This window comes from Paracoccaceae bacterium Fryx2 (assembly GCA_032334235.1).
In the GTDB taxonomy this organism is placed as follows: Bacteria; Pseudomonadota; Alphaproteobacteria; order Rhodobacterales; family Rhodobacteraceae; genus JAVSGI01.
Window position 1 is genome coordinate 112,508 of record JAVSGI010000005.1, and the last position, 112,670, is coordinate 225,177.

Here is a 112,670-nt window from a genome sequence, read left to right on the forward strand (position 1 = left end):
CAACGTGGTCCGCACCGCCTACGAGGCGCTCGCGGCAGCCCTCGGCGGCACCCAAAGTCTGCACACCAACGCGCTTGACGAGGCGATGGGCCTGCCCACCGCATTCTCGTCGCGCATCGCGCGCAACACGCAGCTGATCCTGCAGGAGGAAACCGGCATCACCCATGTCGTCGATCCGCTGGCCGGGTCCTACTATGTCGAAAGCCTGACCGCGCAACTGGCCGAGCAGGCCTGGTCGCTGATGACCGAGGTCGAAGAAATGGGCGGCATGACCAAGGCCGTGGCCTCGGGAATGCCGAAACTGCGGATCGAGGAATCCGCCGCACGCCGCCAGGCCGCCATCGACCGGGGCGAGGATGTGATCGTCGGTGTCAACAAGTATCGCCTCGCCGCCGAAGACCCGATCGACATTCTCGACATCGACAACGACGCGGTGCGCGAAGCCCAGGTCGCCCGGCTGGGCCGGATCCGTGCCACCCGCGACGCCGCGGCGGTCGAGGCGGCGCTGGCCGACCTGACGCACCGCGCCGAACATGGCGGCAACCTGCTCGAGGCGGCGGTGACCGCCGCCCGCGCCCGGGCCTCTGTCGGAGAAATCAGCATGGCGATGGAAAAGATCTTCGGCCGCCACCGCGCGGAAGTGAGAACCCTGTCGGGCGTCTACGGCGCCGCCTACGAGGGCGACGACGGTTTCGCCGCGATCCAGAAGGACGTGGAAGCCTTCGCCGAGGAAGAAGGCCGCCGCCCGCGGATGCTGGTGGTGAAAATGGGCCAGGACGGCCACGACCGCGGCGCCAAGGTGATCGCCACCGCCTTTGCCGACATCGGGTTCGATGTCGATGTCGGGCAACTGTTCCAAACCCCCGAGGAAGCGGCGCAGGATGCCATCGACAACGACGTGCATGTCATCGGCATTTCCAGCCTCGCCGCCGGTCACAAGACCCTGGCCCCGAAACTGGTGCAGGCGCTGCAGGCGGCCGGGGCGGGCGAGATTCTGGTGATCTGCGGCGGCGTCATCCCGCAGCAGGACTACCAGTTTCTCTACGATGCCGGCGTCAAGGCGATCTTCGGCCCCGGCACCAACATCCCGGCGGCCGCGAAGGATATCCTGTCATTGATCCGCGCCAACCGGCCCTGATCCGCTTTCATCTTTGCACAAGTATCCTCGGGGGTGCGGGGGCAGACAGCCCCCGCTCTGCCCTCGACACTGCAACGCGGCGGTCAAAGATCGACTTCAGGCCCGCGTGGCACAACCGGCGCGATTTCGGTCGGCAGCTTGCGGCGGATGATGATGTCGCCGTTCGGCAGCTTTTCCGGCGCGTGGTAATTCTGCAGATCGTCGATCATCGCGGCCAGCGCCTGCACCGCAGGCTTCATCTCGGCCATCGCCTCGGCCATGCCATCAAGCGCCGGTTCCATTTCCGACATCAGGCCGCGGAACAGCAGCTTGGCGCCCCTTTCCATCAGGCTGAGGCCGTCCTCCTCCGCCGCAGGGGGGGGCGCAACCTCCTGCGCCAGCGCGGGGCTCAGCGCGAGACACAGAACAAGCGGGGCAATCATCTGTTTCATGCGCCCAACATAGGCGATGCGCGGTCCGATTTCCAGATGGGCGTCACAGCGCAAGCTCCAGCGTCACCGGAAAATGGTCCGATGCCGCCAGCAGCGCGTCGCGCAACGCGGGCTCTTTCCAGCAGGCCGGATCGTTGAACGGATGCCAGATCCGCCAGCGTGGCGCACCCGCCGCCAGATCGGGCGACACCATGATGAAATCCAGCAGCGCCTCGAAGAACCGCTGCTGTGGTGCCAGGTAGAAGCGGGCGGTGGTGGGGGTGACGCCGACCCGCTGGGTCAGCGCCATCTGCGCATGGGGGTCGTGCAGGCGCAGGGCGGGCTCGGCGTCGCTGCCCAGCACGATCTCAACCCCCGAGCGGCCGAACAGCTTTTCGTATTCGTCCAGCCCCGGACCGTCGTTCAGGTCGCCCAGCACGATCACGCTGTCGCCCGCCGCCAGATGCGCCTCGATCCGCCCCCGCAGCCAGATGCATTGCGCCAGCTGCTTGCGGCGGTTGTCGATCGACAGGCGCAGGCCCTCGGCGTCGGTGCGCGCACCGTGCGGGGCCTTGGACTTGGCATGGACCCCGATCAGCCGCAGGCTGTGCCCTCCGACCATCACCGCCAGTTCCAGCGGCGGCTTTGAAAACCGGATGGTCTCGGGGGCGGCGTCGGTGTCCAGATCGTAGCGGAAAGCGCCGTCGAAGCGCGGCACGGTGGCCACCAGGCCCTTGCCGGGCGCCGTTCCCTGCGGGTCATGCGCCACCCTCAGCCGGTCAGGGTCATAGAGGAACGCAATCTCCTGATCGGTTTCCGAGGGAAAGCCGATCACCACCCGCCGGGCGCGCAGGCCGGCTTCGGCGGCAAAGCGTTCCAGCGCCCGCACGGTGGACCGGCGGCGGCCCTGGTTGGGCGCCTCGATCACCATCACCCCGTCGGCGTCAAGTGCGGTGAACACCCGGGCCAGAGCGGCCAGCTGTTCCCCCCGCGTCACGCCATAGCGCCCGGAAGGGCCGGCATCGGCCAGCGGGCGGTCATTGTCGTCGAACAGCCCGTTGAACCATTCGACATTGTAGGACGCCAGCCGCAGCACGGTCATGCCGGGGTCCGGGCGGCAATCTCGGCCCAGGCCTCGTTGATCGCGATCAGGCGGCGTTCGGACAGTTTCACCGCCTCGGGCGGGACCCCCCGCGCGATCATCCGGTCGGGATGGCTGTCGCGCACCGAGCGTTTCCAGGCGGCGCGCGCCTCTTCCAGCGTGGCGCCCGGCGCCAGCCCCAGCACGTCATAGGGATCACGCGGCGCATCCGCGACGAAACGGGCGCGCAGCCCGCGAAAGCAGCGGTCGCCAAGGCCGAAGATTTGCGACACCTCGGCCAGGAACGCGTCTTCCTTCGGGTGATACTGCCCGTCGGCCAGCGCGATGTGAAACAGCCCCTCGACCAGATCGGTCAGCACCGCATCCTCGCCCCGGAACATGGCGCGAATCTTGCGGGCATAGGTGTCGAATCCCGCCACGTCCTGACGGGCCAGATCGAACACCCGTGCGGCATTGCCCTCCTCGCCGGGCGGTATCGCAAAGACCTGCCGGAAGGCCGCAACCTCGTCGCGCGTCACGGTGCCGTCGGCCTTGGCCATCTTGGCCCCCAGCGCGATCACCGCGATGGTGAAGCCGACCGAGCGTTCGGGGCTGCCGCGCAGCCGGTCGAACAGCCCCTCGAACCCCTCGCCGGAGGCAAGGGCCGTCAGGGCGTCTCGGATGCGTTCCCAGAAGGTCATGGTCCAAACATAAACCGCGCGGCGGGGGATGTCAGGTGAGGAATTTCTGCATCAGCACAAGGTCGAACCAGCGCCCGAACTTGTGGCCCACCTCGCGCAGCACCGCCACCTCGGCATAGCCGCAGGCGGCGTGGAAGGCCCGGCCTTGCGGGTTCCCGCCGCTGACCCCGGCGAAGATGGAATGGGCGCCGCCAGCGCGGGCATGATCTTCGATCGCGGTCAGCAGCGCCCGGCCCAGCCCCCGGCCACGCGCGGCCTCGCCCAGGATGATGGTGTGTTCCATGCAGCGCGCATAGCCCACCCCGCCGCGGAACTGCCCGTAGGTGGCAAATCCCGCCAGCGCGCCGTCAGCCTCGGCCACCAGCAGCGCCTGGCCGGCAGCGGTCCTGTCGGACAGTAGCCGTTCCAGATCGGCCAGAGTCTTTTCCGCAGAATTGAAGGTCACCAGAGTTTCGCGGATCACCGGGTTCCAGATCGCCGCGATGGCGGGCAGATCGGCGGGGCAGGCGGGGCGGATCATTCCAGCACCCGGACCCCGTGCGGCGTGTCGAAAGTGGCGCGCATCGCCTTTTCCGGGCCGGGCAAAAGGACCAGCCGTGCGTCGTCGAGTCGCGGGCCGAGCAGCGCCGCAAGCGTGTCGGCCGACGGGTGTGCCACCTCCAGTCGCCGCAGCCGAACCCCGGCATCGGGCAGCGCCCGCGCCGGATGCGCCGGGCCCTGCCATTCGATCAGCGCCGGAAAGCAGCCGTCGAACGGCAGGCGGCCATCGGCGGGCACCGCCATGCGCCAGCGGTAATCGCCGCGCGCCAGCGCCACCGGCACGCCGACGCCTGCGGGCGAGGCCGCAACCTCGGCCTCCAGATCGTCGCAGCGCGCCACCCAGTTGGTCAGGCGCGGCTGCCCGGCGAAGGCATCCAGATCGAACCAGCGCGGCCAGGCGGGGCGGGGCGCGGCGGGGTCGGCCGCGATCACCTCCAGATACAGATCCCCCAGCCCCAGCAGCCGGTTGTGGGTCGCCATGTGCGGATGCTGCCCGCCGCCCGCCAGCGCCACGCCAAGGGCCGCCTCCACCGCCGCCACACCCTCGTCCAGCGTCAGGGCCGACACGGCCAGATGATCGAAGGCCAGCATGTCTCAGGCCTCGGGCATGGTGACGCGGCCGGTGGCGCGCAGCGCCTGCGCCAGCGCGTTGAACCGTGATTGCGCCACCTCGCCGAACAGCCCCTGACCGCGCTCCGTCAGCGCCAGTTCCAGTTGCCGTTTCTTCGGCTGCCAGCGCAGCGCGCCCGCGGTTTCGGGGTCGGCGATCGAGAACATCGCGCCGAAGCGCATCGCCTTGCCCAGCACCTCGGCCTCGCGGATCTCGTCATCCGACAGCAGGCGGAACAGCGGTTCCAGCCGCGACCCGGCGCGCGAGTTCTTGTAGCGGTGCAGCAGCGACAGGCCCAGAAACACCCGCCCTGGATGGTCGAGCCCGCCAAGGTTGGCGCGTGTCGCGTTGTCGAAACAGACCTCGGCGCGGTAATCGGGGTGGGCGCGCCAGGTGGTGTCATGCAGCAGGCACGCCGCCTTGATCAGCCGCAGCCGGTCGGGGGCGGCGTCGCAGAACAGGGGTTCGAGAAAGGCGAACAGCTTCTTGCCGAAGCCGGGCATCCGCGCCGAGGTCGCCTCGGCCACCCGCGCCGCCTCCAGCAGCGGGTCGCGGGCGCGCAGCCGCTCGGGCATCTGTTCATAAAGCACCCCTTCGCGGATGCCATAGGCCGAGATGTCGATTTCCGACGGCTTGAACACCCGCACCAGTTCGCGCAGCACCTCCACCGCCAGCGGCACCAGTTCCATCCGGTCGGAGGAGGTGCCGGTGCGCGCCCGCAGCACGGCATGGTCGGACGTGTCGATCCAGTCGAGGGTGTCGAGCAGGGCGGCGGGCATCATGCGGTATTCGTGCAGCACGGTCAGCGGATAGGCGCGCCGGTCCATGTCAAGCCGCCCGATCACCCGCCAAGAGCCGCCGACCAGATAGATCCGTTCGCCCTCCGACCGCAGCTTGTCCTTCAGGTCTTCCAGAATGGCCGCGATATGGGCCTGACGCTTCTTCGGCCCGCCCTCGACCTGCTGCAGCCGGAACGGCCCCAGCGCCGAGGTGGCCCGCCTGCCGACCTTGCCGCCCCCGATCCGTGCCAGTTCCATCGAGTTGCCGCCGATGTCGCAGACCATGCCGCGCGCCTCGGGCCAGCCCAGCAGCACGCCCTGCGCCGACAGCCGCGCCTCTTCGTCGCCGTCGATCACCCAGAGCCGGAGCCCGGTTTCGCGCAGCACCTCTGCCTGGAAGTCGGGGCCGTCGCTGGCCTCGCGCACCGCCGCCGTCGCCACCACGGTCATCGGAGAAATGCCCATGCCTTCGGCCAGCAGGGCAAAGCGGCGCAGGGCCATCAGCGCCCGCACCCGGCCGCGCGGGTTCAGCACGCCGGTTTCCGCCAGCCCCTGACCCAGACCGCACATCACCTTCTCGTTGTAGAAATACGCGGGCGACCGCGCCGCGCCGTCGAACACCACCATCCGGACCGAGTTCGACCCGACATCGACCACCCCGACCCGGCTCAGCGCCCGGGCCGAGGGGTCTTCGAACAGGGGGCGGCCAAAGGGACCGACCTCGCCCGCGTGGCTGCGGCTTTCGACGTCTGCGGGTTCTGCCATGGCATCCCTCTGCGGTTGAGTCGCGGCGGACCATGGGGCCTTGGCCGCACGGCGTCAATCCTGTGCAAGGCTGCCATGGTCAAGGTGTTGACCAAAAAGGGAAACTTTCAGACGATGGACTCATCCCGCGGGTGCGCCAGATGCGGCACGTCCTTGGCCCCGGCCGTGCCGCGCCCGGAAAGCGACGGGTTTTCCATGAAGAACGTATGGCAGTTGAACAGCGCCTCGGTTCCCGCCTGAAGATGGCGGCTGTAGCGACCGTCGGGCGACAGCACCCAGCTTTGCGCCTCGTCCGCCAGATTGGCGGCCATGATCTGGCTGACGATCTGCGCCTTGACGGTGGGGTTGTGCGCCTCGACCAGCGTTTCGACCCGCCGCGTCAGGTTGCGGCCCATCCAGTCGGCCGAGGACAGGAACACCCGCGCCTTCTTCGACGGCAGCCCGTGGCCGTTGCCGAAACAGACGATGCGGCTGTGTTCCAGAAAGCGCCCGACCACCGACTTGACCCGGATGTTCTCGCTGAGGCCGACCACGCCGGGGCGCAGGCCGCAGATGCCGCGCACCACGAGGCTGATCTTCACCCCGGCCTGGCTTGCGGCATAAAGCGCGTCGATCACTTCCGGCTCGATGATGCTGTTGACCTTGACCCAGATTTCGGCTGGGCGGCCGGCGCGGGCATGGTCGGCCTCGGCGGCGATCAGGTCGAGCAGGCGCGACTTCAGGCTGATCGGGGCGATCGCCAGGTTTTCCAGCCCCTCGGGCTGCACATAGCCCGACAGGTAGTTGAACACCTTGGTTGCATCGCGCCCCAGCGCGGGGTCGCAGGTGAAGAACGACAGGTCGGTGTAGATCCGCGCGGTGATCGGGTGGTAGTTGCCGGTGCCGTAATGGGTGTAGGTCACGAGGTTCTCGCCCTCGCGCCGCACCACGGTGCTGATCTTGGCATGGGTCTTGTAGTGGATGAAGCCATAGACCACATGCGCCCCGGCCCGCTCCAGCCGGCGGCTCTGGCGGATGTTGGCGGCCTCGTCGAAGCGGGCCTTCAGCTCGACCAGCGCCGTCACCGACTTGCCGGCCTCGGCGGCCTCGCAAAGTGCTGCGACAATCGGGCTGTCGTGGCTGGTGCGGTAGAGCGTCTGCTTGATTGCCAGCACGTTGGGGTCGCGCGCCGCCTGTTCCAGAAAGCGGATCACCAGGTTGAACGTCTCGTAGGGGTGGTGCAGCAGCATGTCCTTCTGGCGGATCGCGGCAAACATGTCGCCGTCGTGATCCTCCACCCTTTCGGGCACGCGCGGCGTGAAGGTCGGCCACAGCAGGTCGGCACGTGCCGAGAGCACCAGTTCCTTCAGGTCGGCAATGCCAAGCAGGCCGCGCACCTCGACCACCTCGTCCTCGGTCACGCCGAGTTCGGCCATGATCAGCGCGCGCAGTTCGGCCGGGGCTCCGGCCGAGATCTTCATCCGGATCACCTCGCCGCGCCGCCGCCGTTTCAGCGCGGTCTCGAATTCGCGCACCAGGTCTTCGGCCTCGTCCTCGACCTCCAGATCGCTGTCGCGCAGCACCCGGAAGGCGCAGTGGCCACAGTCGGTGTAGCCCGGGAACAGCATGTCGAGATGCAGCAGCAGCAGTTCTTCCAGCGGCAGGAAGCGGTGCTCGCCCGGCTTGGCGGGCAGCGCCACGAACCGCGCGATCTGCTGCGGAATCGGCAGCAGCGCCTGCAGCGTGCGGTGGTCGGTCATCCGTTCCAGTTCCAGCCCAAGGCAGAAGCCGGTGTTGGGGATGAACGGGAAGGGATGCGCCGGGTCGATTGCCAGCGGCGACAGCACCGGGAACACCTTGTTCAGGAAATGCGCCTCGAGAAACTTCAGGTCGCGCGCCGTCAACTTGGACCGGGTCAGCAGGGTGATGCCCTCGGCCTCCATCTCGCGTTTCAGCTTCTTGAAGACGATCTGCTGCGACCGCATCAGGCGGCGGGCATCGGTGTCGATCAGGACAAGCTGTTCGGCTGGGCTGCGCCCGTCTTCCGACAGGGTGGCATTGCCGCTGCGCGCCAGTGCGCGCAGGCCCGCCACCCGGACGGTGTAGAACTCGTCGAGGTTGGTTGCCGAGATCGACAGGAAGCGCATCCGTTCCAGCAGCGGCACCGCCGGGTTCGACGCCTCTTCCAGCACGCGCCAGTTGAAGGCCAGCCAGCTCAACTCTCGGTTGAAGAACCGCCGCGGGCCGGCGGTTTCCTCGGGGCCCAGCACCTCGGGCGTCGGGAAGGGGGAATTGAGGAAATCGGCTTCAGTGTTGACGGGCTGGGCGCGGCGGGAAACGATCGGCATGGTGTCAATATCCTTTGCCCGCATCGGGCCTTTCGATCAGGTCGGCGGCAAGTTGGCGGGTGATGGCGCGGCCCTCGGCCAGGGCATGGGCATCAAGCCGGGCGACAACGGCACGGGCGGCGTCGAACGACCGGTCGATGCGCTGCACCAGCCAGGGGATCAGCGCAGGCGGCACGGCAATCTGGCGGTCAGCGAACTGCTTGACCAGCACGGCCGACAGCAGCGCGTCATCGGGGCCGCTCAGCCGGATCAGCGCGGCCGACTGCATCCGGCTGGCAAGGTCGGGCAAGGTCAGCCCCCAGTCGCGCGGCGGGCTGGCGGCGGTGACCAGCAGCGCAGCCCCCGCGGCGGCCGCGAGGTTGTGCAGATGGAACAGCGCATGTTCGCCGCCGGGGCTGGCGGCCAGCGTCTCGGCATCCTCGACCGCGACGGCGCCGCGCGCCAACAGCGCGGGCAGGTCGGCCGCACCCAGATCGCCCGCAGCTACCAGCGCCGCCCCGGACGCCTGCGCCCAGACATGCGCGAGATGGGTCTTGCCCGCCCCGGCCGGCCCCACCAGCAGCATCTTGCCCTGCGGCCAGTCGCGCCAGCCATCCAGCGTGGCCAGCGCCAGCGCATTGCCGGGCGACACGAAGAAATCGCAGCGCCCCAGCGCCGCGCGGGTCGGCAGATCGAACGCCAGCTGGCGGTTCACCCCTCGTCCTCCTGCTGTTCCAGGGCGGCGCGGCCGCGATAGAGCAGGCTTTCCTTGTAGCGCATGATGCCAAAGCGGGTCAGCACCCCGAACGAGGCCGCCACCGGCACCGCCACCAGCATCCCGACAAAGCCGAACACCGTCCCGAAGGCTGACAGCGCGAACAGCAGCCACACCGGATGCAGCCCGACCGAACTGCCCACCAGACGCGGCGTGATGATGTTGCCTTCGAGGAACTGCCCGAAAGCGAAGATCAGCGCCACCAGCCCGATCGACAGCCAGTCGCCCCAGAACTGGAACAGCGCCAGCCCGATCGCCAGCGCGCCGCCGACCAGCGCCCCGACATACGGGATGAAGGTGATGGCCCCGGCAATCGCGCCGACCACGATGCCGAACTGCAACCCCGCCAGCATCAGCGTCACCGAATAGAAGGTGCCCAGCACCAGACAGACCGAAATCTGCCCGCGCACGAAGGCCGCCAGCACCCGGTCGATTTCCGACGCGAGGTGACGCACCACCGGGGCATGGTCGCGCGGCAGCCAGGCGTCGATCTTGGCCACCATGTGATCCCAGTCGAGCAGCAGGTAGAACGACACCACCGGCACCACGACGATGAACACCACCGCGTTGATCACCCCCAGCGCCGACCCCAGCAGCGAATTGGCCAGTTTCAGCCCCTGCGCCTGGATCGTGGCGCCGATCGACAGCAGGGTCTTGCGGATGGTCGAGGTCTCGTCGGTCAGCTCGGGGAACCGGTTCATCAGGAAGGTCTGCAACTGCTCGAAGATCGCGGGGGTGGCGTTGATCAGCGCGGTCAGCTGGCTGACAAGGGTCGGAATTACCGCCAGCACCAGCAGCACCGCCACCATCGCCATGCCGAGCGAGATGATGGTGGTCGCCAATACCCGACTGATGCCCGCGCGCTGCAGCCGGTCGGCCAGCGGGTCGAGGAAATAGGCAATCGCCCCGCCCACGATGAAGGGCAGGATCACGCCGCCCAGAAACCACAGCACCACCAGAAATGCGAGCGCGGCGACGCCCCAGTATTTCGCCTGTTGCTGGATCGGCAGGGCCATGTGGCGGCATCCTTTTTTGTTATCCCGTCATATTGCCCCTGCGCGCCAGCCTTGCAAGAGGCACCCGGCCCGCAGCAGCCCCCCGAATCCCGCCGCGCGACCATGGGATGTGCCTGTGACAGGAACGTGATGGTCGGGGGGCATCGGGCATTCTCCCACTCCGCAACGCCCGCGCAAGACCGGAAAGACGCGCCGCACCTTGCCCGGAAGCGGTGGACCCGCTAGGAACGGGGCCGAAACATCATCGAGGCTCCCGCAATGCGTCTGACCCGCTATTTCCTGCCCGTGCTGAAAGAAAACCCGTCCGAGGCGCAGATTGTCAGCCATCGCTACATGCTGCGGGCCGGGATGATCAAGCAGCAGGCGGCGGGGATCTATTCGTGGCTGCCGCTGGGGCTGCGGGTGCTGAAACGCATCGAGCAGATCGTGCATGAGGAACAGGTGCGCGCCGGGCACATCCCCTTGCTGATGCCGACGCTGCAACCGGCGGATCTCTGGCGCGAATCCGGGCGCTATGACGATTACGGCCAGGAAATGCTGCGCATCAAGGACCGGCACGAGCGCGAGATGCTTTACGGCCCGACCAACGAGGAGATGATCACCGACATCTTCCGCGCCCATGTCACCAGCTACAAGGACCTGCCGCTGACGCTCTACCACATCCAGTGGAAGTTCCGCGACGAGATGCGGCCGCGCTTCGGCGTGATGCGGGGGCGCGAGTTCCTGATGAAGGACGGCTACAACTTCGACCTCACGAAAGAGGACGCGCTGCACGCCTACAACCGCCATCTGGTCAGCTACCTGCGCACCTATGAACGCATGGGCCTGCAGGCGATCCCGATGCGGGCGGATTCAGGCCCGATCGGCGGTGACGACACGCACGAGTTTCTCGTACTCGCCGCGACCGGCGAGTCCGAGGTGTTCTATGACAGCGCGGTGACCGAAATCCGGCTGGGCGCGCGCGAGATCGACTATGACGACAAGGCGCAATGCGCGGCCGTGATGGAGGAGTTCACCTCGCTCTACGCGCGCACCGACGAAACCCACGACGCGGGCCTGTTCGACGCCATCCCCGAGGGGCGCCGCAAATCTGCGCGCGGCATCGAGGTCGGGCAGATCTTCTACTTCGGCACCAAGTATTCCGAACCGATGGGGGCGAATGTCGTCACGCCGGACGGGGCCCGCGTGCCGGTCCACATGGGCTCGCACGGCATCGGCGTCAGCCGCCTGCTGGGCGCGATCATCGAGGCGAGCCATGACGACAAGGGCATCATCTGGCCCGAAGGTGTCACGCCGTTCCATGTCGGGATCGTCAACCTCAAGCAGGGCGACGCGGGCACCGATGCCGCCTGCGCCGGGCTGGAAAAGGCGCTGGTCAAGGCCGGGCTCGACCCGCTTTATGACGACCGCGACGAACGTGCCGGGGCGAAATTCGCCACGATGGACCTGATCGGCCTGCCGTGGCGCATCACCGTTGGCCCGCGCGGGCTGGCGGCGGGCAAGGTGGAACTGACCTCGCGCCGCACCGGCATTTCGGAAGAGTTGACGGCCGACGAGGCCGTGGCGCGGGTGGTGGCGATCTACGCCGCGATCTGACGGGCCGAGGGTCCGGGTCGAACCCCGGCCCCTCGGCCTCCGTCCGCGATGAACGCACGCCGGGCAGCGGGATTTCCGACTGCCCGGTTTTCTTTTGCAGTTTTTCAGGCACACTTCCTGAATTTCATCCTCGAACAGTCCGGAAGGCATTTCCATGGCCCTGATCACCGAGAACCGCACGCTGGACGGATTTACCGACTTCACTCTGCTCGGGCGCGAATACGGGTGGGACGAGGGTTTCCTGGAAAGCGTCAGCGGCTGGTCCGGCGTCGGGCCGGATACCTACCAGATAAACCTGACATTCCAGGGCGATCCCTGGATCGTCAGCCAGATGCGCTTTACCGGCGAGGCCGAACAGCGCCTGACCATCAGCGATGCCGCCGACGGGTTCGAGCGGCGGATCGACTTTCTGCGGCTTGGCCCGGGCGATGCCGACATCACGCTGCTGACCACGCGGATCAAGGTCATCCAGGGCTACGACAACGAAAACGTCACCCTGACACTGGGCAGCGGCCGCACCACCGCGATCGAGCTTTTCGACGGCCGCCACGAGATCACGGTCGGCAGCGGCAACGTCGGCCTGATCAGCCTTGGCAATGGCGAGGACATCGTCACCGGCGGCAGCGGCAACATCGACGCGCTGATCATGGGCGAGGGGCGCAACACCTTCACCGGCAGCGAGGGCTCTCTTGGCAGCTACGAGGGCTATGGCGGCAACGACACCGTGCATCTGGCCGGCGGCGGGGCGACCCAGATCAGCCTTGGCGCCGGCACCAACATCCTGACCACCGGGACGGGATTTGTCGGGTCGGTGCTGTCCTACGGCGGCAACAACACCGTCAGCATCGGCACCGGCGGCGCACGCACCATCGGCTTCAGCGACGGTGTGGACAAGGTGACCATCAAGGCCGGAGCTTTCGTCGATGTGATCCAGCTTGGCGGCAACGACGACACGCTGACTTTGCAGGGCGGCGGCAACATGGCCAACCTTGGCGACGGCAACAACCGCTTCGTGATGGGCAAAGGCTTCCTCGGGTCGGTTTCGGCCGATGGCGGCAACGATACCTTCAGCATCGGGTCCGGCACGGTCGATCAGCTGCGCATGGGCAGCGGGCTGAACAGATTGACGCTGGGCGACGGGCGGATCGGCAGCGCAACGGGCTATGACGGGCGCGACATCGTGAAGATCGGCGCTTTCGGGGCAATAGACCAGTTGATGCTCGGCAGCGGCAACAACACGGTGACGCTGGCCGGTGGCGCGCGGGTCAGCAGCTATCTGGGCTCTGATGGTGCCGACATCATCACGCTGAACGGCGATGCGCGCATCCTGACGATCAAGGTCGATGGCGGCGAAAACGTCCTGACCACGAAAACCGGCAATGTCGAAAGCTACTACTCTTTCGGCGGCAACAACACCCTGACCATCGGCAGCGGCGGCGTGCAGCAGATGGTGTTCTCCGGCGACGGCGGCACGCACAAGGTGACCTCGGACGGGTATGTCGGGTCGCTGACCACCTTCGGCGACAGCAGGAGCATCGTCGCCCTGGGGGCCGAGGGCGCGGGGGCGCTGCAACTGGGGGGCGGCAATGACCGGGTCACGACCGGCGCGGGGCATGTCGCCACCATCAGCACCGGAAGCGGCAACGACAGCGTGACCATGGGCACCGGCGGCGGCGCATTCGTGCGGCTGGGCGAGGGCAACGACACCATCCGCCTCAGCCGAACGGACCCCGGCAACGGCTTGCAGATTCAGGGTGGCGCGGGCACCGACACGGCCGATTTCAGCGGCCTGAACGCGGCTCTGACCATCAGGCTCGATGATGCCGGGGCGTGGCAGAACGTGGCGGCACCGGGGGGTGACCTCGAAACCGACGCCTTCGGCTTCTTCAGCCTGACCTCGATCGAGAACCTGATCGGCGGGCGTTTCGGTGACCGGCTGGAGGGGAGCAGCGCCGCCAACCGCCTGTCGGGCGGTGCGGGCAATGACGTGCTGATCGGGATGGGCGGCGATGACGTGCTGACCGGTGGCGGCGGGGCCGACGACTTCCTGTTCAACCCCGGTGACGGGCGCGACCGCATCACCGATTTCGCCCCGGGCCTCGACCAGATCGGCTTTGCCGCTGCGGCGAGCCTGTCCGACATCGCCTTTGCCCGCGCGGGCGCCGCCGTCCGCCTGACGGTGGGCGATGTGGTGGTGCTGGTCGATGGCGTCACCGTGGCAGAGATGCGCGACGCCGACAACTTCCTGTTCTGACGCGCAGGCGCCGCAATCCCGCCGGGTCGCGGATCGGTGTCTTGACGCGACCCGGTGCGCGCTGCACTGTCCGGCGAAAATCGGTCCGGCGAACACCGCGCCGGATCCGGGCAGTCAGATCAGGTCAGATCAAGGAGAAGACGTGGCACACCGCACTCCGCCGTTCGCGCGGTTCGAATGGATGATTGCCTGGCGCTACCTGCGTGCCCGGCGGGCCGAGGGCGGCGTGTCGGTGATGACCTGGATCAGCCTGATCGGCATCACGCTGGCGGTCTTCGCGCTGATCGCCACGCTGGCGGTGCGGGCCGGGTTCCGGGCAGAGTTTGTCGATACCATCCTGGGCGCCAACGCCCATGTCACGCTCTATTCCCAGACTCATGTCGATGAAAGCGGCCAGAGCGTGCGCGGCTTTGCCGACTACGACGTGCTGGCCGCCCAGCTTGCGGCCGTGCCGGGGGTGACGCGGGCGGCGCCGCTGGTCAAGGGGCAGGTGATGGCCTCGGCCGGCAGCACCAGCACCGGGGCCGAGGTGTTCGGCATGGCGCTGGCCGACCTGAAGACCATCCCGCGCGTCGGCGTCGGAGCCGATGCCTACGGCGACATCGACACCTACGATCAGGGCATCGCCATCGGCTCGGGCATCGCGCGCGAACTGGGGGTCGGCCTTGGCGACCGGCTGCGGCTGATCTCGCCCAACGGGGTCAAGACCGCCTTCGGCACCAGCCCGCGCGTCAACGCCTACGAGGTGGTCTACATCTTCACCGCCGGGCGCTACGACATCGACCGCACCCGCATCTACATGCCGCTGGCCGAGGCGCAGAGCTATTTCAACCGCGAAGGCTTCGTCGACGAGTTCGAGATCATGGTGGCGCACCCCGAGGCGGTGGACGATCTTGCCCCCGCGCTGATGCAGGTCGGGGGCGCGAATGCGATGGTCTGGACCTGGCGCGATTCCGCAGGCAGTTTCCTGCGCGCGCTGGATATCGAGGACAACGTGATGTTCGTCATCCTGTCGATCCTGGTGCTGATCGCCGCGATGAACATCGTCTCGGGGCTGATCATGCTGGTCAAGAACAAGGGGCGCGACATCGGCATCCTGCGCACCATGGGGCTGACCGAAGGGTCGGTGCTGCGGGTGTTCTTCATCTGCGGCGCCTTCACCGGGCTTATCGGCACGGCGATGGGGGTGGTGCTGGGCTGCCTGTTCGCGGTCTACATCGACCCGATCTTCAGTCTGGTGAACTACGTCGCGGGCGGCGGGGTCTGGGACCCGTCGATCCGCGGCATCTATGCGCTGCCCGCCAAGCTCCTGCCGGGCGACGTGGGCGCGGCGGTGGCGCTGTCGCTGGGGCTGTCGTTCGTGGTCACGATCTTTCCGGCACGCCGGGCGGCCCGGATGAACCCGGTGGAGGCGCTGCGCTATGAATGACGCGATGCTGGCGCTCGACGGGCTGACCAAGGTCTACAACCGCGGCAAGCCCGGCGAGGTGGTGGTGCTGCGCGGCGCGACCCTGTCGGTGGCGCGGGGCGAGGTGGTGGCGCTGGTGGCGCCCTCCGGCGCGGGGAAATCGACGCTGCTGCACATCGCGGGCCTGCTCGACACGCCCGACGAGGGCACCGTGGCGATCGGCGGGCAGGCGATGGCGGGCCTCAGCGACCGGCTGCGGACCGAGGCGCGGCGCAAGGATGTGGGCTTCATCTACCAGTTCCACCACCTGCTGCCCGAGTTTTCGGCGCTGGAGAACATCGTGATCCCGCAGCTTGCCAACGGCACCCCGAGCCGCGAGGCCGAGGCGCGGGCGATGGACCTGCTGACCCGGGTGGGCATCGGCCCGCGCGCCGGGCACCGCCCCGCCGCCCTTTCCGGGGGCGAGCAGCAGCGGGTGGCCTTCTGCCGGGCGATGGCGAACCGGCCGCGCGTGCTGCTGGCCGACGAGCCGACCGGCAACCTCGACCCCGCCACCTCGGACCGGGTGTTCGGCGCGCTGATGGATCTGGTTCGCGATACCGGCCTTTCGGCGCTGATCGCGACCCACAACATGGATCTGGCCGCGCGGATGGACCGGGTGGTGCGGCTGGAGGCGGGCCGGGTCATTGCGTCGGCATCCGCTGCGTGATCCAATGGATGAAACGAGGGAGGTTCCGATGCGCATTCTGATACCGATCGCCGGTCTGGCGTTGAGCGGGGTGCTGGCGGCCTGCGTGATGCCGGGGTTCGAGAAGACCCCGACCGGGGCCGAGGATTTCGCGGTGTTCTGTTCGGCCTGCCACGGGTCGGGCGGGCGGGGCAACGGCGAGATGGCGGCGACGCTGGATCGCAGGCCGACCGACCTGACGCGGTTGGCGGCGGGCAATGGCGGGGTGTTTCCGATGGCCCGGGTGATGAGCAAGGTCTATGGCTATGCCGGCGAGTCCGGGCCGAAGGACGCGCTGATGCCGCCCTTCGGTGACCTGCTGGAGGGCAAGATGGTGCTGTATGACAGCGGTGACGGAATCGAAACGCCGACCCCGCTGCGGCTGGTGCAGCTGGCGGAATATGTCCGGGGGTTGCCGGGCTGATTTCACGCGTGAAAGCGGACGCAAGTCATTGAAAAAAAGGGTTTTTATGCCGCGTATTAACCCTTTGGCAAGGGTCTGGGCGCCCTCGGCAGAGTGTCGCCCGGCATCAGACCCGCGATTTCAAGGATCAGTTTGCGCCGCACTGCCCGGGCGAAGCTGTCGCGCCCGTCAGCGGTGACGACGAATGCGCCCGGCCCGCCGATGATCCGCTCGGCATACTCCGCTTCCAGGTTGGAGCCGGAGCGGCCCGGATCGCCGGGGCGCAGGATCGGCAGGCCGTTGATGGTGATGTTGGCCGCCAGAACTTCGGCACGGGCTTCGGCAATCCCGGGGCCGGACCAGTTGTTGATGCTGTCGCCGGAAAAGTCGATCACCCGGCGCAGGCCGGTGATTTCGTTGGCGTCGATCAGACGCCGCCCCTCCAGCAGCGCGGCACCGATGGCATTGCGCCCATAGGCCAGACGCGGCGGAGGCACGAGTTGCGCGGCAAAGGCCGCGGCCGTCTCGGGGCCGTCGATGATCGTCCAGTCGACCACCGTCACCTGATTGGCCGCCCATTCGACGTAAGTGACCGCAATGGTGCCGGTCAGCGTGCTTTGTATCGCGTAGACCACGTCGGGGTGTGTGATGGCGGCGGCATAGCCCTGGCGTTGCAGGTCGATCTCGGACTGGTCGATCGAGCCCGAGGCATCGGCCAGCAGCACGAGTTCCAGATCCACCTCCTGGGCGTGGAGGGGCAGGGCGAGCAAAAGGCTGATCAGAATCGCGCGCATGGCTTGAAGGTTAGGGCACGCGGCCGGGAAGGCAAATGCTAAAGGCCCAGGACCTTGCGCAGATGTGCATTGGCGCGGGTCTGCCAGCCCTTTTCTCGGGATTGCACATTGTTCATTACCATGGAAATGTGAAGCTGAAACGCAAAGGCTGTCTCTCTTATGTCCTTACCCTCGAAAAGCAGTGTTCGAAATGCCGGAAAAAGGATCGCTGAGTGTGGCGGCCTTATGGCTCGGCCGGATGACGTCGATATGCTGGATGACTGGCGCAAGGCTCACCTCGAGCCTCTTTCGGCGATTGCGATGTGGTTGCGACGCCCTTCCCTAGACGCAACTGGGCTTGCTCCAGCGCAAAGACTAAAGCGCCGAGATACTTTAATCGAGAAGCTCATTTCGGGGAGGGCCAAAGATGCAGCCACAATGCATGATCTTGGTGGATGCAGACTAATATTTTCAAGTATTGATACACTGAATAAGTTTCGGGTGTACTTGGAGAAAGAAAGTCGCGCTCGGCATAAACTGCAGCATGACAGTAGCAAATACGATTACATCGCCCGCCCAAAGCCGACCGGCTACCGTGGCGTTCACTATGTCTACGGATATGTTCCTTCGTCACAAGATCGTTTAGACTTGTCGGGTCTGAAAATTGAAGTGCAACTTAGAACCGACGTCCAGCATGCTTGGGCGACGGCGGTGGAAATTGCCGATCTAGTTCTGGATGCTCGAACGAAATTTGAAGATGGCACGGGCCAGTATGGGGAGTTTTTTCGGCTGGCAAGCGAAATACTGGCCAGATACCATGAAAAGATGAAGAGTTGTGTTGCCGACCTTGGTGATAGAGAGCTTGTCTTGAGATTTCGTGATCTTGAGGCCAGTATTGGACTGTTGGATCGATTGGCCAAGCTGCGAGAACAAGGGGACTTGACCAAGATTAAGCAACATACGGTTTTAGCTTTCCAGAATGATGATACACTGGAGATTTTTGGTTACACGAAAGCATCTCGAGCCGTCGAAAAGGAAAGAGAACTACTGGCTCATCCAGATTGCTCAAACGTCGTCTATGTTCGTGCCTCGACACCACGCTCAATTAGAAGCTCGTATAGAAACTATCTAACCAATCCGGCAGACTTCGTGCAGCTACTAAATGATGCAGTTCAAAATCTTTAAACATCCAACTCCTCCACGAACCGCGCATTCTCCTGGATATACTGGAACCGCAGTTCCGGCTTTTTCCCCATCAGGCGTTCCACCAGGTCGGAGGTTTCTCCCGGCTCGTCCTCGTCGATGCTGACCCGGATCAGCTTGCGGGTCAGGGGGTTCATCGTGGTGTCTTTCAGGTCTTTCGCGTCCATCTCGCCCAGCCCCTTGAAGCGCTGCACGTCGATCTTGCCCTTGCCACCAAGGCCCTTGGCGAGCCAGAGTTCCTTTTCGGCATCATCCGCGACATAGAGCCGCCGCGCGCCCTGTGTCAGGCGGTAGAGCGGCGGGCAGGCGAGGTAGAGGTGGCCCTTGTCGATCAGCGGGCGCATCTGGGTGAAGAAGAAGGTCATCAGCAGGCTGGCGATGTGGGCGCCATCTACGTCGGCGTCGGTCATGATGATGATCTTGTCGTAGCGCAGGTCGTCGACCTTGAAGCGGGTGCCCATCGAGACGCCGAGCGCCTCGCAGATGTCGCGGATCTCGGTGTTGTCGTTGAGCTTGGCGGAGGCTGCGCCCAGCACGTTCAGGATCTTGCCTTTCAGCGGCAGCAGCGCCTGGGTCTCGCGTTCGCGCGCGCCCTTGGCGGAGCCGCCGGCGCTGTCGCCCTCGACGATGAACAGTTCGGTCCCCTCGCGGGTTTTCGAGGTGCAGTCGGTCAGCTTGCCGGGCAGGCGCAGCTTCTTGGTGGCGGTCTTGCGGGCGGTTTCCTTTTCCTGGCGGCGGCGCAGGCGTTCCTCGGCGCGCAGCACGAGGAAATCGAGGATCGCCCCTGCCGACCGGGTGTCGTTGGCCAGCCAGTTGTCGAAATGGTCGCGCACCGCCTGTTCGACGTAACGCTGCGCTTCTTCGGTGGACAGGCGGTCCTTGGTCTGGCCGACGAATTGCGGCTCGCGGATGAAGACGGAAATCAGCGCGCAGCCGCCGGCCAGCATGTCGTCGCGGCTGATCAGCTCGGCCTTGCGGTTCTTGACCAGCTCGCCATAGGCGCGGATGCCTTTCAGGATGGCATACCAGAAGCCGGCCTCGTGGGTGCCGCCCTCGGGGGTCGGGACGGTGTTGCAGTAGGACTGGATGAAGCCGTCGCGCGCCGGAGTCCAGTTGATCGCCCATTCGACCGAGCCGGGGACGCCGAACTTCTCGGGGAAGCCGACCTTGCCGGCGAAGGGGCGGTCGGCGTAGGTGGTGGTCTTTTCAAGCTGTTCGTTGAGGTAGTCGCACAGGCCGCCGGGGAAGTGGAACACCGCTTCGGCCGGGGTTTCGCTGTCGGAGATGGCGGATTTCCAGCGGATCTCGACGCCCGAGAACAGGTAGGCTTTCGAGCGCGCCATCTTCATCAGGCGGGCGGGCTTGAATTGCAGGGAGCCGAAGATTTCGGGGTCGGGGTGGAACATCACCGAGGTGCCGCGGCGGTTGGGGGCGGGGCCGACCTTGACGATCGGGCCCTGCGGGATGCCGCGCGAGAAGCTCTGGGTATAAAGCTCGCGGTTGCGGGCGACCTCGACCTTCATCACGTCGGACAGGGCGTTGACCACCGAGGCGCCCACCCCGTGCAGGCCGCCCGAGGTTTCATAGGCCTTGCCGCCGAACTTGCCGCCGGAATGGAGGGTGCAGAGGATGACTTCCAGCGCAGACTTGCCGGGGAACTTGGGGTGCGGGTCGATCGGGATGCCGCGGCCGTTGTCGCGGATCGTCACCGAATGGTCGGCGTGCAGTTCGACCTCGATGCGGGTGGCGTGGCCTGCCACCGCCTCGTCCATCGCGTTGTCGAGCACCTCGGCCACCAGATGGTGCAGCGCGCGTTCGTCGGTGCCGCCGATATACATGCCGGGGCGTTTGCGCACCGGTTCCAGCCCTTCGAGAACCTCGATGCTGGAGGCATCGTAGGTTTCGGTGGTGCCGGAAAGCAGGTCATTCGCCATGGGATGCTCGATTCTTGTTATGGGTCGTATGGGGTATCAGTAGAACATCCCGGGGGCGAGGGACGCAAGATGTGGGGGCGGCAGGTCAGGCCGGTTCGGCCATCCGCGCGGCCCACATGGCCTGGAAGGCCGGGCGGGCTTGCGCGCGGGCCAGCCACGCGGCGGTGGCGGGGTATGCCGCCAGCAGCGGCTTGTGCGCCGCGCCATAGCGCAGGCATTCGGCCAGCATGATGTCGGCCACGGTGAAGCGGTCGCCCACCAGCCAGTCGCGGCCCAGAAGATGCGCCTCCAGCCTTGCCAGCGGCCGGGCGAGCCTTTCGGCGGCGGCGGCGATCCTTGCCGCGCCTTCGGGGGTATCGGCCAGCCCGTCGGCTATGGTGTAGAGGATGTCGATGCCGGGGGTTTCCAGCGACGTGGCGCCGAACAGCGCCCACTGGTCGGTCTCGGCCGTCTCGGCCAGCCCCTGCGGGCCAAGTTCGCCGCCGTATTTGCGCGCCAGATGCAGGCAGATCGCCAGCGATTCCGTCAGCACCAGCCCGTCATCCTCCATCGCCGGAATCTGGCCCTGCGGGTTCACGGCAAGGAAGTCGGGCGAGGCGGTGTTGAAAGGCGCATCCGGGGCGGCGGGGTCGGGCAGGCGGTAGGCCTGGATCACCGGCACATGGTCGAAGGGCAGGCCGATTTCACCCAGCAGCCAGACAGGGCGCGAGGCGCGGGAACGGCAGACGCCGTAAAGGGTGGGCATGGGAACCTCCGGGTCCGGGATGCGGCGCCGAGACTAGCCGGGATGGGCGGCCGCGGGAAGACGGCGCGGTGCCCCGTCCTGCGCGCCATCCGCCCCGGCGCGTCTGAAACGGTCGTTTCAAAAGCGGGGCAGGATGACAGGTCGTGAACAGCATTTTCTTGCCCGGAAGGGAAAGTTGCGGCACGCTGGAAATCTGGCATTTCAGAAATGGCTTATCATGAAAGGTCGCGAGCAGGACGCCGAACCGGGCGCGAGCGAGCAGGGTCACGATCGGTGTGGAGTGGAAGAGAACGCCGGTCAGGGCGCTGGCCCGGAAAATGACGGGCCGCCGGAGGGTGCCGGGAGCGTTGCTCTGGCGCGGGGGGCGGAAGGCAAAGATCCGGCGCGGGAGGCGGAAGGCGCGGGCCCGGCGCCGGGTGAGGAAAGCGCGGACCCGGCGCGGGAGGCGGAAGGCGCGGGCCCGGCGCCGGGTGAGGAAAGCGCGGACCCGGCGCGGGAGGCGGAGGGCGGAGACCCGGCGCCGGGTGAGGAATGCGCGGACCCGGAGCGGGGCATCGAGCGGACCGCGCGGGCCGAGATCATTGACCGGCTTTACGATGTTGCGATCGACCCGATCCGGCTGAGCGACCTGCTGGAGGTCTGGGAGGGCAGGACGGCGGTGATGCGGGCCGGGCCGCTGGACGAGGTGGTGCCGCTGAACGACCCCGAGATCGAGGCGCATGTCCGCCGGGCGGGCGTGTTCCTCGACCGTTTCGAGGCGGCGCATCAGGAGGCCGGCTATCGCGCCGTGCTGTCGGACATTCCGCGGTCTGCCGCGTTCGTCTCGGATGGCTGGAGCGGTATCGCGGGCTGCAACCGGGCGGCGGGGCAGGCATTCTCGGTCAGCGAGGGGGCGGCGCTGGCGGCGCTGCCGTTCGATGCCGAAGACGTTGCGGCGCTGGTCGGCGTGATCCGCAAGGTGGCCGGGGGCAAGGCGGAAAAGGTCGTCACCCTGCGCATCCGGTCGACCGTGACCGGCGGGCCGGTGATCCTGCGCGTCAGCCCGGTCGAGGGCGGGACGGACCGGCCGGGGGGGCGGCCGCTGGCGCTGGTGATCACGACCGAACTGGTGTGGCCCGAGGGCTTCGAGGTGACCGTGCAGGAGGCGTTCGGCCTGACCGCCGCCGAGGTGGAGATCGTGCGCGGGCTGACGCTGGGGCTGCCGCTGCGCGATATTGCCGCCGCACGGGGCCGGTCCGTCGAGACGGTGCGGACGCAGGTCCGCTCGGTTCTGGCCAAGACGGAAACGCATGGCCAGGCGGAGCTGATGCGGGTGGTGATGGGGCTGATGGACCTGGCGCTGATACCGGCGCAGGGGCTTTCGGTGCCGCTGCGGGGCGCCGGGATGGACGAGGTGCCGTTCAGGTCCATGCGGCTGCCCGACGGGCGGCGGCTGGACTGGATCGAGTTCGGCGACCCCGAAGGCGTGGCCTGCCTTTACATGCATCTGGAATTCGGGCTGATCCGCTGGCCCGCCAGTGCCGAGCGCGCGGCGCGAGCGCGGGGCATCCGGGTGATCGTGCCGGTGCGGGCGGGCTACGGGCGCAGCGATCCGCAGGGCCGGGGCGCGGACCACCTGCTGGCCACCGCGCAGGACCATGCCGCGCTGCTGGACCATCTGGGGGTGCCAGTAGCCGCCGTGCTGGCGCAGGGGGCGGACATGCGCTTTGCCATGAAGCTGTCGCTGATCCGGCCCGATCTGGTCAGCGGGATCCTGGGCTGCGCCGTGCGTCTGCCGCTGCGCACCGCCGCGCAATATGAACGGATGAACAAATGGCAACGCTTCATCCGGGCCAACGCCCGCTATGCGCCGCGCGTGCTGCCGTTCCTGGTGCAGGCCGGCTTTTCGCTGGCGCGCAAGCTGGGAAAGGAGGCGTTCTTCGAACAGGTCATCGGCGGGTCGCCTGCCGATCTGGACACCTTTGCCCGCCCCGAGGTGCGCGAGGCGATACTGACGGGATCGGAGGTCTGCCTCGGGCGCCAGCTGTCGGCGCACGAGGCCTTCACCCGCGACTGCATCGGATCGGAGCGCGACTGGTCGGACGTGCTGCGGGCCTGCCGGGTGCCGGTGCTGCTGTTGCAGGGCGACCAGGACGTGCACATGCCGCTGCAAACGATTCGCGAGTTAAGGACAGATTTCCCGCTATTGGAGATTCAGTTTGTGCCGCGCACGGGGCAGTTGTTGTTCTTTGCCGAATGGCCGCTGGTTCTGGACCATCTGACCCGGTTCCTGCCGCGATGACGGTCTAAATTAGCTCGGATACCGCAAATGGGGTATGCGGTTTTGCGGTGCCTTCATTACCAAGAAGGAGTTCCCGAAGTTTGGATCAAATTGACTTTCACGGTTACAATTATCCCCAAGCAGGGCGGCGGTGCGTATCGGCATCGTCGCCCTGTTTTTTGGTGAAATACCCGCTGTCTTTCCGGTCTGAAATGACATGGATCAAAGTCGCCGGCGGCATTCGGCCCGAGGCTGTCTGTGCTGCCGCAAGAGGTTTCCCCACCGCAGAAGGATGACGCCAGATGGAAGATGCCGCCGAGATGCCCCGGGGCCCGGACCCGGTCGCGCCTGTTCCCGTGGCGGCGGAAAGTCCGGCGGTAGAGGTGCCCGGCCCCAGGGTCTTCCCCGCCGTCGATCCCGACGTGATCCGCGAGGCGTTCGAGTCGGGGCATTACCCCTATGCGCGGCTGATGGGCACAAGGATCTACGAGGCCGAGAAGGCCCGCCTTCAGGCCGAGTTGCTGAAGGTGCAGATCTGGGCGCAGGATACGGGGCAGAAGTTCGTCATCCTGATGGAGGGGCGCGACGCCGCCGGCAAGGGCGGCACGATCAAGCGGTTCATGGAACATCTGAACCCGCGCTACGCCCGCGTGGTCGCCCTGACCAAACCCGGCGAGAAGGAAACCGGGCAGTGGTTCTTTCAGCGCTACATCGAACACCTGCCGACCCGGGGCGAGATCGTGTTCTTCGACCGCAGCTGGTACAACCGGGCCGGGGTGGAGCGGGTGATGGGGTTCTGCACCCCCTCGGAATATCTGGAGTTCATGCGCCAGGCGCCGGAACTGGAACGGATGCTCGTCCGGTCGGGCATCAGGCTTTACAAATACTGGTTCTCGGTCACGCGCGACGAACAGCGTGCCCGTTTCCTCCAGCGCGAGACCGACCCGCTGAAGCGCTGGAAGCTGTCGCCGATCGACAAGGCCAGCCTCGACAAATGGGATGACTATACCGAGGCGAAAGAGGCGATGTTCTTCTACACCGACACCGCCGACGCGCCCTGGACCATCGTCAAGTCGAACGACAAGAAGCGCGCGCGGCTGAACTGCATGCGGCATTTCCTGGCCTCGATCGACTATCCGGGCAAGGATCTGACGGTGGTGACGCCACCCGATCCGCTGATCGTGGGGCGGGCGGCGCAGGTGATCAGCGGCACCGGGCGGATACTGGAGGCGGCGCTGCATCCCGAAACCCGCAAGCCGCGCATCTGACCGCGCCTTGCCCTGCGCTGCCGCTGCCCCTAAATGAGAGGGGATGCGGCGAAAGGATCGGGTGCATGTGGGATCAGCGATACGCGGGCGACGGCTATCTGTTCGGCACCGACCCCGCCGCCTTCCTGCTGCGCGTGGCGCCGCTGCTGCCCCCCGCCGCAAGGGTGCTGAGCCTTGCCGACGGCGAGGGGCGCAACTCGGTCTGGCTGGCCGGGCAGGGGCACCGCGTCACCGCGCTGGAAGCCTCGGGCGTGGCGCTGGCAAAGGCGCGCGCCCTGGCGGCGGCGCGTGGGGTGACGGTCGGGTTCGTGCAGGGCGACATTGCCGGATGGGACTGGGCGGGCCACCCATGCGATGCGGTGCTGGGGGTGTTCATCCAGTTTGCGGACCCCGCCCTGCGGGCGCAGATCCACGCGGGCATCGCGCGGGCGGTGGTGCCGGGCGGGCTGGTGCTGCTGCACGGCTATGCCCCGCGCCAGATCGCCAACGGCACCGGCGGGCCGCGCGCGGTCGAGAACCTCTACACGCTCGACGCCCTGCGCGCCGATTTCCCGGGCTGGCAGGTGCTGCTGGCCGAAGACTACGATGCCGACATCAGCGAGGGCACCGGCCATTGCGGCCGCTCGGCGCTGATCGACTTCGTGGCGCGGCGCCCGGCGGCGCTGCCGTGATGCGGGTCGGTCTGGCAGGCGCGGTGCTGGCGGGGCTGGCCGGGCAGGTGGCGGCGCATCCGCATGTGTTCATCGACACCGGGCTGGAGGTGATCTTCGACGCGCAAGGCATGGCCACGGCGCTGCGCATCACCTGGGCCTATGACGACCTCGTGTCGCTGATGATCGTCGAGGATCGCGGCATGGACCCGGACGGCGACGGCACGCTGACGCCCGCCGAACAGGCGGCGCTGACCGGCTTCGACATGGCGTGGGACGCGGATTTCGCGGGCGACACCCATGCGCTGGCGGGCGACGTGCCGCTGGTGCTGTCGCGCCCGTCCGACTGGACGGTGGACTACCGCGACGGGCGGGTGATCTCGACCCACCTGCGGCGGCTGGAACCGCCGCTCAGGCCCGGTGCCGTGCCGCTGGTGGTGCAGGTCTATGATCCGGGCTTCTATTCCGCCTATGCCATCGCGGGCACGCCGGTGCTGACTGGCGCCGCCCCCGAATGCTCTGTGCAGGTGTTCGAGCCCGACCGCGCCGCAGCCGATGCCATATTGCAGGCTGCGATCGACGAATACACCGGTGACGCCGGCATCGAGGGCGACTTTCCCGCCGTGGGCGCCGCCTATTCCGAGGAGGCCCGCATCACATGCGCCGGCGGTTCCTGATCCTCGGGCTGGTGCTGGCGGCGGTGCTGGGGCTGGCCTGGGCGCTGGGCGCGCTGGACGGCATCGCGCGCTGGGCCGACGCGGGCAAGCGCGAGGTGCAGGACATGCTGGCCGCCGCCCTGCGCCGCCTGCGGGCGGGCGATCCCGGGGCGCTGATGGCGCTGCTGGGGGTGGCCTTCGGCTACGGCTTCTTTCACGCGGCGGGCCCGGGGCATGGCAAGCTTTTGATCGGCAGCTACGCCATGGCGCGGCGGGTTCGGCTGGGGCCGCTGGCGGCGATTGCGCTGGCCTCGTCGCTGGCGCAGGCGACGGTGGCGGTGGCGCTGGTCTATGCCGGGGTGTTCCTGCTGGGCTGGGGGCGCGAGCGGCTGGTGGCGGTGACCGAGCAGGTGATGGCCCCGGTCAGCTATGCCGCGATTGCGGGCATCGGGCTGTGGCTGGCGTGGCGCGGCTGGCGCGGGCTCCGGCGCGGGGGGCACGACCATGACCACGGGCACCATGACCACGGGCACCACGGCCACGGGCACCACGGCCACGGGCACCACGACCACGGGCATGTCCATGACGCAAGCTGCGGCCACGCCCACGGCCCCAGCGTGGAGGAAGTGGCAAGGGTCGCGGGTTGGCGCGATGCTCTGGTGCTGATTGCGGGCATTGCGCTGCGGCCCTGCACCGGCGCGCTGTTCCTGCTGGTGCTGACATGGCAGATGAAGATCCCCGCGGCGGGCATCGCCGGGGCCTATGCGATGGGGCTGGGCACCGCCACGGTCACGATTGCCGTCGCCGCGGCCAGTGTCTGGGCGCGCGAGGGCGCGCTGGCCGCGCTGCCGGGCGCGCGGCTGGCGGCGGCGCTGCCGCTGCTGGAACTCGGCATCGGGCTGCTGGTCGCGCTGATCTCGGGGCAGTTGCTTCTGTCAAGCCTTTAGACTGCTTGTGGCACCTTGCCGCGCCGCGCGGGCCGGGATAAGCCCGGCAAATGACCGCCTTGCCCCTTTCCAAAGCAGCCCATGCGCGGGCGACGCTTGTCCTTGGCCTGCCGCTGATCGGCAGCCATCTGGCGCAGATGGGGCTGCATGTCACCGATACGGTGATGCTGGGCTGGTATGGCGTGGCGGAACTGGCGGCGGTGGTGCTGGGATCATCTGTGTTCTTCATCGTGTTCATCCTCGGCGCGGGCTTTGCGCAGGCGGTGATGCCGATGGTGGCGCAGGCGCTGGGCCGCGGCGACGAGGCGCAGGTGCGCCGCGACACCCGCATGGGGCTGTGGCTGTCGATCGGCTTCGGCGTGCTGACCTACCCGCTGTTCTGGGCCTCGGGGCCGATCCTGCTGGCGGCGGGGCAGCAACCCGAGGTGGCGGCGCTGGCGCAGGACTACCTGCGCGTGGCAGGTGCGGGCATGGTGCCCGCCCTGCTGGTGATGGTGTTCAAGAGCTACCTCGCGGCGCTCGAGCGCACGCAGGTCGTGCTCTGGACCACCATCGCCGCGGTTTTCCTGAACGTCTGGCTGAACTGGCTGCTGATCTTCGGGAACGGCGGCGCGCCGGAACTCGGCGTGCGGGGCGCGGCCATCGCCTCGGTCGGGGTGCAGGTGCTGACGGTCCTGGTGCTGGCACTCTATGCCGGCCTGCTGCGCGACCTGCGCCGTTTCGCGCTGTTCCAGCGGTTCTGGCGGCCCGACTGGTCTGCGATGCGCCAGGTGTACCGCCTCGGCCTGCCGATCGGACTGACCAGCCTCGCGGAAGGCGGGCTGTTCCAGGCTTCGGCGCTGATGATGGGCTGGATCGGCACGGTCGAACTCGCGGCGCACGGCATCGCCCTCGAGGTCGCCGCACTCGCCTTCATGGTGCATGTCGGCCTCTCGAACGCCACCACGGTGCGGACCGGGCGGGCGCAGGGCCAGGGTGACGCCCGCGGCCTGCGCGACGGCGCAATGGTCGCCATCGCGCTGTCGCTGGGGTTCGGGCTCGTGATGGTGGCGCTGTTCCTCTCCGTGCCGGAACCGATCATCGCGCTGTTCCTCGACACCTCGAAACCCGAAAGCGCCCAGATCATCGCCTTCGGCACCACGCTGCTGGCGCTGGCCGCCCTGTTCCAGATGGCCGACGCCGCGCAGGTGATGGCGCTGGGCCTGCTGCGCGGCGTGCAGGACACGCGGGTGCCGATGTGGCTGGCGGCGCTCAGCTACTGGGTGGTCGGCATCCCGGTCAGCTACGTCCTTGCCTTCCCCCTCGGCATGGGCGGGGTGGGCCTGTGGCTCGGCCTCGTGGTCGGCCTCGCCCTCGCCGCCGTCCTGCTGATGATCCGCTTCTGGACGCGCGCCCCGAAAGCCTGACTCTACCCCATTCACCTTGGACAAGTATCCTCGGGGGTGCGGGGGCAGACAGCCCCCGCCGGCCTCTCAGCCCGCGCCGCCGCCTGGCCCCGTCAGTCTGGCCCCGCCAGTCTGGCCCCGTCAGTCTGGCCCCTTAATCAGCCGCTCCGCCTTCCGGCGCACCAGCACCGAACGCAGGTCATGCATCGCCAGCAGCAGCGAGTCGGTGACGTTTTCCAGCTGGTCATCCGTCGCCCGGGTCTGCGCCCAGTGCGTCGTCAGGTTCATGTAGTCAACCGCCCGGTGGATGTCGTCGATGTCGCGCTGCGCCAGCAGGGCCACGCGGGCGGCCATCCAGTCGCGGATCGCCGTCAGGTCGGCGGGCGACAGCGCCGCGTCGCCGTGCGGCTTGATGTTGCCGTTCCGGACGTTGACGACCGCAATTTCTGCCATGTCGATCCGGCGCTGGCGGTTCTCGGTATCGACCCGGAACACCGCCGCGCCATTGTCGCGGATGCGGAAATAATACTCCGGCAGATCGCCCGCCATGCCGCCCCCTCAGGTCAGTGCGGCGCAGAACCGCTGGATGCGCGTGCAGGCCTCGCGCAGCGCCGCGTCCGAGGTAGCGTAGCTGACGCGGAAGTTGGGCGAAAGGCCGAAGGCCGCGCCGAACACCACGGCGACGCCGGTTTCCTCCAGCAGGGCGGTGGCGAACACCTCGTCGTCGGTGATCCGTGTGCCCGCGGCGCTGGTCTTGCCGATGCAGCCCGAGATGTCGGGATAGACGTAGAACGCGCCTTCGGGCACCGGGCAGGTGATGCCGGCCGCCTCGTTCAGCATCGCCACCACCAGATCGCGGCGGCGCTGGAACAGCGCCTTGTTTTCCGTCAGGAATTCCTGCGGCCCGGTCAACCCCTCAAGGGCGGCATATTGCGAGATCGAGCAGGGGTTCGAGGTGGACTGGCTTTGAATCGTGCCCATCGCCCGGATCAGGTCCACCGGTCCCGCGCAATAGCCGATGCGCCAGCCGGTCATGGCATAGGCCTTGGACACGCCGTTGCAGGTCAGCGTGCGGTCATGAAGCCCGGGCTCGACCTGCGCCGGGGTGGTAAACTCGAAATCGTCGAACACGAGGTGTTCATACATGTCGTCCGACATGATCCAGACATGGGGGTGGCGCATCAGCACATCGGTCAGCGCCTTCAGCTCGGCACGGGTATAGCCCGCCCCGGTCGGGTTGGAGGGCGAGTTGAAGATGAACCACTTGGTCTTCGGCGTGATCGCGGCCTCAAGCTGTTCCGGCGTCAGCTTGAACCCGGTCTCGATGCCGGCGGCCACCGCCACCGGGGTGCCGCCCGCCAGCAGCACCATGTCGGGATAGCTGACCCAGTAGGGGGCCGGGATGATGACCTCGTCGCCCGGATTGCAGGTCGCCATCAGCGCGTTGTAGAGGATCTGCTTGCCGCCGGTGCCGACGCTGACCTGTGCGGGCGTGTAGGTCAGCCCGTTCTCGCGCAGAAACTTGTCGCAGATCGCGCGCTTCAGCTCGGGAATGCCGTCCACCGCGGTGTATTTGGTCTTGCCTGCGTCGATCGCCCGCTTGGCGGCATCCTTGATGTTCTGCGGCGTGTCGAAATCCGGCTCGCCTGCGCCAAGGCCGATCACGTCGCGGCCTGCCGCCTTCAGCTCGTTCGCCTTGGTGGTGACGGCGATGGTGGGCGAGGGTTTCACGCGGGCCAGCGTGTCGGACAGGAAGGGCATCGGGGCATCTCCGGCCGGGGCAGGGTGGGTCGGTTTGAACTTTCCGGCTGCTTGTCTTAGGGTGGCCCCGTCAGGCGATCAAGCGATATCGGAAAAGGAGAGGCAAGATGGCGGAAACCGCGGAAAAAGGCTGGTTCAGCGACGAGGTTGCGACCTTTGGCGACCGGGTGGCCGGTGCGCGCGAGGCTGCCGGTCTGAGCCAGGAAGACCTGGCGCGGCAGTTGGGCGTCAAGCTGAAGACAGTGCAGGGCTGGGAAAACGACTTGATCGACCCGCGCGCCAACAAGCTGCAGATGATGGCGGGGATGCTGAACGTGTCGATCCGCTGGATGCTGACCGGCGAGGGCGACGGGCTGGACCAGCCGTCGCTGCCCCGGGTGCTGCCGGGCGAGGCGCGGGGCGCGCTTGACGATCTGGGGCAGATGCGGGCGCGGATGCAGGCCCTGACCACCGAGATGGGCCAGATGGAAAAGCGCCTGCGCGGCCTGCTGGCCGAGGTGCCGGAATGAGCATCGCGGAAACCCCCGAGGCGCGGCTGAAACGCATGGGAATGCGGTCCTGGCGGCGCGGCACCAAGGAGATGGACCTGATCCTCGGGCCCTATTCCGACGCGCATCTGGCCGGGATGGATGCGGCGCGGCTGGCGCTTTACGAGGTGCTGCTGGCCGAGAACGACCAGGACCTGCTGCCCTGGGTGCTGGGGCAGGACGCGCCGCCCGAGGCGCTGGCCGGTCTGATAGCCGAGATCGGGGTCTTCGCCCGGGCGCGGCTGACCCCTGCCGGAGGCGGGTCCGGGGACGAACATCGGAAAACTTGAGGCGAAACCGGCGAGAGTTTACCAGATGTTTTCCTTTTGTCCCGAATCTGCCCCTTGAAGCAAGCGAAGGCGGAGATTTGGGATGCACATGCAGGCAGAGGTTCTGGACGGGTCGCAGAAGGCCTTCATGGGGGGCTACCTGGAAAGCCTGGCGCTGGTGGAACGCCTGCACCGATTGCTGCTCGATGTCGTCAAGGACGAATTCGAGCGGCTGGGGATTCTCGAAATCAACTCGGTGCAGGCGCTGCTGCTGTTCAACGTCGGCGACAACGAGGTTACGGCGGGCGAGTTGAAATCGCGCGGCTACTACCAGGGGTCCAACGTCAGCTACAACCTGAAGAAACTGGTCGATCTGGGCTACATGCACCACCAGCGATCCGAGATCGACCGCCGGTCGGTGCGGGTGCGGCTGACGGAAAAGGGGCGCCGGGTGCGCGGGGTGCTGACAGACCTGTTCGCCCGCCACGCCGAGGGCATGGACCGGCGCGGCCTGATCGGAGCGGCGGGGATGGAAGACATCAACCAGTCGCTGAAACGGATGGAACGCTACTGGACCGAGCAGATCCGCTACATCTACTGACGGTGCGGGAGGTGCGATTTTTCTACGAAAAATCAGGGGTATCGGACGGGCCGTGGCGAGACGGAGCCTGTGGCGCGCGGGCAGCGGTCAATTGGCCGTGACAGGCTGGCCGGCGGGGTGCAGGGCGAGACGGACCCTGCGGCGCGCGGGCTGCGGTCTTTTCGTGCAAGCCCGGATGGTGGCGGGGCAAACCCCGGCAGCGCGGGCCGGATTTTTCGTAGAAAAATCGCGCGCGCCGGATCGGGTCAGCGCCAGAGGCCGGCGTGGCTGGCCAGGCGCCCCTGCAGCTTTGCCAGCACCCGGTTGAACGGGCCGGGCAGGGGCAGCGGGCCGCGGATCAGGCGGTCGGCCACCACCTCTGGCGGGCAGGGGCGGCGGCTGACGGGGTCGAAGCCGCGCGGATAGGCGATCAGCGCGGCATGGACCAGCGCGATCAGGTCGGGGCGCGGCAGCGGGTGGCCGTCGGGCGCGTGGCGGCGGCGGCCGGGCACCGGGCCGAGGTCGCGGGTCAGGCCCCAGCCGGCATAGAACGGCGCGCCGAGGCAGGTCACGGGGCGGCCGCGCAGCAGGGCCTCGAACCCGATCAGCGAGGTCATCGTCCAGACCTCGTCCACCGCGCCGATCAGGGCGATGGGGTCGGCGCGGGCGGCCACCACATCCGCCAAGGCGAGGTCGGTGGCGGGAATCAGCCCCGGGCGCAGGCCCGCCTCGACATCGGGGTGGGGTTTGTAGATCAGCACGGCGCCGGGGTTGGCCTGCCGCGCCGCGCGCAACAGGGCGAGGTTGCTGCGCACCTCTCCCGCGCCGCGCAGGATGGAGGCGTCGTTTTCCACCTGGCCCGGCACCAGGATGCGATGGCCTGCGGGAAGCGGCGGCAGGGTGCCCGCGAGGTTGTATTTCGACAGCCCGCCCGCGATCAGCGTGGCCAGCAGCCGTTCGGCCCGGGCGCGACCGCCGGGGGGCGGGCCGGACAGGATCAGCCGTTCCAGACGGCTTTCGCGGCCGGGGTCGTAGTAGATGCCGAGGTCGTCGGTCACGAGGCTCAGCGGCGGGATCAGGTCGGCCCCCAGCCCGCGCGAGCGCAGGAAGCCGTCTTCGACCCGGCGGATCGTGGGGGCGGCGAGGCTGTCGGGGGCCTTCCCGGCCCAAACCAGCAGGCCGCGCCCGGTGGCAAGCGCCAGCGCCGCGGCGCGGGCCGGGTCGTCGCGGAAGACCAGCGGCTTTTCGCGGCCGAACACTGCTTGCAGGTGCCCCCGCTTCCACAATCGCATCCCGAGGGCGACATGGCCCGCGCGGTCTTCGCGGAAGGCGCGGGTTTCGACTTCAAGCTGGTCCACCGCCGCCTCGAAGCCGCACAGCCGGTCGCGGCAGGGGTCGTACCAGGTGGGGCAGAGGATCATCGCGGCGGCAAACAGCTGGGCGCGGGTCAGGCGGCGGCGGCGGCGCGGGGGCGGGTTTTCGTCGGCGCTCAGCCCCCAGCCCGCGTAGAACGGCTGGCCGAACACCCGGGGGCGGTGGCCGGCCAGGATCGCCTCGAACCCCAGTTGCGACGATACGGTGTAGACTGCGACGGCGCCTTCCAGCAGCCGCCACGGCGAGACGGGATCGCTGAGCAGGCTGACGCGGCCCTGCGCGTCCTGCGGGCCGTAATGGCCGGGGCGCAGGCCGGCGGCGGTTTCGGGATGGGTCTTGATGATCACCCGCGCGCCGGGATGTTCCTCTTGCGCGAAGACCAGCATTTCCCGGAAGGTCGAGGCCCTGGCGCCGGAATGGCGGATCGAGGCATCGCCCCGGACCTGATCGACCACCAGCACATAGCCGGGGGCCGGGGGTGGCAGGCCGGGGTCGTGGCTGTTGTATTTCGAGAGGTCGGCGGCCTGAAGGCGGCCGATGCCGTCGCGCGCCCGGGTCAGCAGGGCGGCATCGTCGAGCGGGTGGCTGGCCAGCAGCCGTTCCAGCCGCGACGGCACGCCCGCGTCGAAATGCACGCCGTCGTCGAGCAGCAGGCCAAGGGGGGCGTCGCCCAGCCTGCCGGGGCGGACCGAGCGCAGGAAGGCATCCTCGATGCGCAAGAGCGGCACGCCGCGGTGGGCGGCGATGGCCTCGCCCCGGGCGGCATGGGGGCTGCGGCCCCAGACCATCACGCCGTCGCCCTTGCCGGGCAGGCCGAGGTGCAGGCTGTGCCCGGCCAGCGCAAGGATGCGGCGCAGGCGGGGCTGGCGCAGCACGCCCGCGTTGTAGAAGAACAGCCGCCGGGGAAAGGCCACGGCGTCTGCCGGTTCGCGCGCCTGCGGCAAGGCCTCAGCCGCCGACCGATGCCAGCGAATCCGCCGCCCCCGCCGTGCCGGTGACCGCGCTGATGGATTTCTGCCACTGCACGAACGGCGCCTCGGTGACATAGACGGTGTCGCCGTCGCGCACGAGGAAGTCGCGCGCCTCGAACATGCCGGTCGGTTGGGTCAGGTCCAGCACATAGACCATGCGCTGGTCGCCGGTCAGATCCTTGCGGCCGAGCACGGCATTGGCAATCTCGGCCGGTTCGTTGCGGAACACGAACACGCCGGTCGGGTCTGCGAGGCTGGTGTTCAGGCCGCCGACCTGGGCAATCGCCTCGATGGCCGAGAGGGTCTGGGTCTCGAACGGGATCAGGCTTTGCGCGCCGGTGGCGCCCATCGCCACGAACGACCGGGTGTCCCTTTCGATCACGATGCGGTCGCCGCCGCGCAGCGCGATGTCGAGACCGGGGTTGGCGTACAGATCCTCGAGCCAGACCTTGCCGGTCTGCGCGCCGCGGGTGACGCGCACGATGGCGACCGAAGGCTCGATCGAGACCCCGCCCGCCCGGGCCAGCATCGCACTGAGCGTCCGGGTCGGCCGCTCGATCGGAAACACGCCCTGACCGCCAACCGCGCCCGAGATGGTGACGGTCGAGCCGTCGCCCGCGACGCGCTGCACGGTGACCTGGGGGTCGGGGGTCTGGGTGTCGAGCTTGCGGGTGATGGCCTGGCGCAGGCCCTCGGGCGTCTGGCCTGCCGCCTTGATCCGGCCGGCATAGGGCACGAAGATCATGCCGCTGCCATCGACCTGCACCTGATCCAGCGCCGAGACCCGCTGGCCGGTGTTGCCCAGAAGCGGGTCTTCCTTGACGTTTTCGAACACGGTCAGGGCGAGGGTGTCGCCCGCCGAGATGGTGTCGGACCCGACGAGGCCCGCGTTGCGGAAGGCGGAACTGAAGCCGAAGGCGGGCATCACCGACGTGGCGCGGGTGACGCGGCTGTTCACCGTCACGATGAAGGCGTCGCCCTTCTTGAGCACCGAACCCGCATAGATTTCCTTCTTGTTGGGGCCGGCCCGGGGAAGCCCGCAGCCCGCAGCCATCGCAACAAGCGAGACAAGGGCCAATGCCTTGGCCCCTCTGGATGCCGTAAATTTCACTGCCCGGGCTCCTTTGTGGATTGCTGCCTCACGTTTTTTTTGGAAACCTACAGAAAGGCGGCACAAATTGCCAGTCTGGCGTGACCCGGTCAGTTGACCAGCCGCAACTGTTGCCGTGGTGCCGCGTTGCCCGAGGTGAGCGCGTCATAGGGGTCTTCGGGCGACAGCATCATGTCGACCACCTGGCGCAGCAGTTCGCGCCGCCCGCGGGCGGAATAGAAGCCGCCGGGCACCTGGCTGGTTTCAAGCAGGTAGTGGCGGTAATCGCGGTAGGCGCGGCTGTCGGGGCGGGTGGGGCGGGCGAAGAATTCGGCCAGCGGCTGGGCCGAGACGAACTCCGGCTTGCCATAGACCGAGGCGCCGAGCGATTTCAGCGGCAGCCCGCGCCACAGCACCTGCTGGCCCGCGGTCGAATTGACCGTGACCGCAGAGCGCGCGTGGTTCAGCAGCGCCGCCAGCTTGCCGCCCTGCACGAAATGCACCCGCCCGGTCAGCCCGTGTTCGCGGGCAAGGCGGCGGATCTCGCGCGCCACCGGCACGCGGCCGTCTTCCAGCGGATGGGCCTTGAACACCAGATGGTGATGCGGCGAGGCACCCCGCGCGAAGCTTTCGACGCAAAGCTGCAGGAAGTCGGTCATGCTGGCGAAGGGGCTGTGCGTCCGGAAGCTGCTGTCATGTTCCAGTTGCAGCAGCACCAGGTGATAGGGAAAGCCGCCGTGCCGGATGCGGAAGGTGGCGGCAAAGCGCCGCAGGCGGTGAACCGGCAGCAGCAGCAGGCGGCGGCAGTGAAGCAGGAACTCCTGCCAGACCGTCAGGGCGCGGTGCGGGCGGTAGGCGCGGTAATCCCAGAAGCCCGCCAGCACGAACCAGTGATAGAGCGCGCCCCAGAACATGTGCTGGCGCATGTCGCCCCAGCGGGCCGGGGCATCGGGCAGATCCATGTCGGAATGGGCCAGCGCCGCCTGCATGTCGGCTACGCTCAGCGTCATCAGCCGGGAATGGCCGTTGGCGCCGCCGCGTTCATAGGTGACCCAGTGCGGGCGCAGGTAGCCTTCCTCGAACACATGCACCGTGATGCCCGCCGCCCGGGCGATGGCCACGGCATGGGCATGGAGCGGCCGGGTGTCGCCATAAAGCACGATGTCGGTGATGCGGTGGTCGGCCAGAAGCGCGGCGAGGGTTTCGGGCCAGAGGTCGGGGGTGCCCCTGAACGGGATGTAGCGCCCCGAGGTCCAGAACGCCCTGTCGCCCCGGTTGAACCCCACGCGCCAGACCTGCGCCCCCGATTGCGCCAGCATCCGGCCGAGCCGGTGGAAGAAGGGTCCGTGCGGACCCTGGAGGAAAAGGAAGCGGCGGTCTTCGCCCGATATGCGCATGTATGGTCCGATTTTCTCATGGCGTAGCAGGCCGGTGGCGGGGGTAAAGCGGAAAACGCCTCTGCCGCAGTTTGTCGCGCCAAAGGGCGGCGCAAATGAGGCGGATGCGATGCGGCAGGGCTGCCGGCGGGCTTGCAGGGCGCGCGCCCGACCGTTACCCCGGTGTGGTCAGAGCAAGGGGGCGGGCATGTTCACGGGCATCATCAGCGATATCGGCCGGATTCTGGAGCTGGAGCAGCGCGGCGACCTGCGCGCCCGGATCGGCACCGCCTACGACGTGGCCGGGATCGAGATCGGGGCATCCATCGCCTGCGACGGGGTCTGCCTGACGGTGATCGCGCTGGGGACGGAACCGCAGGGCTGGTTCGACGTGCAGATCTCGGGCGAGACGGTGTCGAAGACCAACCTCGGGCGCTGGGTCGCGGGCCATCGCGTCAACCTCGAACGCGCGCTGCGGCTGGGCGACGAGATGGGCGGGCACATCGTGTCGGGCCATGTCGATGGCGTGGCCGAAGTGGTGGCGCTGCACCCCGAGGGCGACAGCCTGCGCGTGACGTTCCGCGCGCCACATGCGCTGGCGGGGTTCATCGCGCCAAAGGGCTCGGTGGCGCTGAACGGCACCTCGCTGACGGTGAACGAGGTCGAGGGCTGCGATTTCGGCATCAACTTCATTCCCCATACGCAGGTGGCGACCACCTGGGGCGCGGTGGCGGCGGGCGACCTGGTGAACCTGGAGATCGACACGCTGGCGCGCTATGTTGCGCGGCTGCGCGAGTGGGGGCAATGAGCGGATCGGGGAGCGGATCGGGGAGCAAATCGGGGAGCGGCCCGATGCGTGCGGGGCCGGGCCACAACGGCGGCCCGGCGCTGGGCCCCGGCCTCGGCTGGCAGCGCCATTGCTGGACCAAGGCGCGCGCCGACCTGCTGCCGCACCTGCCGCTGGAGGTGCTGCGCGGCCGGGTGCGGCGGGCGCAGGACCTGGGGCTCGACTACAAGACCTATGCGAGTGTGCGTGCCGCGACCGGGCATGACGTGCTGGCCTTCCTGTTTTCGTCGAACGCGCTGCGGGTGTTCGCGCCCGCGCCGGAGGTGCCGCAGGACCGGGCGCTGAAGCTTGCTTCGGTGCAGGCCGGGCGGATCGGGCTGGCACAGGGGCGGCTGCAGGTGGCGGACCTCGCGGCCGCGGCGGGCGGCCTGCTGGAGGCGGCGCATCCCGCCCCGCAGCCGCTGGCGACGTTTTCGGCTGCCCGCGACCGGCTGCGCGCGGCGCTGGGCCCCCTGCCGGGGGACCGGGTGATCCTGGTGGGCGACATGGAGCGCGAGTGGTGTGCGGCGGGTCGGCTGGCGGCCTACCTGCCCGCCGAGCGGTTCTTCTGCGCTGGGTAGAGGGACGAATTTTCTACGAAAATTCGGGGGCCTGTCCGGGTGGCCGACGCGGTGTCCTGGCGGTGGGCGTGGAAATTTCGTAGAAATTTCGGGGTTTCTGCGGATGGAGCGCCTCCGGCGGGGATATTTGGGCAAGGTGAAATCCGGGCGCACGGGCTCTGGCGTCGGCGCGGGAGGCGCGTCGGGCTCTGGCATTGGCGCGCGGGGCGCGCTATGGGCTGTGGGCCGAGACCGTGGAGTGCTGCGATGACCGAGACCAGGACCGATTTTTCCGACGCGATCTCGTCGATAGATGAGATCATCGACGATGCCCGCAACGGGCGCATGTTCATTCTGGTCGATCACGAGGATCGCGAGAACGAGGGCGATCTGGTGATTCCGGGGCAGATGTGCACCCCGCAGGCGGTGAACTTCATGGCGATGCACGGGCGCGGGCTGATCTGCCTTGCGCTGCCGGGGTCGCGGATAGACGCGCTGGGCCTGCCGCTGATGAGCCCGAAGAATTCGAGCCGCCACGAGACGGCCTTCACGCTTTCCATCGAGGCGCGCGAGGGGGTGTCCACCGGAATCTCCGCCGCCGACCGTGCGCTGACAGTTTCTGTGGCGATCGACCCGACCAAGGGTGCCGCCGACATCGCCACGCCGGGCCATGTGTTCCCGCTGCGTGCCCGCGACGGCGGGGTGCTGGTGCGGGCCGGGCATACCGAGGCTGCGGTTGATGTCAGCCGTCTGGCCGGGCTGAACCCGTCAGGCGTGATTTGCGAGATCATGAACGAGGACGGTACCATGGCGCGGCTGCCCGATCTGGTGAGCTTCGCACAGCGCCACAACCTGAAGATCGGCACGATTTCGGATCTGATCGCCTATCGGCGGCGTCATGACAATCTGGTGAACGAGAAGGCGGTCAAGCCCGTCACCTCGGTGCATGGCGGCGACTGGCTGATGCGGATCTTCACCGACGAGACCCAGGGCGCCGAGCATGTCGTGCTGACCAAGGGCGACATCCGGAGCGAGGCGCCGGTGCTGGTGCGGGTCCATGCGCTCGACCCGCTGGAGGATGTGCTGGGCATCCACCCGACACATGCGGGCGAGTTGCAGCGCGCCATGCGGCTGATCGCGGTCGAGGGGCGCGGGGTTGTCGTGCTCTTGCGCGACACCACGATGAAGCTGGCGATGGAGGGCGAGCATTCGCCCCAGACGCTGCGGCAATACGGGCTGGGGGCGCAGATCCTGTCGGCGCTGGGCCTGAGCCGGATCACGCTGGTTACCAATTCGAAAGCGCCGAAGGTGGTCGGGCTGGAGGCTTACGGGCTGTCCATCGCGGGCACCCGCGCCATTCCGGAGGTCTGAGCCATGGCCGCAATCGAAGAGCATTACGTCCTGCCGCTGCCGGTGTTCGACAAGCCGGTGAAGCTTCTGCTGGTGGTGGCGCCCTATTACCGCGACATTGCCGACAGTCTGGTGGCCGGGGCCAGTGCCATGGCGGCCGATTGCGGCGCCACCTGCGAGCTGGTCGAGGTGCCGGGCGCGCTGGAACTGCCGGCGGCGATCGGCATGGCCGGGCGGCAGGCGGATTTCGACGGCTTTGTGGCGCTGGGCTGCATCATCCGGGGCGAGACGACGCATTACGACACGGTGTGCAATGACAGCTCGCGCGGATTGATGCTTTTGGGGTTGCAGGGGCTGTGCATCGGCAACGGCATCCTGACGGTGGAAAACCGCGGCCAGGCCGAGGTGCGGGCCGATCCGGGCGGGCAGAACAAGGGCGGCGGGGCGGCGGCGGCGGCGCTGCATCTGGTCGCGCTTGGACGTCGCTGGTCGGGCACGCGCAAGGGCATGGGGTTCCGCCCGGTGGACGAGTTGCGCGCGGCGCAAGGCAAGACGGCGCCAGACCGGGCGGCGCAGGAAAATTCGGCGCAGGGGATGACGGGCGCATGAGCAGGCCGGACAAGAGGCAGATGAAATCGGCGGCCCGGCTTTATGCCGTGCAGGCGCTGTTCCAGATGGAAGCCTCGGGGCAGACGGTGGAGGGTGTCACGGCCGAGTTCGAGAGCCATCGCTTCGGCGCGGTCTATGACGGCGACGAGATGGCCGAGGGCGACGTGGCGCATTTTCGCGCGCTGGTCGGCCATGCGGTGAACTGGCAGGCCAGGCTGGACCAGATGACCGACCGCGCGCTGGTGGCGAAATGGCCGATCGACCGGATCGACCCGGTGCTGCGCGCCCTGTTCCGTGCCGCCGGGGCCGAGATGCTGGAAATGCCGACGCCGCCCAAGGTCGTGATCTCGGAATTCGTCGATGTCGCCAAGGCATTCTTTCCCGAGGGCAAGGAATCGAAGTTCGTCAATGCCGTGCTCGACCACATGGCGCACGAGGCCAGACCCGAGGCGTTCTGAGGCCCCCTGACGCCGCGTGCACGAAAAAGAGACTGGCAAGTGCCGCGACAAGGAGTATCGTGGGGTGAAACAAGGAGTCGCACCATGCCCAAGCTTGTCCGTCTTTACATCGTCAATTGTGCCATCGGCTTTGGCATCGCGCTGGCCTTCGTCGTCGGGCTTGTGGCGCTTGACGTGGCGAATCTGAAGCATCTGATCCTTGAAACCGAGATGGGCTGGCTGGCCGGGGCGATGCTGGTCATGGCGAACGGTGTGGTTTTCGCGGGCGTGCAGTTCGCCATCGCGGTGATGCGCATGGCCGAGGACGACAAGGGCCCCAAGGGCGGGCACCGGGCCCGTGTCCGGCTGGACAAGCCGATTCGCGTTGGGGTTGAAGCGCGCCGCTGATACAAGAAATATCTTTGTGAAGAGAAAGCCCGGTTCGTCCGGGCTTTTTTCTTTTGGCGCCCGGCTATTGCAAGCCTTTGATATTGTCGGGGAATACGGGGTTTTGTCTGTCCGGCCCGCCGCAGGTTGTGGCATAAATGCCGCGCGTCCGGCCGGGGGGGAGTCTCGATTGGAACGATCGTCCGGTTAAACCGTTGGTTGTTCAGTGCAGTCTGGCGGATGACCGGGCTGCCTTTCTTCCTTTGCGCGATCTGCGCAGAGCAACGATCTGAGAGGACGACCCATGAACATGAACAAATTGTCCGGCGCTGCGGCTGTGGCACTGCTGCTGGGAACGACCGCCGGTCTGGCGCAGACCACCCTGACCGGAACGCGGGCCATCGACGACAGCATCAACGACATCAACTACGCTGTCACGACCGACCTGGCGCGCGGCAACGATGACTATCGTTTCGGCAACCCGGAATTCCGGCCGGGGCTGTCGGGGTCGGCATCGCTTTCCTACACAGGCAAGGACGGCGACAATGATTCGCAGGAACTGACCCTGGGTGCCCGGCTGCGCTTCGCTCAGGGCCAGTTGGTGCAGACCATCGGCGCACTGGTCGAATTCACCGAAGCTACCGGGACCAAGACCAAGCAGGACGTGTTCGGCATCTACGACGCCAACTACTACTTCACCGACCGCTTCTACGGATTCGTGCTGGGCCGGGTCGTCACCGACGGTCTTGCCGACGCCGCCGATGATTTCAAGCATGATGCCTTCATCGGCATCGGCCCTGGTTACCGGATCGTCAACACGCCCGATTTCAGCTGGCGCGTGCAGGCGGGTGTCGGGCTCAGCTATACTGAAGATGGCCTGGGCAACGACACCAGCGAAGTCGGGGGCATCGCATCGTCGCGTGTGTTCTACCAGATCAACGAGGCGCTGTTCCTGACCAACGACACCGACATCCTGACCTCTGACGCAGCCTTCCGCGTCAGCAACGATTTCGGTGTGAACTACAAGATGTCCGACATGTTTGCCACGCGTGTCAGCCTCTTGACCGACTACAACGACAGCCGTGCAGACCGCACCGAGAACAAGCTTGGCGTCTCGCTGGTCTACAGCTTCTGATACCTGACGACCTACGTCTTTTTCATCACTGGGGCAGGGAAACCTGCCCCTTTTTTCATGCGCGGTGATCGGGGAAAAGGTGGCGGGAACCGCAGCGGCCGTGGAGACGTGAATTTCCCGAGAGCCTGAGTGTTCAGGTTGGTCGCCAGATACCAGGGCCAGAACCCAAGCAGAGCCAGCTCCCTCGGAGATGCTTATCGGCCACTGGAAAAGGGTCTCGCACGAGAAGAGCAGAACCCGCCAAGGCTTAATCTAGGCGCTATCGGACAGTCCCGCAAGCCTCAGGGCAGCAAACGGTCCAGTTGATGCGCCAGTTTGAAGGCCAGTGGTCCGATGGCCATCGAAAGCACGAAGGCAATCGGCCAGGCGGTCAGGAACGTCTTGCCCCATTGCGCCAGAAAAGCCTCGGTCGGCCCAAGCGCCACAAGGCCGAAGATTCCGGTCATCGCCCCCGCCATCATTGCGGAAATCAGCACCTGTGCCAGCAGCACGGTGCGGGTGGAATGTGTCATGTCGGTCGTCCTGTTCGGTGCGGCGCGTTGAAGCGCCTGGGTTTTCAAAGCACCGTGGGTTCGCGCAGGCGACATTCCCGAGGATTCGGGGACCGGGATGACCAACCGGCCAGACATTTTCCGGCTGACCGTCAGTAGCCTGGCAGGGCGGCGGTGTCAAAGGCGAAACGGCACCAATTTTCGGCAGCAGCTTGCGTGCTGTTCACCTTTGGTTCATATTTTGCGGATGGACCCGTTGAACACCCTGCCACCGATGCCCGGCCAGCGCCTTGCGCGCGGGGTTTGCCGCCATCTGCTGGGGCATGGCTTTGTCACGATCGAGGAACTGGTGCCTGCGCCCGGCCTGCGCGCTGACGTGGTGGCGTTGGGGCCGAAGGGCGAGGTCTGGCTGGTGGAATGCAAGTCGGGCCGCGCCGATTTCGCCGCCGACCGCAAGTGGCAGGGGTATCTTGCGTGGTGCGACCGCTTCTTCTGGGCGGTGGATGCCGATTTCCCGACCGAGCTGCTGCCGGAGGGCACCGGCCTGATGCTGGCCGATGCCTATGACGCCGAGATCCTGCGGATGGGGCCGGAAACGCCGCTGGCCCCGGCGCGGCGCAAGGCGCTGGTGCAGACCTTTGCCCGCCAGGCCGCGCTGCGCCTGCAGGGCCTGCGCGATCCGGGGCTCAGCGCCTTTTCGGTTTGACCGGCCCCGCATTGCCTGCATTGCCCGCCCCAGGCTTGCCCGCCCCCGGTTCGCCCATGGCGCGGGCGGCGGCCGCGGCGGCGCGCAGTTCCTCGGCGATTTCCTCGGCCTCTTCGGGGTCGAAATCCAGCGGCAGTTCGATGCCGTCCGCCTCGATGTAAATACGCACCATGCCCAGGGAGGTTGGCCCGATCTGGACGTTGGCGGCGATGTCGCTTTGCTTGTCGATGCCCATGAGGCCTCCGGGGGGTGGTGGACTGCTGGTCGCGGAGGTAACGCCAGACGAGGGGCAAGGCAAGGGCGCTGGCCCTGCGCCGTTCGCAAGGAGCATGGTTTCACCCGCATCCTGGCCTTTGCTGCCGCAATGGCAGCACAGAGCCGGCGGACGGCGTTGAATGGCGCAATCTTGCGCAAGGCGGCCCGGTTCGGCCCGGTGTCGGCCCATCCGGCGCGGCCGTTCGGCTGCGTCGTTGCGGAACAGCATCGGGAAATCGCGCTCTGATCCGCGGCGGGGCGCGCAATCATCCTCTTGCAATTCGCGGGACGGGGGGGTAAACGGCCCCCCAAGTGCCGATGTAGCTCAGTTGGTTAGAGCACTAGATTGTGGATCTAGGGGTCGCCCGTTCGAGCCGGGCCATCGGTACCATCCCCCATTCAGACGCGACCCTGTGGCGCCCTCGGGCGATTGCCATTGGCCTTCGCCTGCCCGGCCGCTATGGTTGACCCCCATCAGACACAATTCCGGATTGCCATGACCCCTGACGCATCCCGCCGCATCGCGCTTCTCATTGCCACCGAAATCGCGGCCACACCTGCGCAGGTCGCGGCGGCCGTCGATCTCCTGGACGGGGGCGCCACGGTGCCCTTCGTCGCGCGCTATCGCAAGGAGGCGACCGGCGGGCTGGACGACACGCAACTGCGCACCCTTGCCGAGCGTCTGGCCTATCTGCGCGAGCTTGAGGCGCGGCGGCTGGCGATCCTGGGCTCGATCCGCGATCAGGGCAAGCTGACGGCAGAGCTGGAGACGGGCATTGCCAAGGCGGTGACCAAGGCGGAACTGGAGGACATCTATCTGCCCTACAAGCCCAAGCGCCGCACCAAGGCGATGATCGCGCGCGAAAACGGGCTGGGGCCGCTGGCCGAGGCGATTCTGGCCGACCGCGCCGCCGATCCGGCCACGCTGGCGGCGGGGTATCTGTCCGAAACCGTGGCCGACGGGAAGGCGGCGCTGGAAGGCGCGCGCGACATCATCGCGGAAGGGCTGGCCGAAAACGCCGACCTGCTGGGGCGGCTGCGGCTTCACATGAAGGGCGCGGCCCGGCTGGTGGCGAACGTGGTGGCGGGGAAAGAGGCCGAAGGCACCAAGTTTTCCGACTATTTCGCCCATTCCGAAGACTGGTCGCGCGCCCCCGGCCACCGCGTGCTGGCGATGCTGCGCGGCCGCAACGAAGGATTCCTGACCGTCGATCTGGCGGTCGATGCCGATGCGGCGCGCGGCGAAAGCCCCTGCGAGCGCATGGCGGCGGCAGCCCTGCAGGCCACCGGGCGCGGCCCCGGCGACGCCTGGCTGCGCGAGGCGGCAAGCTGGGCGTGGCGGGTCAAGCTGAAGACCTCTCTGACGCTCGACCTGATGGGAGAATTGCGCGACCGGGCGGAAGCCGAGGCGATCCAGGTCTTTGCCCGCAACCTGAAAGACCTGCTGCTGGCGGCCCCGGCAGGCGGCAAGGCGACGATGGGTCTCGACCCCGGCATCCGCACCGGGGTCAAGGTCGCGGTGGTCGACGGCACCGGCAAGTGCCTCGAAACCGCGACGGTCTATCCGTTCCAGCCGAAGAACGACCTGCGCGGCGCACAGGCGACGATTGCAGGGCTGATCGGCCGGCACGGCGTGCAGTTGATCGCCATCGGCAACGGCACCGCCAGCCGCGAGACCGAAAAGCTGGTGGCCGACTTGCTGGCGCTGCTGCCGGGCACGGCACCCAAGCCGGTCAAGGTGATCGTGTCCGAGGCCGGCGCCTCGGTCTATTCGGCCTCGGCGCTGGCGGCGGCCGAGTTCCCCGATCTCGACGTGTCGCTGCGCGGCGCGGTGTCGATCGCGCGGCGCCTGCAGGATCCGCTGGCCGAACTGGTAAAGATCGAGCCGAAGTCGATCGGCGTCGGGCAATACCAGCACGATGTCGACCAGCACCGGCTGGGCCGCAGCCTGGAAGCGGTGGTCGAGGATGCGGTGAACGCGGTCGGGGTCGACCTCAACACCGCCTCGGCGCCGCTCTTGGCGCGGGTGTCGGGGGTGGGGCCGGGGCTGGCCGAGGCCATCGTCAGCCACCGCGACGCCAACGGCCCGTTCGGCACAAGGCGCGAACTGCTGAAGGTGGCGCGGCTGGGGCCGAAGGCGTTCGAGCAGGCGGCGGGCTTCCTGCGGGTCAGCGGCGGCAAGGAACCGCTCGACGCCTCGTCGGTCCACCCCGAGGCCTACGACTTGGCCCGCCGCATCGTCGCCGCCTGCGGGCGCGACCTGCGCAGCGTGATGGGCGACAGCGCCGCGCTGCAAAAGCTCGACCCCCGCGCCTTCATCGACGACCGTTTCGGGCTGCCGACGGTGAAGGACATCCTGGCCGAACTGGAAAAGCCCGGCCGCGACCCGCGCCCCGGCTTCAGGACCGCGACCTTCGCCGACGGCGTCGACGAGATCCGCGATCTGAAACCGGGGATGCTGCTGGAAGGCACGGTGACCAACGTGGCGGCCTTCGGCGCCTTCGTCGACATCGGCGTGCATCAGGACGGGCTGGTGCATGTCAGCCAGCTTGCCGACCGTTTCGTGAAAGACCCGCATGAGGTGGTCAAGGCGGGCGACGTGGTGAAGGTGCGGGTGGTCGAGGTCGACGTGGCGCGCAAGCGCATCGCCCTGACCATGAAGCGCGACAGCGCCGAGGCCCGCGAAGCCGCCGCCGAACGCCCCCGCGGCCCGGCCCCGGCACGCGGCACCCCGTCCAAACCCTTGCCGAAGACCGCAGGTCCCGCTGCCCCGGCCGCCTCCAGCCCGTTCGACGCGCTGCGCGGCGCCCTCAAGCGCGACTGAAGGCAGAAAAGGGGGGCTGTCTGCCCCCCTCTTGGTAAGCGTCCGGCCTGACCGCTCTGCCGCGTTCTGATGGTGCCGGTTAGTGTCCACCAACGTTAGTGGACACTATGGTGATTGCTGGCGCGGCGAACGAGGCGGCTTTGGACGGACGAAGAGAAGCGGTCGATCTGCCTGCAGACGACTGCGCCCGGCGTATCCGTAGCTCAGGTGGCGCTTCGCTACACGGTGACCGCGAACCTGATCTTCAAGTGGCTGCGCGATCCCAAGTATCGGCCCGGGTCTGGAACGGGATCAGGAGAAGGCGGCTTGCGGTTTCTGCCGGTAGAGATCGTCCCGGATATGCCTGCGCCCTTGCAGATGCCCGCCGCAGAGAACCACATTGAGATCGACCTGGCAGGCAGTCACCGGATGCGGATCAGCGGGCGCTATGATCCCGAGGCATTGGCGCGACTGATCCGGGGGCTGACGGTTTGATCCCGGTTCCGATCAACACGCAGGTGTGGCTGGCGGCCGGGGTCACCGACATGCGCAAGGGGTTTGCGGCGCTGGCGGCGCAGGCCGAGGCGGTGCTGAAGCAAGACCCCTTTGCCGGACATCTTTTTGTCTTCCGCGGTCGCCGGGGCGACCTTGTGAAGATCATCTGGTGGGATGGTCAGGGCGCGTGCATGTTCATGAAGCGGCTGGAGAAGGGGCGGTTCGTCTGGCCTTCGGCCAAGGAGGGCAAGATCGCGCTGACGCCTGCGCAGTTGGCGATGCTGCTGGAAGGGATCGACTGGCGGGCACCGCAGCGGACGTGGCGGCCTTTGGCCGCAGGATAATCTACCGGTCCTGCAATCAATGATTCCCACAACGAATACAGTGGGATAAACTTCTTGCATGCTGGATCAGACCCTGACCTTGCCGGAAGACCCTGAGGAGTTGCGCAGCTTTACCGCGCGGCTCCTGGCCGAGGTAAAGGCGCAAGCGATCCTGATCGAGAAGCTGCGCCACCAGTTGGCCGGGCACCGGGCGCATCGGTTTGGGGCCTCCTCCGAGACGGCGGAACAGCTGCAACTGGCCCTTGAGACCAGCGAGATCGCCGCCGCTGCAATGACGGCACGGATGAAGCTGCCGGACCTCGATGAGAAGGACAAACCTAAGCGCCGTCCGATCCCGGACCATATCCCGCGGATGGAGGTGGAACTGACGCCCGGGGCCGATGCCTGTGCCGATTGCGGCGGCCGCCTGCGCCGGATCGGCGAAGATGTCACCGAGGAACTGGAATATGTCCCCGGCCGGTTTATCGTGAACCGCTTTGTCCGGCCCCGGCTGACCTGCGCCTGCTGCGAACGGTTTGTGCAAGCCCCGCTGCCGTCGCGCCCCATCGAGCGCGGCCGCCCGGGGCCGGGCCTCTTGGCCCACGTGCTGGTCAGCAAATACGCCGACCACCTGCCGCTTTACCGCCAGAGCCAGATCTTCGACCGCGAAGGACTTGATCTTGACCGGTCCACCCTGGCTGACTGGGTCGGCAAGACCACGGCCCTGCTTGAGCCGCTGGCCGATGCCATCGGGCGCCATGTCCTGTCGGCCGAGGCGATCTTCGCGGATGACACGCCGATCAGCATGCTGGCCCCCGGCACCGGCAAAACCCAGACCGCAAGGCTCTGGACCTATGACGGCGTTCAAAAGGTTTGACAGGGTCGCAAAAAAATCGCAAGCAAAATCAGTGCCTTGAAAAGTGGGCGGTCGACTGGTTTGACGGGATTTGGGGTTTTCGGGTCGGATTGAGGCGCAGCGGCGGAAAGCGGCTCTGAGGAAATTGAATGAAATCAATGGTGGGCGGTCTGGGGGATATGCCAACCGGGAACTGGTTAGTTCCCGGTTCCCCGTTTCGTGTTGGCCAGATTCGTCGGTAGTTTCACGTCTGGAAGCAACTCCGAAACCATGTCAACGGGTGAGGCGGTCGAGCAAGGCGGCCGTCATTTTGGCGTCGCCGAAGACGGTGGGCCATTCGACGAAGGCGAGGTTTGTTGTGACGATGACCGAGGTGCGTTCGTAGAGGCGGCTGATGAGGTGGAACAGGAGTTGACCGCCAGACTGGGCGAAGGGCAGATAGCCCAGCTCGTCGAGAATGACGAAGTCCATGCGGGTCAGATAGTCCGCCGTGCGGCCTTGCTTGCCACCGCGGGTCTCGGGTCGTGTCGCGAATGCTGTGGAAATTCCCTGGCGGTGTGGTCCGGGCATGTGAAGGTTCGGTTTCTCAGGCGGCTGCGTCAAGAGGTATCGGGTCGAGGGGCTGGGAAAGCGTCTCCCAGCCGTCGACCTTGCGCATCTGGATCTGGCCGGATGCCAGCAGCGCCCAGAGCAGCATCGGCACGGTCTCGGCGCAGGGCAGCACGGTCTGGGTCTTGACGCGGCGACGGAACTCCTCGTTCAGCCGTTCGATGGCGTTGGTGGTCCGGGCCGACTTCCATTGCGAGGGATCGAGGCGGGTGAAGCTGAAGAGCCGGTCCCCTGCTTCCTCGAGGCTGTCGGCAACGGCCTTGCACTTGAGCTGCCACTTGCGCAGGAATGCCTTGCGGCGGGTCTCGATCCCGGCGGCGGTGTCGGCGCAGATCATGTCCCGGTAGTCCTCGGTCAGCTCGTCGTGCAGGTGCCTGGGCGCGTGCGCCAGCAGGTTGCGGTGCTTGTGGACCGTGCAGCGCCGGATCGGCAGAGCCTCGCCCCACAGCGCGACCAGAGCGGCTTCAAGCCCGGGAGCGCCGTCAACAATGACGAACTCGGGCCGCTTCAGACCGCGGGCGTCGAGGTCGTCGAGGAACTGGCGCCAGGCAGATGTGCTCTCTCCGCCCATGTTCTTGATGGATAACAATACCTTCTGCCCGTCGCGGCGGATGCCGATCGCCGCCAGAACCGAGATGTTGGTGGCCTTGCGGTCCAGCCGGGTCCGGATCACGGTGCCGTCGAGGATCAGCCGGACGATGTCCTCTTCGGCCAGGCTGCGGGCCGACCAGGCATCCCAGTCCACCTTCACCTTGCGCCAGGCCCGGCTGACCACATCCTTGCTGACGGCGCCCTCGAACAGCCCGAACAGCGCCCGCTTGACGCGCCGGGTGTTGGTCCCGGCAAGATAGACCGCCGCGATCAGCGCCTCGGCCTTCTTCGTCAGCCGCTGGTAGCGCGGCAGCGCCTTCGAGCGCCATTCCTTAGCCTTGCCGTCCTCGTCCTCGACCCGGGCGCGGGGCACGCGCACCGTTTCGGTGCCGAAGGTGCCGGTCAGCTGCCGCTCGCGGTGCCCGTGGCGATAGCCCTTCGCCTTCTCGTCGCCGCGACCGTAGCGCATGCGGCCGAGAAACTCGGCCAGTTCCTCTTCAAACATGGTCTCGATGGTCGCGCGGACGCTCGCCCGCAGGCGCTCCTCGATCGGGTCATACCCGGTCGTGTCGGGCAGTAGCGAAAAGGCCGAGCTGTCGGTAATGTCGTTCATGGCGTGATCTCCCTGGCGGTTGGCGCCGCCGGCTGGGTGGGTTTCAGTTCACCCGGAGATTACGCCGCCTTCAAATTTCCACCACTCCCGCGACACCACCGGGTGCCGTCGCCGCGTCAAGACCCAGACCGTGCTGCCCTGCGCCGAGACCGTGCCGATGCTGCTCTGGGCGCTGCTGGCTTCCGGCCAGATCCAGATGCGCAAGGTCGACGGCTGGGAGACGCTTTCCCAGCCCCTCGACCCGATACCTCTTGACGCAGCCGCCTGAGAAACCGAACCTTCACATGCCCGGACCACACCGCCAGGGAATTTCCACAGCATTCGCGACACGACCCGCGATCATGGCCGATACAGGAGCCACCGTTCCGGTCACATTGAACGCGTTGCGCCTGCTGCGGTTTAACCCAGAGCGTGAGGTCTGATACGATGACGTCAAGCTTTGGCTGGGCCGCGCTGGCCCTTCTTTTCGGTTATCTCGTGCTATTTTTCTGGGGCAGCGCCGTTGCGGCACAGGCTCCATCACCGGCGAAGAGGTTGACGCACTCACTGGATTCGCCCCGGTTGCGCACGACAGCGGAATCCTTCGCGGAAAACGGGCCATCGCCGGTGGTCGTCGTGCCCTGCGGCACGTGATGTTCCAGGCGGCCTTGGTCGCGGCACATCAAAACCCGAGCCTGAAATCCTTCGCAGATCGCCTCCGCAAGGCCGGAAAACCGCACAAGGTCATCATCACCGCCGTCGCCAGAAAGCTGGTCATCATCGCCAACGCGCTCTGCAAGAGCCGTCAGAAATGGACCGCCACGACGTCCTGACAGATACAGTTGCTAACGAGTTCCGGCATGAGGTCGAAGACCTCGCCGGATCTGGCCGAGCGGAAGTTCTGACAGGAGGTCACGGAAAGCGGGACAGCAACGGGACGGGAAAAACAGTATGGAACCGTGCTGCGTCAAACGCGAACCGCCGATCTGGACCCGACCCGCGAAGTTGCCATGATGGCCCGCGGCGCAGACATCCGCAACTCGAGGCCGGATACAGGAAAGAACTAGACCGCTCCGCCCGGGATCGCCCCCAGAAATTCCTTGTTCCGCCAGGGGCGCCCATACACGTTCTCAGCTCAAGCACAGGGTCACGATCAAGGCCACGCCTTGTCCCTGTCGGCGAACACTGCTAAAGGTTTGGCGCAAGATCAAGGGTCGGTGCGACAGTGTCCGTCGGTCTGTGGAGCTTCAGGAGTATCCCATGGTATGCAGTTTTCGCGGATCGGCAACCGCTCTTGTCTTCCTTGTGGTGCCCGCACTGGGTGCCGGAAGCGCCGCGGCGCAGGACGGTCTGTCATTCACGCTCGGAGTTGGCGGGCAATACGCCCCGTCCTATTTCGGGTCCGACAGCTATGAAGCCGCTCCGACGGGAAAACTCTCGGTCCAACGTCTGTCTCTGGGACCGTTGCAGTTCGGATCTGCCGACCCATACACCGAAAAGCTGGGCTTCGCGCCGCGCGGGTCGTTCCGGATCATCGGCGACCGGAAGGCCAAGGACAATCCGGAACTGGCAGGTCTGACCGACCTTAAGACTTCGGTCGAAATCGGCGTGGGCCTCGGGTATGAAGCCACGGACTGGCGCGCCTTTGCCGACCTGCGCTACGGCGTCATCGGACATGAAAGCGCCGTGGCCGAATTCGGCGCCGACTGGAAAGCCGTGTCCACCCCGCAATTCAAGCTCAACATCGGCCCGCGGCTGCTTTATGGCTCGGGTCGCTACAATCGCACCTATTTCGGCGTCACCGCCGCCGAGTCATTGGCGAGTGGACTTGCCCCCTCTACGCCCGACGCGGGGCTCGTTTCGGCCGGGATCGAGATCGGCGCGAGCTACGACCTTGGCAACGCCTGGGCGCTGGAAGGTTCGCTGAACTATGACCGCCTTCGGGGTGACGCGGCGAACAGCCCGATCACGGATCGAGGGTCGCGTGACCAGGCATCAGCATCCCTTGTCCTGACCCGCCGCTTCTCGCTCGGGTTCTGAGGCCTCGGCGAACCCCGGCCATGCTCGGATTTGCGGCTGCAGGCGGATCGGCAGTCGGTTAGTGCCGGTATGGTGATTCACTGCAAGATTCCAGTATGGTGAAACGTTGAAAATTCACCTTTCCGGGAAGATTCCGCAATTCCTGACGCTTGGACGGGCGTCCTGCCCCCGGGAGTCGACAGCCCGGGCAGGGAGATCAAGCTCTCAGCCCTGAAGCCTGCGCGGTTCCGAGCGTGGCCGACCCCATCGCATCATCCCCCTTGAAATCGTGTCGAATGGCGGCCCCATGCGGTTGCCCCGAACGAATGACAGGTGCGCTGGAAAATGCAGGATCAGAGCATGTCGCGTTCATTTGGGTTTGTATCCAGCTTGAGGCATTCGTCCTCGGTGAAGAGGTTGCAGGACTGCGGATTTCGCGGAGAATGGGCGCTGATTTCGCGCGATCGTGGGCACGCGTTTCGCGCCATTCTGGGCAGTCATTTCACGGGATCGTGGGCAGGCTGGCCGACGCTTTCATGGAGTCAGGCTTGAACGATTTGGTCAAGCTTTTTTGTGACGGCGGAGCGCCTGCGCAGGCTTTCACCTGAGAGGGTGAGGCGGTGTGCGTTGTGAACGAGGCGGTCGAGGATGGCATCTGCGAGCGTTGGGTCGCCGATGGCTTCGTGCCACTGGTCAACGGGGAGTTGGCTTGTGACGATGGTGGAAGCGCGGCCGTGGCGGTCTTCGAGGATTTCCAGCAGGTCACGGCGCTCCGGGGCGGTGAGGACGGCGAGGCCCCAATCGTCAATGATCAGCACATCCATGCGGGCGATGGTTTTGAGGATGCGTTCATGGCGGCCATCGCCACGGGCCAGAGCAAGGGCCTCGAACATGCGCGGCGCACGTTGATAGAGGACGGGCCGCCCATCCCGGCACGCCTTGTGGCCAAGGGCGCAGGCGATCCAGCTTTTGCCCAAACCGGTCGGCCCGGTTATCAGCAGGTTCTCGTGCCGGGCGATCCAGCCGCCATCGGCAAGATGCGCCATGACACTGCGGTCAAGACCACGTGGGCTGCGCAGGTCCAGATCCTCGACGCTGGCATCTTGGCGCAGAGCCGCAAACTTGAGCCGGGAGGCCAGTTTCTTGGTGTCGCGCTCTGCAGCCTCGCGGTCGACCAGCAGGCCGAGACGCTCTTCGAACGAGAGGGCGTCGAAGGCGGTTGACCTGCGTTGTTCTTCGAGCGCCGATGCAATGCCGGTCAGGCCGAGCGCCAACAGTCGGTCGTGGGTGGGATGGGTCAGCATTTTAGTCCTTTCTCAATGGTAATAGCTGCCGCCACGAATGTTGGCGTGCTGGAGGGGGGCGACCTCTTCGGAGCCTTCCAGGAAGGCGCGATCGAGGCCGGTCTTGAGGATCGAACGAATGGAGGTGACGGTGCGGGCCCGGATGGTCACACCCCGCTGGCAGGCCGCATCAACGCGCTCCGGCCCATAGGTTTTGACCAAGGCCAGCACACCCAGGCAGGTGCGGAACCCCTGTTCAGGATGGGGGCGGTCAGCCATCACCATCTCGCAAAAGGCGGCGACGGCGGGGCCGGTCTTGGTTGCCTGCGCCAGCATTCTGGCCGGGGTCCATTCGGCAAAGCGACGATGGGCCGATGGCATATGGTCGGCCACGGTGACATGGCTGCGCCGCCCCGGGGTGCGCACGTGGCTCGCAACCCTCTGACCACGATGGAATATCTCGACCGTCTGGCCGCTTGTGCGAACATCGACCTCTTGTTTGATCAGCGCGAAGGGCACGGAATACCATGAGCTGTCGACCTCAACGTGATAGTCGGGTGCCACGCGGGCGCGCTTCCAGCGGGCGAAGACATAAGGTTCGGGCGGTAGGGGCTGAAGATTGGGCCGATCCAAAGTGGCAAACAGATCGGCGCGGCTGGCGCCATAGCCGCGCATCACGCGCATGTTCAACTCGTCCAGCAGCCGCCGGATCGCCACGTTCAACTCGGCCAATGAGAAGAACCGGTGGTTCCGCAGCCGCGCCAGAATCCAGCGTTGTGCCACTTGGACAGCCACTTCCACCTTCGCCTTGTCCCGGGGTTTGCGCGGCCGGGCGGGCAGAACGGCGGTGCCATAATGCGCCGCCATCTCGGCATAGGTCCGGTTCAGCCCCGGATCAAACCGGTCTGCCTTGATCACGGCGGACTTCAGATTGTCCGGAACCACCGCCTTTGGCACGCCGCCCAGAAAGGCGAACATCCGGATATGCGCGAGGATCCAATCTTCCAACCCCTCCGATGCCACCGCCTCGGCATAGGTGTGATTCGATGCCCCCATTGCCGCCACGAACAGCTTCATGGCCCGCGCTTCGCCGGTCGTGGGGTCGATCACGTCGATGGTGTCGCCGGCAAAGTCAACGAACACCTTCTCGCCGCCCACATGTGTCTGGCGCATCGTCGGGCGCACCCGACCCTTCCAAGCCTCGTAATGCGTGCAAAACCAAGTATAGGCAAAACCCCCGGGGTGCGCGGCACGGTATTCTTCCCAGAGCAGCATCCGCGTCACCCCAGGGCGGCGCAACTCGCGGTCAATCTCCGCCCAGTCGGGCACAAGCCGCTCCGCGTCCGGCACCGTGGGCGGGGCTGGAAACAAAAGAAGTTCAAGGCTGTCGTCATCGATCCCCTCCGGCAAGGGCCACGTGAGCCCGGCATGACGCGCCCGTTGGGTGTAGCTTCCGACGCTCCCCTTGCTCAGACCGAGGGAAGCGGCAATGGACCGCTCGCTCAGGCCTTGCCCAAGCTTCAATCGCAAAACATCTCGTATCCGGCGCATGTTCAATCGTCCTGTCGGCATCAAGCCACCCCTTCATTCCTGAAGGCGCAACTATCCTCAATTTGCCGACCAGACCTGCCCGCGATCCCGCGAAATCAGTGCCCAGCTTCACGCGAAATGACTGCCCATGATCCCGTGAAATCGATGCCCACCATCAAGCGAAACACGCATGCAGGACGGCACCGACGGCTATCCAGAAGTCCCCATAGGCGGCGATGGGGGTCCGGGTGTGCCGGTCCTTCCCGCGATCCGGGTTGCCGACATGAAGGGTTCGGGCGTAAACGAGGTGCGCGTCGATCCCGCCGGGGTGAGGGGCATCGTGGCAGGCGAGGTTGCCGCCGACACCGTCACCCTTTCGGATGGCAACAAGGGTTCGTTCGTCGATGTCTTCGGCACGGGCAGCACTATCCTCGTCAGCGGCCTTGCCACCTTCACGACCATAGAGAATGCCGAGGCGGGCGACGCGCTGCGCTTCGCGGCAAAGGGGAGCGACCACAAATCCCCGCTCGCGGCTGCAATGCGCTACGCGCTGACCCGCATGGAACGCCTGCGCCCCTATCTCGGTTACGGCATCCTGGCGTTGGACACGGATGTAGTTGAACAGCCCCTTTCTCAGCCTTCTTGTGGATTCGGTGGCCTGTCCCGCCAACATTCTCACTGGGAACATTGCGGGGAGCTTCATCATTGACAACAATTGCAGTCTCAACCGCGCTTTCGGCAAAGCTCTCACTGGCCACTGGCACGACCGAGTGCTCCGGCGGGTTCGGCTCCCCCAAGGGCCCCAGTTGCATTGGCAGGTCGCGGGTCGGGTCAACGTCAGCGAGATCGATCTGATCCGGTGCCTCGGGTGCGCCTTCGCCTGCCATCGGCAACGAACGACCGCGAGCTTGCACATGTCCCGCCCGCCGCCACGCTGTTCTTGCCCCACAAGATCGGCGAGATGTATCTGATGGCCGCAAAGCTGCGGGCGCGAATCGCCTTGCGCCCGATGGTTGAGGCGTATTGCGGCAAGACCGCCACGCCCTCTTGAAACGCCAATGGCAGGCATCAGCTTTACCCTACGCAACGCAAGATGAGCCCGATGACAGACTGGACCGCGACCCGCGCCGAGGGTGACAAGATACTCGCAGCCTTTACCCCCCGGATGGGGCGGCGTTATGCCAATGGCCGCAATACCGACCATGGCCCCGGCGCACACAAGGCCGTGTCGGTTCTGTCGCCTTACATCCGGCGCAGGCTGGTGCTGGAGTTAGAGGTCGTGGCAGCGGCCCTTGCGGCACACGGGCCGGAGGATGCCGAGAAGTTCGTGCAAGAGGTGATCTGGCGCGGCTACTTCAAAGGCTGGCTCGAACGCCGCCCGCAGGTCTGGGACAGCTACCGCAGGGGGTTAGAGGCTGACCTTGCCGCCCTTGACCGCGACCGGCGCCTGCGCCGCGACGTGGATCGCGCCATGAATGGGCAAACGGGACTGGCCTGTTTCGATGCATGGGCGACCGAACTGGTCGACACCGGCTATCTGCACAACCACGCGCGGATGTGGTTCGCCTCGATCTGGATCTTTACGCTGGGGCTGCCCTGGCGGCTGGGGGCGGATTTCTTTTACCGGCATTTGCTGGACGGTGATGCGGCGTCAAACACGCTGGGCTGGCGCTGGGTCGCCGGGCTGCATACCCGGGGCAAACCCTATCCGGCCGACGCGCAAAACATCGCAACCTTCACCGCAGGGCGTTTCACCCCGCGCCAAAGCGATCTGGCCGAGGTGATACAAGGGCTTGAGGCATCAGAGCCTGATGGCCTGCCGACCGTGATGCCGCTGCGCACGATCACCCCGCCGCAATCCGGTCGCCCGACCGCCCTGCTGATCACCGATGAAGATTGCCGGGTCGAAGACTTCGATCTGGCTGCCTTGGACGTTCGCGCGACGGCCACCCTGACAGCCAGCCATCTGCGATCGCCCCTGCCGGTGTCCGATCTGGTCCTGCGGTTCGAGGATGGCGCGCTGGCCGATGCGGCCCTGCGATCGGGCGTTGCCGCGACTGCGATGCGCGCGGATGATCCGGCAAGTCTGGCCAAATGGGCCGGAAGCGCGGGGGCCACCCAGATTGCCACGCCCTACATCACGCGCGGCCCGTTGCGCGACTGGCTGGATGAGGCAGCCCCGGCCTTGGCCAAGGCGGGTATCACCCTGTGCGAATGGCGGCGTGATTGGGACACGGCGATCTGGCCCCACGCCACCTCCGGGTTCTTCAAGGTCAAGCAGAACATCCCCCGCATTCTCGAAAAAGCATTGTCCGCATGACCGTGCCCCGCATGATCCTGGCCGATCCCCGCATTGCCCGGCTGATCACCCTGATCCGCGCCGCCCTTAGCCCGCCTGCCGGTGCGGGGCGGATCGCCCTTGCGTTGGGTCTTGGGGGGCTGTGCCACGCGCTTTTTGCGGCGGGCGTGCTGGCAATGATCGTGGCGATGTTCTTTGGCCTGAGCGAAAGCCTGGGCAACGTGCCCTGGCCCTGGGCGGCGCTGGCCAATGCGGCCCTGATCGTGCAATTCCCGCTTGCCCACTCGCTCCTCCTCACCGGCCCGGGCGGGCGCGTGCTGGCCGGGCTTATCCCTGGCCCATATGGACAAACGCTGGCCACCACCACATATGCGATCATCGCCTCGGCCCAGCTTCTGGCACTGTTCGCGCTGTGGACGCCTTCGGGCATTGTCTGGTGGCGGGCGGAAGGGGCGGTGTTCTGGGCTGTAACCGCCGCCTACGCCACAAGCTGGCTCATCCTGTTGAAAGCCAGCTTTGATGCAGGCGCAGAAGTGCAATCGGGTGCCCTTGGATGGATGTCGCTCATGGCGCGCGGTCGTGTCGCGAATGCTGTGGAAATTCCCTGGCGGCGTGGTCCGGGCATGTGAAGGTTCGGTTTCTCAGGCGGCTGCGTCAAGAGGTATCGGGTCGAGGGGCTGGGAAAGCGTCTCCCAGCCGTCGACCTTGCGCATCTGGATCTGACCGGATGCCAGCAGCGCCCAGAGCAGCATCGGCACGGTCTCGGCGCAGGGCAGCACGGTCTGGGTCTTGATCCGGCGGCGGAACTCCTCGTTCAGCCGTTCGATGGCGTTGGTGGTCCGGGCCGACTTCCATTGCGAGGGATCGAGGCGGGTGAAGCTGAAGAGCCGGTCCCCTGCTTCTTCAAGGCTGTCGGCAACGGCCTTGCACTTGAGCTGCCACTTGCGCAGGAATGCCTTGCGGCGGGTCTCGATCCCGGCGGCGGTGTCGGCGCAGATCATGTCGCGGTAGTCCTCGGTCAGCTCGTCGTGCAGGTGCCTGGGCGCGTGCGCCAGCAGGTTGCGGTGCTTGTGGACCGTGCAGCGCTGGATCGGCAGAGCCTCGCCCCAGAGCGCGACCAGAGCGGCTTCAAGCCCGGGAGCGCCATCGACGATGACGAATTCGGGCCGCTTCAGACCGCGGGCATCAAGGTCGTCGAGGAACTGGCGCCAGGCAGATGTGCTCTCTCCGCCCATGTTCTTGATGGATAACAATACCTTCTGCCCGTCGCGGCGGATGCCGATCGCCGCCAGCACCGAGATGTTGGTGGCTGTAGCGCGTCAACCAGCATGTCCGTGACCGTCAACCACGTTGGCCGGTTTTAGGCCGCTGGGTTGGCGTATCTGGAATTGTTTTTCGCTCAGCCTTCTCCTTTGTCCTTGTTGTCGGCGATGGTTGTCGTTGGCGGTCTGCTCAGCGCCTCTTTGTTGGAGGCGGCCGCGCGCTGGCGGAAGCTTTCGGCATTCATCTCCAGGATCGCTGCGTGATGAACCAGCCGGTCGATGGCGGCGACGGTCATCGCCTTGTCCGGGAAGATCTGGTCCCAGCCGCTGAAGGGCTGGTTGGCGGCGATGGCGATGCTGCGGTATTCGTAGCGCCGGGCGATCAGCTCGAAGAGCACGCCTGTCTCGGCCTGATCCTTGTGGGCGTAGGTGATGTCGTCGAGGATGATCAGGTCGAACTTGTCGAGCTTGGCGAGCGCGGCTTCGAGCACCAGATCGCGGCGGGCGGCCTGAAGTCGCTGCACCAGATCGCTGGTGCGGGTATAGAACACGCGGTGTCCCCGCTCGATCAGGGCATGGCCTATCGCGCAGAGAATGTGCGTTTTGCCCGTGCCGGAATTGCCGATGGCGATCAGATTGCCGCCACCCTCCAGCCAGTCGCCGGCCGCCAAGGCCTCGATCCGGGCGCGCGGCAGGGTTGGCAGCGCCTTGAAGTCGAAGGTCGCCAGCGTCTTGCCAGCCGGTAGCTGTGCCTCGTTCATGTGGCGCTGAATGCGGCGCATGTCGCGCTCGGCCAGTTCGTATTCCGCGAGGACAGCCAGAAAGCGGGCAGCGGGCCAGCCTTCGGTGTCGGCACGGGTGGCGATGTCGGCCCAAAGCTTGTGGAAGCTGGGCAGGCGCAGCGCGGTCAGCATGCCTGGCAGCGTGTGGATGTCGATCTCGCGGGAGGTCATGCGCAGGCTCCCAGAAGGGCATCGAAGCTGTCGAGCGAGGGATGGGCGACGGCAACATCTCTCGGCAGCGCCGTTTGCCGCGGGTTCAGGCAGGATGCCAGAGGTCCGGGATCGGGCACCCGGCCCGCGTCCAATTCTGCTGCCAGCAGATGTGCCAGTTCCGCCTCGCAGGCCCGGTCGTGGGCGATGAACAGCAGGTCGACCATGCGGCGGCAGGCGTCGCGGCGGGGCAGATCACGCTGCAGCACCTGCCAGGCTGCAGCGTATTCGGTTCGCGGGAACAGGCTGTCGCGGTAGATCGAACTCCACAGGGCTTGCGGTTTGCGCCGCAGCGCGTGGATGACGTGATGGTAGTTGATGACATGCACGCGATGGCCGTCGCCGCGACCACGCGCCCTTGTATGGCTGACGACCAGGGTGCTGCCGAGAAAGGCCTCAAGGCGATCGTCGTAAAGGTGGACCCGCAAGCGCTGCCCGATCAGCTGCGACGGGGCGCTGTAGAAGATGCTCTTGACCAGAAAGCCGCTGGTGCGGGTGACCGGAACCACGGTCTCTGTAAAGTCGGTGGTGCGCCGGGACGGCAGGGGCTTCAGATGCGCCTGTTCCGCCTGAACCGCGATCGCCCGCTGCCGGTTGCGCCGTGCCACCAGAATGTCGATGAAGCGGCGGTAGTCCTCAATGCTGGCGAAGTCGCGGCTGCCGCGCAGGATCAGCGCCTGTTCGATGGCCTTCTTCAGGTGCCGGTTCTGGGATTCCACCGCGCCGTTCTCATGAGCTTCCCCGCGGTTGTTGCGACTGGCCTCCATGCCGTAATGGCCGACGAAGGCATTGTAGCGCGTGGTGATATCCTGGCGCTGGTCAGCCGTCAGGTTGCGGAAAGCGGCCGAGAGGCTGTCGGTGCGATGCTCCTGTGGTGCCCCGCCGAGCGACCAGAGCGCCTGCTGCAGGTTCTCGGCCAAGGCCGTGAAGCTCTCCCCGCCCAGGACCACCCCGACATGCTCCCACCGGCTGTAGACCATGACGAAGTGGTAGAGCAGATGCGGGAATAGCTGGCCCGCGATCGTCACCTCCAGCTCCTCGGCATGAGTGAAGTCGGACTGGGCCATGCGGCCCGGCTCCGGCGTCTGGCGGAAGATGATGTCGCGCTCGGGTCCGTTCAGCGCCCGCCACTGCCGCACCCGCCGTTCCAGGGTGCGCCGGATCCGGTCATCGGGGAAGGCCAGCGGGTGCAGGCCCTGAAGGTGGCGCAGCAGGGTGACGGCCTGCAAGGCGCTGTCCCTCTCCAGCAAGGGAAGGATGTCGCCCTCCCAAAAGCCTTCGAGGGGATCGGCCACCGTGCGCCCGTGAACGATCTTGCGGTTCGAGGGCAGCGTCGGATCGGCATCGAACCGTCGGGCCGTGCGCTCACTGAACCCGGCGCGGGCGGCCGACGTGCGCTGACTGTGATATCGGAGGTCGGACATGTATAATCTCAATTGCTGGTCGTTGATGGGTTTGTAGGCCAACCCGGATCCTCCGTTTGACGGCAGAGGAACCCGGCTTACCAACCCGCAGCGACCAGCACCTTCCCCGAAATCAATCAAGCCGGTGGGGCTGCCCTCCAGACGGGCATGCCCGTCTTCCGTTCAGCCCCACCGGCCAAGGTGGTTGTCGGCACCGGCCAAGATGGTTGTCGCTGAACACGGAGAATTGCCCGTTATGGAACAGACCTCAAAGAAGAAGACCTCGAAGCCGTATTCACCTGAGTTCCGCGAGCGTGCGGTGCGGCTGGCGATGGAACACCGCGATGATTATCAGAGCGAGGCTGCGGCGCTGACGGCGATTGCAGGTAAATTGGGCTGTTCGACGGACAGCCTTCGCGTCTGGATGCGACAGGTCCAGCGCGATGGTGGCGAACGGCCGGGACCTACCAGCGCTGAGATCGCGCGGATCAAAGAGCTTGAGCGCGAGAACCGGGAACTGCGGCAAGCGAACGAGATTCTGCGCAAAGCTTCAGCGTATTTTGCCCAGGCGGAGCTCGACCGCCCGTTTCGCAAATGACTGCTTTCATTGAGGAAAGCCGAGAGGCATTCGGGGTCGAGCCGATCTGCAGGGCACTGCAGTTTGCCCCTTCCACCTTTTATGACCGGCGGGCGATCATGCGTGATCCTGACCGGGCCTCGGCCCGGGCCAAATCGGATGCCGCCCTGAGCCTCAAGATCGACGCGGCCTGGGATGCCAACCGCAAGCTCTATGGCGCGCGGAAGATCTGGCATGTTTTGCGACGGCAGGGTGAAGACGCCGCCCGCTGCACCGTGGAACGATTGATGCGCCATCTGGGCATCAGGGGCGTGGTCCGTGGCAAGAAGGTCATCACGACCAATCCTGACACGTCTCTGCCTTGCCCGGACGACAAGGTGAACCGGCTGTTCATGGCGGATCGGCCGAACAAGCTGTGGGTTTCAGATTTCACCTATGTGCCCACATGGTCCGGCACCGTCTACGTGGCCTTCGTCATCGACGTCTTTGCACGTCGTATTGTCGGTTGGCGCGTCTCGACATCGATGAAGACCCAGTTTGTGCTCGACGCGCTGGAGCAAGCGATCTGGCAAAGAAAGACGCCGGATAACAAGAGCTTGGTCCACCATTCGGACCGCGGATCACAATACCTGTCGATCAAATACACCGAACGCCTGGCCAAGGCCGAGATCGACCTTTCCGTTGGAACAGTTGGCGATGCCTATGACAACGCCTTGGCTGAATGCGTCATCGGCCTGTTCAAGACAGAGGTCATCAACCAGATCGGCCCCTGGAAATCAATGCGCGAGGTCGAATGGGAAACGCTGAAATGGATCGATTGGTATAACAACCGCCGCCTGCTTGGCCCAATCGGATACATCCCACCCGCAGAAGCAGAGGAGGCGTTCTATGCAAACCTGAACTCACTCGATATGGTCGCGTAGTCATTGAACAAACCACCCTCCGGTAAACCCGGGGCGGTTCAATCTTGCGGTTCGAGGGCAGCGTCGGATCGGCATCGAACCGTCGGGCCGTGCGCTCACTGAACCCGGCGCGGGCGGCCGACGTGCGCTGACTGTGCTTCTGGAGGTCGGACATGTATAATCTCAATTGCTGGTCGTTGATGGGTTTGTAGGCCAACCCGGATCCTCCGTTTGACGGCAGAGGAACCCGGCTTACCAACCCGCAGCGACCAGCACCTTCCCCGAAATCAATCAGGCCGGTGGGGCTGCCCTCCAGACGGGCATGCCCGTCTTCCGTTCAGCCCCACCGGCCAAGGTGGTTGCCGGCACCGGCCAAGATGGTTGTCGCGCAACAGGTGGCCTTGCGGTCCAGCCGGGTCCGGATCACGGTGCCGTCGAGGATCAGCCGGACGATGTCCTCGTCGGCCAGGCTGCGGGCCGACCAGGCTTCCCAGTCCACCTTCACCTTGCGCCAGGCCCGGCTGACCACATCCTTGCTGACGGCGCCCTCGAACAGCCCGAACAGCGCCCGCTTGACGCGCCGGGTGTTGGTCCCGGCAAGATAGACCGCCGCGATCAGCGCCTCGGCCTTCTTCGTCAGCCGCTGGTAGCGCGGCAGCGCCTTCGAGCGCCATTCCTTAGCCTTGCCGTCCTCGTCCTCGACCCGGGCGCGGGGCACGCGCACCGTTTCGGTGCCGAAGGTGCCGGTCAGCTGCCGCTCGCGGTGCCCGTGGCGATAGCCCTTCGCCTTCTCGTCGCCGCGACCGTAGCGCATGCGGCCGAGAAACTCGGCCAGTTCCTCTTCAAACATGGTCTCGATGGTCGCGCGGACGCTTGCCCGCAGGCGCTCCTCGATCGGGTCATACCCGGTCGTGTCGGGCAGTAGCGAAAAGGCCGAGCTGTCGGTAATGTCGTTCATGGCGTGATCTCCCTGGCGGTTGGCGCCGCCGGCTGGGTGGGTTTCAGTTCACCCGGAGATTACGCCGCCTTCAAATTTCCACCACTCCCGCGACACCACCTGGCGCGCATCCGGCCGGTGTTTCCCGATATGCCGACCCAAGGGCTGTTCCGCCTGATCCGCCAGCCGATCTATGTGGCCTTTGCGCTGACGCTTTGGACCGTGCCGGTCTGGACGCCGGATCAACTGGTGCTGGCCGTCAGCTTTACCGCCTATTGCCTGGCTGCCCCGCGCCTGAAGGAACGCCGCTTTGCCGCGCGCTATGGCGACCGCTTCGCGCGGTATCGCGCTGACGTGCCTTATGCCCTGACCGCCATCCTTTACATGGGCATTGCGCGAAAACCCCTTGACGCTGGAGCCGCCAAATGACCGACCTTCCGCGCGAGAACGTCCAGTCCTACCCGCGCCCCCCGGCGCTGGAACCGGTGCCGCAGCGGATCACCCTCCGGCTTGGCGGCGCCCTTGTCGCGGATACGACGCGCGCCCTGCGGGTGCTGGAGACGCACCACGCGCCAACCTATTACCTGCCCCTGCAAGATATTCACGCCACCCTGAACCCAGCGCAGGGCAGCAGCTTTTGCGAATGGAAGGGGGTTGCGCGGTATTTCGACGTGGTGGCGGGATCTGCGGCCGCCCCCCGCGCCGCCTGGGCCTATGACGCCCCCACTGCGCCGTTTGCCGCGATTGCGGGACATGTCGCGTTTTATGCCGCCCAGATGGATGAGGTTTGGGTCGGTGATCTGCGGGTCCTCCCGCAACCGGGCAACTTTTATGGTGGCTGGGTCACGCCAAATCTGGACGGGCAGATCAAGGGTGCGCCTGGAACGCAGCACTGGTAGGATGCGCAGTGCAAGACCGGCCTGGAGGCCATGATGTCAACACGCGGTCTGATCCCACTCTTGATGGCGGCGGCCTTGATATGTGCGGCCCTGCCGCCCGTTATGGCCCAAACGCCGCCCGCGCAAACTGCGATGATCGAGGATTTCAAGATGCAGCCTGAAAGCCGCTGGCGGTTCTTTACCGATCAGGTGATGGGGGGCGTGTCTACCGGAGGCGTCGCCTTTGCCACAGAGGACGGCCACGCCTTTGCGCGGATGGCGGGCCGCGTCAGCACGGCCAACCGGGGTGGGTTCATCCAGATGCGGCTGGACCTTGCCACCCCGCCGCCCGAAGGCACAACCGGCGTGCGGCTGATCGTGCGCGGCAACAACCAGCGCTATTTCGTGCACTTGCGCACCGGCGGGACGCTGTTGCCGTGGCAGTATTATCAGGCAGGGTTCGATGTGACCGACAACTGGGCCGAAGTTCGGCTTCCGCTTGACGCCTTCGAAGCCTCGGGCGGGCTTTTGCGCAGCGTTCCTGCCCCCGGTGGTCTGACATCGGTTGCGGTCGTCGCCTACGGCCGCGACCACGACGCCCGGATCGACGTTCGCGCGGTGGGGTTTTACTGACCCGGATGAAGGTGGCACGCCTTCAGCCGCATCTGGTTCAATCCCCGCCGCAGGACATTGTCCGACCTCTGGCTGAAGTCGGCGCACCAGGGTGCTGCCCGTCTCGACCTTCTGAAGCGGCGTGGTCTTAGGCGAAGCTCATCTGGCGACATCACCGCCAGAGAGGAGCAGACCGATGCACGACCTGCCAGCCAGACTGTTTTCGCCGAAGCAATTGCAGATGTGGTTCGACCCTTTGCTGCTGAGAGGGATGGACCCGCACGATCACCAGGAGGCCGTAGCGCGCCTGGCAATCCTGCTGACGGAAGCGGCGGGGATCGCCAAAGCGGAGGAGTACGATGATGGACGGTGACTTTCTCCCGCCAGCCATCCTCCAGCGCAAAGCTGTGGTCTATGTTCGCCAGTCGACCCAGGCACAGGTCAAGCAACCGCCCGCCGTGGTCTACTTCAACAGCATCGAAACTGTTCAGCAGCAGCAGGCAGTAGCTTAAACCAGCCGGAAAACTGTCCGAACTTCGGGGGGGAGCTCACTGGGCCGGGTGCCCTCTGTGCGCTTGGGCTGGCGTTTGCCGGTCAGGGCCTTGGAGGAAGCCGCCGCAATCTGAGCATCGCGCATGGCAGCGCGTTCCATCGCCCGATCAAGGGCCTTGGGGCCGTCGGGTGGGGCAGGGTGGTCCCTCCGGATTTCCAGGGCGGTCTCGATGATCCGGTCCTCGGTCAGGCCAAGGTCGTCGATCCAGCGGCGCACATGGGTTTGGCTGGCCAGCCTTGCCACCAGGCGGGCAGGGAGCCGTTCGGATTGATGCCCAGCGCAGTCAGCAGCTCTGCGAAGAAACGATCAAAATATCTCGCGCGTTTGCGCATCCTCCTCCTCCTTTACAAGTTTAGTTAAAGGTTCCCTTACAAGGTTATACTCCGGATTCCGGAGATGGCTCCATCTGGCGATTCCGGAGATGGGTCGTCATAAGTCCGGTCATCTCGACGGGAAAACGGCGTTTGATTAATGTATCTGATCTTGAACGTGTTTTCCGGGCAACATCGGAGTTTGTGTTCTTGGTTTACAACGGCTATGCTGAGCCATTGATCTTCTTCAGGGGTTTCGGGTTCGGTTTACAAAAAGATTGTGAAGATTCAGCCGGTCCACGAACCTTTGGATACCGTAGGTCGGAAGTTCGAATCTTCTCGCCCCGACCAGTTTCATGGTATGCACGTTCCGGCCGTCAGCTCGGCCGAGACGGGTGCGGATGCCGCAATTCCGGGCATCCTGCCGGGCAAGGCGGCCCTCGCGGGCCGTTTGGCGGGCATTCCGGAGCTTCCGGTTGACGAAAGCGACACATGACCCGTTAATGTGCTGCCGGACCGTCCAACCGGGTTGGGGGAAATGTCGTTCATGTCAGTCCATGCACCGTCTGCGCTGTCCCTGCTGGCTGCGGTGTGGGTCCATGCGCTGCCCGGCAAGGTTTCGGCCTTCGAGCCGTTGCCCTCTCCGACGGGCGAGGTGATCCTGCACGTCAGCGGCCGGATCGGCGTGACCAATGACGCAGGCGCCGCCCGGTTCGATCTGGACATGCTGCAGGGGCTGGGGGCGGTCTCGGTTTCCACCTCGACGCCATGGACCAGTGGCGTGATCCGCTTCACCGGCGTGCCGCTGTCGCGGGTGCTGGACCGGGTCGGGGCGCAGGGCGACACGGTGGTGGCCATCGCGCTGAACGACTATCAGGCCACCATTCCGCGCAGCGATGCCGTCGAGGGCGGGCCGATCCTCGCCTTTGCCCGTGACGACGTGGAAATGACGGTGCGCGACATGGGGCCGCTCTGGGTGGTCTATCCCTATGATGCCGATCCGGCCTGGCAGACAGCGGTGATCCATGGCCGGTCGGTCTGGCAGCTGAACCGGCTCGACATCCGGCCCTGAGGCGGCGCACCCTTGCCCGGCCCCGGCCCGCGCCCCATATCGCGGGAAAGCCCGCAGCGGCCGGGGTATGCTGCCAGGAGATGCCGATGGACACTGCCCCCGCCCGCCCCGCCTTCCGTTTCGACAACAGCTATGCCCGCGACCTGCCGGGGCTTTATGTCGAATCGCGGCCCGTGCGCGTGCCCGCGCCGCGCCTGTTGCGGCTGAACCGGGCGCTGGCCGAAGAATTGGGGCTGGACCCCGACAGTCTTGACGCGGCGGCGGTGTTTTCCGGCAACGTGGTGCCCGAGGGGGCGCAGCCCATCGCGCAGGCCTATGCCGGGCACCAGTTCGGCGGGTTTTCGCCGCAGCTTGGCGACGGGCGGGCGCTGCTGCTGGGCGAGGTGATCGACCGGCACGGGCAGCGGCGCGACATCGCGCTGAAAGGGTCGGGCCGCACGGTGTTCTCGCGCGGCGGCGACGGCAAGGCGACGGTCGGGCCGGTGCTGCGCGAATACCTGATCGGCGAGGCAATGCAGGCGCTGGGCATCCCGACGACGCGGGCGCTGGCGGCGGTGGCGACCGGCGCGCCGGTGCTGCGCGAGGTGGAACTGCCCGGCGCGGTGCTGACGCGGGTGGCGGCAAGCCACATCCGGGTCGGCACCTTCCAGTTCTTCGCGGCGCGCGGCGAGAGCGACAAGTTGCGCGCGCTGGCCGATTACAGCATCGCGCGTCATTACCCTGAGGTGGCGGGGCCCGATTTGGCAGGGGCTGCGAACCCCTATCTGGCCTTCTTCGAGGCGGTCGCGGCGCGGCAGGCGGCGCTGGTGGCGCGCTGGATGGCGGTGGGGTTCATCCACGGCGTGATGAACACCGACAACATGGCGATCTCGGGCGAGACCATCGACTATGGCCCCTGCGCCTTCATGGATGCCTATGACCCAGGCACGGTGTTCAGCTCGATCGACCATACCGGGCGCTACGCCTATGGCAACCAGCCGCTGATCCTGGGCTGGAACCTGGCGCGGCTGGCCGAGACGCTGCTGGGGCTGATCGATGCCGACGAGGACCGGGCGGTGGCGCTGGCGACGGCGGCGCTGGAGCGGATCATGCCGCTTTACCGCGCCGAATGGCTGGGGCAGATGCGCGCCAAGCTGGGGCTGGTCGGCGAGGAGGACGGCGATCTCGCACTGGCCGAAGGACTGCTGGCGGCGATGGCGGGGCCCGGGGGCGAGGGCGCGGACTGGACGCTGACCTTCCGGCGCCTGTCGCGCGCGGTGGCGGGCGATGCCCGGGCGGTGCGGCCGCTGTTCGCCGACCCGGCGGCGCTGGACGCCTGGCTGCCGCGCTGGCGGGCGCGGCTGGCACCGGGGGCCGCGGCGCGGATGGATGCGGTGAACCCGGTCACCATTCCGCGCAACCACATGGTCGAAGGCGCGCTGGGGGCTGCCGTCGCGGGCGACATGGCGCCGTTCGAGGCGCTGCTGGGGGTGCTGGAGGCGCCGTTTGCCGACCGGCCGGGGTTCGAGGCCTATGCCCTTCCCGCACCGGCCAGTTTCGCGGGCTACCGAACCTTCTGTGGCACCTGAGCAGGGTTGACGCGCCGCGGCCCCACCGCAGGGTGGCGCGATTGGGGACGAACGATGGCTGGTGGCGGGGGCGAGCGCCGGGATCGAGGTCGCGCACGGCTGTCCCGGTGATCGCGGCCGGGGCAGGGCGGGGGCCAGCCCCCGCACCCCCGGGATATTTGGGCAAAGGTGAATGGGGGAATCCGGGTCTGGTGGATTCCGATGCGTCATGTGGCGGCGATTTTGCGGCGATGTGCAGGAGAGAACGGAATGGCGGACAGGGCGGCGTTTCTGGCGCATCTGGGGGAAACCCTGCGCGGCATCGAGGCGGAGGGGTTGATGAAGCGCGAGCGGCTGATCACCTCGGCGCAGGGCGCGCGGGTGGAGGTGGCGGGGCGGGTGCTGGTGAACCTTTGTGCCAACAATTATCTGGGGCTGGCGGATCATCCGGCGCTGATCGCGGCGGCGAAGGCGGCGATGGATCAGCACGGCTACGGCATGGCCTCGGTGCGCTTCATCTGCGGCACGCAGGATCTGCACCGCGGGCTGGAGGCGCGGCTGGCGGCGTATCTCGGCAAGGATGACGCGATCCTGTTTGCCGCCTGTTTCGACGCCAACGGCGGGTTGTTCGAGCCCTTGCTGGGGCCGGAGGACGCGGTGATTTCCGACAGCCTGAACCACGCCTCGATCATCGACGGCATAAGGCTCTGCAAGGCGCGGCGGTATCGCTATGCGACGTCGGACATGGGCGATCTGGAGGCGCAGTTGCGGCAGGCGCGGGCGGATGGCGCGCGGTTCATCCTGATCGCCACCGACGGTGTGTTCTCGATGGATGGCACGCTGGCCGACCTGCCGGGGATCACCGCGCTGGCCGGGGCGCATGGCGCGCTGGTGATGGTGGATGACTGCCACGCCACCGGCTTTGTCGGGCCGCAGGGGCGGGGCACGGCGGCGCATTTCGGGGTGGAGGTGGATATCCTGACCGGCACGCTGGGCAAGGCGCTGGGCGGGGCGCTCGGCGGCTATGTCGCCGGGCCGCAGGCGGTGATTGATCTCTTGCGGCAGCGGGCACGGCCCTATCTGTTCTCCAACGCGCTGCCGCCTGCGGTGGTGGCTGCGGGGCTGGCGGCGCTGGATCTGGTTGAGGCGGCCGACGATCTGCGGGCACGGCTGGTGGAAAACGCCGCCTTCTGGCGGGCGGGGCTGGCGGAGGCGGGGTTCGCGCTGCTGCCGGGGTCGCATCCGATCATTCCGGTGATGCTGGGCGATGCTGTGCTTGCGCAGCGCATGGCGGCGGCGCTTTATGACCGGGGCGTGTATGTCGCCGGGTTCTTCTTTCCGGTGGTGCCGAAGGGGCAGGCCCGGATCAGGACGCAGATGAATGCGGCGCTGACGCAGGATGATCTGGCGTTCGCGCTGGCGGCCTTTCGCGAGGCCGGGCGCGAGGTGGGGGCGATATGACCAACGAGATGACGGCACTGGTGAAGGCGAAGGCAGAGCCGGGGCTGTGGATGGAAACCCGCCCCGTGCCCGAGATCGGGCCGGATGACGTGCTGATCAAGGTGCGCAAGACCGGCATCTGCGGCACCGACATCCACATCTGGAACTGGGACGCCTGGGCGCAGCGCACGGTGCCGGTGCCGCTGGTGACGGGGCACGAGTTCGCGGGCGAGATCGTCGAGCTTGGCCGCAATGTCGAAGGGCTGGCGCTGGGGCAGCGGTGCTCGGGCGAGGGGCACCTGATCGGGCGGCAGTCGCGGCAGAGCCGGGCGGGGAAGTTCCACCTCGACCCCGAGACGCGGGGGATCGGGGTCAACGAACCGGGGGCCTTTGCGCAATACCTGCGGCTGCCCGCCTTCAACGTGGTGCCTTTGCCCGATGGCATCGACGACGAGATCGGCGCGATTCTCGACCCGCTGGGCAATGCGGTGCACACCGCGCTGAGCTTCGATCTGGTGGGCGAGGATGTGCTGATCACCGGGGCGGGGCCGATCGGGATCATGGCGGCGGCGGTGGCGCGCCACGTCGGTGCGCGCCATGTGGTGATCACCGACATCAACCCCGCTCGCCTTGCGCTGGCGGTCCAGGTGGCCGACGTGACGCCGGTGAACGTGGCGACCGAGGATCTGCGCGAGGTGATGGCGCGGCTGAAGATCGTGCAGGGCTTCGATGTCGGGATGGAGATGTCGGGGTCGCAGGCCGGGCTTGACCAGATGGTCGAGGCGATGGTGATGGGCGGGCGCATCGCCCTTCTGGGCATTCCGCCCGGAAAAAGCCCGGTGGACTGGAGCCGGATCGTGTTCAAGGCGATCACGCTGAAGGGCGTCTATGGCCGCGAGATCTTCGAGACCTGGTACAAGATGATCGCCATGCTGGAAAACGGGCTGGACGTGCGGCGGGTGATCACCCACCGCTTTCCGGTTGAGCGTTTCGAGGAAGGGTTTGCCGCGATGCGGTCGGGGCAGAGCGGCAAGGTGGTGCTGGACTGGGGCTGAGGCGCCTCAGCCCTCTCGCGCCAGCGCCTCGATCTGGCCGCGCAGACCTTCGAGCTGATAGCCGTGGCGGGCGGGCAGGCCGATCAGGTCGTCGGTCGGCATCTGGCCCGCGTTGACCAGCGCCCAGACCACCGACGAGCGGTTGCCCGAGGCGCAGTAGGCGAAGACCGGGCCGGGGGCGGCGGCAATCGCAGCGCGTTGCGCCTCGACATTGGCCATGGTCAGGGCGCCGCCGATCACCGGGTTGGCGACGAAAGCAAGGCCAAGCGCCTCGGCGGCGGCGCGCATCACGGGCGTGTGAAGGTCGCCAGGAATCTCGGCATCGGGGCGATTGTCGATCACCGTGGTGTAGCCTGCCGCCTTGATGGCGGGCAGGTCGTCGGGGGTAATCTGGGGCGAGACGGCGTAGGTCGGCGTGAGCGGGCGAAGGTCCATACGGTGTCCTTGCGGCGGGGGCTGTCGATGCAGCGGAATGCGGTCGCAGCCACCATAGCCACAGCCCTTGCCAAGAGGAAGGGCATCCTGCCCCCCGGGGCGCGCGTGCGACCAGCCGCGGCGCGGGCCGGGTGCAGGGCGGCCTTCCGCCGCCTGCGGGTGCAGCGGCAGGGCCGGGGTTGACGCATCCCCGGGATCGTCTAGGGATGGCAACGGCCCGAACGCGCGCCCCCCGCCCCCCAACACGGGTTGACCTGCATCAAGGCGGGGAGGGGTGGAGCACCCTACGGTTTGAAATGAAATGGCAGGAGGCGCGGATGACAGATATTCCCGAACGCAAGGTGGCCCTCGAGTCCCGGCTTGCCGATCTCAGGGAGCGGTTGCTTACCATAGCGGACGAACTGGAGTCGCATGGGTCGAAGGATTGGGAAGACCTGGCCACCGAACGCGAGGCCGACGAGGTGCTGGAAGGCATGGGCCTTTCGGGCCAGCAGGAGATCCGCGCGATCGAGGCCGCGCTGGCGCGCATCGAAGGCGGCGAATACGGCTTTTGCGTCACCTGCGGGGCAGCGATCGGCGACGAACGGCTGGACGTGCTGCCCTACACCCCATTCTGCCGCAACTGCGCGGCCTGAAACCGGACGGAGGATATGATGGCACCCGACTCTCCCGACGCACCCGATCCCGCGAAGGCGGTGCAGCACCCGCTGGGAATGCTGTTTTCCGAGATGGAGGCGCTGGTGCGCATCATCCCGGCGCAGCCTGATGTCAAGACCAGCGGACGGGCCGAGGATGTGGCCCTGATGGAAGAAGACGCGGTCGAGGCGGGGTTCGACAACCTGCCGGTCTGATCGGCCGACCTGACCTGTCGACCTGACCGGCCGCGCGCGCTGCCCGCTGCGGAACCGGTTGCCATTCCACCACCCGGCCTCTTTAGTGGGGGCGTGGGGAATGGGGTGTCCTGATGGGTGAGGTGGTGCGGCAAAGCCGCGACGGTGCGGTGCTGGTGCTGGTGATCGACAGCCCGCCGGTGAATGCCCTGGGGCAGGCGGTGCGGGCCGGGCTGGCCGACGGGCTGGCACTGGCTGCGCGCGACCCGGAGATTCATGCCGTGGTGATCCGCGCTGCGGGTCGGACCTTCCCCGCCGGGGCGGATATTTCGGAGTTCGGCAAGCCTGCGGTGCCGCCCCTGCTGCCCGATCTGTGCAATCAGATCGAGGCGCTGGGCAAGCCGGTGGTGGCGGCGCTGCATGGCACGGCGCTGGGCGGCGGGCTGGAACTGGCGCTGGCGGCGCATGGCCGCGTGGCCGATTCCGGCGCGCGGCTGGGGCTGCCCGAGGTCGGGCTGGGCATCCTGCCCGGCGCGGGCGGCACGCAGCGCCTGCCACGACTGATAGGGGCGGAACAGGCGTTGCGGCTGATGCTGACCGGCAGGCCGGTCGGCGCGGCCGAGGCGCTGGCGCTGGGGATGCTTGACCGGGTGGTGGAACAGGACGTGGCCGGGGCGGCGCTGGCGATGGCGCGGGAACTGGCGGGCACGGTTCCGGTGCCGACCTCCGCACGGCGCGACGGGATGCGCGACCCGCTGGCCTATCAGGCGGCGGTCGCCACCGCGCGGCGGGCGCAGGGGGGCGCGCGGCTGCCCGGCCCCGGCCGCATCATCGACTGCGTCGAGGCGGCGCTGCTGTTGCCGTTCGATCAGGGTCTGGCCTATGAGCGCAGCGCCTTTCTCGATCTGGTTGCCACGCCAGAGGCGGCGGCGCTGCGCCATGTGTTCTTTGCCGAGCGCATGGCGGGGCGGATGCCCGAGGCGAAGGCCGTGGCGCGACCCGTGGGCTCTGTGGCGGTGATCGGCGGGGCGGGCGCGGATACGGCGCTGGCGCTGACCCAGGCCGGGTTTGCGGTGGTGCTGGTCGACCCCGACCGGGCGGCGCTGGTGGCGGCGCTGGAACGGATTGCCGGCGCGCAGGAGGCGGCGGTGCTGGCCGGGCGGCTGACGCCCGAGGCGCGCGATGCCGACTGGGCGCGGCTGACGCCCGCGCTGGGGCTGGAGGCAATGGCGGGTGCCGATCTGGTGCTGGCCCCGGCGGCGGCGCTGGCGCTGGTGCTGACGGCCAGCCGCGCCGGGGTGATGGTGGTGCAGACCGGCGGCTGGGCCGACCCCGCGCCCGACCGGGCGGGCGATGTCGCGGGCCTGCGGCTGGTCGGGGGGCTGGCCGAGGTGGTGGTGGGCCCGGGCACCGCGCCCGAAACGGTGGCGGCGCTGCTGGCAATCGTCAGGCGGCTGGGCCGCGTCGCCGTGCGGGTGGCCGCGCCGGGCGAGCTTTGCGCCCGGATGCTGGCGGCGGGGCGGGCGGCGGTGGCGCAGATCGTGGCGGCGGGGGCGGCGCCGGGCGCTTTGGCCGCCACGCTCGGCCGGCACGGGCTGCCGGGGCTGGCGGGGCCCGCCGGGCCGGGTGCGGTGCCTGACGAGGCGGTGCGGCGCGTGCTGTCGGCGCTGGCCAACGAGGGCGCGCGGCTCCTGGGGGCGGGGCTGGTGCAGCGGGCGTCGGACATCGACCTCGCGCTGGTGCTGGGGCAGGGCTTTGCCCGCTGGCAGGGCGGGCCGATGCACTGGGCCGATGCGCGCGGGCTGCTGGTCCTGCGCCGTGATCTGCGCGGCTGGCAGGCCGAAGACCCGGCGTTCTGGGCTGTGGCGCCGCTGATCGACGATCTGCTGGCAAAGGGTCAGAGATTTGGTGACCCGGGCTGAGACTCAGCCGAGGAAGATGCCTGCCACCACCAGCATCAGACCCAGCGCCGAGACCCCGAGCGCGCCCATGTTCAGCACCACGACGCGTTGCAGCCGGGCGCGCATGGCGTCGTTGTCAAGCCCGGCGCGGCGTGCCTTCAGCGCCAGGACCACGCACCAGACCAGCCCCGCCACCCCGGCCAGCGACACCACCGACCCGATCCCGACCAGAAGATCCATCACACCCTCGCTGCTTTACCCAGAAGCGGCGTAGCCGAGCCGGGGGCATCTGGCAAGAACGCGATCTGACGCCGGCCGCTTGATCCGGCCCCGGTCGCCGGATAGGGAAGGGGCGAGCCAATTCCCATCAGGACCAGAGACACATCATGAGCGACCCCCTCGACAGCTACAACGTCACCGCAGACGAGCTGCGCCAGTTCATCGAACGCTTCGAGCAGCTGGAATCGGAAAAGAAGGATGTGGCCGAACAGCAGAAGGAACTGATGGCCGAAGCCAAGGGCCGCGGTTATGATACAAAGGTGATGAAGAAGGTCGTGGCGCTGCGCAAGCGCAAGCCCGACGACATTGCCGAGGAAGAGTCGATCCTCGAACTTTACAAGGCCGCGCTCGGGATGGCCTGAGCGGCTTCGAGCCTTGCAGGGCCGCGCCCGGCATTGCCCGGGCGGCGGCTGAAGGTGCGGGGCAGGGACGGGCCCCGCCCGTGAGGTTGATCCCGTCCGGGGGAGGCGAGAGATGTCCTGGCTGAGCAGTCTTGTCGAACGGCAGATACAGAAGGCGCGGCTGGAGGGCCAGCTTCAGGGGTTGCCCGGGGAGGGCAAGCCCCTGCCCGAACGTACCGGCGATGCCTTCGTCTCGGCGGGCGAGGCGGCGGGGTTCCGCATCATGGCGCAGGCCGGGGTGCTGCCCGAGGAAATCGTGCTGCGCAAGCAGGTGGCGCTGCAACGCGCCCGCCTGGCAACTATCGAGAACATCGCCGAGCGCAAGGTGGCGTTGGCCGAACTTGCCGGGCTGGAGATGCGCCAGGCGATCGCCGAGGAGGCCCGGCGGCGTTTCATGAAGGAATAGGCGCAGGGGACCACGCTCTATCGGCCTGCACCAGGGGCCTCGGCGCGGGCGGGGGCTGCCGGATAGTCGCACCGCGCGGACCGGTGCGCGAAACAGGTCTGGCAAACGGCTTTCGGGACAGCATTGCGCCGGACGGTTTGGCAGGGGCGTGGGCGACCGGGGTCGGTCGTGCCGCGCTGCCGTCACGGTGCCAGGAAGGTCACATCCGGGCGGCGGGCGATCAGGGCCACGTCGCGGTCGTAGGTCAGCGTCAGGGCGGCGACCAGTTCCTCGGTCCAGCCCGGCATTTCCAGTTCCATCTCGATCTGTTCGGGCAGGGCGAACTTGTCGAGGAAGGCCGAGACGACGCGGCGGCGCTGCATCTCGTTGGCCGGCGGATGCCCTTCCAGATAGGCATTCATCCGGCGGAACCCGTCGGGCGACATGATCGCGGCCAGAAGGTCGTCGTCCTCCTCCAGCCGCAGGCCGGGCGAATGGCCCGACACGGCGCGCAGCACCTCGGGCCAGATCAGCGGCGTGTCCTCGTCGCACCACACGGTCAGCGGCACGTCGGGGTTGGCGTGGCGGATCTCGGCGATCAGGTCGGACCAGCGCAGGGTGGCAAGGTCGGCCTCTTCGGTGAATTCGGCATAGCTCTTGCCGCGCTGCTTGGCGAACAGGGCGGGCAGGAAGGTCGCCGGACTGCGGATGGCGAGGAAGAATTCGGCCTCGATCTGCGGGAAGATCTGGGTGAAGGACCGCATCCGCTCTGCCGCGGCCGGATAGAGCGTGCGGCGCAGCACGCCCTGCGGAAAGGCCAGAAAACTGTCCCACGACAGGATCAGCCGTTCGGCCACGTCCTCGTCCATGATCTGGTCGAGCACCAGCGCCTGGGTGTCCTGCGTCGCCGTCATGCCCTTCAGCGTCACCGCGGTGTCGCGCAGCAGGGTGCGGTAGCGCGCGGGCCCCGGCACCACGATGCCCTCTGCCGCAAGCGCGCCACGGTTCTTCAGCAGGCATCGCAGCAGGCGTTCTTCGTCGGTGCAATGGGCGCCAAGGTGATAGACAATGCGCATCGGGGTGTATCGGTCCGGTCTTGAGGTCAGGCTGTCGGCGCGACTATACGGGCTTTTCTGGACAGTTAAACCGCTTTCCTGTAGTCGGGAATCAGGATGGCCGAGCAAAACAGTCAACTGCGAATGTCGGCCCTGCTGGCACATCTGCGCCCCGACGCCTGGTCGCTGGGGGCGGTGCTGATTGCCGCACTGGTGGTCGCGCCGATCCTGTCGGTGGTGTGGATCGCCTTTCATCCGGTGGAAAACATCTGGCCGCATCTGCTGGCGACGGTGCTGCCGCGCTACATGGCCAATACCGGCGTGCTGATGCTGGGGGTGGGGGTGCTGACGGCGGTGGTCGGCACCGCCACGGCCTGGCTGGTGGTGATGTACCGCTTTCCGTTCAGCCGGGTGCTGGATGTGGCGCTGCTGTTGCCGCTCGCGATCCCGGCCTATGTCGGCGCTTATGCGCTGGTCGATTTTCTGGATTATTCCGGGGGGTTGCAGATCTTTCTTCGCGCAACCTTCGGCTGGGAATCATCGCGCGACTACTGGTTCCCCGAGGTGCGCTCGCGCGCGGCGGCGGTGGTGGTGCTGGCGGCGGCGCTGTATCCCTATGTCTATCTGCTGGCGCGTTCGGCATTCCGCGAACAGTCGGGCAGTTCGTGCGAGGTGGCGCGCGCGCTGGGCAGCGGCCCGTGGGGCCTGTTCTGGCGGGTCGGCCTGCCGCTGGCGCGGCCTTCGATCGCGGCGGGCGTGGCGCTGGCGCTGATGGAAACCGTGGCCGATTTCGGCACGGTCGAACATTTCGGGGTGCAGACGCTGACGACTGGGATATTTTCGGTGTGGCTGACCGGCAGCAATGCCGGGGGCGCGGCGCAGATCGCCTGCGTCATGCTGAGCGTCGTGGTGCTGCTGATCGGGGTCGAGCGTTTCAGCCGCCGCAACGCCCGCCACCACCGCCCCGCCCGCCAGAGCCGCCCGGTAGAGGCCGCCCTGCTGACCGGCTGGCGTGGCTGGGTGGCGACGGCGGCGTGCCTCGTGCCGTTCGGGCTGGGTTTCGTGCTGCCGGTCGCGGTGATGGGGGCCCATGCTTTGCGCAACCCGCAGGCATGGGTGTCGCCGGGATTGTTCAAGGCGCTGGGCAACACGCTGACGGTTGGCGGCACGGCGGCGGTGCTGACCGTGGCGGGGGCGCTGTTCCTGGTTTACGGGGTGCGGCTGGCCGGGCGGGGGCTGCCGCGTCTGGTGCTGCCGGTCACCACCATCGGCTATGCGGCGCCGGGTGCGGTGCTGGCGGTGGGCCTGCTGATCCCGCTGGCGGCGCTGGATCACCGGGTGGCCGACGCGATCCAGGCCGTCACGGGCACCGACCCCGGCCTGCTGCTGACCGGCACCTCGGCGGCGATCGTGCTGGCCTATGTGGTGCGGTTCTTCGGCATCGCGCAGGGGGCGGTGGATGCCGCCTTCGGCCGCATCTCGCCAAGCCTGCCGATGGCGGCGCGGTCGCTGGGGCGCGGGCCGGGGGGGGCGCTGGCGGCTGTCTACCTGCCGCTGATGCGCGGGTCGGTCGCCACGGCGCTGCTGGTGGTGTTCGTCGATTGCGTCAAGGAACTGCCCGCCACGCTGCTGCTCCGCCCGTTCAACTTCAACACCCTCGCCACACGGGTGCATGAACAGGCGAGCCTCGAACGGCTGGGCGAGGCCGCCCCCGCCGCGCTGCTGGTGATGCTGGTCGGCCTGGCCGCCGTGGCGCTGCTGGCCCGCGCCAATCGCGCCTGAGGGCTTGCACGACGCCGCGCTCCCGGCTATTGAGCGCGCGATGCCCCTATAGCTCAGTTGGTAGAGCATCTGATTTGTAATCAGAGGGTCGGGAGTTCGAGTCTCTCTGGGGGCACCAATCCGGCTTTTGGCGTGATGGCGGCCTTGCCGTTTCCGGCCGCTTCCGTCGGCCGGACCCGACCGCATGGCTACGATTCGGGGATCGGATTATACTGTGCTGCGCAGCCTCCGGTGCCGCCTGCCCGTCAGGATCGAGCCCCGGCCGCAGCGCATTCAATGCAAGGCAGATTCATCCAAAATGGGCAGGGAGGGGCATCATGCTCACAGAGACCGTGGCGGAGGCGCAGGCTACCGGGCTTGACGCCGTGCAGTTCGAGCAATTCGAGGCCATTCTGGCCCACCGCGAGCAGGAAGAGATCACCGCCGAACTGGACGCCGAGGCGGCGGCCGAGGGTGTGTTCGGTGCCGCAGCGGGGGCGGCCGGCGATGCGGCGGCGTCGCGGGTCGGGGCGGCGGCGCTCCGGCTGATCGTCGATCACGAGACCGGCGGCCGGGCGTTCTATGAACAGGTGATCAAGAGCCGCCCGATCTGGCCCAGGGCCTCGTCGGGCATCACCATCGGCTTCGGCTACGATCTGGGCTATGTGACGCGCGACGCGTTCCGCTCCGACTGGGCGGATCTGCTGGGCGGTTTGCCCGGTGCCGACCGTGCGGCGCTGGAAGGCTGCGTCGGCTTTCACAGCGGCAAGGATACGGCGGCGACGATGCAGGGGCTGCTGGCCGGGGTGCGCCACATCACCATTGGCTGGGCGCCCTCGGAAGCGGTGTTCAGGGCGCGGACCCTGCCCAAGTTCGCGCTGAGCACGCAGGGGGCGCTGCCCAACACCGGGCTGCTGAACGGTGACTGTTTCGGGGTTCTGGTGTCGCTGACCTTCAATCGCGGCGCGTCCTATTCCCGGGCGCACAACCCGGCGACCGACCCGAAAGACCGCTTCCGCGAGATGCGGGCGATCAAGGCTGCGATGGTGGCGCGCCGGTTCGACGAGGTTCCGGCGCTGCTGAAGGCGATGATCCGGCTCTGGGTCGGGACGGCGGTGGAAACCGGGCTGAAGCGCCGCCGCAACGACGAGGCCGCCCGTCACCTGTCTTGCCCTGTCACGGGTTCCTGGCGCCGCCGAGTCATCTGCCTTTCGCGCCCTGCGGCGTCACCGGGCCGCGACCGAAAGCACCAGCGGCTCCGCGTCCACCCCGGCGCCCGACAGGTGCAGCCGGTAGTGGCCCGGCTCGTCGATTCCCGGCAGGTTGACGCGCAGGTGCGTCAGGTCGGCCCCGGAAAATCCGAGCGCGGCCAGAAGCTGCGGCGGGGCCAGGGCCGTGCCCGCGTCGTCGATCCGTTCGGCGCGGATGTCGGCGCGGAACTCGGCCAGCGGGGCGTCTGGCACCAGCACCAGCTCGATCGGCATCCCCGCCTCCTGCACCGGGGCGTCAAGCGACATGGCGATCCCGATGATCCCGACCCGTTCCACTGCCGGAACCGCCGGCCCGCCCAGCAGGCGCGAGAACACCGACAGGAACGGTCGCCCGGTAAAGACCGAGGCATGTTCGTTGACCACCGTCTGTTTCTGCCCCGACCGGGGCAGGGCGCTCCACATCGGCACGGTGCCGTCGCCCGCGTCGGGGGTGCGGGTCAGCACCATCCTGGCGGGGTCGATCTTGCCTGCGGCATCGACCACCACGTTGACCCGTGTCACCGTCTTGTGCCCGGTGCCCGCAAAGTAGAAATACCGGCAGGTGTCGGGCGGGGTGCCGGCCGCCAGCGTATCGTGCAGCCAGCGCCTGCGGTCGAGCAGGGCCGGGCTGAGGCCCAGTCGCGCGGCTTCGGCCGGGTCGAAGATGTCGATCGCGCGCAGGCGGTCGTCGCTCTGGTTCCAGCAGGCATCCTCGCCGGGCGAAGGCAGCAGCTGGTAGCCCGAGGGATAGCGTGTGTCGGCGGCGATCCGGCGGAAGTCGGCCGCCGAAACGCCCAGCGTGCTGTCCAGCCCCAGCACCCGCGCCAGCGCCAGCGGCGCGCCAAGGTGCGGCGTGGCCAGCGAGGCAAAGAGGTCGATGTTGCCGAACCACGGCCGGGCGCGGAAGGTTTCCGGCTCCAGCACCAGCCGCGATACCAGCCCGCCCATCGAATGGGCGATCAGGTGGATGGTGGTCGCCCCCTCGGCATGAACCTGGTCCAGCGCCGCCGCCAGCGTGGCCGCGGTGGTTTCTAGGTCAAGCCGCCAGTCGTAGGCAAAGACATGCAGCCGCTTGGCGGCACCCTGCGACGTGAAGCCCAGCTTGCCGATGTCGCGCAGGATCGAGCCATAGACGTTGAAACAGGTCGCGACCGACTGGATGATGCCGCCGTGGCGCGTGTCGGCGGCCAGCAGCTTGTCGGTGCGGCGGTAACCGAAGATCGTTTCAGCCGGGGTCGGCGGCCAGACCTCCTCGCCATTGGCGGTGACGAGCTTGCTTCCCATGATACCCGGGATGAAGACGACGGCTTCCATTTCGGTTCTCCTTGATGGCTACGCGGCCTTTGCGGTTGCGGTCTGGGGGTCGAGCAGCGCCTGCCAGCGGGCAAGGGCGGCGGCGGTATCGGTCAGGCGGCGGGCCGGGCCGACGGCGGTCGCGTGGCGGGCGGCGGTCTGGAGCAGCGCCCCGAGACAGCCGGAACGGTCGGCGAACTCGACCACCGTGGCCCAGAAGGCCAAACCGCCCCGCAGGGCGGCGGCGGCAATCGCCCGCGGGGCATTGGCCGAGGGCGGCCAGGGCCAGCGGTGGGCGAAGTCGGCAAACACCGCCTCGGCGGCGGCAGAGTCCACCGCGTCGGCCAGCGCATGGCGCGCCGCGCCGTGCAGGTCCTGGGAACTGGCGCGCAGCCGCTGCCACAGGGCCTCGGTGGCAACCCGGCGCGGATCGAACAGGCCGTCCTCCTGCGCCTGCCGTGCCCAGTCGCGTGCGACCGGGCCCATCAGCCGGATCATCTGGGCCACCGCTGCGGGCACCTGGTCGCCGCCACGCGACCCGGGGCGGGGAGCGGGAAGGGCGGCAAGGTCTGGCATCAGGCTGCCCAGCGGGGTCGCAACCGGCCAGACCGGCGCTTCCGGCCCGGCGTCGAAGCGCAGATGATCGGGGGTCAGCGCCACCAGTTCCGGCCCATTGCCTTCGCCCAGCGCGCGCAGCAGCAGCACGACATGGCCCAGATCCATTGCCCGCGCACCGGCCATGTCGTGCCGCGCCTTGCCCATCGCACCGATCGCAGACAGCACGGCGGAATGTTCCGGCACGCCGCTGCGCCCCAGCGCGCGATGCGCCATCAGCGCCCGTTTCATCGCGGCGGTTATGGCGCCATGAAACTCGGCCGACGCGCTGGAATAGCTGCTGCCGCCCTGGCCGAAATGGGCATTCAGCAGCGACTCCAGCGCCGCCGTGGCGGCATCGAAGGCCTCGGCCGGGCGGTCGGCCAGCAGGTGCGCCGTGGCAAGGGGGATCAGGTCTTTCGCATCCGGCGGCGGGCCGGGCCGCGTCCCCATGACAACCGCCGACCATTCGGCCCGGTCGATCCGCGCCTGCACCACCCAGCCATCGGCCGCGTGGTCCTGCGGTTCGACCCCGTTCAGCAGGGCAAGGGCGGCGGCCGGGCGGTCGGCTGCGACCAGTTCCCAGCCGCGCCGGTCCAGAAAGCGCGCCCGGTCCGGTCCGGCAAGGTGGCGCGCCAGATGATCCGACACCGGACGGTCGGCGGCGATCAGCAGGGCGGCCTGCACCGGGTCGGGAAAATCCGCGATGTCGCGGTCGAAGCGTTTGGCAAGGTCGAGCCGGGCCGCGGCGCTTTCGGGCAGGTGGCCCTGCATGATGCGGTGATACAGCGCCTCCTGCTTCGAGCGCGCGGCGTCGATCCCGGGTTCCCGCCCGGCGTCATAATGCGCGATGGCGGCCCGATGCACGGCCTCGGCCCGCTCCTGCATCCTGGCATCCAGCGTGATCAGGCGCAGCATGGTGCGGCGCAGCTCGCGCCGGTGCTGCGCCTCGACCCCGGGGACATTTTCGCTGACCAGCCAGTGTTCGGCCACCAGCGCCTGATACATCGTCGTCGCCTCGGCATCGGTGATGGCGCCGAAACCGCAGTTCGGTGCCAGCACGTCGCGGATCAGCGTCGGCGTGACCCGCCGCAGCACAAGGCCGGGATGGGCCAGCGCCCGGACCCGCTCGTTCCTGATATGGTTCAGGATGCGGCCATACAGCACCCCCTGGACGATCTGCTCCCGGGGCAGGCCGGTGCTGCCGGTGCCGGTGCCCGACGGCGTTTCATCGGCCATGCCGACCAGCTTTGCAACGTCGATGCCGTCGGGGCCGGAGACGAGCCGCGCGAGAAACTGCAGCACCAGCGGGTTGCGCGGAAAGGCCGCCGCCAGCCGTTCGGCGTCGTCGGCGCCAAGCCCGCCCCGGTCGCGCAGGATTCCGGCCGCCGAGTCCGGGTCAAGCTCGTCCAGCGTCATCACCTCTGCCGCGAAGAACGGCGCCTTGTTGGCCTCGGAAATGCCGCGCCCCGCCATGATCACGCGCAGGCCCGACAGACCGGCCTGCGCCAGCATCCGCAGCCAGTTGCGGATCGCTTCGGCAGCGCCCATGTCCTGATCTTCGGGGCTGCGGTAGGCCAGCGCCTCTTCCAGCGTGTCGAGAACCAGCAGGATGGGGCGGTCAAGCTGGCCCTGATCGAGCATCGCGCTGCCGATCCGGTAGATGGCCTCGGAAACCGAGCGGTAGCCGGTCGAGCGGGTCGCGGCCTTGACCATTTGCGACGCAATGCCGCCGGACCGAGTCTCGCGCCGCATGTCGGCAAAGGGGGCATCAAGCGCGGGCATCTGCAAGGCAAGCTGGCGGGTGAATTCGAAGGTCAGTTCCAGCGGGTCGGCCCCGGCCAGCACCCGCCGGTCGAAATCTATCCGCACGATCAGCCAAGGCGGCACGCTGCGCCTGCGGCGGACCGAATCGGCAAAGCGCGCCAGCAGCGCCGACTTGCCCGCCCCGCCTTCGGCCGAAATGGCAAAGATCGGCGGCGGATCGGCGGCCGGGTCGGTTCGGGCAAGGAAGTCCGACAGGCGCCCGCGTTCGTCCTTCCGCCCGCGGAACCCCGCGATCAGCGGTGCCTCGGCCGCGCGCATGGCGCGCAGCGCCGCCTCGCGCCGCAGGTCGGCGGCGGCGCCGGTCAGGGTGGCGGGCCAGCCCTCGGGATGCGCCTTGAACCATTCCGCTGCCTGAAGCCGTGTTTCCAGTTGCGGCAAACTCAGCGCCACCGGCGGGGTGGGAATGCCGTCGTTCAGCGTCTCGGCCAGCAGGTCGCGCAGCGCCTTGCCCAGCGGGTCTAGGGGGCGCGCAGGCATCGCGGCCAGCGCCGTCGCCAGCGTGCCGTCATCGCGCAAGGCCGCCAGAGCCTGCATCCGGTGGCTGATCTGCAGCGTCCAGACCAGCCGCCCCTGCTGCGTCACGGTTTCGCTCAGGGGGCCCAGCACCTGCGTGGCGCCCTGCGGAATGTCGCGGTCGGCGGTTGAAAAGCGGCCGCGCAGGGCGGCAGAGGCGATGGTGGCGGCCTCGAAGGCGTCATCGGTCGCCGTCGCCGTATCCCCGGCCGCGTCGCCCGAAGGGCTTTCCACCGCCCGCCGCGCATCGGCAAGTGCCGCCGGGTCGGGCAGGTCGGCCTCCAGCAGGTCGAGCAGTCGGCGGCGCGGATCGTCGATCTCCATCCCCTATCCTCGCCGTGTCGGCAGCAGTTTCTCGGCGAACATCCGCAGGAAGCGGGCGATCGCCTCGGTCTCGCTGCGCGCCTCGGGAAAAAGCAGCACCGCCTTCATCGCCTTGGTCGCGATTTCGCGGTTCAGCTTGGCCCCGGCTTCGACCGGCGTTTCCAGATAGGCATCGAGATCGTCGAGATAGTCCTCGATGATGTCGGGGCCCAGCGGGAACAGTTCCTCGGTCTCGCTCCGGTAGGTGGCGGGTTCAAGCTGCGGGCCGCGATAGCCCAGCAGCACGACCCGCAGCCAGTCGGACCGCGCCGCCTCGCGGTAAAGCTCCACCAGGAAGGGGCGCAGGCCGGTGCCCTCGGTGATCTCGATCCGGTCGAGATCGTCGAGGATCAGCCAGAAGATCCGCCCGCCGCCGGTTCCGGCCGAGGCGAGACGGGCGCGCATCGCGGTGCGCAGGTCGTCGAGCAGCGGCCCGGCCAGCCAGCGGTCCTGCGAGGTTGCGGCTTCGGCAAGGGTGCGCAGCGGGGCCGGGCCGCCGATCAGGGTTTCGCAGAACTGCCGGGGGTCCATGGTGTGCCAGGCATGTTCGGCGCCAAGCCGCAGGAGCATGTGTTCATCCTCGGGCAGCAGGGCCGCCAGGATGTTGGCGGTGAAGCTGAGCCCCAGCCCGCGCGCCCCGGTGCCCGATTGCAGGATCAGCGTGCGCGGCCCGTCGGCTTGCAGCGCCCGCACCACGAAATCGCAGGTCGCCCGCCGCCCGATCAGCGGCTGGCGCCCGAACGGCCCGGTGGCGACGAAGGCGCGCGGCCTGACCCCCAGCGGCGGCCACGGCCCGATGTCGGCCAGGATGCACGACAGCGGCACCGCCACATTCACCGCGTCGCCCAGTTCCGGCACCAGAGTCCGGTCGCTGACCGCGCCCTGATGCAGGGCAAACACGCGGAAATTGCGGTCGGTGTAGGGCCCGCCCGACGTGCCGCCCAGCGCGTTTACGTCAAGTCCGTCGCGCGACAGCGTTGCGGCCCGCACCCGGAACGCCCCGTGCGCCACCCGGATCTGCGACCCCTTGGGGTGCTGGAACAGGTAGACCTTGGCCTTCTGCGTCTCGTCTGCCGGAAAGTCGTCGGGCGCGCGGGGCATCCCGCCGGGCAGGGTGGGCGGGCAGCTTGCCAGCTTGATCAGCACATAGTCGAGGTTCTTCGGCCCGATGGCGCTGCTGTCGCTGGCCGCCACCAGCCAGTCGGGTGCCAGTTCGACCGGCGTGCCGCGCCCGGCCAGACGGTCGCCCAGAACCGGGTTGCGGAAGTTGTTGAACACGATGCTGATCTGTCCGCGCACGCCTTCGGCGGCCTTGAAGCGGTCGCGGGCCGTGGTGCCCGGGCCGGGCAGGATGAACCCCGACCCGTTGAAGGTGTGAAAGCTGGTCAGCACCAGATCGGTGCGCAGCAGAAAGCCGGTGCCGCTCAGCTGCCCCGCCGCGCCGTTCACCTCGACGATGCAGGTGTTCAGCCGACCGCGGTGCATCCCGTAGACCACCTCGCCGGGATGGTCGAACCCCAGCAGGATGCTGGCCAGCGCCTCGAACTTCACCGCATCGGCGGGAACGGCCGGGTCGAACAGCCGCTGGATGTGCAGGATCGCCTCTTGCGGCGCGGGCATCTGGTTGCCAAGCGCAAAGGCGAAATCGGGCAGGAAGCCGCCCGCCTGCGCGATTTCCAGCGCGAAGGCCAGCTGGTCGCGCACGGGTTCATCGGCCCGCCTGCCGACCCGCGCCTCGGCCAGGGTGCGCGCGGCGCGCTCGGGCGGTTGCGCGCCCTGGAACAGCCGGTCGATCTGGTCCGGCCGGACATGGGTTGCGAAACCCTCGATCAGCGCGTCGCGCAGGGTGGGCCAGCTGCCGATGTCGAGCGGGCTCATGTCTCGAACTCCAGCCCCGCCGGGCGCAGCAGGTTCGACGCCCCCGCCAGCCAGTGCGCCCAGTTGCCAAGCTGCGTCGCGCCGCCGATGTGCAGGCCCAGCGCCACGGCCGGGTTGTCGCGCAGATCGGCCACCACCGACCCGGAATTGCCCGGCAGGGTGGAGATGTCGTAGCCGAAGGCCCATTCGCGGCGGGCATCGTCGGGGGCCTGCCCCGGTGTGACGGTCAGGGTGCCGGGCGACCAGCACAGCTTGCCGATCTTGCCCCGATACAGCCGCTCCGCCCCCGACAATCCCGCCGCATCGCCCCAGCCCAGCGGATAGCCGATCACATGCAGCGGCCGGTCGCGCGTCATCACGCCTGCGCCAAGCCGTCCGTCCAGTGCCGCGCCCGGCGCCGCTCCCGCCACCCGCAGCACCGCCGCATCCAGCCGCGACAGGTCGATCGCGCCGCCGATCGGCAGGGCACCCGCGAAGGCCACGCCGGTGATCGCCTCGGCCCCGGTGGCAAACACCGCCTCGGCATCCTCGGCCAGTTGCCAGCCGCCCGGCGTCTCGGCGGCAATCGCTTCCAGCACATGCCGGTTGGTCACGATCAGCCCCGGCCCCGCCCGGAAGCCGCTGCCCTGCGGCCCGCCGTTGCCCCGGATCAGCGCGACCTGCCCGGCCAGCGCCGCGATGTCGTCGCCGTGCAGGGCGATGTCTTCGGCCCAGGTGCCAAGCTCGGGGTCGGCGGGGTCGATCCGGCCATCCGGCCCGAACAGCACGGCAGGGCGCGAGCCGTCGAACACCTGAATCGCCTCCAGCGTCAGCACGTCGGCAAGGTTGATGCCCGACCGGTCGCGCAGCCGCCCGTATGCCTGCTTCGCCGCGTCCAGCGCCACGGCGCGCGCTGCATCGTCAACCCCGGGGTCGCGTTGCAGGTTGGCGTCGGCGCGTTCCAGACTGTCGGCGATGAAGGCGTCCTGCGGCGGGCGCGGGGCGGGGGCGGCATCGGCTTCGGTGGTGATGGCCTCGATGTCGCCCGCGCGGGTTTCGGACGACGGCGGCGGGGCAACGCCGCGCGCGGCCGCCAGACTTTGGCGCACGAAGGCCAGTTGAGCGGAATCTCGGGTCATGGCGGGCACCATGCGACCCATGAGGGAACGGATGAATGCATCAAAGGACTCTCGGAAAATTGTCGCTCCATGATATAGTGAACGGGCATTTCGTTCAAACGGTGATTGCAGATGGCAGAAACGTCCCACGCCGCTTCGGTCGCGGATCTGTTGCGGCGACTGGTGCCGCCGCAGGACACCGAACGCCTGATCGAGGATCCGGGCTTCTTTGCCGGGGGCGGCCCGACCGGCGAGGCTTCGGCGGCCGAGATGCACCGCGCGCAGGGGGCGGTGGAAACGCTGCGCAGCGGCGGCGCGCTGGACGCGCGTGCGGCGGCGGCGGTCGAGGCGATCATCCTGCCGCGCCTGCGGCCGGTGGTCGACATAAGGCAGGGCGATTTCGTGCTGGACGATCCGCTCTGGGCGCATCTGGCACAGGGCGACGCGGCCGGGCACCTGCGCCGCGCCATCCCGGCTGTCGGGCGGGTCGAGATGCCGGGCCATGCCACCATTCCCTATGCCGGGACAGGTTTCGTGGTCGGTGAAGGGCTGATGATGACCAACCGCCATGTTGCCGAACTGTTCGCGCGCGGGCTGGGCCGGGCGGGGTTGGAGTTTCGGCCCGGGCTGCGTGCCGCCGTCAACCCGGCGCGCGAGGCGGGCGGCGACCCGCAGGCCGAAGACGCGCTGACCCTTGCGGTGCGCCGGGTGCGGATGATCCACCCCTGGTGGGACATGGCGCTGCTGGAGGTGGAGGGTCTGGAGCCGATCACCCCGCTGGAGCTTTCGCTGGAGCCGCCCCCGGCGACCGAGGGGCGCGACATCGCGGTGATCGGCTACCCCGCGCTCGACACCCGCAACGACATCGACCTGCAACTGCGGATCTTCCGCCGCCTGTTCCAGGTGAAGCGGTTGCAGCCGGGCAAGGTGACCGGGCAGGCCGCGACCGACAGTTTCGGCAACCGGGTGATGGCCGCAACGCATGACGCCTCGACGCTTGGCGGCAATTCGGGGTCGGCGGTGATCTGTGCGCAGACCGGGCGGGTGCTGGGGCTGCATTTCGCCGGGCGCTATCTGGAAACCAACTTCGCCGTGCCTGCGGCGGAACTCGCGCGGGACCGCCATGTGCGCGCAGCGGGTGTGCGCTTTGCCGGTGGGGCTGCGGATGCCACCACCGGCTGGGATGCCGCATGGGCCGCGGCGGATGGCGAAAGTCCGGCGCAATCGACCGTGGCGCAGGCCGGAACCGTGCCGGTCGCCACTGTGCAGGTGGGGGGCGGCACCGTGGTCGCCACCATTCCGGTGACGCTGACGCTTGCCATCGGGCTGCCTTCGGTGACCGTCGCGGCGGCGGTGTCGGCGGCGCCGGTCGAACGGATGCGCGCGCCGCTGCTCGACCCGGATTACGCAGCGCGTCCGGGCTATGACGCGGGTTTCCTCGGGCTCGACGTGCCGATGCCGGTGCTTTCCGATCCGGGCGTAAGCCCGCCACGGCTGGACGGAAGCGACAGCCCGGTGCTGGCCTATCACCATTTCTCGATCCTGATGCACCGCGACCGGCGGCTGGCGCTGTGCACGGCGGCGAATGTCGACGGTTCGGCCAAGGCGCGGCGGCCGGAACCGTTCCGCGACTATGACCGCAAGGCCGTGGCGGGGCTGGACGAGAACGACACCGAGCTTTGGGTCACCGATCCGCGCATTGCCGCCCGCCACCAGTTGCCCGATGTCTACTACCGCAAGGACCGCCAGTCGTTCGACAAGGGCCATGTCGTGCGGCGCGAGGATGTGGCGTTCGGCGACAGCTACGACGCGCTGCGCCGCGCCAACAACGACACGTTCCACTGCACCAATTGCAGCCCGCAGGTCGCGGGGTTCAACCGCCACGGCATCTGGCGCAGGCTGGAGGATGCGGTAAAGCGGCAGGGCAGCGCCGAACGCTACTGCATCTTCGCGGGCCCGGTGTTCCGCGAGGATGATCCGTGGTTCGACGGTGTCGATGACGACGGCCCGGTGCGGGTGCAGATTCCGCTGCGCTACTGGAAGCTGATCGTCTGTGTCGAGGACGGCCGGCTGGCCGCCCATGGCTTCGTGCTGAAGCAGGATCTGGGCGGGGTGGCGTTTTCGGGGCGGGAGTTCGCGGTCCCTGCGGCGCTGGCCGAACACCTGGTGCCGCTGGATCAGCTTCAGGGCAGGCTGCCGGCGCTGATCCTGCCCGATGCCCTGCACGACGCCGACCGTTTCGCCAGCCCGGCCACGGCCGCCCTGCGGCGCGGGATGGGCGAGACCGAAACCCTGGACTGGGCGCTGTGGGACTGAGCGTCGGCGCTAGTCTTCGGCCAGGGTGATCACCGGCTCCATCGTGGCCAGCACGGCATCGGGCAGGTGGCACTTGACCTGATGGCCCGGCGCCAGCACCCGGATCGGCGGCATCTCGCGGTCGCAGAGCCCGCCGGGCACCTGTGATTTCCAGCGGCAGCGGGTCTGGAACGGGCAGCCGGGCGGCGGGTTCATCGCGGACGGAATGTCGCCTTCCAGCACGATGCGCTTCTTCTTCACCCGCGTGTCGGCAATCGGCACCGCCGACAGCAGCGCCTCGGTATAGGGGTGGTAGGGCGGCTGGAACACCTGATCGGTCGTGCCCATCTCCACCACATGCCCCAGATACATCACCATCACCCGGTCGCTGAGATAGCGCACGATCGACAGGTCGTGGCTGATGAACAGCAGGGTGGTGCGGTTCTTGCGCTGGATCTCCATCAGCAGGTCGGTGACGGCGGCCTGCACGCTGACATCGAGCGCCGACACCGGCTCGTCGGCCACCACCACCTTGGCGCCCCCGGCAAAGGCGCGGGCGATGCCGACCCGCTGCTTCTGGCCGCCCGAAAGCTGGCGCGGCATCCGGACGGCAAAGGCGCGGGGCAGTTTCACGAGATCGAGCAGTTCCAGCATCCGCGCCGTGCGGTCGGCATCCGAGGTGCCTTCCTTGAAGATTTCCAGCGCGCGGACGATCTGACGGCCGACCGTCATCGAGGGGTTCAGCGTGTCGAACGGGTTCTGGAACACCATCTGCACCGATGACACGGTGTCGGTGGACCGCTTTTCGATCGGAGTATCCTGAATGTCCTGATTGTAGAGCACGATCTTGCCCGAGGTCGCGGTTTCCAGCCCCATCAGCACCTTGGCGAAGGTGGACTTGCCGCAGCCGGATTCACCCACGATCGCCAGGGTTTCGCCCTCGCGCGCCTCGAAGCTGAGGGTTTCGTTGGCCTTGACCACCCGGGTCGCGCCGCTGCCGAACATCGAGCCGCTGCCGACCTCGTAATACTTGCGCAGGTTCTCCATCCGCAGCACGATGGCGCCGACCGGGGTCTTTTCGACCGTGACGGGCGCGGCGAGCGGGGCATCCCAGTCGATGGCCCCGAACCGCAGGCAGCGGGTTTCGTGGCGGTCTCCGAAGGGCACCTGAAGCATCGGCACCTCGGCCGCATTGCACAGGCCGGGCTGGAAATAGTCGCAGCGCGGGCCGAAGTTGCAGCCCCGGGGCCGTTCGTGCGGCAGCGGGAAGTTGCCGGGGATCGCGACCAGCGGATGGGTGTTCTTGTCGGCCCCCGGCAGCGGGATCGAACGGAACAGCGCCTGCGTGTAGGGGTGGCGCATCTTGTCGAACACCTCGGCCACGTTGCCGGTTTCCACCGCCTCGCCGGAATACATCACGCAGAGCCGGTCGCAGACATCGAGGATCAGGCCGAGGTTGTGGCTGATGAACAGCATTGAGGTGCCGTATTTCCGGCCCAGATCCTTGACCAGATCGACGATGCCCGCCTCGACCGTGACATCGAGCGCGGTGGTGGGTTCATCGAGGATCAGCAGCGCGGGCTTGGACATCAGCGCCATGGCGATCACGATGCGCTGCTGCTGGCCGCCCGAAAGCTGGTGCGGGAAGGCCTGCAGGATGCGGTCGGGGTCGGGCAGGCGCACGTCGGCCACGATCTGACGGGCCAGCGCCCAGGCGTCGGCGCGGCCCATGCCCTGATGGATCATCGGCACCTCGGCCAGCTGCGCGCCGATCTTCATCGCGGGGTTCAGCGAGGCCATCGGCTCCTGATAGATCATCGCGATTTCCGAGCCGCGGATGTGGCGCAGTTCCGCCTCGGTCATGTGGGTCAGGTCGCGGCCCTTGAAGCGGATGCTGCCGCCGGTGATGCGGCCGGTCTTGCCCAGATCGCGCATCACCGCCAGCGCCACGGTGGACTTTCCGCAGCCGGATTCGCCCACCAGCCCCATCGCCTCGCCCGGCATCACGGTGCAGGAGAAATCCATCACCGCCGGAATCTCGCGGGTGCGCAGGAAGAAGGAGATCGAGAGGTTCTCGATCTCGAGGATCGGTTCGGCGGGATCCCGGTCGGCGGAAGCTGCGTGTGTCATGTTCGGCCTCGTGTCGGGCATCCGGAGGGGCGGCTGACGGCGGGAGCGGGGGTTTCACACCCCCGCGCCCCCGTGGGATATTTGTGCCAATGTGAAAGCGCAAAGGGGGGCGGGGGCGGGGGCATCAGTCTTTCAGGCTTTCTTCGCGCAGACCGTCGGCCAGCAGGTTGAGGCCGAGCACCAGGCTCATCAGCGCCAGCGCCGGGACGAGGGCGGGGAAGGGGAAGGATGACAGGAGCCTGCGGCCTGCGTTGATGGTGGAGCCCCAGTCGGGGCTTTCGGGGGCCACGCCAAGGCCGAAGAAGCCCAGCGTGCCGAGCAGGATGGTCGTGTAGCCGATGCGCAGGCAGAAATCGACGATCAGCGGGCCGCGGGCGTTGGGGAGGATCTCCCACAGCATGATGTACCAGGGGCCTTCGCCGCGGGTCTGGCCGGCCGCGACGTAGTCGCGCGACTTGATGTCGAGCGTGATGCCGCGCACGATGCGGAACACGGTGGGCGCGTTGACGAACACCACCGAGACGAAGACGTTCAGCAGGTTCGGGTCCATCGACCATACGCCCAGAGGGTCGGCGTTGAAGGCAAGGCCCGAATAGGCCCAGAGGCCGAGCACCAGCGTGATGCCGACGTAGAGGTTGCGCTGTTTCGGGTTGGTGAAGTAGCGGCTGTTGAAAAGCACGGTCAGGAAGATCACCGGGAACAGGAACAGCACGGCGGCCAGCATGGTCGGGATGCCGGTGACGCGGATTTCCGGCGTGACCAGCAGGTAGAACAGCAGGATCACCGGGAAGGACAGCACGAGGTTGGCGAGGAAGGACAGCACCGCGTCGAGCTTGCCGCCGAAATAGCCTGCGGGCAGGCCGAGGGTGATGCCCATCATGAAGGCGAAGAGCGTGGCGGCCGGGGCGATGGCGAGGACGCGCCGCGCCCCCATCACCATGCGCGAGAACACGTCGCGCGCTAGGTTGTCGCCGCCCAGCAGATAATGCGGATAGGCCTCGCCCGGATTGGCCAGTGCCGCGCCGGGCCAGGCGTTCTTGAGCCCCGAGACCTGGCGCAGCGGGTCGTGGGTGATGATCTGGTCGGCAAAGATCGCGGTGAACACCCAGAACAGCACCAGCCCGAAGCCGACCATGCCCACCGGGCTGTCATAAAGCTTGCCGTAAAGCCCCAGACGCCGCTTGAAGGTGACCGACAGTGCCAGCGTCACGATCATCCCCGCCCAGACCGGCAGGAACTGCGTCAGGATCGCGACGAGGATCTGGCCCCAGCCCAGTGGTTCCACGGGTTGTCCTTCCTACGAGATGCGGATGCGGGGGTTCAGCCAGGCGTAGCCGATGTCGGACAGGAGCTGCGTCACCAGCACCACCACCACCGCCACGACCGAGCATCCGAGCAGGAGCTCGATGTCGTTGTTGCCCGCCGCCTGCACCAGCGCCCAGCCGAAGCCCTTGTAATTGAACAGCGTCTCCACGATCACGACGCCGTTCAGCAGCCAGGGAAACTGCAGCATGATCACGGTGAAGGGGGCGATCAACGCGTTGCGCAGGGCGTGGCGCATCACCACGGCGCCGAAGCCCACACCCTTCAGCCGCGCGGTGCGGATGTATTGTGCCGTCATCACCTCGGCCATCGAGGCGCGGGTCATGCGGGCGATGTAGCCGATGCCGTAAAGGGCGATGGTCATCACCGGCAGGAAGAAGTTGGCGAAGGTTATGCCGTCCATCGCGGAGGTCGCCGTGCCCTTGAACCAGCCGAGCCCGGTCACCGAAGAGGCGAAGATGGTGATGAACACCACGCCCGACACATATTCCGGCGTCGCGGTGGTGGCGATGGCCCCGGTGGACAGCCAGCGGTCGGTGCGAGAGCCCTCGCGCATCCCCGACAGCACGCCGATCAGCAGCGCCGAGGGCACCATCACCAGCATCACGCAAAGCATCAGCCAGCCGGTCAGCCCCAGCCTGACGGCGACGATCTTCGACACCGGTTCCTTGAAGACGCTCGATTGGCCCCAGTTGCCTTGCAGAACGCCGCAGAAGCGCGGGGCAAGGCTGGCGTCGGTGCCGCGCGGGATGCAGCGGCCGCGCACGGTGCCGTCGGGTTCCTCAAACGTCCAGCCGGGGGCGACCCCCAGCCAGGCACCGTAGCGCAGGAGCAGGGGGCGGGCGTGGCCGTTCTTTTCCAGCCAGCTTGTCACCTCGGCGTCCTGCATCCGGGCGTTGCCTTCGGACTTGGCGAGCTTTTCGAGGTTGGGCGGCAGGTTGGTCAGGTAGAACACGATGAAGGTCAGGCACAGCGCCGTTGCCACCAGCAACAGGAATCGTCGCAACAGGAATCGGAGCATGGCTTTTCCCTTTCCTGCCCCGGGCCGGGCTGGTCGGTGGCGGGCAGGGCCGCCGGGCTGGTGCTGTCACATCCGCTGCGGCAGGGCAGGGGGCCGTGCCGTGGAAATGGCCGGGGGCAGGGTGCGCCGCGCCCCCGGGCCGGTTTCGGAAAGATCAGGCCTCGATCCACCACTTGTAGTGGTGATGCTCGAACGTGGCGTGCATGTCGGCGCCTTTCACCGTCGGCTTGTGGTGCCGGAAGATCGAACGCCAGTAGGGCTGGATCAGCACGCCGTCGTCCTGCATGATCTTTTCGATCTTCGCCATCACCACGCGCCGTGCGTCGGCATCCGCGATCGACATCGCCTCTGCCAGGGCCGCGTCGAACTCGGGGTTGGAATAGCCCGCCTCGTTCCAGGCCACGCCCGACTTGTAGGCCAGCGCCAGGGTCTGCACGCCAAGCGGGCGCATGTTCCATTCGGTGGCAGAGAACGGGTATTTCAGCCAGTCGTTCCAGAAGGTCGAACCCGGCAGGATGGTGCGCTTGATGTTGATGCCCGCGTCGCGGATCTGGGCGGCCACCGCGTCGCAGCTGCCCGCCTGCCAGGCGTCGTCGATCGAGATCAGCTCGAACTCGGTGTCGGCATGGCCCGCCTCGGCGATCATCGCCTTGGCGGCGGCCGGGTCGACCACCAGCGGCGGAAGCTCGGCATATTCGGGGTGGATCGGGCAGACGTGGTGGTTTTCGGCCACGGTGCCAAGGCCCGCATAGCCCAGCTCAAGCACCACGGCATTGTCGACCGCCATGCTCAGCGCGCGACGCACCCGAACGTCCTTGTAAAGATCGGAGGATTGCTGGTTGAAGCGCACCGTCAGCGTGGCCGAGGTCACGGCTTCCGATTTCTCCCAGCCGAGCCCGTCGAAGATGCTGACGAAATCGCCCGAGGTCTGGTAGGTCATGTCGATCTCGTCGGATTCCGCCGCCGCGACCAGCGCGGCCGGGTCGGTGCCGAGGTCGATGTATTCGATCCGGTCAAGGTAGGGGCCGCCATAGACCGGGGTGCCCCACCATTCCATCGCGGTGTTCCTGACCAGAACCTGCTTGACGCCGACCTCGTTGGTCTCGGGCAGGTAGGGGCCGGTGCCGATCGGGTTGACCGCCGGGTCACCGCCGTCATAGCTTTGATGCACCACCGCCGCCGGATAGTCGGCAAAGCCCGCGATGATGGTGATGTCGGGCGCGTTCAGCACCAGCTTGACAGTACTGGCATCGGCCACGGTGATGGCGCCGACCCTTGCCTGCTTGGTCGCCTCGTCCATCAGGCTCGACACGCGGGCGGCCATCGAATTGCCTTCGGCGGTGCCGTCGCACCAGCGGGTGATGTTGAAGGCCACGTCCTCGGCGGTGAAATCGTCGCCGTTCGACCATTTCACGCCCTGCCGGACGCTCAGCGTGTATTCCGTGGCGTTGTCATTGGCGGTCCAGCTTTCCAGCAACATGCCGCGGAACGACCCGTCAGAATTGTATTCGACCAGATATTCCAGCCAGCCGCGCGTGAAGTTGGCGATCTGCGACCAGTCGGCGAGCCGCGGATCCTTCAGCCCCTTGGTCTCCATGTCGAGCCTCAGCGTGCCGCCCGCAACGCCGGTCTGCGCCATGGCCCGCGGTGCCGCAAGCCCCAGCAACCCGTAGGCCGCCACGGCCGAAACACCCAGCGCCGAGGCGCGGGTCAGAAATTCGCGGCGGCTCATCGTGCCCGCCCGCACTTCCGCCGAATAGCGCCGCGCCGCAGGATGCAGCGTCTCGGCGCCCGGGGTGAAATGGATCATGTCAGTCTCCCTGTCAGGTCGTTTTTTTTGAATGGCGGGCACGGCCGTTCCATGGGTCGGTGCGGCCTTGCGGCCCGGTCCCGACGGTCGGCGAGACCTCGCATATCGCATTGCGCACGGAAAAGGCCGTGGCGTCAACGCCGGCTTTCGCCGCCTTGCGACGGGTTTGCGACATTTTCCCGCCGGGAAAGCGGAAAGCACGGCCATGCCGCAGCGCGGCACCGAGCCTCAGGCCGTGCGGCGAAACGCCGAAGGCGAACTGCCGGTCAGGTGCTGGAAGGCGCGGGTAAAATAGGCGGGCGAGGTGAAGCCCAGACTTTCGCCGATCCGTCCCACCGACATGTCGGTTTCGCTCAGCAGCTTGCGGGCCTCGAAGATCCGGCGGTCCTGCAACAGGTCCGAGGCCGGGCGCGCGCAGGTCTGCCGGCAACACCGCGTGAGATGCGTCGGCGTGACCCCCAGCGCCGCCGCAAACTCCGCCACCCCCATGCCCGAGCGGAATTCCTGTTCCAGCAGCGCCACATAGCGCGCCACCAGACGGCGGGTCGCATCGGGGGCGGGGGTGTCGGGCGCGGCGCGGCTGGCCTGCCGCTCCACCCAGACGCTCAGCAACCCGAGGTAGTGCCGGGTCGCGCGGTCATGCGCCGGGCTGGTGCTGTCCATCTCGCGCGAAATATTGTCGAGGATCAGGTTCAGTTCCTGTTGGATGCCGACCTCGCGGATGCGCAGGTGCAGCGGCGCGTCGGGCAGCGTCACGTCGCTGTCGCGGCCGAAGAACACCGCGGTGCCGAACACCTGCGGCCCGACCTCGAAGCCATGCATCACGCCGGCCGGCACCAGGATGGCGTTGTTGGCGGTGTAGCCGCGCGTGACGCCCGCGATGGTGATGCGGCCCTGACCCTTGGTGAACCACAGCAGCATCGGTTCCGAAATCGCCCGCATGGCCTCGACACGCCAGCGCCCGCCCGCCGCAAGGCGCGGAATGGCCACGAGCCGCAATTTTGAAGGGACAGAAAGGTCAGCCATGGGAAGGGGTTCCGTCTCTGAGCCGGGGTCGCTCCTGCCAGATAACCAGCCATTGCGGCAAGACCCAAGCGAAAAGTGGGCACAAGCTGCGGTTGTCGCGCCCGGTCGGCGGCAGTTTGCAGAGCGGCGGTCGCGCCTCAGGGCCGGTCGATCCGCCGCCAAGGCCCCATCCGGCTGCGAAACCAGGTGCGCTGGCGCTTGGCATATTGCCGCGACGCGATCTTTGCCGCCGCAACCGCCGCCTCCAGCGTAATTTCGCCGCGCAGATGCGCGCCAAGCTCCGCCGCCCCGATCGCCCGCGCCGAAGGCCGCGCCGCCGCCAGATGCGGCAGTTCCGCCGCCACCTCCTCCAGCGCGCCCGCCGCCAGCATCGCATCGAATCGCGCGTCGATTCGCGCCCCCAGCCAGTCGCGCCCCGGCACGATCACGAAGGCCGCCGCCGATGCGAGCGGCAACAGCGGTGGCGCGGTGCCGGCCTGCCAGTCCGCCAGCCCCCGCCCGGTGGCGCGCCACACCTCCCAGGCGCGCTGCACCCGGGCGGGGTTGGCCAGGTCGGTGCGCGCCCGGGTCGCGGCGTCGAGATCGGCGATCATCCCCGCCAGATTGCCCGCCCGGCGCAGGTCCGCCTCGGCGCGCACCTCGGGCGGAATCGCCGGTATCTCGGCCAGCCCTTCGGTCAGAGCGCTGAAATAGAGCCCCGTCCCGCCGACGATGATCGGCCGCTCCCCGCCCGCCAGCACCTCTGCCACTTCCCGCAGCCAGTGCCCGACCGAATAGGCAGCGTCACGCCCGACATGGCCATAAAGCCGGTGCGGCACCGCCGCCTCCTCGGCCGCCGTCGGCCGCGCCGTCAGCACCCGCCAGCAGTCATAGACCTGCAAGGCATCGGCATTCACGATCACCCCGCCGCCCTGCGCCGCGATCTCCAGCGCCAGACCCGACTTGCCGCTGGCGGTCGGCCCGGCGATCAGCACCGGCTGCTCGGCGGAAAGGCTGGCGGCAATTCCGAGCAGGACACTCCTCCTTCATGTTTCTCATTGGCCCAAATACCCCGGGGGTCCGGGGGCTGGCCCCCGGTTCCGCCGCCTTCTGTCGCGGGCCACCGCGTCCGTCTTGCACCTTCCCCGTTGAACCCGCCCGCGTTTTCCGACATTTTGCGCCGCAGTCCAAGGGCCAAACCGGCCGGGGCCACCACGAATACGCCCGCCACCCAAGAGGGATACCCCGATGAGCACCGCCGAGACCGCAACCGCAGCCGTGACCTACTCCCGCGTCATGCTGAAAATCTCCGGCGAGGCGCTGATGGGCGACCTCGGCTACGGCCTGCACCCGCCCACCGTGCAGCGCATCGCGCGCGAGGTGAAGTCCGTGCACGATCTCGGCGTCGAGATCTGCATGGTGATCGGCGGCGGCAACATCTTCCGCGGCCTGCAAGGCTCGGCCCAGGGGATGGAACGCACCACCGCCGACTACATGGGAATGCTTGCCACCGTGATGAACGCGCTGGCCATGCAGGCGGCGCTGGAATCGCTCGGCGTCTTCACCCGGGTGATCAGCGCGATCCCGATGGATCAGGTCTGCGAGCCCTACATCCGCCGCCGCGCGGTGCGCCACCTTGAAAAGCAGCGGGTGTGCATCTTTGCCGCAGGCACCGGCAACCCCTATTTCACCACCGATACCGCAGCCACCCTGCGCGCCAACGAGATGGCCTGCCAGGCGATCTTCAAGGGCACCAAGGTCGATGGCGTCTATGACAAGGATCCCAAGAAATACCCCGATGCCCGGCGCTATGACCTCGTGAGCTATGACGAAGTCCTGCAAAAGCACCTTGGCGTGATGGATGCGAGCGCCATTGCCCTTGCGCGCGACAATGACCTGCCGATCATCGTGTTCTCGCTGGATGAGCCCGGGGGCTTCCGCGGCATCCTGCGCGGCGAGGGCACCTACACACGGGTTCAGGGCGAGGTGCCCCGCCGCGCGGGCGACGGGCGCAGCGACCACGCGGGGTGAACCCTATACGAATCCGGCAGCTTGCTGCTATAGCACCGCAAACCCCGGCCGCGCCCCCGGACAAGGACCGGCGCGGCCGGGCACGGACCAGGAAGGATTGACCGCATGTCGCAAGACGATCTCGACATAGACCTCGACGACCTCGAACGCCGGATGGATGGCGCGCTGGCGGCGCTGCGCGTCGAGTTCGGCTCGCTGCGCACCGGGCGCGCCTCGGCCAGCATCCTCGAACCGATCCATGTCGATGCCTACGGCCAGATGACGCCGATCAACCAGCTTGGCACCGTCAACGTGCCCGAACCCCGCATGGTGGTGATCAACGTCTGGGACAAGGCGATGGTCAGCAAGGTCGAACGCGCGATCCGCGATTCCGGCATCGGCATCAACCCGGTGGTCGACGGCCCGCTGATCCGCCTGCCGATCCCCGAACTGAACGAGGAACGCCGCCGCCAGCTGACCAAGGTCGCCGCCGACTATGCCGAGCGCGCCAAGGTCGCCATCCGCAACGTGCGCCGCGACGGGATGGACCAGATCAAGAAGGCCAAGACGGCCGGCATGGCCGAGGACGACCAGAAGATGTGGTCCGAAGAGGTGCAGGCCCTGACCGACAAGGCCATTGCCGCCGTCGACCGCTCGCTGGAAGGCAAGCAGGCCGAAATCATGCAGGTCTGAGACCTGCGCATCAAAGCAGAAGGGGCTGCAATTGGCCGCCACCGACCCGCGCGACCCGATCCAGCCCCCGCGCATGGCTGACCATGTGGCGATCATCATGGACGGCAATGGCCGCTGGGCCACAAATCGCGGCTGGCCGCGGCTGGTCGGTCATCGCAAGGGCGCCGAGCGCGTCAAGCAGATCGTGCGCTGCGCCCCCGACCTCGGCATCCGCTGGCTGACGATCTACGCCTTTTCGACCGAGAACTGGAAACGCTCGACCGAAGAGGTGCTGGGCCTGATGAGCATCTTCGCGCGCTACATCGAACGCGAGGCCGACCGGCTGGCGGCCGAGGGCGTGCGGATGCGCTTCATCGGTGACCGCAGCCGCCTCGACCCCAAGCTGCAACGCCTGATGGAGGGGATCGAGACGCGCACCGCCCCGCTCAGCCACCTGAACCTGACGGTCGCGATCAATTACGGCGGGCGTGACGAGATCACCCGCGCCGTGCGCCGGATGTGCGACGACGTGGCTGCGGGAACGCTTGCCCCGGCCGATGTCTGCGATGCGGCGATCAGCGCCCGGATGGATACCGCCGATCTGCCCGACCCCGATCTGGTGATCCGCACCAGCGGCGAGACGCGGACCTCGAACTTCCTGCCCTGGCAGTCGGCCTATGCCGAATACGAGTTTACGCCGACGCTGTGGCCCGACTTCACCCCGGCGGAACTGGCCTCCATCCTGCAGCGGTTCGGCAACCGCGAACGCCGCTTCGGCGGGGTGCAGACCGCATGACGCCAGGTGTTTCCGAAAGGTGGAGCGACCTGCGCAAGCGCGGCATCTCGGCCGCGCTGATGGTGGTGGTCGGCGCGGTGGAGATCTGGCTTGGCGGCCCGGCGTTCGCCGCGCTGGTGATCCTGGTCTCGGCGCTGATGGTCTGGGAACTGTCGGTGATGACCGCGCGCGCCCCCGGCTGGCCTGCGGTGGCACTGGCGATGCTGGCGGGGCTGTGCCTGCTGGCCGTGCTGGCCTTTCCGTCGCCGCTGCTGCTGCCGCTGCTGGCGCTGCCCGGGCTGGCGGGGGCGCTGACGCCGCGCCGCGATCCGGCGCTTTATTTTGCCTATGCCGGTCTGGTGATGCTGGCGGGCTACGGGCTGGTCACGCTGCGGGCCGACATCGGCATGGCGCCGATCCTGTGGATCGTGCTTGTGGTGGTGGTGTCGGACGTGGCGGGTTACTTCGTCGGGCGCCGTTTCGGCGGACCGAAGTTCTGGCCGCGCGTCAGCCCGAAGAAAACCTGGTCGGGCACCGTGGCGGGCTGGGTTGGCGCGATGGCCGTCGGTGTGGGCTTCGCGCTGGCGGGGCAGGGCGGCTGGGCGCTGGTCTGGCTGTCGCCGCTGGTGGCCTTTGCGGGCCAGATGGGCGACATCGCGGAAAGCTGGATCAAGCGGCGGTCCGGGGTCAAGGACAGCTCGGGCCTGATCCCCGGGCATGGCGGCGTGATGGACCGGTTCGATGCGCTGATCGGCGCAGTGGTGGTTGTGCTGGGTCTGTCGTACCTGTTGCAGCCATTCTCGGGAGTCTAGCCAATGCGCAGCGTTTCGGTGTTCGGGGCCACGGGGTCGATCGGTGAATCGACCTTCGATCTGTTGATGCGGCAGGGGGGCCGCGCGGCCTTCCGCACCGTGGCGCTGACCGGCGGGCGCAACGTGGCGCGGCTGGCGGAAATGGCGCGCGCACTGGGGGCGGAACTGGCGGTCACCGCCTATCCCGACTGCCTGCCCGCGCTGCGCGAGGCGCTGGAAGGTTCGGGCACCGAGGTTGCCGCCGGACCGCAGGCGATCGCCGAGGCCGCCGACCGCCCGGCTGACTGGGTGATGTCGGCCATCGTCGGCGCGGCGGGGCTGGAGCCGGGGTTCCGCGCGCTGGCGCATGGCCGCACGCTGGCGCTGGCCAACAAGGAAAGCCTGGTGACCGCGGGACCGCTGCTTCTGGCGGCGGCGGCGGCGGCAGGCGCGCGCATCCTGCCGGTGGACAGCGAGCATTCGGCGGTGTTTCAGGCGCTGGTGGGCGAGGACATCGCGGCGGTGGAACGCATCATCCTGACCGCCTCGGGTGGGGCGCTGCGCGACTGGCCGCTGGAGCGGCTGGCGCTGGCCACGGTGGCCGAGGCGCTGGCGCATCCCAACTGGTCGATGGGCGCGCGCATCACCATCGACAGCGCCTCGATGTTCAACAAGGCGATGGAGGTGATCGAGGCGCGCGAGTTCTTCGGCGTGACCCCCGATCAGGTCGAGGTCATCATCCATCCGGAATCGCTGATCCATTCGATGGTCGGCTTTCGCGACGGCGCGATCATGGCGCATGTCGGAACACCCGACATGCGGCACGCCATCGGCTATGCGCTGAACTGGCCCGAACGCGCGGCGCTGCCGGTGGCGCGGCTGGATCTGGCGCTGGCCGGGCAGATGACCTTCCGCGCCCCCGACACGGAACGCTACCCGGCGCTGCGCCTCGCGCGCGAGGTGATGGAGACCGGCGGCATGGCCGGGGCGGCCTTCAACGCCGCCAAGGAAATCGCGCTTGATCACTTCATCGCGGGCGGACTGGGCTTTGCCGAGATGGCGGGCATCGTCGAGGACACGCTTGCCCGGCTTTCGGGCCGCAATTGCCTTGGAAATGCACCGCAGGGCCTTGAGGATGTGCTGGCAATGGACCATCTCGCACGGCAAGAGGCGACAGACGCGGTGCGCGCGCGGCAATCAGGAAGGTAGAGTTCTTGGATATCATCGGAATGATCCCCTCGTTCGGCGGTTTCGCCTGGACGATCATCGCCTTCGTGGTGGCGCTTTCGATCATCGTGGCGGTGCATGAATACGGCCACTACATCGTCGGCCGCTGGTCGGGGATCCATGCCGAGGTGTTCAGCCTGGGCTTCGGCCCGGTGCTGTGGTCGCGCATGGACGGGCGGGGCACGCGCTGGCAGGTGGCGGCGCTGCCGTTCGGCGGCTTCGTCAAGTTCCTTGGCGATTCCGATGCGGCCTCGGGCAAGGATGGCGGCATGATCTCGCGCCTCTCGACGCAGGAGCGCCGCCGCACCATGCATGGCGCGCCGCTCTGGGCGCGGGCGGCCACGGTGGCGGCGGGGCCGATGTTCAACTTCGTGTTCTCGGTGCTGGTGTTCGGCGGGTTCTTCTTCTTCAACGGCGTGGCGACCGACCTGCCGGTGGTGGGCAGCATGAAGGCGACCCCCTACGAGGGCCGCTCGCTGGAACCCGGCGACCGCATCCTGTCGGTCGGCGGGGCCGAGACGCCGGACCTTGCGACCTTCCTCGACGTGACATCGACCCTGCCTCCCGCCCCGGTGATCGACTACCGGGTGGAGCGCGCCGGGGCAGAGATCACCTTGCCCGGCCCCTTCCCATTCCCGGCGATTGCCGACGGGGTGCAGCCGCAGTCGGCGGCGATGGATGCGGGGATGCAGGCGGGCGACATCGTGCTGTCGGTCGACGGCTGGGCAATCAATTCCTTCGCCGAACTGCGCGAGATCGTTGGCGTGTCGGATGGCAAGACGCTGCTGCTGACCATCTGGCGGGCGGGCGAGACGGTCGAGGTGGCGCTGGTGCCGCGCCGGATGGACATTCCGGCCACGGCGGGCGGCTTCGAGACGCGGTGGCTGATCGGGCTTTCGGGCGGGCTGGTTTTCGTGCCCGAAACCCGCACGCCGGGCGTGTTCGAAACCATCGGGCTTGGCGCGCGGCAAAGCTGGATCATCGCGACCACCAGCCTGTCGGGGCTGTGGCACATGGCCAGCGGCGCAATCTCGTCGTGCAACCTGCAGGGGCCGATCGGCATTGCCGAAACCTCGGGGGCGATGGCAAGCCAGGGGGTGGAAAGCTTCATCTGGTTCCTTGCCATGCTGTCCACCGCCGTCGGGCTGATGAACCTCTTTCCGGTGCCGGTGCTCGATGGCGGGCATCTGGTGTTCCACGCCTGGGAAGCTGCAACCGGCAAGCCGCCCAGCGACCGCGTGCTGCGCGTGCTGATGACGGGCGGGCTGGCGATCCTGCTGACGCTGATGGTCTTTGCGCTGGGCAACGACCTGTTCTGCCCGTGATGCCAAAATGATGCCACATTGCCCTGCTACGGCGGGGGCAATGAGGCAATCCGACAGGTGCGACGATGCAGACGGTCATGAACGGATATCGCGGGCTTTCGCTGCTGGTGGGCCTCAACTGGGACTGGCTGTTCAGCCTCGGCACCATCCTTGTCGGGCTGCTGGCCGGGGCGTTTCTGGGCTATGCGCTGCTGCCGCACCCCGCCCCGCAATAGCGACCCCGCCCGCCGCGCCCTGCGGCGCGCCTGCCGGGTTGCCGTGCGGCCACAAGGGCTTGTGGATATCTTTGACACACCCAACCAGATGAATGCCCGCGCCTTTTGACAAGCCGTGGCAATCCGGCTAGTCAGGATGCCAGACAAGTATTTGACGGGGCGGACAGATGCATCAGGCGACAGGCGCGGCTTTCGCACGCGGCACACGGGTCCGGGGGATGCTCCGTTCCACTGCACTGACACTTTTCCTTGCGGCATCGGCGGTTAGCGGCCCGATGCTGCTGGAGGCGCAAGCCCAGACCTACAGCTTTTCCAACGTCACGCTGCAAGGAAACGACCGCGTCGACGCGGCCACCATCCTGTCTTACGCCGGAATCAAGCAGGGCGAGGCGGTCACCGCCGGCGGCCTGAACGACGCCTATCAGCGCATCCTGAACTCGGGCCTGTTCGAGACGGTCGAACTCAGCCCGCGCGGCGGCACGCTGGTGATCACCGTCAAGGAATATCCGACGATCAACGTGATCAACTTCGAGGGCAACGCCAAGCTGAAGGACGATGCGCTGGCCGAGATCATCACCTCGCAGTCGCGTCGGGTGTTCTCGCCCGCCCTGGCTGAGGCCGATGCCGCCGCCATCGTCGAAGCCTACCGCCAGTCGGGGCGCATCGCGGCCACGGTCGATCCGCGCATCATCCGCCGGTCGGACAACCGCGTCGATCTGGTGTTCGAGATCGCCGAGGGCAAGGTGGCCGAGATCGAGCGGCTGGGCTTCGTCGGCAACCGCGCCTATTCCGACCGTCGTCTGCGCCAGGTGCTGGAAACCAAGCAGGCGGGCCTCCTGCGCCAGTTCATCCAGGCCGACACGCTGTTTGCCGAGCGGCTTGAACTCGACAAGCAGCTGCTGCGCGATTTCTACCTGTCGCGCGGTTACGTCGATTTCCAGGTGATGGACGCCAGCGCCGAAGTGACCCGCGAACGCGACGCCTCTTTCGTGACCTTCACCGTGCGCGAGGGCCAGCAGTTCAAGTTCGGCCGGATTTCCGCCGTCAGCGAGATCGAGGGCGTCGATATCGCCGAATTCCGCGAGCTTCTTCGCGTGCGGCCGGGCGTGGTCTATTCGCCGGCCGTCGTGGAAAACAACGTGGCGCGGATGGAAGCCCTGGCGCTGCGCAAGGGCCTGAACTTCGTGCGGATCGACCCGCGCGTGACCCGCAACGACAAGACGCAGTCGCTGGATATCGAGTTCGCCCTGACCCGCGGCCAGAAGGTGTTCGTCGAACGCATCGACATCGAGGGCAACACCACGACGCTCGACCAGGTGGTGCGCCGCCAGTTCCGCACCGTCGAAGGCGACCCCTTCAACCCGCGCGAAGTGCGCCAGGCAGCCGAACGCATCCGGGCACTGGGCTTCTTTGCCGATGCCTCGGTGGAATCGGAACAGGGCAGTGCGGGCGACCAGGTGGTGGTGAAGGTCGGGCTGGAGGAAAAGCCGACCGGGTCGCTGACCTTCGGTGTCAGCTACGGCGTCAGTTCCGGGGTCGGCTTCAACGTCGGGCTGACGGAAACCAACTTCCTCGGGCGCGGCCAGACCGTCGGGGTCAATCTTTCCCTGGGGAAGGACAACAAGAACTCGTCCTTCAACTTCATCGAACCGGCTTTCCTTGGCCGCGACCTGAAGTTCAGGATCGGCGCGGGTTACTTCGAGTCCGACAACGAGAACGCGCGCTACGACACGCGGCGGATCTCGTTCAACACCGGCATCGAATTCCCGGTCAGCGAGAACGGGCGGCTGGAGCTGCGCTACACGCTGACGGAAAAGTCGCTGTTGAACGTAGAGGACGATGCTTCAGACATTCTGGAGGCGGAAGAAACGCGCGGCGCTCTGCTGACCTCGGCCCTCGGTTACACCTATTCCTACGACACGCGCCTGACCGGCCTGAACCCGAACGGCGGCTTCCTGCTGCGCTTCAGCCAGGATTACGGCGGGGTGGGGGGCGACGTGCAATCCATCACCTCCACGGCGCTGGCTCTGGCCGAAACCAAGGTGCTGAACGAGGAAGTCACGGTCCGCGCCGTGGTGGAAGGCGGCATGATCAACACGCTGAACGGCGACAGCAGTGTGACCGACCGTTTCTTCGGCAACGGCAAGATTCGCGGCTTCGAGCCGAACGGTCTTGGTCCGCGCGACATTTTCCCGACTGGCGATGATGCGCTGGGTGGCAACTACTTTGCGGCTGCCCGGCTCGAGGCCGACTTCCCGCTGGGATTGCCCGAGGAATACGGCATCACCGGCGGGGTGTTCTTCGACATCGGGTCGGTCTGGGGGCTGGACAATACGGCGGGGAGTGGTGTCGTCGACGACGAGATGTATCTGCGCTCGTCTGTCGGGTTCTCGGTCTACTGGACGACCGGCCTCGGCCCGCTGAAGTTCAACTTCGCCAAGCCGATCCTCAAGGAAGACTACGACGAGGAGCAACTGTTCGACCTGACGATCTCCACGCAGTTCTGATGCGCCGGGTGCTGCCCGCGCTGGGTCTGTTGCTGCTCTGGCCGGTGGCCGGGGCGGCGCAGCAGCTGGGGGTCGAGGTGCCGGTGCGCAGCCCGGTGCTGACCCTGACGCAGGAGCGCCTTTACACGGAATCGCTGTATGGCAAGGCGGTGCAGGCGCTTTCCGAACAGGCGAGCCGCGCCCTTCAGGCCGAGAACCGCAAGATCGAGGCCAGTCTGGAGGCGGAAGAGCGCGACTTGACCTTCCGCCGCGCGACGTTGCCCCCCGCCGAGTTCCGCGCCCTGGCCGAGGCATTCGACACCAGGGTCGAGGGCATCCGCGCCGCGCAGGAGGCCAAGGCGCGCAGCCTGACCCAAAGCCGCGATGCGGACCGCCAGCGGTTCTTTGAAACGGCGGTGCCGATCCTTGCCGATCTGATGCAGGATTACGGCGCTGTGGCGATCCTCGACAAGGGGGCGGTCGTGCTGTCCTTCGACCGGGTCGATGTCACCGAAGCGGCCATCGCCCGGATCGACGCGGTGCTGGGCGACGGCAGTTCCCCCCCCGGCGCCACGGCCCCTGCGACACCCGACCCTGCCGTCCCCTGACCCGCGCGGCTTGTCGGCGGCAGGGCAAGTTGCTAGGCAGGCCGCAGCCGAAAACCAACCCCCGGGGCCCCGCGCCGCAAGGAACACATGATGACAGACACTGCCGACCTCCAGTTGATCCAGCGCCTTATCCCGCACCGCTACCCCTTCCTGCTGATCGACAAGGTGCGCGATATCGTGGTCAACACCAGCGCGGTCGGCATCAAGAACGTGACCTTCAACGAGCCGCAGTTCCAGGGCCACTTTCCCGGCGCGCCGGTCTTTCCCGGCGTGATGATCATCGAGGCGCTGGCCCAGACGGCCGGCGTGCTGGTCGGCGTGTCGATGGATCTGGCCGACAAGAACCTGCTGGTGTATTTCATGGGCGTCGATGGCGCCAAGTTCCGCCGCAAGGTGGTGCCGGGCGACGTGATGGAACTGCACATCACCGTCAAGCGCGGCGGCGGCAAGGTGTGGAAGTTCGGCGGCCGCGCGACGGTTGACGGCGAACTGGCGGCCGAATGCGAATTCACCGCGATGATGGATCTGCCCAAGGCATGACGGAAACCCTTATCCACCCATCGGCCATCGTCGAACCCGGTGCCGTGATCGGTGCGGGCTGCCGGATCGGGCCTTTTGCCATCATCGGCCCCGAGGTCACGCTGGCCGAGGGCGTCGAAGTCAAGAGCCACGCGGTGGTGACGGGGTGGACCGAAATCGGGGCGGCCACGGTGATCTTTCCCTTCGCCTGTGTCGGCGAGGTGCCGCAGGATCTGAAGTATCGCGGCGAGCACACCCGCCTGATCGTCGGCGCGCGCTGCCGCATCCGCGAAGGCGCCACGCTGAACACCGGCACCGAGGGCGGCGGCGGGGTCACGCGGGTCGGGGATGACTGCCTGCTGATGACCGGCGCGCATGTCGGCCATGATGCCACGCTCGGCAGCCGGGTGATCCTGGCCAATCAGGCCGCCATCGCCGGGCATTGCGTGCTGGGTGACGATGTGATCGTCGGCGGGCTGTCGGGCATTCACCAGTGGGTGCGGGTCGGGCGCGGCGCGATCATCGGGGCGGTGACCATGGTGACCAACGACGTGCTGCCGCACGGGCTGGTGCAGGGTCCGCGCGGCGATCTCGACGGGCTGAACCTCGTGGGCCTGAAGCGGCGCGGCGTCAGCAGGGCCGAAATCACCGCGCTGCGCGCCGCCTACCAGATGCTGGCCCAGGGCGAGGGCAGCTTTCTCGACCGCGCCCGCCGTCTGGCCGAGGAAACCGAAAGCGTCCATGTCCGCGAGATGACCGATTTCATCCTTGCCGCCTCGGACCGCTCGTTCCTGACCCCGAAGTGACCCGGCCTGACACAGAAACGACCTCCGAAGGCCGCCTGGCGATCATCGCGGGGCGGGGGGCGCTTCCGGGGTTGCTGGTCGCGGCGCTGCCCGGCCCGGCACCGCTGGTGGCGGCGCTTGACGGGTTTGCCCCGGACGGGCTGACCCCCGACATCACCTTCCGCGTCGAGCGGCTGGCGCTGTTCCTGCGCCATCTGGAAGATTGCGGCGTGACCCGGGTGGTCTTCGCAGGCGCGGTGCAGCGGCCACGGCTCGACCCGGCGCTGTTCGACCCGGCCACCGCGCAGATGGTGCCTCAACTGCTGGCCGCGATGCAGGGCGGCGACGATGCCACCCTGCGCGGCGTCATCGCGATCTTCGAGGAGGCGGGGTTTGCCGTGCTGGGCCTGGCCGACCTTGCCCCCGGCCTGCTGGCCGATACGGGCGTGCTGGGCGCGCGCGCCCCTTCGGCCGCCGACCTGCGCGATGCCGCGCGCGGCCGCGCCATCCTCGACGCGCTCGCGCCGGTGGACGTGGGGCAGGGCTGCGTCGTGGCCGAGGGGCTCTGCCTCGGTATCGAGACGATCTACGGCACCGATGCGCTCTTGGCCTTCGTCGCAAGCCACCGCGCCGATCTGGCCCCCGCCCGCGGCGGCGTTTTCACCAAACGCGCCAAGCAGGGGCAGGACCTGCGCACCGATCTTCCGGCCATCGGCCCCGCCACCATCGCGTCGGCTGCGGCGGCGGGGCTGGGCGGACTCTGCCTTCAGGCCGGCCGGGTGATCGTGATCGACCGCGCCGAGGTGCTGGCGCGGGCCGATGCCGCGGGGCTGGCGCTCTGGGCCGAGCCGTGAGGTTCTTCCTGATCGCGGGCGAGCCGTCGGGCGACCGCCTCGGCGCGGCCCTGATGGCGGGGCTGAAAACCCTTTCCCCCGGCTGCACCTTCGATGGCATCGGCGGGCCGCTGATGCAGGCCGAAGGGCTGACGAGCCTGTTCCCGATGGAGGAGCTTTCGGTGATGGGCATCGCCGAGATCCTGCCGAAATACCGCGCCCTGAAGCGCCGCATTGCGCAGGCCGCCGCCGCCGCCCTCGCCGCCGCCCCCGCCGCCCTGATCACCATCGACAGCCCCGATTTCTGCCTGCGGGTCGCCGCGCGCGTCAAGGCGGCCCGGCCCGCCTTGCGCACCATCCACTACGTCGCGCCCTCGGTCTGGGCCTGGCGTCCGGGACGGGCCGCGAAGATGGCCCGGGTGATCGACCATGTGCTGGCGCTCCTGCCGTTCGAGCCTCCCTACATGACCGCCGCCGGGATGACCTGCGATTTCGTCGGCCATCCGGTGGTGGCCGAACCCCTCGCCACCCCGGCCGAGGCCGATGCCCTGCGCGGCGACGGTCCGCTGATCCTCGCCCTGCCCGGCTCTCGCCGGGGCGAGGTGGCGCGGCTGGCCCCGGTGATCGGCTCGGTTCTGGCGCAGGTCAAGGCCCGCCACCCGGCCGCGCGGGTCGCCCTGCCCACCCTGCGCGGCGTGGCCGGTCTGGTGCGCGACCTCAGTGCCGACTGGCCGATCCGGCCGCTGATCATCGAGGATGCCGCGACCAAGCGCGCCGCCTTCGCCGCGGCCAATGCGGCCATCGCAGCCTCGGGCACCGTGTCGCTGGAGCTTGCCGCCAACGGCGTGCCGATGGTCATCGCCTACGACATGCACCCGCTGACGCTGTGGCTGATGCGCCGCGCCGCACGGATCAACACGGTGACGCTGGTCAACCTGGTGTCGGAGACCCGCGTGGTGCCCGAATTCATCGGCAAACATTGCCGCGCCGACCGGATCGCCCCGGCCCTGCTGCACCTGCTGGAGGACGGCCCGGCCCGCGCCGCGCAGCAGGCCGCCATGTCGCTGACCATGCAGCGGCTGGGGCAGGGTGGCGAGCCGCCCGGCCTGCGCGCAGCGAGATCGGTGCTGGCGGCCCTCTGACCTGCGGTTTCTTCTTGGTTCAAATACCCAATCCGCCCTCTCGGCCAGAACATTCAGCGGGTATTTTTTCCAAGAAGAAGCCTCAGCGCCCGCCCCGGATCCAGCCACCGCCCAGCACGCGCGACCCTTCAGCGGCATAGAACACGCAGGCCTGCCCCGCCGACACGCCTTCTTCGGGTGACAGCAGTTCCACCTCCGCCTCGGTGGCCGACAGGGGGCGCAGGATCGCGGGGCGCGGGGCGCGGGTCGAGCGGACCTTGACCTCCACCTGCCATTCAGGCGCACTGGCGAAGGGCGCGTCGCCCAGCCAGTTGATCTCCTTGAGCGGGATGGTGCGGGTCGACAGTGCCGCCTTCGGCCCGACGATCACCTGTCGCGTCGCGGGGTCCAGACGCACCACATAGAGCGGATCGCCCAGCCCGCCGATCCCCAGCCCGCGGCGCTGGCCGATGGTGTAGTGGATCACGCCGCGATGCGCCCCCAGCACATTGCCCGCCAGATCGACAATCTCGCCCGGCGCCACCGCCTCGGGGCGCAGCTTCTCGATCACCGCCGCATAGTCGCCGTTCGGCACGAAGCAGATGTCCTGGCTGTCGGGCTTGTCGGCGACCGACAGGCCATAGCGCGCCGCCAGCGCCCGGGTTTCGGCCTTCGAGGCCAGATGGCCCAGCGGGAAGCGCAGGTAGTCCAGCTGCTCGGCCGTGGTCGAGAACAGGAAATAGCTCTGGTCGCGGGCGGCATCGGTGGCGCAGTGCAGTTCGGGCCCCAGGGCGCCGGTCTTGCGCTGGATGTAATGGCCGGTGGCCATGCAGTCGGCCTCAAGATCTTTCGCGGTGGCCAGCAGGTCCTTGAACTTCACCCGCTCGTTGCAGCGGATGCAGGGCACCGGCGTGGCGCCCGCCAGATAGGCATCGGCGAATTCGTCGATCACCGCCGCGCGGAAGGTGTTCTCGTAATCCAGCACGTAATGCGGAAAGCCCATGGTTTCGGCCACCCGGCGCGCGTCGTGGATGTCGCGGCCAGCGCAGCAGGCGCCCTTTTTCGCCAGCGCCGCACCATGGTCGTAAAGCTGCAGGGTGACGCCGACCACGTCATAGCCTTCTTCGGCAAGCTGTGCCGCCACCACGGAACTGTCGACGCCGCCCGACATGGCCACCACTACCCGCGTGTCCTGCGGGCGCTTGGGCAGGCCCAGCGAATTCAGCGGTTGATCGGGCATGGCACGTCTCCGGCAGGGTTCCTGCGAAGTCGAAGGGAATATAGGAAAATGCTACACACTCTCAACCCCCTCGTTTCACCGATGCTTAAGCCTGATGCGTCAGTCTTGCCGCAAGGAACGAGGGACCCTGTGATGTATCTCAAACGCGTTGATGGCCCGCGCCAGGTCACCTTGCCCGATGGCTCCGTGCTCTGCCGCGCCGACCTGCCGCCCCCTGATACCCGCCGCTGGGTCGCCAGCCGCAAGGCCGTGGTGGTCAAGGCCGTGGTCTATGGTCTGATCACCCAGGCCGAGGCATTGGACCGCTATGCCTTGTCCGAGGAGGAATTCGCCCTCTGGCGCGCGGCGGTGGAGCATCATGGCGAAAAAGCCCTGAAGGTCACAACCTTGCAGAAATATCGACAACTTTAAGTTGTTTCTCGCCGCAGTTCTGCCACAGTAACCGGTAGTTAACCATTGGACCGCAGTGTAGTTAACGAACAAGGGCCTGACGCGGAGATTGCAGCATGCGGATTCTACTGGTGGAGGATGATCCGACCACCTCGCGCAGCATCGAACTGATGCTGACCCACGCGAACCTGAACGTCTATTGTACCGATCTGGGCGAAGACGGCATCGATCTGGCGAAGCTTTACGACTATGACCTGATCCTGCTCGATCTGAACCTGCCCGACATGAGCGGGCATGAGGTTCTGCGCCAGTTGCGGCTGGCACGGGTCGAAACGCCGATCCTGATCCTGTCGGGCTCTGACGATACCGACAACAAGATCAAGGGCTTCGGCTTCGGTGCCGACGATTACATGACCAAGCCGTTTCATCGCGAGGAACTGGTTGCGCGGATTCATGCCATCATCCGCCGCTCCAAGGGCCATGCGCAATCGGTGATCCGCACCGGCAAGGTTTCGGTCAATCTTGATGCCAAGACGGTGGATGTCGAGGGCAAGACCGTGCATCTGACCGGCAAGGAATACCAGATGCTGGAATTGCTCAGCCTGCGCAAAGGCACCACGCTAACCAAGGAAATGTTCCTCAATCATCTTTATGGCGGGATGGACGAACCCGAATTGAAGATCATCGACGTATTCATCTGCAAGCTGCGCAAGAAACTTGCAGAAGCCACCGGCGGGTCGAACTACATCGAAACCGTCTGGGGCAGGGGCTATGTGCTGCGCGACCCCGGTCCCGCGGATGTCGAACGCCGCTTCGCCATCGGGGCCTGAGGGCTGGACCTGGGCCGGGCTGCCCCCTACACCTTGGGGGGCGAACCGGGGAGGCTAGGATGCAGGAAAAGTCGGTGGACGCCCTGACCGGGGCCGAGGCCCGGGCAGAGCTTGATCGTCTGGCGCAGGCGCTGGCCGACGCGAATCGGGCCTATCACACGCTCGACGCGCCCGAGATCAGCGATGCCGACTACGACGCGCTGAAACTGCGCAATGCCGCCATCGAGGCGCGGTTTCCGGCGCTGAAACGGTCAGACAGCGCGTCGGAACAGGTCGGCGCGCCGCTGGCCGAAGGCTTTGCCAAGGTGCGGCATGTGGTCCGGATGCTCAGCCTGGAAAACGGATTCGACGCGGCCGACATCGTCGATTTCGACGACCGGGTGCGCAAATACCTCGGGCACGGGGCGGCGCTGGCCTACGCCGCCGAACCCAAGATCGACGGGTTGTCGCTGTCGCTGCGCTACGAGGGCGGCATTCTGATGCAGGCCGCCACCCGCGGCGACGGCGAGACCGGCGAGAACGTCACCGAAAACGCCCGCACCATTGCCGACATTCCGCAGCGCCTGAACGATGCCCCCGCCGTGCTGGAAGTGCGCGGCGAGGTCTACATGAGCCACGCCGATTTCGCCGCCCTGAACGCCCGGCAGGCCGCATCGGGGGGCAAGACCTTCGCCAACCCGCGCAATGCTGCGGCGGGCAGCCTGCGGCAACTGGATGCCACGATCACCGCCGCCCGTCCGCTGCGCTTCTTCGCCTATGCCTGGGGGGAGGTGTCGCAGCCGCTGGCCGACACCCAGCTGGGCGCCATCGCCCGGCTCGACGCACTGGGGTTCCCGACCAACCCGCTGACCATCCTTTGCGACGGGCCGGAGGCGATGCAGGCGCATTACAAGGCCATCGAGGCGCAGCGTGCCAGCCTTGGCTACGACATCGACGGCGTGGTCTACAAGGTCGACGACCTGGCCCTGCAACGCCGCCTCGGCTTCCGCTCGGCCACGCCGCGCTGGGCGATCGCGCACAAGTTTCCCGCCGAACTGGCCTGGACGCGGCTTCTGGGCATCGACATCCAGGTGGGCCGCACCGGCGCGCTGTCACCGGTCGCGCGGCTGCAGCCGGTCACGGTCGGCGGGGTCGTCGTCTCCAACGCCACCCTGCACAACGAGGATTACATCGCGGGCCGCAACAGCAGCGGCGGGGCGATCCGGGGTGGCAAGGATATCCGCGTCGGCGACTGGGTGCAGGTCTACCGCGCGGGCGACGTGATCCCCAAGATCGCCGATGTCGATCTGACGCGCCGCCCCGCCGATGCAGTGCCCTACATCTTTCCCGACAAATGCCCGCAATGCCAATCCGACGCGATCCGCGAGGAGGGCGACGCGGTGCGCCGCTGTTCCGGCGGGCTGATCTGCCCGGCACAGGCGG

At 67.5% G+C, this 112,670-nt stretch carries 104 protein-coding genes, 2 tRNA genes, 7 pseudogenes and 1 other annotated feature (2 of these 114 running past the window's edge); of the genes and pseudogenes, 70 read left to right on the top strand and 43 right to left on the bottom strand.

Annotated features, from left to right (window positions below):
• A protein-coding gene (gene scpA, locus RNZ50_09755) for a methylmalonyl-CoA mutase (protein ID MDT8855294.1) crosses the window boundary here: on the top strand, positions 1–1,138 show its 3' portion. Its footprint begins 992 nt before the window's first position; 1,138 of the gene's 2,130 nt are visible here — the last part of the coding sequence; its start codon lies off the left edge, out of view; the stop codon is at positions 1,136–1,138.
• Positions 1,139–1,221: 83 nt separating this feature from the next.
• Here the strand turns inward: scpA and RNZ50_09760 are convergent, their stop codons facing one another.
• The 9 genes from RNZ50_09760 to RNZ50_09800 all read right to left on the bottom strand — a co-directional run bounded on the left by RNZ50_09760 (position 1,222) and on the right by RNZ50_09800 (position 10,121).
• Positions 1,222–1,569 (bottom strand): AAA+ family ATPase, encoded by a 348-nt coding sequence (locus tag RNZ50_09760; GenBank protein ID MDT8855295.1) that lies wholly within the window; start codon positions 1,567–1,569, stop codon positions 1,222–1,224.
• A 43-nt stretch (positions 1,570–1,612) separates the two neighbouring features.
• A complete protein-coding gene (locus tag RNZ50_09765) occupies positions 1,613–2,650 on the bottom strand; it encodes an endonuclease (protein ID MDT8855296.1) in 1,038 nt (345 codons plus the stop codon).
• Entirely contained in the window at positions 2,647–3,330 is a 684-nt protein-coding gene (locus tag RNZ50_09770) for a molecular chaperone DjiA (protein MDT8855297.1), read from the bottom strand. Before RNZ50_09770 ends, RNZ50_09765 begins: the two co-directional genes overlap by 4 nt.
• Positions 3,331–3,361: 31 nt before the next feature.
• Positions 3,362–3,850 carry a GNAT family N-acetyltransferase gene (locus RNZ50_09775; protein ID MDT8855298.1) on the bottom strand — a complete coding sequence of 163 codons (489 nt, stop codon included), beginning with the start codon at positions 3,848–3,850 and terminating at the stop codon, positions 3,362–3,364.
• Complete coding sequence (locus RNZ50_09780; GenBank protein ID MDT8855299.1) at positions 3,847–4,461, bottom strand: VOC family protein; 615 nt, start codon at positions 4,459–4,461, stop codon at positions 3,847–3,849. The genes RNZ50_09775 and RNZ50_09780 overlap by 4 nt, the downstream gene beginning before the upstream one ends.
• 3 nt (positions 4,462–4,464) lie before the next feature.
• On the bottom strand, positions 4,465–6,024 hold the full coding sequence (locus tag RNZ50_09785; GenBank protein ID MDT8855300.1) for a Ppx/GppA family phosphatase: 1,560 nt from the start codon (positions 6,022–6,024) through the stop codon (positions 4,465–4,467).
• A 107-nt stretch (positions 6,025–6,131) separates the two neighbouring features.
• Complete coding sequence (locus tag RNZ50_09790; protein MDT8855301.1) at positions 6,132–8,351, bottom strand: RNA degradosome polyphosphate kinase; 2,220 nt, start codon at positions 8,349–8,351, stop codon at positions 6,132–6,134.
• Positions 8,352–8,355: 4 nt separating this feature from the next.
• Positions 8,356–9,045 carry a DnaA/Hda family protein gene (locus RNZ50_09795; GenBank protein MDT8855302.1) on the bottom strand — a complete coding sequence of 230 codons (690 nt, stop codon included), beginning with the start codon at positions 9,043–9,045 and terminating at the stop codon, positions 8,356–8,358.
• Complete coding sequence (locus RNZ50_09800) at positions 9,042–10,121, bottom strand: AI-2E family transporter (protein ID MDT8855303.1); 1,080 nt, start codon at positions 10,119–10,121, stop codon at positions 9,042–9,044. Before RNZ50_09800 ends, RNZ50_09795 begins: the two co-directional genes overlap by 4 nt.
• A 258-nt stretch (positions 10,122–10,379) precedes the next feature.
• Between RNZ50_09800 and RNZ50_09805 the strand changes: the two genes are divergently transcribed.
• The 5 genes from RNZ50_09805 (at position 10,380) to RNZ50_09825 (ending at position 16,530) form a co-directional block, all read left to right on the top strand.
• Positions 10,380–11,717, top strand: a complete 1,338-nt coding sequence (locus RNZ50_09805) for a proline--tRNA ligase (protein ID MDT8855304.1) — start codon at positions 10,380–10,382, stop codon at positions 11,715–11,717.
• A 154-nt stretch (positions 11,718–11,871) separates the two neighbouring features.
• Entirely contained in the window at positions 11,872–13,971 is a 2,100-nt protein-coding gene (locus RNZ50_09810) for a calcium-binding protein (protein ID MDT8855305.1), read from the top strand.
• A gap of 142 nt (positions 13,972–14,113) precedes the next feature.
• On the top strand, positions 14,114–15,400 hold the full coding sequence (locus RNZ50_09815) for a lipoprotein-releasing ABC transporter permease subunit (GenBank protein ID MDT8855306.1): 1,287 nt from the start codon (positions 14,114–14,116) through the stop codon (positions 15,398–15,400).
• Positions 15,393–16,088, top strand: coding sequence for an ABC transporter ATP-binding protein (locus RNZ50_09820; protein ID MDT8855307.1), 696 nt, complete (start codon positions 15,393–15,395; stop codon positions 16,086–16,088). Before RNZ50_09815 ends, RNZ50_09820 begins: the two co-directional genes overlap by 8 nt.
• Before the next feature lie 28 nt (positions 16,089–16,116).
• Complete coding sequence (locus tag RNZ50_09825) at positions 16,117–16,530, top strand: cytochrome C (GenBank protein ID MDT8855308.1); 414 nt, start codon at positions 16,117–16,119, stop codon at positions 16,528–16,530.
• A gap of 56 nt (positions 16,531–16,586) precedes the next feature.
• Here the strand turns inward: RNZ50_09825 and RNZ50_09830 are convergent, their stop codons facing one another.
• Positions 16,587–17,303, bottom strand: coding sequence for a DUF1194 domain-containing protein (locus RNZ50_09830; GenBank protein MDT8855309.1), 717 nt, complete (start codon positions 17,301–17,303; stop codon positions 16,587–16,589).
• 249 nt (positions 17,304–17,552) lie between these two features.
• On the opposite strand from RNZ50_09830, the gene RNZ50_09835 reads away from it, so the two are divergent.
• A complete protein-coding gene (locus RNZ50_09835; GenBank protein ID MDT8855310.1) occupies positions 17,553–18,467 on the top strand; it encodes a RelA/SpoT domain-containing protein in 915 nt (304 codons plus the stop codon).
• Here RNZ50_09835 and parE read toward each other — a convergent pair.
• Together parE and RNZ50_09845 are read right to left on the bottom strand one after the other, a co-directional pair.
• Positions 18,464–20,419 carry a DNA topoisomerase IV subunit B gene (gene parE, locus RNZ50_09840; GenBank protein MDT8855311.1) on the bottom strand — a complete coding sequence of 652 codons (1,956 nt, stop codon included), beginning with the start codon at positions 20,417–20,419 and terminating at the stop codon, positions 18,464–18,466. The two genes, RNZ50_09835 and parE, sit on opposite strands and share 4 nt — an antisense overlap.
• An 85-nt stretch (positions 20,420–20,504) precedes the next feature.
• The gene (locus tag RNZ50_09845; GenBank protein ID MDT8855312.1) at positions 20,505–21,164 is read right to left on the bottom strand and encodes a glutathione S-transferase family protein; all 660 of its coding nucleotides are present in this window, start codon (positions 21,162–21,164) and stop codon (positions 20,505–20,507) included.
• A 217-nt stretch (positions 21,165–21,381) separates the two neighbouring features.
• Here RNZ50_09845 and RNZ50_09850 point away from each other — a divergent pair, with 217 nt between their 5' ends.
• The 6 genes from RNZ50_09850 to RNZ50_09875 all read left to right on the top strand — a co-directional run bounded on the left by RNZ50_09850 (position 21,382) and on the right by RNZ50_09875 (position 28,351).
• A complete protein-coding gene (locus tag RNZ50_09850; GenBank protein MDT8855313.1) occupies positions 21,382–23,445 on the top strand; it encodes a helix-turn-helix transcriptional regulator in 2,064 nt (687 codons plus the stop codon).
• A 299-nt stretch (positions 23,446–23,744) separates the two neighbouring features.
• Complete coding sequence (gene ppk2 / locus RNZ50_09855; protein MDT8855314.1) at positions 23,745–24,692, top strand: polyphosphate kinase 2; 948 nt, start codon at positions 23,745–23,747, stop codon at positions 24,690–24,692.
• 65 nt (positions 24,693–24,757) lie between these two features.
• Positions 24,758–25,363, top strand: a complete 606-nt coding sequence (locus RNZ50_09860) for a methyltransferase domain-containing protein (GenBank protein MDT8855315.1) — start codon at positions 24,758–24,760, stop codon at positions 25,361–25,363.
• The gene (locus tag RNZ50_09865; protein MDT8855316.1) at positions 25,363–26,019 is read left to right on the top strand and encodes a DUF1007 family protein; all 657 of its coding nucleotides are present in this window, start codon (positions 25,363–25,365) and stop codon (positions 26,017–26,019) included. Before RNZ50_09860 ends, RNZ50_09865 begins: the two co-directional genes overlap by 1 nt.
• Entirely contained in the window at positions 26,001–26,945 is a 945-nt protein-coding gene (locus RNZ50_09870) for a hypothetical protein (protein ID MDT8855317.1), read from the top strand. Before RNZ50_09865 ends, RNZ50_09870 begins: the two co-directional genes overlap by 19 nt.
• 50 nt (positions 26,946–26,995) lie before the next feature.
• A complete protein-coding gene (locus tag RNZ50_09875; protein ID MDT8855318.1) occupies positions 26,996–28,351 on the top strand; it encodes an MATE family efflux transporter in 1,356 nt (451 codons plus the stop codon).
• Positions 28,352–28,471: 120 nt separating this feature from the next.
• Here the strand turns inward: RNZ50_09875 and RNZ50_09880 are convergent, their stop codons facing one another.
• Positions 28,472–28,879, bottom strand: coding sequence for a hypothetical protein (locus RNZ50_09880; GenBank protein ID MDT8855319.1), 408 nt, complete (start codon positions 28,877–28,879; stop codon positions 28,472–28,474).
• A gap of 9 nt (positions 28,880–28,888) precedes the next feature.
• Complete coding sequence (locus RNZ50_09885; protein MDT8855320.1) at positions 28,889–30,091, bottom strand: pyridoxal phosphate-dependent aminotransferase; 1,203 nt, start codon at positions 30,089–30,091, stop codon at positions 28,889–28,891.
• Between the two features lie 107 nt (positions 30,092–30,198).
• Between RNZ50_09885 and RNZ50_09890 the strand changes: the two genes are divergently transcribed.
• The 3 genes from RNZ50_09890 to RNZ50_09900 all read left to right on the top strand — a co-directional run bounded on the left by RNZ50_09890 (position 30,199) and on the right by RNZ50_09900 (position 31,488).
• Positions 30,199–30,600, top strand: a complete 402-nt coding sequence (locus RNZ50_09890) for a helix-turn-helix transcriptional regulator (GenBank protein ID MDT8855321.1) — start codon at positions 30,199–30,201, stop codon at positions 30,598–30,600.
• A gap of 2 nt (positions 30,601–30,602) precedes the next feature.
• The gene (locus RNZ50_09895) at positions 30,603–30,908 is read left to right on the top strand and encodes a succinate dehydrogenase assembly factor 2 (GenBank protein ID MDT8855322.1); all 306 of its coding nucleotides are present in this window, start codon (positions 30,603–30,605) and stop codon (positions 30,906–30,908) included.
• A gap of 82 nt (positions 30,909–30,990) precedes the next feature.
• Complete coding sequence (locus tag RNZ50_09900; protein ID MDT8855323.1) at positions 30,991–31,488, top strand: MarR family transcriptional regulator; 498 nt, start codon at positions 30,991–30,993, stop codon at positions 31,486–31,488.
• Positions 31,489–31,733: 245 nt separating this feature from the next.
• Here RNZ50_09900 and RNZ50_09905 read toward each other — a convergent pair whose 3' ends face one another.
• From RNZ50_09905 to RNZ50_09915, 3 genes are all read right to left on the bottom strand, one after another.
• Positions 31,734–33,785: a capsular polysaccharide biosynthesis protein gene (locus tag RNZ50_09905; GenBank protein ID MDT8855324.1), complete on the bottom strand. Its 2,052-nt coding sequence runs from the start codon at positions 33,783–33,785 to the stop codon at positions 31,734–31,736.
• Between the two features lie 4 nt (positions 33,786–33,789).
• Positions 33,790–34,923: a polysaccharide biosynthesis/export family protein gene (locus RNZ50_09910; GenBank protein ID MDT8855325.1), complete on the bottom strand. Its 1,134-nt coding sequence runs from the start codon at positions 34,921–34,923 to the stop codon at positions 33,790–33,792.
• An 89-nt stretch (positions 34,924–35,012) separates the two neighbouring features.
• Positions 35,013–36,299, bottom strand: coding sequence for a capsule biosynthesis protein CapA (locus tag RNZ50_09915; protein ID MDT8855326.1), 1,287 nt, complete (start codon positions 36,297–36,299; stop codon positions 35,013–35,015).
• 187 nt (positions 36,300–36,486) lie between these two features.
• Here RNZ50_09915 and RNZ50_09920 point away from each other — a divergent pair, with 187 nt between their 5' ends.
• The 7 genes from RNZ50_09920 to RNZ50_09950 all read left to right on the top strand — a co-directional run bounded on the left by RNZ50_09920 (position 36,487) and on the right by RNZ50_09950 (position 41,582).
• On the top strand, positions 36,487–37,086 hold the full coding sequence (locus RNZ50_09920; protein ID MDT8855327.1) for a riboflavin synthase: 600 nt from the start codon (positions 36,487–36,489) through the stop codon (positions 37,084–37,086).
• 44 nt (positions 37,087–37,130) lie between these two features.
• The gene (locus tag RNZ50_09925; protein MDT8855328.1) at positions 37,131–37,685 is read left to right on the top strand and encodes a hypothetical protein; all 555 of its coding nucleotides are present in this window, start codon (positions 37,131–37,133) and stop codon (positions 37,683–37,685) included.
• Positions 37,686–37,931: 246 nt separating this feature from the next.
• A complete protein-coding gene (gene ribB, locus RNZ50_09930; GenBank protein ID MDT8855329.1) occupies positions 37,932–39,035 on the top strand; it encodes a 3,4-dihydroxy-2-butanone-4-phosphate synthase in 1,104 nt (367 codons plus the stop codon).
• Between the two features lie 3 nt (positions 39,036–39,038).
• Positions 39,039–39,623 (top strand): 6,7-dimethyl-8-ribityllumazine synthase, encoded by a 585-nt coding sequence (locus RNZ50_09935; GenBank protein MDT8855330.1) that lies wholly within the window; start codon positions 39,039–39,041, stop codon positions 39,621–39,623.
• Complete coding sequence (gene nusB, locus RNZ50_09940; protein ID MDT8855331.1) at positions 39,620–40,081, top strand: transcription antitermination factor NusB; 462 nt, start codon at positions 39,620–39,622, stop codon at positions 40,079–40,081. Before RNZ50_09935 ends, nusB begins: the two co-directional genes overlap by 4 nt.
• A gap of 84 nt (positions 40,082–40,165) precedes the next feature.
• Positions 40,166–40,468 (top strand): hypothetical protein, encoded by a 303-nt coding sequence (locus tag RNZ50_09945; GenBank protein MDT8855332.1) that lies wholly within the window; start codon positions 40,166–40,168, stop codon positions 40,466–40,468.
• A 283-nt stretch (positions 40,469–40,751) separates the two neighbouring features.
• On the top strand, positions 40,752–41,582 hold the full coding sequence (locus RNZ50_09950) for a DUF481 domain-containing protein (protein ID MDT8855333.1): 831 nt from the start codon (positions 40,752–40,754) through the stop codon (positions 41,580–41,582).
• A gap of 281 nt (positions 41,583–41,863) precedes the next feature.
• Here RNZ50_09950 and RNZ50_09955 read toward each other — a convergent pair whose 3' ends face one another.
• On the bottom strand, positions 41,864–42,094 hold the full coding sequence (locus RNZ50_09955) for a DUF2798 domain-containing protein (GenBank protein MDT8855334.1): 231 nt from the start codon (positions 42,092–42,094) through the stop codon (positions 41,864–41,866).
• A gap of 226 nt (positions 42,095–42,320) precedes the next feature.
• Here RNZ50_09955 and RNZ50_09960 point away from each other — a divergent pair, with 226 nt between their 5' ends.
• Entirely contained in the window at positions 42,321–42,779 is a 459-nt protein-coding gene (locus RNZ50_09960; GenBank protein MDT8855335.1) for an MmcB family DNA repair protein, read from the top strand.
• On the opposite strand, the gene RNZ50_09965 is transcribed toward RNZ50_09960, so the two are convergent.
• Entirely contained in the window at positions 42,760–43,014 is a 255-nt protein-coding gene (locus RNZ50_09965) for a DUF6324 family protein (GenBank protein MDT8855336.1), read from the bottom strand. The two genes, RNZ50_09960 and RNZ50_09965, sit on opposite strands and share 20 nt — an antisense overlap.
• 334 nt (positions 43,015–43,348) lie before the next feature.
• Between RNZ50_09965 and RNZ50_09970 the strand changes: the two genes are divergently transcribed.
• The 5 genes and pseudogenes from RNZ50_09970 (at position 43,349) to RNZ50_09990 (ending at position 47,511) form a co-directional block, all read left to right on the top strand.
• A tRNA-His gene (locus RNZ50_09970) sits at positions 43,349–43,425 on the top strand.
• A 105-nt stretch (positions 43,426–43,530) separates the two neighbouring features.
• Positions 43,531–45,858: a Tex family protein gene (locus RNZ50_09975; protein MDT8855337.1), complete on the top strand. Its 2,328-nt coding sequence runs from the start codon at positions 43,531–43,533 to the stop codon at positions 45,856–45,858.
• 114 nt (positions 45,859–45,972) lie between these two features.
• Entirely contained in the window at positions 45,973–46,332 is a 360-nt protein-coding gene (locus tag RNZ50_09980; protein MDT8855338.1) for a transposase, read from the top strand.
• Positions 46,329–46,676: an IS66 family insertion sequence element accessory protein TnpB gene (gene tnpB, locus RNZ50_09985; protein ID MDT8855339.1), complete on the top strand. Its 348-nt coding sequence runs from the start codon at positions 46,329–46,331 to the stop codon at positions 46,674–46,676. Before RNZ50_09980 ends, tnpB begins: the two co-directional genes overlap by 4 nt.
• Positions 46,677–46,734: 58 nt before the next feature.
• A pseudogene (locus tag RNZ50_09990) lies at positions 46,735–47,511 on the top strand (IS66 family transposase).
• A gap of 273 nt (positions 47,512–47,784) precedes the next feature.
• On the opposite strand, the pseudogene RNZ50_09995 reads toward RNZ50_09990, so the two are convergent.
• Positions 47,785–48,018: pseudogene (locus tag RNZ50_09995) on the bottom strand (ATP-binding protein).
• Positions 48,019–48,097: 79 nt separating this feature from the next.
• A complete protein-coding gene (locus RNZ50_10000; protein MDT8855340.1) occupies positions 48,098–49,324 on the bottom strand; it encodes an IS256 family transposase in 1,227 nt (408 codons plus the stop codon).
• 106 nt (positions 49,325–49,430) lie between these two features.
• On the opposite strand from RNZ50_10000, the pseudogene RNZ50_10005 reads away from it, so the two are divergent.
• From RNZ50_10005 to RNZ50_10015, 3 genes and pseudogenes are all read left to right on the top strand, one after another.
• Positions 49,431–49,592, top strand: a pseudogene (locus RNZ50_10005) (IS256 family transposase).
• Positions 49,593–49,842: 250 nt separating this feature from the next.
• Positions 49,843–50,136, top strand: a complete 294-nt coding sequence (locus RNZ50_10010; GenBank protein ID MDT8855341.1) for a transposase — start codon at positions 49,843–49,845, stop codon at positions 50,134–50,136.
• 427 nt (positions 50,137–50,563) lie between these two features.
• Positions 50,564–51,343 (top strand): MipA/OmpV family protein, encoded by a 780-nt coding sequence (locus tag RNZ50_10015; GenBank protein ID MDT8855342.1) that lies wholly within the window; start codon positions 50,564–50,566, stop codon positions 51,341–51,343.
• A 521-nt stretch (positions 51,344–51,864) separates the two neighbouring features.
• Here the strand turns inward: RNZ50_10015 and istB (RNZ50_10020) are convergent.
• Both istB (RNZ50_10020) and istA (RNZ50_10025) read right to left on the bottom strand, forming a co-directional pair.
• Positions 51,865–52,626 carry an IS21-like element helper ATPase IstB gene (gene istB, locus RNZ50_10020; GenBank protein ID MDT8855343.1) on the bottom strand — a complete coding sequence of 254 codons (762 nt, stop codon included), beginning with the start codon at positions 52,624–52,626 and terminating at the stop codon, positions 51,865–51,867.
• A gap of 12 nt (positions 52,627–52,638) precedes the next feature.
• Positions 52,639–54,177: an IS21 family transposase gene (gene istA / locus RNZ50_10025; GenBank protein MDT8855344.1), complete on the bottom strand. Its 1,539-nt coding sequence runs from the start codon at positions 54,175–54,177 to the stop codon at positions 52,639–52,641.
• Between the two features lie 148 nt (positions 54,178–54,325).
• Between istA (RNZ50_10025) and RNZ50_10030 the strand changes: the two genes are divergently transcribed.
• The 4 genes and pseudogenes from RNZ50_10030 (at position 54,326) to RNZ50_10045 (ending at position 57,009) form a co-directional block, all read left to right on the top strand.
• Positions 54,326–54,844, top strand: coding sequence for a hypothetical protein (locus RNZ50_10030; GenBank protein MDT8855345.1), 519 nt, complete (start codon positions 54,326–54,328; stop codon positions 54,842–54,844).
• Positions 54,845–55,003: 159 nt separating this feature from the next.
• Positions 55,004–55,186: a hypothetical protein gene (locus RNZ50_10035; protein ID MDT8855346.1), complete on the top strand. Its 183-nt coding sequence runs from the start codon at positions 55,004–55,006 to the stop codon at positions 55,184–55,186.
• A 51-nt stretch (positions 55,187–55,237) separates the two neighbouring features.
• Entirely contained in the window at positions 55,238–56,455 is a 1,218-nt protein-coding gene (locus RNZ50_10040; GenBank protein ID MDT8855347.1) for an FAD-binding domain-containing protein, read from the top strand.
• 11 nt (positions 56,456–56,466) lie between these two features.
• Positions 56,467–57,009, top strand: a pseudogene (locus RNZ50_10045) (isoprenylcysteine carboxylmethyltransferase family protein).
• 66 nt (positions 57,010–57,075) lie between these two features.
• On the opposite strand, the pseudogene RNZ50_10050 reads toward RNZ50_10045, so the two are convergent.
• The 3 genes and pseudogenes from RNZ50_10050 to istA (RNZ50_10060) form a co-directional block, all read right to left on the bottom strand.
• Positions 57,076–57,744: pseudogene (locus RNZ50_10050) on the bottom strand (transposase).
• 89 nt (positions 57,745–57,833) lie between these two features.
• On the bottom strand, positions 57,834–58,649 hold the full coding sequence (gene istB / locus RNZ50_10055) for an IS21-like element helper ATPase IstB (protein ID MDT8855348.1): 816 nt from the start codon (positions 58,647–58,649) through the stop codon (positions 57,834–57,836).
• On the bottom strand, positions 58,646–60,154 hold the full coding sequence (gene istA, locus RNZ50_10060; GenBank protein MDT8855349.1) for an IS21 family transposase: 1,509 nt from the start codon (positions 60,152–60,154) through the stop codon (positions 58,646–58,648). The genes istB (RNZ50_10055) and istA (RNZ50_10060) overlap by 4 nt, the downstream gene beginning before the upstream one ends.
• A gap of 193 nt (positions 60,155–60,347) precedes the next feature.
• Here istA (RNZ50_10060) and RNZ50_10065 point away from each other — a divergent pair.
• Positions 60,348–61,591 (top strand): IS3 family transposase gene (locus tag RNZ50_10065; GenBank protein ID MDT8855350.1). Its coding sequence is split into 2 segments (ribosomal slippage): positions 60,348–60,651 and positions 60,651–61,591, totalling 1,245 coding nucleotides; the frame shifts between segments, so codons are not numbered across the junction.
• Positions 60,644–60,760: a sequence feature (AL1L pseudoknot), on the top strand. (Overlaps the previous gene by 117 nt.)
• 373 nt (positions 61,592–61,964) lie before the next feature.
• On the opposite strand, the pseudogene RNZ50_10070 reads toward RNZ50_10065, so the two are convergent.
• Positions 61,965–62,528: pseudogene (locus tag RNZ50_10070) on the bottom strand (transposase).
• A gap of 99 nt (positions 62,529–62,627) precedes the next feature.
• Here RNZ50_10070 and RNZ50_10075 point away from each other — a divergent pair.
• The 5 genes and pseudogenes from RNZ50_10075 to RNZ50_10095 all read left to right on the top strand — a co-directional run bounded on the left by RNZ50_10075 (position 62,628) and on the right by RNZ50_10095 (position 64,509).
• Positions 62,628–62,936, top strand: a pseudogene (locus RNZ50_10075) (hypothetical protein).
• Complete coding sequence (locus RNZ50_10080) at positions 62,933–63,406, top strand: DUF427 domain-containing protein (GenBank protein MDT8855351.1); 474 nt, start codon at positions 62,933–62,935, stop codon at positions 63,404–63,406. The pseudogene RNZ50_10075 and the gene RNZ50_10080 overlap by 4 nt, the downstream one beginning before the upstream one ends.
• Before the next feature lie 132 nt (positions 63,407–63,538).
• A complete protein-coding gene (locus tag RNZ50_10085) occupies positions 63,539–64,018 on the top strand; it encodes a CIA30 family protein (GenBank protein MDT8855352.1) in 480 nt (159 codons plus the stop codon).
• 175 nt (positions 64,019–64,193) lie between these two features.
• The gene (locus RNZ50_10090; GenBank protein ID MDT8855353.1) at positions 64,194–64,370 is read left to right on the top strand and encodes a hypothetical protein; all 177 of its coding nucleotides are present in this window, start codon (positions 64,194–64,196) and stop codon (positions 64,368–64,370) included.
• On the top strand, positions 64,357–64,509 hold the full coding sequence (locus RNZ50_10095) for a hypothetical protein (GenBank protein MDT8855354.1): 153 nt from the start codon (positions 64,357–64,359) through the stop codon (positions 64,507–64,509). Before RNZ50_10090 ends, RNZ50_10095 begins: the two co-directional genes overlap by 14 nt.
• A 226-nt stretch (positions 64,510–64,735) precedes the next feature.
• Here the strand turns inward: RNZ50_10095 and RNZ50_10100 are convergent, their stop codons facing one another.
• A complete protein-coding gene (locus RNZ50_10100; protein MDT8855355.1) occupies positions 64,736–64,882 on the bottom strand; it encodes a hypothetical protein in 147 nt (48 codons plus the stop codon).
• A gap of 526 nt (positions 64,883–65,408) precedes the next feature.
• On the opposite strand from RNZ50_10100, the gene RNZ50_10105 reads away from it, so the two are divergent.
• The 4 genes from RNZ50_10105 to tdh all read left to right on the top strand — a co-directional run bounded on the left by RNZ50_10105 (position 65,409) and on the right by tdh (position 69,975).
• The gene (locus tag RNZ50_10105) at positions 65,409–65,933 is read left to right on the top strand and encodes a molybdopterin-dependent oxidoreductase (GenBank protein ID MDT8855356.1); all 525 of its coding nucleotides are present in this window, start codon (positions 65,409–65,411) and stop codon (positions 65,931–65,933) included.
• An 86-nt stretch (positions 65,934–66,019) separates the two neighbouring features.
• Positions 66,020–67,501, top strand: a complete 1,482-nt coding sequence (locus tag RNZ50_10110) for a YdiU family protein (protein MDT8855357.1) — start codon at positions 66,020–66,022, stop codon at positions 67,499–67,501.
• A gap of 249 nt (positions 67,502–67,750) precedes the next feature.
• Positions 67,751–68,941, top strand: a complete 1,191-nt coding sequence (locus tag RNZ50_10115) for a glycine C-acetyltransferase (GenBank protein MDT8855358.1) — start codon at positions 67,751–67,753, stop codon at positions 68,939–68,941.
• Positions 68,942–68,949: 8 nt separating this feature from the next.
• Positions 68,950–69,975, top strand: a complete 1,026-nt coding sequence (gene tdh / locus RNZ50_10120; protein MDT8855359.1) for an L-threonine 3-dehydrogenase — start codon at positions 68,950–68,952, stop codon at positions 69,973–69,975.
• A 6-nt stretch (positions 69,976–69,981) separates the two neighbouring features.
• Here the strand turns inward: tdh and RNZ50_10125 are convergent, their stop codons facing one another.
• Positions 69,982–70,410, bottom strand: coding sequence for a protein tyrosine phosphatase family protein (locus RNZ50_10125; protein ID MDT8855360.1), 429 nt, complete (start codon positions 70,408–70,410; stop codon positions 69,982–69,984).
• A 317-nt stretch (positions 70,411–70,727) separates the two neighbouring features.
• On the opposite strand from RNZ50_10125, the gene RNZ50_10130 reads away from it, so the two are divergent.
• The 3 genes from RNZ50_10130 to RNZ50_10140 all read left to right on the top strand — a co-directional run bounded on the left by RNZ50_10130 (position 70,728) and on the right by RNZ50_10140 (position 73,162).
• A complete protein-coding gene (locus tag RNZ50_10130) occupies positions 70,728–71,045 on the top strand; it encodes a TraR/DksA C4-type zinc finger protein (protein ID MDT8855361.1) in 318 nt (105 codons plus the stop codon).
• Between the two features lie 18 nt (positions 71,046–71,063).
• Positions 71,064–71,261: a hypothetical protein gene (locus tag RNZ50_10135; protein MDT8855362.1), complete on the top strand. Its 198-nt coding sequence runs from the start codon at positions 71,064–71,066 to the stop codon at positions 71,259–71,261.
• A gap of 113 nt (positions 71,262–71,374) precedes the next feature.
• On the top strand, positions 71,375–73,162 hold the full coding sequence (locus RNZ50_10140) for an enoyl-CoA hydratase-related protein (GenBank protein ID MDT8855363.1): 1,788 nt from the start codon (positions 71,375–71,377) through the stop codon (positions 73,160–73,162).
• A gap of 3 nt (positions 73,163–73,165) precedes the next feature.
• Here RNZ50_10140 and RNZ50_10145 read toward each other — a convergent pair whose 3' ends face one another.
• Positions 73,166–73,381: a hypothetical protein gene (locus RNZ50_10145; GenBank protein ID MDT8855364.1), complete on the bottom strand. Its 216-nt coding sequence runs from the start codon at positions 73,379–73,381 to the stop codon at positions 73,166–73,168.
• Positions 73,382–73,527: 146 nt separating this feature from the next.
• On the opposite strand from RNZ50_10145, the gene RNZ50_10150 reads away from it, so the two are divergent.
• Together RNZ50_10150 and RNZ50_10155 are read left to right on the top strand one after the other, a co-directional pair.
• Positions 73,528–73,782 (top strand): DUF2312 domain-containing protein, encoded by a 255-nt coding sequence (locus RNZ50_10150; protein MDT8855365.1) that lies wholly within the window; start codon positions 73,528–73,530, stop codon positions 73,780–73,782.
• A gap of 112 nt (positions 73,783–73,894) precedes the next feature.
• Positions 73,895–74,227, top strand: a complete 333-nt coding sequence (locus tag RNZ50_10155; GenBank protein MDT8855366.1) for a DUF1992 domain-containing protein — start codon at positions 73,895–73,897, stop codon at positions 74,225–74,227.
• A gap of 182 nt (positions 74,228–74,409) precedes the next feature.
• Here the strand turns inward: RNZ50_10155 and RNZ50_10160 are convergent, their stop codons facing one another.
• Entirely contained in the window at positions 74,410–75,282 is an 873-nt protein-coding gene (locus RNZ50_10160; protein MDT8855367.1) for a hypothetical protein, read from the bottom strand.
• A gap of 96 nt (positions 75,283–75,378) precedes the next feature.
• On the opposite strand from RNZ50_10160, the gene RNZ50_10165 reads away from it, so the two are divergent.
• On the top strand, positions 75,379–77,043 hold the full coding sequence (locus tag RNZ50_10165) for an iron ABC transporter permease (protein ID MDT8855368.1): 1,665 nt from the start codon (positions 75,379–75,381) through the stop codon (positions 77,041–77,043).
• Between the two features lie 42 nt (positions 77,044–77,085).
• Positions 77,086–77,161 (top strand) — tRNA-Thr (locus RNZ50_10170).
• A 127-nt stretch (positions 77,162–77,288) separates the two neighbouring features.
• On the opposite strand, the gene RNZ50_10175 is transcribed toward RNZ50_10170, so the two are convergent.
• From RNZ50_10175 to RNZ50_10195, 5 genes are all read right to left on the bottom strand, one after another.
• Positions 77,289–78,185: a hypothetical protein gene (locus tag RNZ50_10175; protein MDT8855369.1), complete on the bottom strand. Its 897-nt coding sequence runs from the start codon at positions 78,183–78,185 to the stop codon at positions 77,289–77,291.
• A gap of 63 nt (positions 78,186–78,248) precedes the next feature.
• A complete protein-coding gene (locus tag RNZ50_10180; GenBank protein ID MDT8855370.1) occupies positions 78,249–79,586 on the bottom strand; it encodes a hypothetical protein in 1,338 nt (445 codons plus the stop codon).
• A gap of 18 nt (positions 79,587–79,604) precedes the next feature.
• Positions 79,605–82,823, bottom strand: a complete 3,219-nt coding sequence (locus tag RNZ50_10185) for an ATP-binding protein (protein ID MDT8855371.1) — start codon at positions 82,821–82,823, stop codon at positions 79,605–79,607.
• Between the two features lie 3 nt (positions 82,824–82,826).
• Positions 82,827–84,740, bottom strand: coding sequence for a trypsin-like peptidase domain-containing protein (locus RNZ50_10190; protein MDT8855372.1), 1,914 nt, complete (start codon positions 84,738–84,740; stop codon positions 82,827–82,829).
• The gene (locus RNZ50_10195) at positions 84,737–85,858 is read right to left on the bottom strand and encodes a trypsin-like peptidase domain-containing protein (protein ID MDT8855373.1); all 1,122 of its coding nucleotides are present in this window, start codon (positions 85,856–85,858) and stop codon (positions 84,737–84,739) included. Before RNZ50_10195 ends, RNZ50_10190 begins: the two co-directional genes overlap by 4 nt.
• Positions 85,859–85,969: 111 nt before the next feature.
• On the opposite strand from RNZ50_10195, the gene RNZ50_10200 reads away from it, so the two are divergent.
• Positions 85,970–88,153 (top strand): DNA/RNA non-specific endonuclease, encoded by a 2,184-nt coding sequence (locus tag RNZ50_10200; protein MDT8855374.1) that lies wholly within the window; start codon positions 85,970–85,972, stop codon positions 88,151–88,153.
• Positions 88,154–88,162: 9 nt separating this feature from the next.
• On the opposite strand, the gene RNZ50_10205 is transcribed toward RNZ50_10200, so the two are convergent.
• The 6 genes from RNZ50_10205 to miaA form a co-directional block, all read right to left on the bottom strand.
• Complete coding sequence (locus RNZ50_10205) at positions 88,163–90,262, bottom strand: ABC transporter ATP-binding protein (protein ID MDT8855375.1); 2,100 nt, start codon at positions 90,260–90,262, stop codon at positions 88,163–88,165.
• A 124-nt stretch (positions 90,263–90,386) separates the two neighbouring features.
• Positions 90,387–91,547 carry an ABC transporter permease gene (locus RNZ50_10210; GenBank protein MDT8855376.1) on the bottom strand — a complete coding sequence of 387 codons (1,161 nt, stop codon included), beginning with the start codon at positions 91,545–91,547 and terminating at the stop codon, positions 90,387–90,389.
• 12 nt (positions 91,548–91,559) lie between these two features.
• Positions 91,560–92,606 carry an ABC transporter permease gene (locus tag RNZ50_10215; protein ID MDT8855377.1) on the bottom strand — a complete coding sequence of 349 codons (1,047 nt, stop codon included), beginning with the start codon at positions 92,604–92,606 and terminating at the stop codon, positions 91,560–91,562.
• A 154-nt stretch (positions 92,607–92,760) separates the two neighbouring features.
• Positions 92,761–94,416, bottom strand: a complete 1,656-nt coding sequence (locus RNZ50_10220) for an ABC transporter substrate-binding protein (GenBank protein MDT8855378.1) — start codon at positions 94,414–94,416, stop codon at positions 92,761–92,763.
• Between the two features lie 228 nt (positions 94,417–94,644).
• Positions 94,645–95,442, bottom strand: a complete 798-nt coding sequence (locus RNZ50_10225; protein MDT8855379.1) for an AraC family transcriptional regulator — start codon at positions 95,440–95,442, stop codon at positions 94,645–94,647.
• 137 nt (positions 95,443–95,579) lie between these two features.
• Positions 95,580–96,455 carry a tRNA (adenosine(37)-N6)-dimethylallyltransferase MiaA gene (gene miaA, locus RNZ50_10230; GenBank protein ID MDT8855380.1) on the bottom strand — a complete coding sequence of 292 codons (876 nt, stop codon included), beginning with the start codon at positions 96,453–96,455 and terminating at the stop codon, positions 95,580–95,582.
• 214 nt (positions 96,456–96,669) lie between these two features.
• On the opposite strand from miaA, the gene pyrH reads away from it, so the two are divergent.
• From pyrH to lpxB, 13 genes are all read left to right on the top strand, one after another.
• A complete protein-coding gene (gene pyrH / locus RNZ50_10235; protein ID MDT8855381.1) occupies positions 96,670–97,452 on the top strand; it encodes a UMP kinase in 783 nt (260 codons plus the stop codon).
• Between the two features lie 105 nt (positions 97,453–97,557).
• Positions 97,558–98,124, top strand: coding sequence for a ribosome recycling factor (gene frr / locus RNZ50_10240; GenBank protein ID MDT8855382.1), 567 nt, complete (start codon positions 97,558–97,560; stop codon positions 98,122–98,124).
• Between the two features lie 31 nt (positions 98,125–98,155).
• Positions 98,156–98,899, top strand: a complete 744-nt coding sequence (gene uppS / locus RNZ50_10245; protein MDT8855383.1) for a polyprenyl diphosphate synthase — start codon at positions 98,156–98,158, stop codon at positions 98,897–98,899.
• Entirely contained in the window at positions 98,896–99,690 is a 795-nt protein-coding gene (locus RNZ50_10250; protein ID MDT8855384.1) for a phosphatidate cytidylyltransferase, read from the top strand. Before uppS ends, RNZ50_10250 begins: the two co-directional genes overlap by 4 nt.
• A 3-nt stretch (positions 99,691–99,693) precedes the next feature.
• Positions 99,694–100,878: a 1-deoxy-D-xylulose-5-phosphate reductoisomerase gene (gene dxr, locus RNZ50_10255; GenBank protein MDT8855385.1), complete on the top strand. Its 1,185-nt coding sequence runs from the start codon at positions 99,694–99,696 to the stop codon at positions 100,876–100,878.
• Between the two features lie 5 nt (positions 100,879–100,883).
• Complete coding sequence (rseP, locus tag RNZ50_10260) at positions 100,884–102,221, top strand: RIP metalloprotease RseP (protein MDT8855386.1); 1,338 nt, start codon at positions 100,884–100,886, stop codon at positions 102,219–102,221.
• A 65-nt stretch (positions 102,222–102,286) separates the two neighbouring features.
• Positions 102,287–102,436 (top strand): hypothetical protein, encoded by a 150-nt coding sequence (locus RNZ50_10265; GenBank protein ID MDT8855387.1) that lies wholly within the window; start codon positions 102,287–102,289, stop codon positions 102,434–102,436.
• A 218-nt stretch (positions 102,437–102,654) separates the two neighbouring features.
• Positions 102,655–104,943 (top strand): outer membrane protein assembly factor BamA, encoded by a 2,289-nt coding sequence (gene bamA, locus RNZ50_10270; protein MDT8855388.1) that lies wholly within the window; start codon positions 102,655–102,657, stop codon positions 104,941–104,943.
• On the top strand, positions 104,943–105,530 hold the full coding sequence (locus RNZ50_10275) for an OmpH family outer membrane protein (GenBank protein MDT8855389.1): 588 nt from the start codon (positions 104,943–104,945) through the stop codon (positions 105,528–105,530). The genes bamA and RNZ50_10275 overlap by 1 nt, the downstream gene beginning before the upstream one ends.
• Positions 105,531–105,620: 90 nt before the next feature.
• On the top strand, positions 105,621–106,070 hold the full coding sequence (gene fabZ, locus RNZ50_10280; GenBank protein ID MDT8855390.1) for a 3-hydroxyacyl-ACP dehydratase FabZ: 450 nt from the start codon (positions 105,621–105,623) through the stop codon (positions 106,068–106,070).
• Complete coding sequence (gene lpxA / locus RNZ50_10285) at positions 106,067–106,855, top strand: acyl-ACP--UDP-N-acetylglucosamine O-acyltransferase (protein ID MDT8855391.1); 789 nt, start codon at positions 106,067–106,069, stop codon at positions 106,853–106,855. Before fabZ ends, lpxA begins: the two co-directional genes overlap by 4 nt.
• Positions 106,852–107,688: a UDP-2,3-diacylglucosamine diphosphatase LpxI gene (gene lpxI / locus RNZ50_10290; GenBank protein MDT8855392.1), complete on the top strand. Its 837-nt coding sequence runs from the start codon at positions 106,852–106,854 to the stop codon at positions 107,686–107,688. The genes lpxA and lpxI overlap by 4 nt, the downstream gene beginning before the upstream one ends.
• Positions 107,685–108,809, top strand: coding sequence for a lipid-A-disaccharide synthase (lpxB, locus tag RNZ50_10295; protein MDT8855393.1), 1,125 nt, complete (start codon positions 107,685–107,687; stop codon positions 108,807–108,809). Before lpxI ends, lpxB begins: the two co-directional genes overlap by 4 nt.
• Positions 108,810–108,891: 82 nt before the next feature.
• Here lpxB and mnmA read toward each other — a convergent pair whose 3' ends face one another.
• Positions 108,892–110,028 (bottom strand): tRNA 2-thiouridine(34) synthase MnmA, encoded by a 1,137-nt coding sequence (gene mnmA / locus RNZ50_10300; GenBank protein ID MDT8855394.1) that lies wholly within the window; start codon positions 110,026–110,028, stop codon positions 108,892–108,894.
• Between the two features lie 132 nt (positions 110,029–110,160).
• Between mnmA and RNZ50_10305 the strand changes: the two genes are divergently transcribed.
• The 3 genes from RNZ50_10305 to ligA form a co-directional block, all read left to right on the top strand.
• A complete protein-coding gene (locus RNZ50_10305; protein ID MDT8855395.1) occupies positions 110,161–110,439 on the top strand; it encodes a DUF1153 domain-containing protein in 279 nt (92 codons plus the stop codon).
• Between the two features lie 95 nt (positions 110,440–110,534).
• Positions 110,535–111,248 (top strand): response regulator transcription factor, encoded by a 714-nt coding sequence (locus RNZ50_10310; GenBank protein ID MDT8855396.1) that lies wholly within the window; start codon positions 110,535–110,537, stop codon positions 111,246–111,248.
• Between the two features lie 59 nt (positions 111,249–111,307).
• On the top strand, positions 111,308–112,670 hold the 5' portion of the coding sequence (gene ligA, locus RNZ50_10315) for an NAD-dependent DNA ligase LigA (GenBank protein MDT8855397.1). 758 nt of this gene lie beyond the right edge of the window; the window shows 1,363 of its 2,121 coding nt (coding positions 1–1,363); it begins with the start codon at positions 111,308–111,310; the stop codon falls past the right edge of the window.

Excerpts from the sequence above, each read along its gene's own strand:
- RNZ50_09925 (MDT8855328.1), top strand. The coding sequence starts at position 37,131 with ATGCGTGCGGGGCCGGGCCACAACGGCGGCCCGGCGCTGGGCCCCGGC.
- RNZ50_10180 (MDT8855370.1), bottom strand. The coding sequence starts at position 79,586 with ATGGAAGCCGTCGTCTTCATCCCGGGTATCATGGGAAGCAAGCTCGTC.
- RNZ50_09900 (MDT8855323.1), top strand. The coding sequence starts at position 30,991 with ATGCACATGCAGGCAGAGGTTCTGGACGGGTCGCAGAAGGCCTTCATG.
- RNZ50_09870 (MDT8855317.1), top strand. The coding sequence starts at position 26,001 with ATGCGCCGGCGGTTCCTGATCCTCGGGCTGGTGCTGGCGGCGGTGCTG.
- RNZ50_09865 (MDT8855316.1), top strand. The coding sequence starts at position 25,363 with ATGCGGGTCGGTCTGGCAGGCGCGGTGCTGGCGGGGCTGGCCGGGCAG.
- fabZ (MDT8855390.1), top strand. The coding sequence starts at position 105,621 with ATGACAGACACTGCCGACCTCCAGTTGATCCAGCGCCTTATCCCGCAC.
- RNZ50_09950 (MDT8855333.1), top strand. The coding sequence starts at position 40,752 with ATGAACATGAACAAATTGTCCGGCGCTGCGGCTGTGGCACTGCTGCTG.
- mnmA (MDT8855394.1), bottom strand. The coding sequence starts at position 110,028 with ATGCCCGATCAACCGCTGAATTCGCTGGGCCTGCCCAAGCGCCCGCAG.
- RNZ50_10085 (MDT8855352.1), top strand. The coding sequence starts at position 63,539 with ATGATCGAGGATTTCAAGATGCAGCCTGAAAGCCGCTGGCGGTTCTTT.
- frr (MDT8855382.1), top strand. The coding sequence starts at position 97,558 with ATGTCGCAAGACGATCTCGACATAGACCTCGACGACCTCGAACGCCGG.
- istB (MDT8855348.1), bottom strand. The coding sequence starts at position 58,649 with ATGACCTCCCGCGAGATCGACATCCACACGCTGCCAGGCATGCTGACC.
- RNZ50_10185 (MDT8855371.1), bottom strand. The coding sequence starts at position 82,823 with ATGGAGATCGACGATCCGCGCCGCCGACTGCTCGACCTGCTGGAGGCC.
- RNZ50_09820 (MDT8855307.1), top strand. The coding sequence starts at position 15,393 with ATGAATGACGCGATGCTGGCGCTCGACGGGCTGACCAAGGTCTACAAC.
- nusB (MDT8855331.1), top strand. The coding sequence starts at position 39,620 with ATGAGCAGGCCGGACAAGAGGCAGATGAAATCGGCGGCCCGGCTTTAT.
- RNZ50_09960 (MDT8855335.1), top strand. The coding sequence starts at position 42,321 with ATGGACCCGTTGAACACCCTGCCACCGATGCCCGGCCAGCGCCTTGCG.
- RNZ50_09780 (MDT8855299.1), bottom strand. The coding sequence starts at position 4,461 with ATGCTGGCCTTCGATCATCTGGCCGTGTCGGCCCTGACGCTGGACGAG.
- RNZ50_09975 (MDT8855337.1), top strand. The coding sequence starts at position 43,531 with ATGACCCCTGACGCATCCCGCCGCATCGCGCTTCTCATTGCCACCGAA.
- RNZ50_09760 (MDT8855295.1), bottom strand. The coding sequence starts at position 1,569 with ATGAAACAGATGATTGCCCCGCTTGTTCTGTGTCTCGCGCTGAGCCCC.
- RNZ50_10200 (MDT8855374.1), top strand. The coding sequence starts at position 85,970 with ATGGCAGAAACGTCCCACGCCGCTTCGGTCGCGGATCTGTTGCGGCGA.
- lpxA (MDT8855391.1), top strand. The coding sequence starts at position 106,067 with ATGACGGAAACCCTTATCCACCCATCGGCCATCGTCGAACCCGGTGCC.
- RNZ50_09775 (MDT8855298.1), bottom strand. The coding sequence starts at position 3,850 with ATGATCCGCCCCGCCTGCCCCGCCGATCTGCCCGCCATCGCGGCGATC.
- RNZ50_10145 (MDT8855364.1), bottom strand. The coding sequence starts at position 73,381 with ATGGATCTTCTGGTCGGGATCGGGTCGGTGGTGTCGCTGGCCGGGGTG.
- RNZ50_09800 (MDT8855303.1), bottom strand. The coding sequence starts at position 10,121 with ATGGCCCTGCCGATCCAGCAACAGGCGAAATACTGGGGCGTCGCCGCG.
- istB (MDT8855343.1), bottom strand. The coding sequence starts at position 52,626 with ATGCTGACCCATCCCACCCACGACCGACTGTTGGCGCTCGGCCTGACC.
- RNZ50_09770 (MDT8855297.1), bottom strand. The coding sequence starts at position 3,330 with ATGACCTTCTGGGAACGCATCCGAGACGCCCTGACGGCCCTTGCCTCC.
- RNZ50_10040 (MDT8855347.1), top strand. The coding sequence starts at position 55,238 with ATGACAGACTGGACCGCGACCCGCGCCGAGGGTGACAAGATACTCGCA.
- dxr (MDT8855385.1), top strand. The coding sequence starts at position 99,694 with ATGCGCAGCGTTTCGGTGTTCGGGGCCACGGGGTCGATCGGTGAATCG.
- RNZ50_09860 (MDT8855315.1), top strand. The coding sequence starts at position 24,758 with ATGTGGGATCAGCGATACGCGGGCGACGGCTATCTGTTCGGCACCGAC.
- RNZ50_10160 (MDT8855367.1), bottom strand. The coding sequence starts at position 75,282 with ATGCGCATTGTCTATCACCTTGGCGCCCATTGCACCGACGAAGAACGC.
- tdh (MDT8855359.1), top strand. The coding sequence starts at position 68,950 with ATGACGGCACTGGTGAAGGCGAAGGCAGAGCCGGGGCTGTGGATGGAA.
- RNZ50_10015 (MDT8855342.1), top strand. The coding sequence starts at position 50,564 with ATGGTATGCAGTTTTCGCGGATCGGCAACCGCTCTTGTCTTCCTTGTG.
- RNZ50_09765 (MDT8855296.1), bottom strand. The coding sequence starts at position 2,650 with ATGACCGTGCTGCGGCTGGCGTCCTACAATGTCGAATGGTTCAACGGG.
- RNZ50_10215 (MDT8855377.1), bottom strand. The coding sequence starts at position 92,606 with ATGCTCCGATTCCTGTTGCGACGATTCCTGTTGCTGGTGGCAACGGCG.
- RNZ50_10100 (MDT8855355.1), bottom strand. The coding sequence starts at position 64,882 with ATGCGCAAACGCGCGAGATATTTTGATCGTTTCTTCGCAGAGCTGCTG.
- RNZ50_09880 (MDT8855319.1), bottom strand. The coding sequence starts at position 28,879 with ATGGCGGGCGATCTGCCGGAGTATTATTTCCGCATCCGCGACAATGGC.
- RNZ50_10135 (MDT8855362.1), top strand. The coding sequence starts at position 71,064 with ATGGCACCCGACTCTCCCGACGCACCCGATCCCGCGAAGGCGGTGCAG.
- RNZ50_10205 (MDT8855375.1), bottom strand. The coding sequence starts at position 90,262 with ATGACACACGCAGCTTCCGCCGACCGGGATCCCGCCGAACCGATCCTC.
- RNZ50_09845 (MDT8855312.1), bottom strand. The coding sequence starts at position 21,164 with ATGCCCACCCTTTACGGCGTCTGCCGTTCCCGCGCCTCGCGCCCTGTC.
- RNZ50_09830 (MDT8855309.1), bottom strand. The coding sequence starts at position 17,303 with ATGCGCGCGATTCTGATCAGCCTTTTGCTCGCCCTGCCCCTCCACGCC.
- RNZ50_09785 (MDT8855300.1), bottom strand. The coding sequence starts at position 6,024 with ATGGCAGAACCCGCAGACGTCGAAAGCCGCAGCCACGCGGGCGAGGTC.
- RNZ50_10265 (MDT8855387.1), top strand. The coding sequence starts at position 102,287 with ATGCAGACGGTCATGAACGGATATCGCGGGCTTTCGCTGCTGGTGGGC.
- parE (MDT8855311.1), bottom strand. The coding sequence starts at position 20,419 with ATGGCGAATGACCTGCTTTCCGGCACCACCGAAACCTACGATGCCTCC.
- RNZ50_09920 (MDT8855327.1), top strand. The coding sequence starts at position 36,487 with ATGTTCACGGGCATCATCAGCGATATCGGCCGGATTCTGGAGCTGGAG.
- bamA (MDT8855388.1), top strand. The coding sequence starts at position 102,655 with ATGCTCCGTTCCACTGCACTGACACTTTTCCTTGCGGCATCGGCGGTT.
- RNZ50_09810 (MDT8855305.1), top strand. The coding sequence starts at position 11,872 with ATGGCCCTGATCACCGAGAACCGCACGCTGGACGGATTTACCGACTTC.
- RNZ50_10000 (MDT8855340.1), bottom strand. The coding sequence starts at position 49,324 with ATGAACGACATTACCGACAGCTCGGCCTTTTCGCTACTGCCCGACACG.
- RNZ50_10095 (MDT8855354.1), top strand. The coding sequence starts at position 64,357 with ATGATGGACGGTGACTTTCTCCCGCCAGCCATCCTCCAGCGCAAAGCT.
- RNZ50_10250 (MDT8855384.1), top strand. The coding sequence starts at position 98,896 with ATGACGCCAGGTGTTTCCGAAAGGTGGAGCGACCTGCGCAAGCGCGGC.
- RNZ50_10130 (MDT8855361.1), top strand. The coding sequence starts at position 70,728 with ATGACAGATATTCCCGAACGCAAGGTGGCCCTCGAGTCCCGGCTTGCC.
- RNZ50_10140 (MDT8855363.1), top strand. The coding sequence starts at position 71,375 with ATGGGTGAGGTGGTGCGGCAAAGCCGCGACGGTGCGGTGCTGGTGCTG.
- RNZ50_09835 (MDT8855310.1), top strand. The coding sequence starts at position 17,553 with ATGCTGGATGACTGGCGCAAGGCTCACCTCGAGCCTCTTTCGGCGATT.
- RNZ50_10030 (MDT8855345.1), top strand. The coding sequence starts at position 54,326 with ATGCAGGACGGCACCGACGGCTATCCAGAAGTCCCCATAGGCGGCGAT.
- RNZ50_09955 (MDT8855334.1), bottom strand. The coding sequence starts at position 42,094 with ATGACACATTCCACCCGCACCGTGCTGCTGGCACAGGTGCTGATTTCC.
- RNZ50_10225 (MDT8855379.1), bottom strand. The coding sequence starts at position 95,442 with ATGGCTGACCTTTCTGTCCCTTCAAAATTGCGGCTCGTGGCCATTCCG.
- RNZ50_10110 (MDT8855357.1), top strand. The coding sequence starts at position 66,020 with ATGGACACTGCCCCCGCCCGCCCCGCCTTCCGTTTCGACAACAGCTAT.
- RNZ50_09825 (MDT8855308.1), top strand. The coding sequence starts at position 16,117 with ATGCGCATTCTGATACCGATCGCCGGTCTGGCGTTGAGCGGGGTGCTG.
- RNZ50_09805 (MDT8855304.1), top strand. The coding sequence starts at position 10,380 with ATGCGTCTGACCCGCTATTTCCTGCCCGTGCTGAAAGAAAACCCGTCC.
- RNZ50_10195 (MDT8855373.1), bottom strand. The coding sequence starts at position 85,858 with ATGACCCGAGATTCCGCTCAACTGGCCTTCGTGCGCCAAAGTCTGGCG.
- RNZ50_09850 (MDT8855313.1), top strand. The coding sequence starts at position 21,382 with ATGAAAGGTCGCGAGCAGGACGCCGAACCGGGCGCGAGCGAGCAGGGT.
- RNZ50_09890 (MDT8855321.1), top strand. The coding sequence starts at position 30,199 with ATGGCGGAAACCGCGGAAAAAGGCTGGTTCAGCGACGAGGTTGCGACC.
- RNZ50_10190 (MDT8855372.1), bottom strand. The coding sequence starts at position 84,740 with ATGAGCCCGCTCGACATCGGCAGCTGGCCCACCCTGCGCGACGCGCTG.
- RNZ50_10275 (MDT8855389.1), top strand. The coding sequence starts at position 104,943 with ATGCGCCGGGTGCTGCCCGCGCTGGGTCTGTTGCTGCTCTGGCCGGTG.
- RNZ50_09790 (MDT8855301.1), bottom strand. The coding sequence starts at position 8,351 with ATGCCGATCGTTTCCCGCCGCGCCCAGCCCGTCAACACTGAAGCCGAT.
- RNZ50_10125 (MDT8855360.1), bottom strand. The coding sequence starts at position 70,410 with ATGGACCTTCGCCCGCTCACGCCGACCTACGCCGTCTCGCCCCAGATT.
- istA (MDT8855344.1), bottom strand. The coding sequence starts at position 54,177 with ATGCCGACAGGACGATTGAACATGCGCCGGATACGAGATGTTTTGCGA.
- RNZ50_09875 (MDT8855318.1), top strand. The coding sequence starts at position 26,996 with ATGACCGCCTTGCCCCTTTCCAAAGCAGCCCATGCGCGGGCGACGCTT.
- ribB (MDT8855329.1), top strand. The coding sequence starts at position 37,932 with ATGACCGAGACCAGGACCGATTTTTCCGACGCGATCTCGTCGATAGAT.
- RNZ50_09915 (MDT8855326.1), bottom strand. The coding sequence starts at position 36,299 with ATGCGCATATCGGGCGAAGACCGCCGCTTCCTTTTCCTCCAGGGTCCG.
- RNZ50_10155 (MDT8855366.1), top strand. The coding sequence starts at position 73,895 with ATGTCCTGGCTGAGCAGTCTTGTCGAACGGCAGATACAGAAGGCGCGG.
- RNZ50_09945 (MDT8855332.1), top strand. The coding sequence starts at position 40,166 with ATGCCCAAGCTTGTCCGTCTTTACATCGTCAATTGTGCCATCGGCTTT.
- RNZ50_10165 (MDT8855368.1), top strand. The coding sequence starts at position 75,379 with ATGGCCGAGCAAAACAGTCAACTGCGAATGTCGGCCCTGCTGGCACAT.
- RNZ50_10115 (MDT8855358.1), top strand. The coding sequence starts at position 67,751 with ATGGCGGACAGGGCGGCGTTTCTGGCGCATCTGGGGGAAACCCTGCGC.
- RNZ50_09965 (MDT8855336.1), bottom strand. The coding sequence starts at position 43,014 with ATGGGCATCGACAAGCAAAGCGACATCGCCGCCAACGTCCAGATCGGG.
- pyrH (MDT8855381.1), top strand. The coding sequence starts at position 96,670 with ATGAGCACCGCCGAGACCGCAACCGCAGCCGTGACCTACTCCCGCGTC.
- RNZ50_10090 (MDT8855353.1), top strand. The coding sequence starts at position 64,194 with ATGCACGACCTGCCAGCCAGACTGTTTTCGCCGAAGCAATTGCAGATG.
- RNZ50_10220 (MDT8855378.1), bottom strand. The coding sequence starts at position 94,416 with ATGATCCATTTCACCCCGGGCGCCGAGACGCTGCATCCTGCGGCGCGG.
- RNZ50_09935 (MDT8855330.1), top strand. The coding sequence starts at position 39,039 with ATGGCCGCAATCGAAGAGCATTACGTCCTGCCGCTGCCGGTGTTCGAC.
- RNZ50_10080 (MDT8855351.1), top strand. The coding sequence starts at position 62,933 with ATGACCGACCTTCCGCGCGAGAACGTCCAGTCCTACCCGCGCCCCCCG.
- RNZ50_10105 (MDT8855356.1), top strand. The coding sequence starts at position 65,409 with ATGTCAGTCCATGCACCGTCTGCGCTGTCCCTGCTGGCTGCGGTGTGG.
- RNZ50_09885 (MDT8855320.1), bottom strand. The coding sequence starts at position 30,091 with ATGCCCTTCCTGTCCGACACGCTGGCCCGCGTGAAACCCTCGCCCACC.
- RNZ50_10150 (MDT8855365.1), top strand. The coding sequence starts at position 73,528 with ATGAGCGACCCCCTCGACAGCTACAACGTCACCGCAGACGAGCTGCGC.
- RNZ50_10305 (MDT8855395.1), top strand. The coding sequence starts at position 110,161 with ATGTATCTCAAACGCGTTGATGGCCCGCGCCAGGTCACCTTGCCCGAT.
- ppk2 (MDT8855314.1), top strand. The coding sequence starts at position 23,745 with ATGCCCCGGGGCCCGGACCCGGTCGCGCCTGTTCCCGTGGCGGCGGAA.
- RNZ50_10310 (MDT8855396.1), top strand. The coding sequence starts at position 110,535 with ATGCGGATTCTACTGGTGGAGGATGATCCGACCACCTCGCGCAGCATC.